Below are 114,244 nucleotides of genomic sequence, written 5' to 3' on the forward strand. Positions count from 1 at the left end.
TTTTGTCATCTACATGAGTTTGCGATCCGTGACTGATATTTCTGAACAATTCGACACACATCTAAGAGAGATATTGGATGGCGCTACAGACCATGCGCTTCGTAAGGCCGCCGTTCGCATTTATCTTCGTAATCTGCTCGCGCTAACCCAGCCCGAAGAATGGGAAAAACAATCGGATGCTGTATGGCTACAGGGCCAAGGCGCGATATTCGCATTGCATTGCTTTCGGGTTGCAATCTGCTGTGCAGTTGTATGTCAGTGCCTTGACAGGTCGCAGAAGCGCTTCAATTGGGTGCATTTAGGGAAAAGAACTGAAGCCTTGCAGAGAGCCGCTGAGGAAGGACATCTAGCGGCCCTGAGCGCATCAGAGGCAGCTATAGGCCAATTTGATGGAACACTGACCTTTTTTGATGCATTCGAACCGACCCCCACCTCACTACGCGACTTCCTTTCTTCGGCGGACTTAAAGCCGGAGGATATGGAAGCGGCAACCAGAGACTTGTTCGTCGACTATACCTTTGAACTTCGTGAAGACCTCAGCACTGATAAATCTTTATCAATGTTTCAGAAGTCTCTTTTCTCGCCTGAAAACACAAGCGATTTCACCGCTGCGCCACATCACACAATTATCTACTTCTTGGACAGTTTCTCCAATGCAGGTGATGCATGGAATTTCTGGTCGGACTGGTACTCGGGGTTTTTAGAAGGAACACCAATCGACTGGAAGCTTCAGGAACACGTAGCCTTAATCGATAATGCGATTTGGGATGCGGGACCTGATGCGGTCGCTTCCGAAATCGAGCGCATTAAGTCGCGGTGGGATGTCGAATCTGCACTTACTGACCTGAAAGACAGCTTAAAAGCCCAAACTATCACTCGCCACGGAATAGGAGGGAACAACCCTCCTGAGAGTATTCAAGACGAGCACTTATCCGGTGCAATCACATTGATTTGGGATGCTTCCGAAGAACTCTCGACAGCAATGGAGCAAGAAAACCCCGCTCGCGAGTGGATTGAGACGATATTGGCTAAGCTCAAGTCAGGTTTGGCAAGCCTTCTCAAATGGTGTGCGGGGAAGGTCAACTTGGCTATTGGCACCGCAGTCGTGGTCGGAACCACAAAGGGCGCGACCGTTGTTGTGGACGCGTACATTGCTAAACATCCAGAGAAAATTGAGGCGTTGATTGAGGCTTTGGAGCGGTGGTTGCCGTTTCTGGCCTAACCGTTGCCGGGCTGAAGCCCGGCCTTCAGGGTGGCGTGTTTCCAACTCAGGCATTCACTTTTTCGAACCACACAATTGATCCTGATTCCACTTTGATTCATACTCCCACCCAGGCCGAGAGAGGCGTAAGATCTCTCCGGGCAGGCAAAAACGAGGCAAGAGCATGAAACAGTTCCTCTTAATCGCATTTTGTGCGGCATCGCTTACGGCGATAACTCCGGCTGCGGACGCGGCGCAGATCAAACGGGCGTGTCTGGCATCCGACCGGTCTGCGGCGACGCGGGATCGTTGCAGTTGCATTCAGCGCGTCGCCAATCAGGCGTTGACGCGCAGCGATCAGAAAACCGTTGCCAAGTGGTTCAGCGATCCCCACCAAGCACAAGAGTTGAAGATGTCCCGGACTGCACGTGATGATGCACTATGGGATCGCTATAAAAACTTCGGCCAGATGGCACAGGCGATCTGCAGCTAGGCTGATCTCAATCCTTGACCTAACCCGCACTGCGCCCCAGAAAAGGCGCAGCGAAAGGTATTTCTGATGGTTATGAAAGGGCTGACCCTGCGCGGGCTCGAAGTGTTCGAGGCATTGGCGCGAACGGGATCGGTGGCGCAAGCAGCCGAAATCACAGGGCTCAGCCAGCCTTCGGTGTCGCAGCAATTGCGCAACCTGGAAAACGCCCTTGGCACCGAATTGGTGGACCACGGACGCCGCCCAATGCGGTTGACGCAGGCCGGGCGCAGCTTTCTCGCTCGGACCGAAGCAGTGCTGTCCGAGCTACAGATGGCCCAAAGCGAACTGACGGTGATGGACCTTGGGCATCTGACGACGCTCTCAATTGGTTTGATCGACGACTTCGACAACGACCTGACACCGCGACTGGCTACGTTGCTGGCTGACAGCCTAACCCGCTCAAAGTTTAAGTTGATCACACTGCCCAGTCTGGACCTTTTTGCCGAGCTTGAAGCCCAACGCCTGCATCTGGTGGTATCGGCCCATTCCGGCGAGGTGCTTGAGGGTGTCGTAGAATACCCTTTGGTACAGGACCCGTTTATTCTTGTGACGCCGAAGGGTGTCGACAACGCCGTGCAGGACCTGCCTTTTCTGCGATATGCGCGTGAACAACTGATCAGCCGCCAGATCGAGTCCCATTTGGCAAGACATCAGGTGAGCTATGAGGAACGGTTCGAGATTGGCTCGCATCTGGCACTGGTGGCGATGGTCGCACGCGGACTGGGCTGGGCGATCACCACGCCGTTGGGGTATATGCGAGCGGCAAGGTTCCATGACGCGTTAGAGGTTCACCCTGCTCCGTTCGAAGACTTTTCGCGCACCATTTCACTGTTCACTCGCACTGATTGGTCCGATCAGGTCCCGCAAGAGGTCGCGGGCATGATGCGCAGGTTAATGCGCAACCAGATCGTCGACCCCGCGCTGACGCAGCTGCCTTGGCTCACCGACAAGCTGAGAATTATGGCTTAGCCTCGTAGGTGCTTTTCCAAACCGTCGACTGCGGCTTCGATTAAATCCAGCGCACCGTCAAAGTCCCTTGTATAGTAAGGATCTGGCACGTGATCCGCACCAGTATGGGGTGCAAAATCGGTTAATAGGTAAACCGGCGTTTCGCTGCCCGATGGCCGTAACGCTTCTATATTTGCGATGTTCTCGGCATCCATACCGATGATCAGGTCGAACCGATCAAAATCATCGGCAACGAATTGTCGCGCCCGAAGGTCACTAAGATCAACATCCCGAATTCGCGCAGCCGCTTGCATCGGCCCGTAAGGAGGGTTGCCGATATGCCAACCCGATGTACCTGCACTGTCTGTCGTGTGATGAGGTGCACGAGCGCGAAACACGCCCTCGGCAGCGGGGGAACGGCAGATGTTGCCCAAACAAACAAAGAGAATACGGTGGGTCATGTCTAAGATGTAACGCGAAGGACTACGATGGAAAAGATCGTCATTCTGACAGGGGCCGGGATTTCTGCCGAAAGCGGCTTAGGGACGTTTCGGGATGAGGGTGGGCTGTGGGCGCAGCACCGAATTGAGGACGTCGCTACGCCTGAAGGCTTCTCCCGCAACCCCGCTTTGGTTTATGGCTTTTACAACGCCCGCCGGTCTCAGGCCGCCAAAGCGCATCCCAACGCCGCGCATGAGGCATTGGCCCGTCTGCAAAAGGATTATGCTGGCGAGGTGGTCATAGTTACCCAAAACGTCGACAGCCTGCACGAAGCTGGAGGCGCTTCGAGCGTGATCCATATGCATGGTACGTTGGCCGGGGCGCTCTGCGCTGTTTGTGATCATCGTTGGCCCGCTCCGACCGAGATGGCCGTAGGTGAAACATGCCCCGCATGTGACGCCCCCACGGCCCGCCCGGATGTGGTCTGGTTTGGGGAAATGCCCTATCAGATGGACGTGATCTATGACCACTTGGCCGAGGCGACCTTGTTCGCCGCCATTGGTACGTCAGGCCAGGTCTACCCCGCCGCCGCCTTCGTGCACGAAACTTTGCAGTCGGGCGCACGCACAGTTGAACTGAACCTTGAGCCTTCCAGCGGTGCTTCGAGTTTCGACGAAGTCATACTCGGACCTGCGACGGAAACCGTTCCACGCTGGGTGGACAGGCAATTGAACCCGAGATGACCGAAGACACGACCCGAATTTTCCGTTTATACTGAAGACCTAACAGGCCCCGGAGAGCATCATGACCGACCCCCAAACCCCGCGTGAGGAAATCCTTGAAGACGGCAGCTTGGATGATCGTGACGCGCTTGGGGATCAACTTGCAGGGCTTTGGTGGACGTTCCTGTTGCGCGGAGTGTTGGCTGGGGCACTGGGAATAGCTGCCTTATTCTGGCCAACAAGCAGTATTGCATGGCTGCTACGTCTGGTTGGGCTATTGCTGATTTTTGATGGCGGCTTGACCCTTTTGGGCTTCGGTCGGCGCGGCCTGATCGGGGGCATGGGCATCGGTGCGTTACTGATTGGGTTAGTACTGTTAATCTGGCCCGAAGGCGTGGCCCGGCTAACATTCTTCCTATTGGGGGCCTGGGCACTGATCATGGGTATTGGGTCACTGATGGCCTGGCGACAAATGTCAGATCAGCATCCCGATGCGCCTTCAGTGCGAAACTCGGGGATTGTTGCCCTGATTATCGGGCTGGTGCTGATCTTCTGGCCCGGCAGTGGAATGGTCGCATTAGGCTGGGCTATTGCGTTCGGCGCACTTGCGTTCTCGGCGGTGATGTTCTGGCTAACCGCGCGTTTCAAGCGCGCTCATGACCGTGTGGCAATGCGCGTGGTCAATCGCTGAACCCTGCCCAATTGGCAAACAGGCCGGGCTTTGCCCGACCTGACGCGTGAACCAAGACCGCTTCGCGGCCCTAAGGCAGATGCACTTTTAGTGCGAATGCGATCCGTGGCCACCTTGGTCATTCCGTTCAAGATCGACGGGAACCTTGATCTCGACTTCACCCGCCTTTTCGAAAATCAACGTCACAGGAAGTTCCTCGCCGTGTTCAAACGGCTCAGTAAGACCCATGAACATCACGTGGTCGCCACCGCGTTCGAGAATATGTGCGTCACCTGCGGGAATGATAAAACCTTCTTCGACATGAACCATTTTGGCAACGCCGTTGTCGTCGATCAGATGAGTATGCAGCTCGACCCGTGCGGCCGCTTCGGACTGCACACCGATCAATCGATCATCCGTTTCACTGGTATTCTTGATCACCATAAAGGCCGCTCCGGCTTTGGCTGTTTTACCCGAAGACCGGGCATAAGCATCGTCAACGGTGATCGTGTCTTGCGCAAAAGCAGCAGTAGCCAATATTGCAGCAGCAAAAGTGGTGAACAGTTTGGGTTTGAGGGGCATCGCACCTCTCCTTGTTTAGAAGTCTGAAAATATTGGAAAAGCCATCAGATCTTCATCGGAGGTGAACGTGCGGGCCTATTGGGTATAGGTTGGGCGATCAGACTGTCCGCCTTGCGCAACAGCACCAGTTTAACAGCGTCTGGCGCCGTCGGCACGACAGGCGCGGCAACCGCTATCGCACCCAAAAGGGTTATCGCGTATTCGGGACAAAAATGCGGTGGCTGCGTTGGCTGCCCGTCAGCGTCCATGTAAACCACGACCGGCCCTGTGCTGGTGCAAAGCACCATCTGCCCTACTGCGTTGTCCATTCCACGCGACGCAGCAATGCCCTGCCCGGTCAAAACAACAAGCAGCGACACCGCCAATGGCAGCAGTTTATTTAGAACAGGCTTCATCCTGACGCTGATATAGGCCGGACGCGAAACGGGCTTCAAGCGCTATTGGGTGCGCCAGAAGCCCGCAGACTTGGTTGTATCGTCAGCCGTCCAATCCGGGACGTTTGACAGACCCTTTGGTCAGGCTCGTATGCAACCTATTCACCCGTCGTTGCATCCGAACACATGTCCCAAACGTCTTGCCAAAAAAGGCAGCCAACAGGGAGAAGAAATCAGACAACTTAAAAGACATGGGGGCTAACTCCGCCAGATGAATATGAACAAACATAAACCGGGTTGAGCGCTGGGTATGTGAACAATATCACCGTCGCTGTATAATTGAGTCCGCTTGACGAACAATGCGGGCAAGAAAAAACCCTGCACCTTTCGGTACAGGGTTGAAAACTTGGAGGAAAAAAGAACTCAGGCCGAAGCTTGTGCCTTGGCGATTTCTTTCTTCACTTTCAGCGCATTTGTCGACAGGTCTTCGTCTTTAGCTTTGGCCAGGAACGCGTCCAGACCGCCGCGGTGGTCGACCGAGCGCAAAGCGGCAGCCGAAATGCGCAGCTTCACGCCGCGACCCAGAGTTTCAGACTGCAGGGTTACGTCGTTCAGGTTGGGCAGAAAACGACGACGAGTTCTATTTTTGGCGTGGCTGACATTGTTGCCAGTCATCGGGCCTTTTCCGGTCAGTTCGCAACGGCGCGACATGGTTTCTTCCTTTGTTTCTGGAGGCCGAGCAAAGTGCCTGCGGCCAAATCACAAGGGGCGCCACCCGAAGTCGCGCCCGAAAACTGGTTGGATGCGTTTAGTGGGAATCGCAGAAAGGGTCAAGACGGATCACGCGAATTCTTTACGGCTATCTTACCGACAAGGCGAAGCTACACCTGCAACACAGGTTTATTGTTCTTCAGGTGCCGCTCTAGAAGGTGCCTTTGCTGCCGCCCCTTTGGGATAAAGCGTGCTGGGCGCGGTGTTAGCCGTTTTTCAATCAGTTCTGGAAATATCTCAAAAATCTCACGGACGGCATCTGCTCCAAGTGATTTCAATGCCTCATCCCCGATGAAAAGGCTTTCGGTTGGTGCGCTTTCAGCGAAGATTACTTGGTGGCTGTCAAACAGTAGATGAAAATACTCAACCTCTGCGACGCTTTCATCAACGAAAACCCCCGGCAGCATCGTCAACTTGATCGCAGGCACCAACACTTGGGGCGTTCCGAACATTCGTTCGGCGATCTTGGATTGCACCAACATCCGGTGCTGGCGAGAGACCAGTAAATCCCTTAGTGGTAGCCCATTGCCCAGCGCCCCGGCCAAAATTCGCACAGGAAACAGCTTTGGGTTCTCCAACAAGCCCACTCGATCAAAACGACGACGACCGATCCAGCGGATGCGGTGGGCGGGTTGCTCCATTGTGGGGATCAAGTCACCAACCTTCAGCGTTTGAATGGGGCGTTCCCCGCACTCGGACAGAATTCGAGTATCGCGAGTGAAACAAGGAACCCCAGAGCCGTTTTCGAAAGCCGAATACGTCACCACAATGCCCGAGGGCAGTGCGAATGTACCGTTGGATACGGAATAAGCGACACCGTCCTGAACAGTGAAAGTGCCGAAAACACTATCTGTTACGACCGTCCCCACGGGGAGGTTCAACGTATCAGTGCCCCCACCGCCTCGTATATCGCCGCTGACAGATGTACTTCTGAAATTCAGTGTATCGTCGCCATTCCCCAAGCGGATATTGCCTACAGTCGAGCCATTAACGTCGACGGTGTCAGCATCATTGCCCGAGGCGATGCGACCACCCACTGAGCTGTTGGAGACGGTTATGGTGTCGCTTCCAGCGTTGCCAATAATGCTTTCGGCAATAACGCTGTCAGAAACATCTATGTCATCGTCGCCACCCCGGCCCCGAATGTCGTCAATCGGGGACCCTTGCGGTTGCCCATTCAGGGTCCCGCTATTGCCTGTGACGTCTATGTCGTCGTCATTGTTCGTCCCAACTATCCGGGGCATTCGGGCGGATCCTATGCGTTAGGAGCCCAGGATATCATCTTTAAGGGACTGCGTCAGCACTCAACACAACCTTAAGCAGATTTCTAATTTCACGACAGTGAAATCCAATCACTGCCTCATCAAATAAGCCAACATGGCATCCGCAGCCGCCGAAGGACTTAGCCCTCCCGCACGCACTTTTGCGCCCAGTTGCTCCATTTCAGTCCGCGCCTGTGCGTTCGACAACTTCGCAAGAAGGGCCGCGCGAACTTCCTGCTCAAACCAATACTGCGCCTGTTCGGCTCGGTTCGCATCCCAGTGCCCACTGTCCCTCCGAGATTGCGAAAGGGACTGCATCTCTGCCCATGCTTTCTCTAAACCATGTTCTTCAACCGCCGAAACCGTCATCGCCTTTGGGAAGCCTTCTGGGTCTTGTGGCCGTTTGCGCAACAAACGCAAAGCTCCAGCGTAGTCGGCACAAGTCCGGGTCGCCGTGGTTTTCAAGTCGCCGTCTGCCTTGTTGATAAGAATCATGTCGGCCATTTCCATGATGCCGCGTTTGACACCCTGCAACTCGTCTCCGCCTGCCGGGGCCAGCAGCAGTAGGAACAAGTCGGACATCTCGGACACAACGGTTTCCGACTGGCCCACGCCTACAGTTTCAATCAGCACCACATCGAACGCGGCGGCTTCGCACAGGGCGATCGCCTCGCGCGTCCGTCGGGCGACACCGCCCAAGTGGGATTGACTGGGGGATGGTCGGATAAAGGCGTTTTTCTCGCGGCTTAGACGTTCCATCCGGGTTTTATCCCCAAGAATAGAACCACCCGAACGCGCCGAGCTGGGATCAACCGCAAGAACCGCCACGCGCACGCCTTGCTCGATCAACATCATACCAAAGCTTTCGATAAAGGTGGACTTGCCCACTCCGGGCGTTCCCGACAGACCGATGCGCAACGATTGACGTCCTGCTTTGGCCACATGTGCCAATAGCTCAGTCGCCTGCATACGGTGATCCTCACGGCCACTTTCGACCAGAGTGATCGCACGGGCCAGCGCGCGGCGCTCACCGTTCAAAATCTTGTCACCCAGCTCAGCAGTCGTCATGCGCGGTCCCTTACCCGATTTTCGCCTAGATGAAGGCGCAAGGAAGGGTTTGTCCAGTGCCTTGCCGCTGAATGTGTATCCGCGTGTCGGAACTGGACCTTGGCCGAGGCTTGACGGATAAAGCCTGCATGACACGCCTGCCAATCGACGATGCCATCCCCGACCTGCTTGCGACCCTAAAGACCAAGGGCCGCGCTGTATTACAAGCTCCGCCAGGTGCAGGGAAAACGACACGGGTGCCTTTGGCGATGCTCGAGTCCGGCTTGTGTGACGGTAAGATCGTACTGTTGGAACCGCGCAGGCTGGCTGCGCGCGCCGCTGCAGAGCGGATGGCAGAAACACTGGGCCAACGCGCAGGCGAGACGGTCGGATATCGAGTACGCGGCGACGCAAAGATCTCAAAATCCACCCGTATCGAAGTTGTCACCGAAGGCATTCTGACCCGAATGTTGCAATCCGACCCAGACCTGCCGGGGGTCAGCGCAGTGATCTTCGACGAATTCCACGAGCGGTCCCTGAATGCCGATCTTGGTTTGGCATTATGTCTGGAAGTTACAGGTGCGTTGCGTGACGACCTTATTCTGCTCGCCATGTCCGCAACGCTGGACGCCGAACCCGTTGGGCGGTTGATGAACGCGCCTTTGGTCACATCCGAAGGGCGCAGCTACCCGGTCGAGACCCGTTGGCTGGATCGGCCGTTGGGTGGGCGTGCACGGCCATTGGACGCTTTGATCGATCTTGTAGTGCAAGCAGAACGAGAAACTCGTGCTACTGGCGGGGGCGTGTTGGTGTTTCTGCCCGGTGAAGGTGAAATCCGCCGGGCCGAAGCGGCCTTGACTGGGCGTTTGCCCGTTGAATGTGTGGTACGCCCTCTGTTCGGCGCCATGCCCTTTGCCGCCCAGCGCGGCGCAATTGCACCGGTTGAAACCGGGCGCAAGGTGGTGCTGGCCACGTCGATTGCGGAAACCTCTCTGACTATTCCCGATATCCGCGTCGTGGTCGACATGGGGCAAGCGCGCAGGGCGCGGTTTAATCCAGGCTCTGGCATGTCACGATTGGTTACGGAACGCGTAACACGCGCCGAGGCCACGCAGCGCGCTGGTCGTGCCGGGCGTGTGGCCGAAGGGGTCTGCTACCGGCTGTGGTCCAAAGGCGAGGAAGGCGCGCTGGCCGCCTATCCTCCGGCAGAGATCGAAGCGGCCGACTTGACGGGTCTGGCGCTGGAACTGGCGCTTTGGGGCGCAGAGCCAAGCGATCTAGCCTTTCTGACCCCACCCCCCGAAGGTTCGATGGCCGAAGCAAAAGCCCTGCTGACAATGCTGGGTGCGCTGGATGCCAAAGGGCGAATAACCGATCATGGGCGGGCGTTGTCAGCGCTACCCCTGCACCCCCGGCTGGGGCACATGTTGGAACGCTCTGGACCTGATGCAGCCCCCTTGGCCGCATTGATGGCGGAACGTGACCCGTTGAAAGGCGCGCCTGTTGATTTGTTGTTTCGCTTAGAAGCCTTGCGCGACCTTCGCGCGTTTCAGCGTAACCGGATCTGGCAGGTAAATGCAGGAACTGTGGACCGTATTAAGGCGGAAACCAAACGACTTCGAACCAAAGGTACTCCCAGTGATCTGAGCCCTGCCGCAATGGCCGCGCTGGCCTATCCCGACCGGATCGGACAACGCAGAAAGGGCGACGTTCCGCGTTATGTTCTGTCGGGTGGCAAAGGTGTGGTGTTAGACAGCGACGACACGCTGGCCGCGGCGCCGTACTTGGTGGTCACGGACACGGACGGCAACCCGCGTGAGGCGCGCGTACGAATGGCAGCGCAGATCACCGAACGGGAAATCCGCGATCTGTTTTCGGATCAGATAACCTGGGTCGACAGCTGCGAATGGTCCAAGCGCGAACGCCGGGTTGTAGCTCGCAAGCAGGAAAGGCTTGGCGCAATCACTCTGAGTGACCGCATCTGGAAAGACGCCCCCGACGAAGCGTTGTCAGAGGCCATGCTGGACGGCGTGCGAGACCTGGGATTGCGATTGGACGGAGCCGCTGCGCGACTGGCAGCCAGGGTCGAGCTGGTCCGAGCCGAAGGGGCTGACCTACCCGATTTCACCCTGAACGGATTGACAGAAACTCTTGAGGACTGGTTGTTGCCCATGCTTACAGGCGTGCGCAATGCCGAGGATTGGAAACGCTTTGATCTGCTGCCTGCTTTACGCGCCCGGCTGAACTGGAACCAGACACAGGAGTTGGACCGCCGAGCGCCGGGTTCGTTCGAAACCCCGCTGGGTCGAAAAGTACCAATCGACTACAGCGGCGCGGTCCCCGAAATATCAGTACGCCTGCAGGAACTGTTCGGAGTCACACGGCATCCTTTTGTGGGGGGCGAAGCGTTGAAGATCACTTTGCTGTCTCCTGCTCAGCGCCCGATCCAAATCACCCGTGACTTGCCGGGCTTTTGGGCCGGGTCCTATTCTGACGTCCGCAAGGACATGCGCGCGCAATACCCCAAACATCCCTGGCCCGAAGACCCGACACAGGCCGATCCGACCTTGCGCGCTAAAAGACGAAGATAAAATCGGTTTTCGCAGTAAAAGCTGCATCTTCTTTAGCAATTATTGAAACACCACTGTTTCATTGTTATGTCACACCATCTTTGAGCACGAGTTAGAGGCGGCACTTAAACATGTCGGCATGGCTGCGAAAATTCTGGGAAGAGGTCGCACGACCTATTTTCCTGCGCCCCTGTAGGGTGCAGTTTGCGGCGCTGTGCACACGCGATACGCCGACCGGGCCAGAAGTTCTGCTTATCACCAGTCGGGACACAGGGCGCTGGGTCATTCCAAAGGGTTGGCCGATTGACGGGAAAGATGGGGCCGAGACTGCCTTGCAGGAAGCTTGGGAAGAGGCTGGCGTGCGCGCACCCGGCGCGACCAAAGAGCCGATCGGCCATTTCACCTATGACAAAATCATGAAGGATGGCTCGGCTCAGCCGGTTTTGACCAGCGTCTATCGAGTTGAAGTTCAGGACCTGGCAGACGATTTCCCCGAAGCTGATCAGCGGACGCGGGATTGGGTCTCGCCTTCAACAGCCGCTGAGCGTGTAAACGAGCCAGAATTGCGCGATTTGCTGCTGCAAATGTGACAGTTTCGCGGGAAATTGACGACAATACGCTTGTCCCTAGGGCGGAAACCGTCTAGCGCCCTGCGTCAATTCCAAATCCCCTTGAGCAGACCATGTCGAACATAACCACTAAGAACCGCTGGCAGTCGTTGGACAGCGACCTGCACCGCATCTCGCGTGTGGAAAATGCCAATGCTTACGTCGCGCGTCCGATGCTGGCCCCCGGTATCGCCCTCGCCTTTATCGCACTGGCCGGTTTGGCATCTGCTGTTTTCTTCGGACAAGCAGATGGTGGCTTGATCGTCGTCGCAGCGGCCGTATTCGGGGCGTATATGGCGATCAATATCGGTGCCAATGACGTTGCGAATAACATGGGTCCGGCAGTGGGTGCCAACGCGCTGACCATGGGCGGGGCCATCGTAATTGCCGCAATCGCGGAAAGCGCGGGGGCTTTGCTGGCCGGTGGCGATGTCGTGTCGACGATCTCCAAGGGGATCATCGATCCTGCGTCGGTTCAGAACAGTAACGTATTCATCTGGGCAATGATGGCGGCACTGATCTCGTCAGCGATGTGGGTTAATCTCGCCACCTGGGTTGGCGCACCGGTGTCGACCACGCATTCTGTCGTCGGCGGCGTGATGGGTGCCGGTATCGCCGCGGCAGGCCTAAGCGCAGTTAGTTGGGGCACTATGAGCGCGATTGCCGCAAGTTGGGTAATCTCACCAGTGCTGGGTGGCGTAATTGCGGCTGGATTTCTAGCGCTGATAAAAGCCAAGATCCAGTATCAGGATGACAAAATCGCAGCAGCTCGACGCTGGGTCCCGATCCTTGTTGCGGTGATGGCGGCGGCCTTTGCCACATATCTGTCTGTCAAAGGCCTAAAGCGGATCGTCAAAATCGACCTTGAGATGGCGCTGCTCATCGGCCTGACCTCGGGTCTACTGGTCTGGTCCGTCACCGTGCCTTGGGTACGGCGCAAGTCCGAGGGAATGGAAAACCGCACTAAATCCTTGAAAACGCTGTTCGGCCTGCCGCTTGTTATATCGGCCACTTTCCTCAGCTTCGCGCACGGGGCCAATGACGTAGCCAACGCTGTTGGGCCTTTGGCTGCGATCGTACACGCGGCAGAGTTTGGCGATTTCGCTGCGAAAGTGACGATCCCCAGCTGGGTCATGGTGATCGGTGCGTTTGGAATTTCTTTCGGTCTGTTTCTGTTCGGCCCTAAACTGATCCGCATGGTGGGTAGCCAGATTACCAAGCTGAACCCCATACGCGCCTTTTGCGTGGCGCTGTCAGCAGCCATCACCGTCATTGTAGCCAGCTGGCTGGGTTTGCCGGTCAGTTCGACACATATCGCAGTAGGTGCTGTATTTGGTGTTGGTTTCTATCGCGAGTGGCATTCTGACCGTCGCTGGAAGCAATCGAACCAGAAACGCCCGGTCGAACAACGGTTGGCCCGAGAAGAGCATCAGCGCCGCAAGTTGGTCCGGCGCTCGCATTTCATGACTATTGTGGCGGCGTGGGTTATCACCGTCCCCGCTGCAGCGACTATGTCAGCGGCGATTTTCGTTTTCCTGACAGCTTTTGTTTAGACTGGGGCTAGGCTGCAATCTGATCAGGTGACAACGGATCTTTCGGTTTCTGTTCAATCAAATCTCGCACTTTGGCGCAGATTGGGGTTGGTAAGCCTGTCGATGTGCCAAGGCGGATGATCTCTCCCTGTAGGCTGTCGATTTCCGTCGGACGGCCAGACATCAGATCATAAGCCATCGAGGTCTTTGCACTAGGATCAATGGTCAGCATGCGGGCGGCGATGCGGGTAAAAATCGGCGTAGGGAGGCGCAGGATATGCGGCGTCATCCAAGCAGGTAACGGCGTGGTCGATGCAACCGTGTGACCCGCAGACTTGAGGACCGCCAGCGCTTCGGCCATCTGATCTGCCATCAGACACCGCCAGGCGCGATCCAAAAGTTGTTCTTTCAGCGTCAAGCCAGATAGCGCGTTCAACGCATTGTTAAGGTTGAAAACCAGCTTACCCCATTGAATCGCTTCGATATCGTCGCTTTCGACTACCGGCAAATCAGGGCTGCTGAGTTCTTTGCCCAGTGTTCCGTGACCGCTTTGAATAGCGATTTCGCCGGACGTAGCGCGGTGAAAGCTGGCGGGTTCGGTAGGAACAACGTTGAATGGCACCATACCAGCACGCACGTCGTAGCCCGGCAAAGCATCGCGCAATATACGCGCGTTTTCCATACCGTTCTGCCAAGACAAGACCGGAGTAGTATCCTGTGCGAATTTTGCGATTTCCGCAGCCAGCTCGGCCGTCGCTCCGGTCTTGACAGTCACGATGACAAGCTGCGCTTGACCAAGACAACTTGCATCCTCGGTCAGGGTCAAATTCGCTGCCTTCACATGGCGGTGCAGGTCGGAAAAATCCGTGACCGTCAGCCCCTTATCACGGATCGGGTCAAGAATGCGAGCACGGCCCAACAAGGTGACATCGTGCCCTGCATCAGCCAACAAAGCTCCGCAATAACATCCGATACTACCTGCACCTGCGATTACAATCTTCATGGCGTCCCTCCCCAACGCAAAACATCGCCGGGATCGGGCAAGCGGGCAAGGCCGCCTGACGTTTGGTCAGCGCGCAAGTCGTGGCTTGGTGCGCTCCAACTCCTCCGAGATCGGAATGAACTCCTGATCATCACCGGGCGGCAGGTGGAAAGCACCGTTTGCCCAATCGGCCGCTTTCCATTCGCGCGTGGCCGTTTCGATTTTTTCCTTCGAAGAGGACACAAAGTTCCACCAAATATATCGATCTTCGTTCAGGGTCGCACCGCCCAACAGCATCAACCTTGCCCCCATGGGTCCTGCCTTGACTGACAGACGGTCACCAGGGCGGAACACCATCATACGCCCTTCGTCAAACGTGTCTCCCGCGATCTCAACCGAACCTTGCGTGACATAAACACCCCGGTCTTCGTGATCATCCGGCAGTGGGAAGGACGCACCGGGGTCCAGCTGCACATCCAGATAGAAGGTTTCGGACAGCATCGTTACTGGACTGTTCTCACCATAAGCCGATCCAAGGATTAGACGGGCACTGACGCCGTTATCCTCGATATGCGGTAGTGCGCCTTGCTTATGATGTTCGAAGTCGGGCGCCATATCCTCGTGCACTTCGGGCAACGCGATCCAAGTCTGAATTCCGAATAGGCTGTGTTTCTTACCACGGGTCTCATCGCTGGTGCGTTCGGAATGAGTAACCCCACGGCCAGCGACCATCCAATTGACCTCGCCGGGGTAAATCATCTGATGGGTACCCAGACTGTCGCGGTGTTCGAACTCTCCTTGATACAGATAGGTCACCGTGCCAAGTCCGATATGAGGATGTGGGCGCACGTCGATACCGCCATCGGTAATAAACTCAGCCGGGCCCATCTGATCAAAGAAAATGAATGGCCCAACCAGTTGGCGTTTGACCGATGGCAACGCGCGCCGAACTTCAAACCCACCCAGATCGCGAGCACGAGGGATGATCAATGTCTCCAGTGCGGTATTCTCAGACAGGCATTCGGGGCTGTGGGTCGGATTCCAGCTCATTGCTACGCTCCTGCGATCAGACAAGTTAAGTTCACTAATGCAGGATATAGAGCGAATTACTTCAACGGTATGCACAAATTCGCACAATATCAGTGCAGGCTAGCAACCATGTTCACTTGTGGCAGCGAACCTACTGCGCATCTCGTGGCCAAAGTTGGGGGAAAAACGGCCCGTCTATGCGGTCGCCTTCCCTATACCCGACACCTTCGAATTGCGCCCGTTCACCTTTAGCCCAATCTCCGCGATACCGGATTACCCCGTCCGGAGCTGTCATACGCAATGTAAACCGACGCACTGTTTCCGATGGTGTGACCGAGGACAGTCCACCATGCAGCGTTCGCATATCAAAAAAGATACAGTCTCCCAAATCCATATCCCATTGCAACAAGTCAAAGGCATCAGGGTCTGCGTTGACATCAGGGGGTGGGTGATAGGTAAGACCGGCAACCTCGGTCGGCTCATAACTGGGATGTCCATCCGCAAAGCGCACTCGCATAAATAGCTTGTCCCACAGGTGCGAACCTTTGACGAACGCGATGCCATTTTCCTTGGTCACAGGCTCCAATGGCAACCAGAGGACGCACATCGTGCCCTCGAAATCAAAATAGGACAAATCCTGATGGAATGGCGGCCGCGAGGTCGAGCCGGCCTCACGCAGAAACCAGTTATCCATGACAAGGTTGATCGAGGGCGCGCCCAACAGTCCTGCCGCCAATGGGGCGCAGGGTGAATTGCTGACAAAATCAGTGAATTGCGGAATTTTGTTCCAAGCCCAGTAATCTTCGAAATAGGCCGGCGCATCCGGGTCTTTGGTGTGACGAGTGAAATTGTCCGTCGGCTTGGCCAGATCTGCATCTATTCCTTCGCGCAACAGCGACAGCCAATGATCTGAGAATTTCGAGCGCAAAACGACGGCGCCTTCACGCCTGAAGGCCGCGATTTCCTCAGCAGATACTGTGTTTGTCAGGTCCATAGTCCGGCCTCTCCGTTTGATTTTGAAAGGATGGCACTCATCCTTGCGCAGCGTCAAAGATTTTCGCGACAGCCCGGAATGATCACACCAACGTGAGCAACAACTCGGAATTACTACGAACACCTCGGAATTGGTTGGGACCGTGCTAATATTGGGGCATAGCGGTCTGTCTCAGACAAATTACACCGTGCAGGAGGCCCCGACATGGCGCACACGTTTCTTTCCCGTCGTTCCGTAATTGCTATGAGCAGCGCCGTTGTGGCGACCGGAGTGTCCGGTCTGTTGGCACCGGCGCGAGCGGCTGGGCTGGCACCGACACCTTCAATGCGCGGTGGCTCCAACAACTATCGACCGGGCGCGCCAATTGTTGAGAGAATTGGTAACGGCGGGTTTTGGATGACCGGTACAGTGCGACGCGCGGGCGATGGTGCTCCGCTACCTGGGCAGCGAATCCAAGTTTGGGCACACACTACCGAGGGGCACGAGCGTGACCCACACAGCCACGGCGCGACGCTGACCGACGCGAACGGAGAATTCCGGTTGGAAATGCCCCAAATCGTGCCCGCCTTCGGCCAGCCACATGGTCATTTGGCCTATGACAGTGGCGATTTCGAAACGGTGTTCCTGCGACCGATCATGGCAAGCTCGAATGACAAGACCCTTGCCGCGCACTTCGTCTTGCAACCCATCTGAACTTTGTGATCCGCACCCTCGTAATCTGGGCGGCCCTGATCGCCGCCTTGGCCGTGCCGCTTATTGCTGCCGCGAACAGTCCCCTATTGGCGTGGCGAAACCCGGTTTACATACTAGCCGGGTTTGCCGGTATCCTCAGCATGGGGTTGTTGTTGTTGCAACCTTTATTGGCCGGGCGGTATCTACCGGGCTTGTCGCCTTTGATCAGCCGGCGCTGGCATCGTTGGATCGGTATCACGTTGGTCGTAGCTATTCTGATCCACGTGGGTGGACTGTGGGTAACGAGCCCTCCGGATGTGGTGGATGCTTTACTTTTTGTTTCACCCACCCCGTTTTCTGCCTGGGGTGTTGTTGCGATGTGGGCCGCTTTTGCGGCTGCTTTTCTTGGGATTTTCAGACAGCGCTTTGACCTGCGCTATCGGGTGTGGAGGCTGGGGCATACCGGACTTGCCACAGTCACCATAGTCGGCAGCGTCGTGCATGCCATGCTGATCGAAGGCACAATGGAGGTTATGACCAAGACCGCATTGTGTGTGCTGGTGTTGTTGGCGAGCGCGCGGACGCTCGCCAGGTTGCGCGTGTGGGATCTTCGTCGCCGCAGTTAGACGTCCAGGCACCACCGCATCACCGCCTTTTGAGCGTGCAAACGGTTTTCGGCCTCGTCGAAAATCACGGAATTCGGTCCATCCATCACTTCGGATGTCGCCTCTTCCTCGCGGTGAGCAGGCAAACAGTGCATGAACAGTGCGTCAGGTTTGGCATGAGACATCAGCTCTACATTGACCTGATAGGGGCGCAACAAGTTGTGGCGACGCTCTTTCGCTGACTGGGAATCGTGCATTGAAACCCATGTGTCAGCAACCACCAGATCTGCGCCTTCTACGGCCTTGAAAGGATCACGCTCGACAACAATCTTACAGCCCTTCTGACGGGCAAATCCCATGAATTCTTCCTCAGGATCGAACTGCGCTGGGCCTGTAAAAGTCAGATCGAATCCAAACTGGCCAGCTGCATGCAGGAAAGATGCACAAACATTGTTGCCATCGCCCGTCCAGACAACCTTTTTGCCTTTAATCGGCCCGCGATGTTCCTCGAATGTCAGAACGTCCGCCATAATCTGACAGGGGTGTGTTCGGTCAGTCAGGCCATTGATGACAGGCACGTCGGAATACTCTGCCATCTCGGTCAAAATCGTCTCATCAAAAGTACGGATCATGATCATGTCGACATAGCGCGACAAAACGCGGGCTGTGTCGGCTATGGTCTCACCATGGCCCAGCTGCATGTCTTTTCCAGACAGCACCATGGTTTGCCCGCCCATCTGACGCACACCGACGTCGAAGGACACACGGGTCCGGGTCGAGGGTTTTTCAAAGATCAGCGCCACCATGCGGTCCTTGAGCGGCTGATCGTCGTCCAGTGCGGCCTTAGGGCGCCCCAGCCGAGCCTGCTTCATCGTGCTGGCCTGGTCGATCATTGCCCGCAGCTCAACTGCGTCGGTTTTATGGATATCGAGGAAGTGGTTCATATCGTTTCACTTTTGGCTACAGGGTTTCTGCCCCGGAGTATTTTGAAAATAGAGTTTCAGGCGTCGGCAAGGCTGGCTTCGATCTGCTTGGCTGTCTTGTCGAGGCGGATCATCGCCTGGGCAATATCATCTTCGGTCAAAGTCAGTGGAGGCAGCAGCCGGATTACATTGTCAGCGGCAGGAACGGTTATGACCTCGTTGTCATAGCCCGCATTCACCACATCGATGTTAGTCGGTTTGCATTTCAGACCTAACATCAGGCCCATGCCGCGCACTTCTTCGAAAACCTCGGGGTGATCAGCAATCAGGCCTTCGAGTTTCTGCCGAAGCAATCCCGCCTTACGGTTGACACCTTCTAGAAATGCGGGTGTGGCAACTTGATCAATCACCGCGCAACCCACGGCGCAGCCCAACGGGTTGCCGCCGTAAGTAGAGCCGTGCGTACCTGCAGTCATGCCAGAGGCGGCGTCCTCGGTTGCAAGCACTGCGCCCAGAGGGAACCCACCGCCAATTCCCTTGGCCACCATCATGATATCGGGCGTGATACCCGCCCATTCATAAGCAAAAAGCTTACCAGTACGCCCCACCCCGCATTGAACCTCGTCCAGGATCAGCAGCAGGCCGTGATCGTCACACATCTGGCGCAAGGCTTTGAGTTCCGCATCAGGAACCGGACGGATACCACCCTCGCCCTGCACTGGTTCGATCATGATCGCGGCGGTTTTGTCCGTTATGGCCTTGGTGACACCGTCAAGATCACCGAAGGTGACATGCACAAAACCGGGTAGCAAAGGGCCGAAACCCTTGGTCATCTTTTCAGATCCCGCCGCCGCGATACCTGCCGAGGACCGGCCGTGGAACGAACCATCAAAAGTGATGATCTCGATCCGCTCGGGCTGACCTTTGTCATAGAAATACTTGCGGGTCATCTTCACGGCCAGTTCACAGGACTCTGTACCCGAGTTCGTAAAAAACACCGTGTCGGCGAAAGTGTGTTCGACCAGCTTGTCGGCCAACGCCTGCTGCTGTGGGATGTGATACAGGTTCGAGACATGCCACAGCGTGTGCGCCTGCTCGGTCAGGGCGTTGACCAGTGCCGGGTGTGCATGGCCCAGCGCGTTCACCGCGATCCCGGCGCCGAGGTCCAGAAAACGTCGGCCATCCGCTTCGGTCAGCCAGGCGCCTTCCCCTTTCACAAACGTCAGGGGCGCGCGATTATAAGTCGGCAGAACGGACGGGATCATCGGATCATCCTTTTCAGATAAGTTAAGCCTTGTGAGTGATACACAAGGCCCATGTTCGTCAACAGATTTGGTGGAGTTTGCGCGTATTTACAGCGCGCAATAGATCAAACAGGCCGGTTACGCAGTAAAGCGTCGGCGTCGGAGGCGCAGGATATATGCGTGTTTGATCATGCGAGGGCGTATAGCGGGGCACGGCGTCTCTGAAAACCCCATTTTTTAAGTCTCAAAGATTTAACCGTGAACCGCGACATTTACTGCTTGCCATTTACGGCGCTCTGACGCACCGCTTTTGCCATGACACCCGTGCGCCAAAATCCCCCCCTTGCGGCCCTTCTTATTTTTGCGGCCAGCGCATTGTTGGCCGGCACCACTCTGCTGGCCAAAGCGTTGGGTACAGAAACGTTGGGCCCCGCTTTGCACCCTTTACAGATCAGCCACGGCCGGTTTCTGTTTGCGTTTCTTGTGATCGTCAGCGCCGTTGGCATCCTGCGCCCACGTTTGGGTCGTGTTCATTGGGGCCTGCATATCGGTCGCACAAGTTTCGGCTGGCTGGGGATCACGCTGATGTTCGCCTCGGTCGCGTTCATCCCGATGTCCGACGCCACGGCGATTTCCTTCCTGAACCCGGTCTTTGCAATGGTGCTGGCGATCCCGCTACTGAAGGAGGGTGTCGGCCCGTGGCGCTGGCTGGCCGCCGCCGTAGCCCTTATCGGCGCACTGATCCTGCTGCGCCCGACGCCTTCCAGTTTTCAGCCCGCGGCATTGCTGGCCCTGACCGCGGCCGTTGTAATCGGAATGGAGTTGATCTTCATAAAGAAACTGTCGGGCCGGGAAATCCCCATCCAGATTCTGCTCATCAACAATGCAATGGGACTGACTATCGCATCGGTCGCCGTAAGTTTTGCCTTTCAAATGCCTACGTTACAGCAATGGGCCGCACTGGCCGGGATTGGTGTGCTGATGGCATGTGCGCAAGCCTGTTTCGTCAATGGGATGGCGCGGGCGGATGCCTCGTTCGTGGCACCGATCAGCTATGCAACGTTGATCTTTGCCGCACTATACGACTTCGCGGTATTCGGAGTGGTTCCGGATCTCATCAGCCAAATCGGGTCGGTCATCATTCTAACCGGTGGATTAATTCTGGTCTGGCGTGAGGGCCGGCAGCGTCAAGCCTTAAGCCGATAGCCCGTCCGCAGCATCTGCCAAGTCGCAGCCCCAACAATCAACGTTGCCACCGCGCAAACCGCCATCCCTAACCACGGAGAGCTGTCGGACACTCCGATCATCCCGTAGCGCAGCCCGTCGATCAGGTAAAAAACGGGGTTCACGTGGCTAAGGCGGTTCAAAACTGGTGGCAAAGCCTCGACCGAGTAAAAAGTACCCGAAAGGAATGCCAATGGGGTAACGATAAAATTGGTGATCGCCGCCATCTGGTCAAACTTGACTGCGAAAATGCCCGCCAACAGTCCCAATGCACCCATGAAAGCACCACCCAAAACAACAAAGATAAGCGCAATCAGCAGGTTCTGCGGTACCAGCCCCAACACCAGCGCTAGTGCAATCGCAACCACGCAAGCTATCAGGACGCCGCGCACAATGCCTCCGGCTAGGTAGCCCAGCAAGATCTCCAACGGTGACAAGGGCGGCATGAGCGTGTCAACGATATTCCCCTGAACTTTCGCGATTACCATCGAGGACGACGTATTGGCAAAGGCGTTCTGGATTACTGTCATCATCATGATGCCAGGCGCCAGAAAGGTCAGAAAAGGCACGCCCATCACGTCGGATCGGCTGGGACCGATTGCAATATTGAAGATCAGCAAGAACAACCCCGCAGTGACCAACGGTGCCAGCAGAGTCTGGGTCCAAACTGCCATGAACCGTAGAGTCTCGCGTTGGGCCAGCGTGAAAAGGCCCATCCAATTGACCGCTCCGAAACGCCGTTCGCTCTGCTCAAGGGGAATTTGCATCATCTGACCTCAACCTGATTCGAAGACCGCTTGTAACTCGGTCCGCAGTGATTAAAATAGGGGGCTGAGACGAATTCCCAAGGCGGCCCGAATCTGAGGCCGCTTTCCGCTTTTGAAAGGCAAATGATGTCCTGGACTGACGAGCGCGTAGAACTGCTGAAGAAAATGTGGGGCGAAGGCCAATCGGCCAGCCAGATCGCCAAGGAGCTGGGCGGAGTAACCCGCAATGCCGTGATAGGTAAGGTACACCGTCTGGGCCTGTCGAACCGCGCAACCGGCGCATCCCCGGCCAAAGCTGAACCGAAGGAAAAGCCAGCACCAAAAGCAGAGGCAAAGCCCAAGCCAGCCCCTAAGACTGAACCGGCACGTCCAACCCCTGCCCCTGCGGCCGAGGCTAAACCCGCCGTACCAGCCCGTCGCCAGATCATCCCGGCTGGGCAGCCCCTGCCCCCGCAGCCTTCGGCAAATGAGATCAGCCCTGAAGCTTTGGCCAAGGTGAATGAGATCGAGAAGAAGGCCAAAAAACTGACGTTGATGGAGTTGACAGAAAAAACCTGCAAATGGCCGGTTGGTGACCCTGCGACCGAAGATTTCTGGTTTTGCGGCTTGCCGGTTGAGGCAGGCAAACCCTATTGCGAAGCCCACGTGGGCGTGGCCTTCCAACCCATGAGCTCTCGCCGCGACCGACGCCGGTAAAACCCATGCGCCAGGTTCCAACTGCACTGGAGGATACCTGGCTGGCGCGAGCAAAACGTTTATTGGCGCTGGCCGAAACTGGCCAGCATTTTACAAACGATCCCTTTGACCGTGAACGCTATGACGAGATCGGCGATATGGCCCGTGCCATGTTGGCCGATCTGGGCAATGTTCCGTTGTCACGGATTGAGGGGCTTACCACGGATCACGCGGGTGGCTATGCCACACCCAGCATCGACATTCGTGGCGCAGTGATCCGCGACGGACGCATCCTGCTGGTCCGTGAACGCAGCGACGGAAAATGGGCAATGCCGGGCGGTTTCGCCGACATTGGCAGTTCTCCGGCCGAGAATATTGAAAGAGAAGTTTGGGAAGAAGCCGGTCTGCGCGTCCAAGCCCGGCATTTATACGCGCTACTCCACAAAGCGAAGCATCCTTATCCAGCGGACGCCCGCGATTTCTACAAGTTCTTCTTCTTGTGTGACGAAGACGGTGAGCAGACCCCGCAGCCGGGTGCCGAAACCAGTGAAACCGCCTTTTTTGCGCCGGACGCGCTTCCTGAACTATCGGAGATTCGGAACATTCCAGCCGATATCTCAGCCGCTTTTCGCGCCCATTCAGCGCACCGACCTCAAACTCTGTTTGACTGATCTATTCCGCCGGGTGCGAGGGTAAATCCGGCATCGGCACCCATCCCGGCAGGTCGTCACGTGAAACTGATGCATGCAAATGCTCGGACTGGTCTCCTCCGATCTTACGGTGTTTGCGCAGCAGGAATATCTTACCCCAGCCTCGCCAAGTGCCAACCGAAGGCGCCGCGGTTGAGGTGGGGAAACGATCACGCCAGCCTTCGGGCAACGGCAAACCGTGAAGTTCCGCCTTGCCCAGCATCCAGATCAAAGAAATGTTGCTTAATGGGCGGGCCTCTTCGAAACCGTTTAACTGCCCGCCAACATCTCCGTGTGTGCCGCGAAACCAAACCTGTTCGACGTGGCCCTCGAACTTGGGTGTGCACTTCCACAACACCGGCTCATAGACCTCGCGTGTCTCGTCCAGCGCCATTGCGTGATAACCGTAGCGTGTTGCGGGGCCAAGCTGGTGGTTGTGGAACGCATGCTTGTCCTCGGCCCATCGCCATAACAAAGGCAACCTCAAGCCCAGAGCCTTTACTGTATCCCAGACACCTATCATTTCGATGGCGATATCCTCATGACAAAACTGTCGACGGAAATCGCACGCCGCAGGGCCGTTGGGATTACATTCGTAGTGGCGGTACGCCTGCTTGATGTTACGCTCTGTGGCATGTTCGGCCTTCAGCAGACCAATCATGTCGATCACGCCGGCAAGACTGCGTACGCCATAAGCCCCACGCGAATATCCAATGAAAAAGATCCGATCCCCGGGTTTGTAGCGTGACGCAAGATAGCCGTACGCACGACGGATTTGCCGATTGATCCCCCTGCCCATCATCACATCCAAAGAGGACTTCCAGCTTTCCCATTGCACGCCGGCCTCATAAAACACCGAGACACCACTGCCCATTTCTCGGCACAGTCGGTAAGTCTGGCCTGCATGGGTTTCGTACCCCGGTTCGAGCGTCGACATGGTACCGTCAAGGATAATGACATGGCTGATGGGTTCGCGGTGCAGCGTCTCGGCCGAGTGTTCGGACCGTAGAGGCCGCCCAAGCCACCCAAGTACTTTTCTAGTCAGCCGCGACAGAACCATGCGTCAGCAATTCCCAAACTTTGAGGGGTGTGAACGGCATATCTGCCTGCCTCACCCCATGATCCCAAAGCGCGTCCTGAACCGCGTTTGCCACAGCGGCCAGCGCGCCCACAGTACCGGCCTCTCCGCAACCCTTCATTCCCAAAGGGTTAGTCGTTGACGGAACCGGCGCCGAGGTAAACTTAATCATGGGTATCTCAGCGGCACGGGGCAAGGCATAATCCATCAACGAAGCCGTGAGCAGTTGCCCTTGCGCATCATGCACAACACGCTCACTCAGTGCTTGCCCAATACCCTGCACGACCCCGCCGTGCACCTGACCTTCGGTCAACATTGGATTGATTAGATTGCCGAAATCATCAACTACTGTGTATCGGTCGACCCAGGTTTCGCCGGTGTAAGAATCGATAACGATTTCGGCAACATGCGCGCCGTTCGGAAAGCTGCGCGCCTCAAGCGTGATACGCGCCTGATGTTCCAAAAGGTCGATACGGCCATCTTCGCGAGCCATCTCGGCTGCTTCAGTCAATGTGGGCGTCAGGTTCGAACCGGGCGCTCGAAATGTTTCGTGATCAAAGCTCACGTCGGCCTCCTCAACACCCATCTTATCTGCCAGATAGGGCGTGAATGCGGCGATCATGACGTCGATTGTGGCCAGCGTTGCCGTGTTTTGAACTGTGACCGAGCGCGATCCACCCGTGCCGCCCCCACTGGGCATAAGATCACTGTCACCCTGAATAATGGTGATCTGATCCATTGGAATGCCCGTCTGATCCGAAAGGAACTGGGTATAGGCCGTTTCATGCCCCTGCCCGTTCGACTGCGTTCCAACATAGAGGTTCACGGTACCACCGTCACAGAACTCGACCTTTGCGTTCTCAGAAGGATCACCCAGTATACTTTCAATGTAGTAACACAGACCCTGCCCTCGGATCAGGCCACGTTCGGCATCGGCATCCTTGCGCGCAGTAAATCCCTGCGTTTGCTCGGCTGCGCGCGCTAGAACCATGTCGAAATCACCCACGTCATAGATTTCTCCGGTCGCAGTTTTATAGGGGAACGACTCGGGACGGATGAAGTTCTTGCGCCGCAACTCCCACGGGTCGACACCAAGTTCGCGCGCAGCCCGGTCTAACGCACGTTCCAGCACATAAATCGCCTCGGGGCGTCCCGCGCCGCGATAGGCGTCAACTTGGGTTGTATTGGTATAAAACCCTTCGACCCGAAGGAAAGTTGTTTGCACATCATAGGCACCCATCAGCACTTTGCTGAACAGGTTGGTCTGAATAGACTGCCCGAAATGGCTGTTATAGGCGCCGAGGTTGATCTTGCTGTGGACTCGGTACGCCGTGATCCTGTGATCGGCATCAAATGCCAGTTCGGCAAACGAAGTCAGATCACGACCGTGATGGTCCGACAACATCGCCTCCGACCGGTCCGACATCCAGTGAACAGGTTCTCCCAGCTTCATCGCGGCTACGGCGACACAGAAATATTCGGGGTAAGGCATGACCTTCATGCCAAAACCGCCACCAACATCCGGGGTGGTGACACGGATGGCTTCCAACTCTAGCTTCAGCTTCTGCGCCATCTGCCCGCGCATCGCCCAAACACCCTGCCCTCCGTAAGCAAAATGCAGCCGTCCTTCGGACCAGTGGGCCTGACAGCCGCGTGGCTCAATCGACGTGACGATCACGCGATTGTCTGCGACATTCAGTTGGACAGTATGCGCGGCCGTCTGAAAGGCCGCGTCGGTTGCTGCTTCATCTCCTACGCCCCAGTCAAAAGCACGGTTGTCGGGGGCTTCAACGTGTAGTGTTTCTCCGCCTGCCTCCAAGTCCAGCTTGGCTGGCAGATCGTCTGTCTCCATCCAGATCAGTTCGGCGGCATCGCGTGCCTGAATCTGAGTTTCAGCGATCACAACCGCGACCGGCTCACCAACAAAACGAACTCGATCCTTCGCCAGCATGTGGCGATCGGGCGCTGCCGCCTTCGAGCCATCCCGGTTGTTCACTATTGCCGCGTTGAGAACGGTGTCGATCCCGGCTTCGACCAAATCATCAAGTGTCATCACCAACCGCACCCCGTCGGCTTCGCGTGCGGCATCCAGATCCAGTGCCGTGATCCGCCCATGCGCAACCGGGCTGCGGAAAAACGCGGCGAACAGAGCCCCATTGGGCACGTCATCGTCAATATACTGCCCCTGCCCGGTCAGAAACCGCTGATCCTCGGTCCGTTTGACCGGCTGGCTTTTTCCGAACTTTTCCATGGGGTGCTCCTTCGACGGCCTGTTGGGCCGACTTTAGGCTGCGCCGGTTCGTTGTCCAGAGCGTCCGCAGACCCTTCCCCTTCCTGCACGCATTCGCTATTGCAGGCGCTGACCCGAGATTGATGACGCAGGACGCACCCATGGCGATGGAAAAGACATTCAACGCGGCCGAGGCCGAGGCCCGCATCTACGAGGCCTGGGAACAGGCCGGAGCCTTCAAGGCAGGCGCGAATAAATCGCGCGACGAAAGCTTTACCATCATGATCCCGCCCCCCAACGTGACGGGCGCGCTGCACGTGGGCCACGCGTTCAACAACACCTTGCAGGACATCCTCATCCGCTGGCACCGGATGCGTGGGTTCGACACTCTTTGGCAGCCCGGTCAGGACCATGCCGGTATCGCCACCCAGATGCAGGTCGAGAAGATGTTGATGCTGACCCAGCAGCCCGGTCGGCGTGAGCTAGGCCGTGAAAAATTCCTTGAGAAAGTCTGGGAATGGAAAGGCGAATATGGCGGCACGATTATCGAGCAGCTCAAGCGTCTGGGCTCCTCCTGCGACTGGTCGCGCAATGCGTTTACCATGGCGGGCGCAAAGGGTGACCCACGCACCGGACATGAAAACTCAGCGAATTTCCATGACGCAGTGATCAAGGTTTTCGTCGATATGTACGAAAAGAGCCTGATCTATCGTGGCAAGCGTTTGGTCAACTGGGACCCCCACTTTGAAACTGCGATTTCGGACCTTGAGGTCGAGAATATCGAGGTCGCAGGCCATATGTGGCACTTCAAATATCCGCTGGCAGGGGGCGAGACTTATACCTACGTCGAAAAAGACGAGGACGGGAACGTCGTGCTTGAAGAAGAGCGTGATTACATTTCGATTGCCACGACCCGCCCCGAAACCATGCTGGGCGACGGCGCGGTGGCGGTTCATCCGTCGGATGAGCGTTACGCGCCAATCGTAGGGAAACTTTGCGAAATCCCGGTCGGTCCGAAAGAACATCGCCGCCAGATCCCGATCATCACCGACGAATACCCCGATCCCGATTTTGGTTCGGGCGCGGTGAAGATCACCGGCGCGCATGACTTCAACGATAACATGGTCGCCAAGCGCGGCGGCATTCCAATGTACCGGCTGATGGACACCAAGGGCGCAATGCGGGCCGACGGTGCGCCGTATGCCGAAGCGGCTGACTTGGCGCAGGAATACGCGCGTGGCCGCGAGTTCACTGAGAACGAGATCGACGCGATCAACCTTGTTCCCGATCACCTGCGCGGACTCGACCGGTTCGAGGCACGGGCGAAGGTGGTCGAAGAGATAACCGCCGACGGTCTGGCCGTCATGACCCGCGCCGACAATCCGGTTCTGGGAACCAAACTGGGCGAAGATGACAATCCCGCCGCGCTGGTCCCGCTGGTCGAGAGCAAACCGATTATGCAGCCCTTTGGCGACCGGTCGAAGGTCGTGATCGAGCCGATGTTCACCGACCAATGGTTCGTCGACGCCGAAAAGGTCGTCGGCCCCGCGCTGGATGCGGTCAAGGACGGCACAGTCAAGATCATCCCCGAGTCGGGTGAGAAGACCTATTACCACTGGCTGGAAAACATCGAGCCCTGGTGCATCTCGCGTCAGCTGTGGTGGGGGCATCAGATTCCGGTCTGGTACGGACTGGATTTGTCTGCAGAGAACTTCATCGATGATGAGAATGACGGCGATCTTGATCTCGTCGAATTGGGCCGTTTGCTCAATGAAGGCGGTATGTTGCACCGTGGCAGCGTCATGGAGTGTGCCCCGACATTTGAGGCGGTTATCGAGAAGTTCCTAAATGACAATGCCAACATTCCCAGCCCGCTGAGCCATGCGACCGTCATTGAAGTTGCTGACAAACACGAGGCTATTCATCAGTTCGCTGAGAGCCTTGCGCAATATGCAGTTGATCAGGATCCAACCAAACTGGTCTACCCGGTCTGGCGCGACCCCGACGTGCTCGACACCTGGTTCTCCTCTGGCCTCTGGCCCATCGGCACACTGGGCTGGCCCGAGCAGACCGAGGAGCTGGAGCGCTATTTCCCGACCGATGTGCTGATCACCGGCGCAGATATCCTGTTCTTCTGGGTCGCCCGGATGATGATGATGCAATTGGCCGTGGTGAACGAAATCCCGTTCCACACCGTCTACCTGCACCAGCTCGTCCGCGACGAGAAGGGCAAGAAGATGTCCAAGACCACCGGCAACGTCATCGACCCGCTGGAGATCGTGGACGAATTCGGTGCAGATGCGCTGCGCTTTACCAACGCCTCGATGGCGGCAATTGGTGGCGTACTGAAACTGTCCAAGGAGCGCATCACCGGCTACCGCAATTTCGGTACCAAGCTGTGGAACGCCGTCCGTTTTGCCGAGATGAACGAGGTCTTCACCGACGCCGTTCCGCAACTGGACGTGGCCGACCTGAAACCCAAAGCCGCCGTGAACCGCTGGATCATCGGCGAAACCGCCCGCGTGCGCGGAGAGGTCGACGCAGCGTTGGAAAGCTATCGTTTCAACGACGCGGCCAACGGGCTTTACGCCTTTGTCTGGGGCAAGGTCTGCGACTGGTACGTGGAACTGTCCAAGCCATTACTGCAAGGTGATGACGCCGAGGCACAAGCCGAGACCCGCGCCACCATGCGCTGGGTTCTGGATCAATGCATGGTCCTGCTGCACCCGATCATGCCCTTCATCACCGAGGAACTGTGGGGCCTGACCGGCAGCCGCGCGAAAATGGTCGTGCATGCCGATTGGCCAACCTATGCCGCTGCAGATCTGATCGACGCCGATGCGGATCGTGAGATGAACTGGGTGATCTCGGTTATCGAAAACACCCGCTCGGCCCGTGCACAAATGCGGGTGCCTGCTGGCCTCTATGTGCCTATGCTCGTGACCGATATCGACGATCACGGACAGGCTGCATGGGATCGCAATGAGGCGCTGATCAAGCGTCTAGCGCGGATCGATAGTCTGACTAAGGCCAATGAATTGCCTAAAGGCACCATCTCAATCGCAGCCCCTGGCGCATCCTTTGGCCTTCCACTGGCGGATATCATCGATATCGGTGCCGAAAAAGAACGGCTGGAGAAGGCCAAGGGCAAATTGACCAAGGAAATCGGTGGCTTGCGTGGACGACTGAACAACCCCAAGTTCGTGGCCTCGGCCCCGGAAGAGGTCGTCGCAGAAGCCAAAGCCAACCTCGCTGCCCGCGAGGAAGAAGAAGCTAAACTAAACGAAGCCCTCGCTCGTCTTGCAGAAATTGCCTGATCTTCGTCTTCTCACAGAAGCGTAAACAATATACCCCGCCGCGAAATCAACGGCGGGGTTTTCTTTTGCCTTCAATACACTTGCCCACACAAGCGAACCCTTGTTAGCAAGTGCGGGTGGCAAGTCCCGAGGCAAAAAATGACGCACACATTTCCCCCGATCCAAACCATCTCAACCGGTTTGGTTGTTGCCATCGTGGGGTTCTTCAGTTCTTTCCCTATCGTCTTGCAAGGTTTGGCGGCCATCGGGGCATCGCCAGCCGACTCCGCCTCGGGCCTTATGATTGCAGCAGTTGCCATGGGGCTAACGGCCATCGGGCTCAGCCTTTGGTACCGGCAACCGATCAGTGTAGCTTGGTCAACACCTGGCGTTGCCTTATTGGCCGTTTCAGCGACGCCTGCAGCAGGCTTTGCTGAGGCAACCGGCGCCTTCATTTGTGCCGGAGCCCTGACAATGCTGGCTGGCCTTTGGCGGCCATTGGGTCGGCTGGCGGCTGCAATCCCGACCACATTGGCGCAAGCAATGCTGGGCGGGGTTTTATTGCCGCTTTGTGTGGTTCCATTTAAGGCAGCCGTTGCCCTGCCATGGCAGGCGCTGCCTGTCATCCTGACGTGGTTCGTCGCCGGACGGATCAACCGCTTGTTTGCTGTCCCGGCGGCTGTGGCGGCGGCAGCCATAGTGGTCGTGCTGAACGCAGGTGACGCCTCGGTTACGCCCTCTCACCTGCTCGCTGCGCCGGTTTGGACTGTCCCAAGCTTTTCGCTGTCATCCATGATCGGGATCGGCATCCCGTTGTTTATCGTCACGATGGCGACGCAGAATATTCCCGGCATCGCTGTAATGCGAAGCTTTGGGTATAAACCCGCTCCCGGTCGGTTGTTTTCGTCAGTTGGTGCAGCCAGCATTGTGTCAGCCCCGTTCGGAGCGCCCGCCACTTGCCTCGCCGCAATCACCGCCGCGATGTGTTCAAACGAAGACAGCCACCCGAACCCAGCACAACGCTATTGGTCAGCTGTCACGGCAGGCGTTTTTTACTGCCTGTTTGGCGTGTTCGCCGTTGCTATAACCGGCTTTGCGGCACACGCCGATCCTTTATTGATGGGCACGCTCACCGGAATCGCGCTGATTGGAGTGTTAGCCAACGCCACCCACGCAGCTTTGGAGGTTCCCGCGGAGCGGGAAGCCGCTATTCTGACTTTTGCCATTACGGCTTCCGGCATTTCGGTCTTTGGCCTGGGCGCCGCCGTTTGGGGCTTGCTGGTCGGAGGCATTGCTTATCTTGTGACAAAGCGTACTCTCCAGTGACTATAAACGTGCGATCGGATGGGATAGTATATCGACCATGTTGGGATCGCTTGGAAAACTGATTGAGCGCCAGATCAAAAAAGCGCAGGCCGAAGGGCAGTTGCAGGGCTTGGAAGGCGAAGGCCGACCCCTACCCGACCGGTCCGGCGAAGAGCAGGGCGACCCTGCCATCGCAGTCGGTCATCGGATTATGGCGCAGTCTGGTGTGCTTCCCGAAGAATTTGCAATCCGGAAAGAACTCGATGCGGCCCGAATTACCTATTCTAAATTAACGGACCCTGATGAACGCAGGGCTGCCATGGCAAAAATCGCCGATCTTGAGATGCGGTATAATATGGCACGAGATGCACGTCGGGCCTTTATGCGATGATCACTTGAAATCTGGCTTTCGGCCTTGCATCTGTGCCATGACGACCTCCATCTGATCCGGTTTACCGATCAGATCGACCTGTTCCGCAGATTCTGCCAGCAAAACCTCTGCGCGGGATTTGGTTTCGGCCACTTCAATAAGACGTTTGGCGGCGCGGATTGCCGAAGGACTTTTTCCCGCAATGTCTTCTGCCAGCGCCAGAGCCTCGGTCAGCGGGTCATCTGAAAGCTTGGTTACAAGACCCCATTCGGCCGCTTGCTGGGCACCGATGGGACGGGCCGTGTAGGTTAACAGGCGCAGCACGTCTGAACGGACAAGTTGCGGCAAAAGAACCATCCCTCCCATGTCCGGGACGATTCCCCACTTCATCTCCATCACCGAAAGCTTGGCCTCGGGGTGGGCGATGCGAACATCCGCACCCAGCGCGATTTGAAGCCCGCCCCCATAGGCCACACCCTGAATCGCGCAGATGACCGGCACGGGCACGCGCCGCCAAACCAAGGCAAGTTCCTGCATTTCGTTAGCGTCGTCTTCGTAGCGCGTCATCAACCACTCAGTCGTGTCCATATGCGCCATCTTGGCAAAACTTGCCATATCAAGACCTGCACAGAAACTTTTGCCTTCACCCGACATAACAACGGCTCGAACATTCGAAGCCGCCACCTCTTGCCCGGCGGATAGCAGCGCCTTGATCATTCCATCGTCCAGCGCGTTCATCTTGTCGCCACGCGTCAGCGTGACATGGGCGATGTGATCTTTGTACTCGACAGATACGCGTGACATACAGGCCTCCCAATTCCGGTTGTTCTAAGCATGCCCGGATGGGTCGTAGAGTTCCACCTCAACGTAGGGGCAGGCTTGGTATGATCGTGCATCATATGGTTGCCTGAAACGTGAGCATAGGTGTATCTCGGCGCATGACTGACACACGTTATACCCAGCTTGCCCTGTCGCTACCTGCAACCGTGCCCTTTGTTGGCCCGGAGACACAAGAACGTCAACGCGGCGAGCCGTTTGTGGCCCGGCTGGGTGCAAATGAGAGCATCTTTGGCCCCTCACCCCTGGCCATTCAGGCCATGGCCGCAACAGATATCTGGAAATACGGCGACCCCGAAAACCACGATCTGCGTCTTGCACTGGCTGAACATCACGGGGTGAGACCGGAAAACATTGTGGTCGGTGAAGGTATTGACGGTCTGCTGGGCTATCTCGTGCGACTTCTTGTCGAGCAAGGCGACGCTGTCGTGACCTCGGATGGGGCTTATCCGACCTTCAACTACCACGTAGCCGGGTTTGGCGGCACCTTGCACAAGGTGCCCTATCGAGAAGACCATGAAGACCTTAAGGCGTTATTTGCGATGGCTGCTAAGGTCGACGCAAAACTGATCTATCTCGCCAACCCGGACAACCCAATGGGCAGCTGGCATCAAGGTTCAGATATCGTAGCCGCGATGCAGGCCCAACCCGACGGAAGTCTGTTGGTGTTGGATGAGGCCTACGTAGAATGCGCGCTCGAAGGTACAGCCGCACCTGTCGAGGCTGACGACCCTCGCGTGATCCGGATGCGCACGTTTTCAAAGGTTTACGGCATGGCCGGAGCCCGCGTCGGCTATGCCATTGGCGCGCCAGATCTGATTGCTGCGTTCAACAAGGTACGCAACCATTTCGGCATGAACCGAGCGGCACAGGCTGGCGCACTGGCCGCGTTGCAGGATCACGATTGGCTTTCACACGTACAAACACAGATTGGCGTGGCTCGCGAACGCATTGGTCAGATAGCGCGGGATAACGGGCTAGTGCCGCTGCCCTCGGCCACAAATTTCGTAGCGATTGATTGCGGGCGTGACGGCGTGTTTGCCAAGGCCGTGTTGGACGCGTTGGTAGCGCAAGGTATCTTTGTGCGGATGCCTTTCGCCGCCCCGCAGAACCGTTGCATCCGTGTCAGCTGTGGAACATCCGCGGATTTGGGCGCTTTCGCTGCTGCGTTGCCTTTAGCCTTGGCCGAAGCCAAGGCAAACTGAACGGTTAATCCAACCGCCCAAGCAAAGCGGTACGAAGGATCGACGGGTGTCGCTACCAGATTTTTCCGAGGTTCTTGGGCCAAATGGTTCTGACCTCGGTCCAGCAAAACTCACGCCGCGAGGGCAGCGACGGCGGCCTCCAATGCACCCGAACCACGCGGAATTTCTAAAGCGGCCATCGCGGTTTCAATTCCACCCAGCATCGCCATGATCATCTGGCCGTTTACGTGGCCCATATGCCCCAGACGAAAACAGCCGTTTTGGTCCTCCATTCCCAAACCGATGCCAAGCGTCAGCCCCAACTGATTTTCCGTAAATTGCCGCAAAGGTGTTCCCCTTCCATCCGTGAGGCGAAGGGCGGTCACGGCATGGCTGCGATAGGTTCGGTCGCCAACGTTCAGGTGCAACGCACCACCTTGGGACCAAATTTCGCAAGCGGCCCAGACTACAGTTGCAAGACGTTCATGGCGCGCCCAGACCTGCTCAATCCCTTCAGCGTGGATCAAGTCAAGCGCGGCCCGCAGGCCGTACAGGTGATGCGTAGGTGCAGTGCCATTGAAATACTGGTAGAACAGTTCGGGGTTTGAGCGCGGTTGCCAATCCCAATACTTTGAGACGCGGGCCATCGAAGCGCGTTTGTCTTGCGCCTTATCGTTGAAGAAGACAAAACCAACCCCCGCCGGAGTCATAAGTCCTTTCTGACAGGCCGTAACCATGACATCGACGCCCCATGCGTCCATTTCGAACCGATCGCAGCCCAGTGAGGCGATGCAGTCGGCCATCAGCAGCGCCGAGTGGCCCAGCTCGTCCAGCAACGCCCGCAGCGCCGGGATTTCATTGCGGATTGAGCTGGACGTGTCCACATGCACCGCCAGAACCGCCTTGATCTCATGCTTGGTATCGGCGCGAAGGGCGTCGGCGATGCGGTCCAAATCCCAAGGAGATGATGGCCCGAAATCAATAAGTTGGACTATGGCGCCGATCCCCTCGGCCATTTCGGCCCACCCATGCGTAAACCGGCCCGAAGCAGGGGCCAGCACCGTCTCACCCGGTGCGATAACGTTGGATAGTGCGGCTTCCCATGTGCCGTGGCCGTTGGCAATATAGATCGCCACGTTGTGCTCGGTCCGAGCCACACGGCGCAGGTCACGCGTCAGGGCGGGCATCATCTCGATCAATTCGCCATCATAAATGTTGGGCGACGGTCGATGCATTGCCTGCAACACCGCGTCCGGCATAACTGACGGACCGGGAATAGCCAGATACTCGCGCCCTCGCGCAAGAGAATTTGGATTTGTCATGGGGTAAACCTGTAAGAATCGGGTCTACCCTAGCGCCACGCGAATTGGCGTCAATCCTTTAGCTTTTTAGCCTCTCGTGCCAACGCCTCGATCCCGGCCCAATCGCCATCGACAACCATTTGCTTTGGCGCGACCCAGCTGCCGCCAGCGCAGATCACGTTGGAAAGACTTAGATAGTCCTGGGCGTTTGAGGGTGACACACCTCCGGTCGGGCAGAACGTAATTTGCGGTAGGGGCGCACCGATGGCCTTTAGCGCAGGCGCGCCGCCAGAAGCTTCGGCTGGGAAAAACTTAAGCATGTCATAGCCCTTTTCCAGCAAGGCCATAGCCTCGCTGGCAGTCGCAGCACCGGGCAACAGGGGCAACCCCTCAGCCTCGCAGGCCGCGATCAAAGCGTCAGTCGCGCCAGGCGAGACCCCAAACTGCGCGCCAGCCTCTTTTGCAGCGCGGACATCATCGGGGGTGACCAACGTACCTGCTCCGACGACACCTCCTGGCACTTCGGCCATAGCACGGATCACATCCAGCGCTGCCGAGGTGCGCAGGGTGACCTCCAAAGCAGGCAAACCGCCAGCAACCAGAGCTTCGGCCAAAGGGCGAGCGTGTGCTGCATCATCTACGACAAGGACCGGGACAATTGGGGCCAGGCTGCAAATCTCGCGAGTGCGTTGGGTTTTGGACATAAGTTACGCTCCGAAAATGCTGGCACCGGCGTCGGCTGATCCGACATTGGCGCGGAAGGTGCCGAACAGGTCACGCCCGACTCCGTGTTGGTTAGCTGTGAGGTCGGCAGTGGCAGGTGCGCGGTCCAGAACACCCGGAGTCAGGATTTCCAGCTCGCCCTTCACTGCATCGACGCGCAGCAGATCTCCGTCCTGCAGATATGCAATGGCTCCGCCATCCAGCGCCTCAGGGCAGACGTGTATGGCTGCAGGTACCTTGCCTGAGGCTCCGGACATACGGCCATCGGTGACTAGAGCCACCTTTTGACCGCGCCCCTGCAAGATCGACAGAATAGGGGTCAGCGAGTGCAATTCAGGCATGCCGTTGGCCTTAGGCCCTTGGAAGCGGACGACAACAACGACGTCGCCTGCGAACTCCCCAGCCTTGAAGGCTGCTTTAACTGCGGCTTGATCTTGGAAAACGCGAACGGGCGCTTCGACGACCTGATGCTCTGGGGCCACGGCCGAGACCTTCATAACGGCAGTGCCCAAGTTGCCAGTCAGCCGCGACAGCCCCCCGGTCGGTTGGAACGGGTCCTTGGCGGGACGGACGATCTTTTCGTTCAGGCTTTGACCTGCACCCTCTTCCCAGACCAGTTCGCCGTCTTTCAGCTTGGGTTCTTTGGTGTAGTTGTGCAGACCCTGACCAGCCACGGTCAGCGTATCGGGGTGCAGCAGGCCGTCTTCCAGCAGTGTGCCAATGCAATACCCAAGACCGCCTGCGGCGTGGAAATGGTTCACATCGGCCAGACCGTTGGGATAGACCCGCGCGACCAGAGGGACCACGCCAGAGATGTCGGAAAAGTCCTGCCAGTCCAGCACGATACCGCCTGCACGCGCCATAGCGATAAGGTGGATCAGAAGGTTGGTTGAACCGCCCGTCGCCATCAGGCCGACGATGCCGTTCACAAAAGCGCGCTCATCCAGAATCTGACAAACAGGCGTATAGTGGTTGCCCAGCGCGCTCAACGACAGGGCACGGCGTGCGCCTTCTTCGGTCAGGGCGTCGCGCAGGGGCGTGTTGGGGTTGACGAAGCTGGAACCCGGAAGGTGCAGACCCATGAATTCCATCAGCATCTGATTTGTATTGGCTGTGCCGTAGAAAGTGCAGGTACCGGGGCCGTGATAGGCAGCCATTTCGGCCTTCATCAGTTCATCGCGGCCAACTTCTCCAGCGGCGAACTGCTGGCGAACTTTAGCTTTCTCGTCATTTGGTAGACCGCTGGTCATCGGGCCAGCAGGCAGGAAAACCGCGGGCAAGTGGCCGAACGCCTGCGCACCTATGATTAAGCCCGGCACGATCTTGTCACAGACGCCAAGGAAGACAGCCGCATCATATGTGTTGTGGCTTAGAGCTACGCCTGTCGCCAACGCGATCACATCACGCGAGAACAGCGACAATTCCATCCCAGCCTCGCCCTGCGTAACGCCATCGCACATGGCCGGTACGCCCCCCGCAACCTGCGCGGTGCCGCCGGCGGCGCGGATCGCATCGCGGATCAGAGTGGGGTACCGCTCAAACGGCTGGTGCGCCGACAACATGTCGTTATAGGCTGTGACGATACCCAAGTTGCCCGCCGTACCGGTCGCCATCGACTGTTGGTCTTCACCTGCACCCGCATAGGCATGTGCCTGCCCACTGCAGGACAGGTGCGCGCGGGCTGGCCCTTTGGATTTGGCTTGTTCCATCCGCTCAAGGTGTGGACCACGCAAATCAGCGCTGCGGTCGATGATCCGCTGAGTGACGTCTGTGATTACTGAATGAACCATGATTAACCTCCGATCTGACGCCAGCGACGACCGTCGCGATGCATCAGCATCAATGCTTCTTCGGGACCTGAACTGCCTTGATCATAACGCGCAGGCCGGTCGCCGCGATTTTCCCATCCATGGATGATGGGATCTACCCAAGCCCAAGCGGCTTCGGCCTCATCCCCGCGCATAAACAGGGTTTGGTCGCCGCGAATGACATCCATCACCAGACGCTCGTAAGCGTCCGGTGCGCTCGCTTCTGCGCCCAACGCGTCTGCAAAACTCATGTCCAATGCCACATCGGACAGGCGGAAACCTCCCGGACCGGGGTCCTTGATGGTTGTACGCAAGGTGATGCCTTCGTCCGGTTGCAGGCGAATTACCAGCACATTGCCACGAAGCGGGCCAGCGTTTGGAAAAATCGTATGTGGCGGATCGCGGAAGAACACGGCAATTTCAGATTCCCGTGCGCGCAGGCGTTTACCTGTACGCAGATAGAACGGCACCCCTGCCCAACGCCAATTTCCGAGATGGACCTTCAATGCAATGAAACTTTCGGTGCGGCTGGCCGGATTACCGACATGATCGACATAACCGCCTTGGCCATGTTCTGCACGGTACTGACCGCGGGCTATATCCGCCGGCTCGACGGGCTCCAACGCTTCGATCACCTTTACCTTTTCGTCGCGTACCGCATTAGGCGAAAACTTCGAGGGCGGTTCCATCGCGGTCAGGCACAACAACTGAACGAGGTGGTTCTGAATCATATCCCGCATTGCACCGGATTGATCATAATAGGCCCCTCGCCCCTCAACGCCGACAGTTTCGGCTACGGTGATTTGAACGTGATCGACATGGGTCGAGTTCCAAAGCGGCTCGAACAGCGAATTGGCAAAACGCAGCGCCATTAGATTCTGCACCGTCTCTTTGCCCAGATAGTGGTCAATCCGATAGATTTGATGCTCTTCAAAACAGGCGCGCAAGCCTTCGTTCAGCGATTTGGCTGACGCCAGATCGTGGCCAAACGGCTTTTCAACCACAATACGGCTGTCCGGTGTGGCGAGCCCGTGGTCATGCAGCCGCTGTGCGATTCCTGAAAACAGGCTAGGGCCGACCGACAGATAGAAGGCGCGCACCACGTCCGGACGCAAGGCTTTTGCCAAAGTGTCCCAGCCCGCCTCGCCCATTGCGTCGACAGGAACATATTCAACCTGGCCTAGAAATTTTTCCAGCACGTCCTTTTTGAACTTCGGAGCAAATTCCTTCATTGAGGTTTTGATCTGTTCACGGAATGCGTCGCTGTCCATATCCGAGCGTGCCGTTCCGATGATCCGGGCGTTTTCGGGCATTTGCCCAACTTCGAACCGATGATAGAGGCCCGGCAGAATCTTACGCTGCGCCAGATCTCCAGTTGCGCCAAACAGCACAAGGTCGAACGGATTAACCGGAATTACGCGTGAAACCATTGAAGGGCTCCTTCAGTTCTCACATTAATCACCATAGCACCTGATTTTCTGCGTGCCCGTGATATGGTTTATGTTATCGCTAACATTTGCCGCTTCAATAGGCAATGCAGATGCAGAAAGCAAGCCCAGATTTGGAAGATCATCCTTGACTGCGCAGCCATTCCATCACTGCGGGCCGTACGGACTGCTCGCCTCGGTGCCGCGCATCGGCGATGATCTTGCGCAGTGACAGTAGATCAGCCCGAAGCAGAACGCTTTTGACTGGCCCGATTGAGGCGGGTCGCATCGACAGCGTTCGGATCCCCATCGCGGCCAGGCACAATGCCTCGACCGGGCGCCCTGCATCCTCGCCACAGAAGGAAAGCGGCGTATTCGAGATGTTGCAACGCTCAACAATCCGTTCAATGAAGCTGAGGAAGCTAACATTCAGGGTATCATAGCGGCGGCGAACCAATTCGTTCTCGCGGTCGGCGGCGAAGAAGAACTGTTTCAGGTCGTTTCCGCCAATCGATACGAAATCGACCTCGTCGAAGAATTTCTGCGGTGCGAAGGCCAGCGATGGGGTTTCCAACATCGCGCCAACCTCAAGCGTTTCGGGCAGCACATGCCCCAATCGCTTTTCCCGTTCGATGGTCTTGTTAACTTCCCAACGGGCCTCTCGAAATTCGTCAGCTTGCGCCACAAAGGGGAACATGATCGTCAATGGGCGGCCATCGGCAGCGCGCAACAAAGCCTGCAACTGCATCCGCATTACGCCACGTTTGTCCAGACCAACCCGAATCGCGCGCCAGCCAAGCGCTGGGTTTGGCTCGGCCACATGCTTCATGTACGGCAGTACCTTGTCTGATCCGATATCCAGCGTCCGGAAGACCACACGTTTTTCTCCAGCGGCATCCAGAACCCGCTGGTATTGCGTTACCAATTCCGATCGTTTCGGCATCTGGTTGCGCACAAGAAATTGCAGCTCGGTCCGGAAGAGGCCAACGCCCTCAGCTCCGGAGTTTTCGAGCGAGGGCAAATCTGCCATTAGACCAGCGTTCATAACCAGATTGATACGCTCTCCATCACGCGTAACGGTCGGGGTATCGCGGATCGAAGCATAGCGTTCCTGCGCCTTGGCCTGCATCGCGATCTTGTCGCGGAACGCGCTGACCACTGTGTCTTCTGGGCGCAGGTGAACAACACCCTGATCGCCATCAACCAGAATATGGTCCCCGTTCAGTGCCTCGGTCGTGATGCGGCCAACGTGCACAACCAACGGAATGGCCAGCGCACGTGCCACGATTGTGGCGTGACTGCCGACCGAACCTTCCTCTAGCACAATACCTTTCAGCGACCGGCCATATTCCAATAGATCACCTGGACCGATGTTTCGGGCGATCAGGATCGGGTCTGATGGCAAGTCCTTGCCGTTGGCGTTGCCCTGTCCTGTCAGAATGCGCAGCAAACGGTTCGAGAGATCGTCCAGATCAGCCAAACGCTCGCGTAAATATGGGTCCGTCACCTGCCCCATTCGGGCGCGGGCCTGAGATTGTTCTTTCTCGACTGCGGCTTCGGCGCTGAGTCCCAGACCGATATCCTCTTCCATCCGCCGCATCCAACCTTTCGAGTTGGCGAACATGCGGTAGGCTTCAAGAACCTGAAGCTGTTCTTTGTCGCCGCCCTGCGAGATTTCCAGCATTTTGTCGACGCCGACGCGTAGTTCTTCAACTGCTTCGGTCAGTCGCTCACGTTCCCTATGCGGGTCTTCGGCGATGGGGTTGGTTATGACAACGCGCGGTTCGTGCAACCAGACATGGCCCTCGGCCGCACCTTCCTGTGCCGGACCGCCCCGCATCAGAACCGATTGTTGGTGCAACGGCGAAAGCGCTGCGCCCTCACCTATGAACGCACCAAGTTCGGCCATCTCGGCCAGAACCATCGCGACGACTTCCAGTGCGTACACCTCGTCTGCCGAAAACTCGCGCGCATCGCGAGATTGCACGACCAAAACGCCCAGCTTTTCACCAAGACGCTGAACGGGAACACCTAAGAAGGAGGAGAAACGCTCTTCCCCGGTTTCCGGCATATAACGAAAACCCTTGGCCGATGGCGCGTCCGCCGTGTTCACAACTTTTCCGGATTGCGCGACACGGCCTACCAGCCCCTCACCCATGCGCATCCGGGTCTTATGCACCGCCTCGGGTGCCAAACCTTCTGTGGCGCACAGCTCCAGTGTTTCCTCGTCGCGGAACAGATAGATCGAGCAGACCTCGGCCCGGATACTGTCGGCTATCAGGTGCGTGATCCGGTCAAGACGTTCCTGACCGGCGGCCTCGCTCGCCATTTCTTCGCGCAGCCGCCCCAGCAGCTTGCGGGATTCTGTTTCGGTGCCGTCCGCCATGGCCCAACCAAATTAGTGTGTCAGGCGAGATCCTTGGCTGAAATGCTCAGGCCGCCTTGTCCAGTTCAAAGGCATCATGCAGTGCCTGAACCGCAAGTTCCATGTATTTCCGATCTACAAGGACGGAAATTTTTATCTCAGAAGTTGTAATGACCTTAATGTTGATCCCCTCATCCGAGAGTATCTTGAACATTTTCGCCGCAACACCCGATTGCGAACGCATACCGATCCCAACGACAGAGACCTTGCAGACATCTTCATCCGCGACCAGTTCGGCATAGTTCAGCTCGCCCGCGTCCTTGATCGCAAGCAGTGCTTTTTCCGCGCGCGCAACTTGATCGGTCGGGCAAGAGAACGTCATATCAGTGCGCCCCTCGTCCGAAATGTTCTGCACGATCATGTCCACGTTCACACCCTCATCACTGAGCGCGGTAAAGATCGTCGAGGCGATGCCGGGGCGGTCTGCCACCGATACGACGGTCATCTTGGCCTCGTCACGGGAATAGGCCACACCGGCCACAACATTGGATTCCATGATATCCTCCTCGTCCACGACCAGCGTACCGGCCTCGTCGGATTGTTCTTCGAAACTAGAAAGAACGCGCAGTTTCACCTTATATCGCATCGCCAGCTCGACCGAGCGGGTTTGCAACACTTTTGCCCCCAGTGAGGCCAGTTCGAGCATTTCTTCGAACGAAATCCGGTCCAGCTTGCGTGCTTTTTCGCAGATGCGCGGGTCGGTGGTATAGACGCCATCTACATCTGTATAGATGTCGCAGCGTTCGGCACCGAACGCGGCAGCAAATGCCACGGCTGTGGTGTCCGAACCACCCCGGCCCAGCGTAGTGATCCGACCTTCGGGGCTGATTCCCTGAAATCCGGCAACAACTGCCACTTTCATACCTTCGTCGAATTTCTGCGTTAGGTTCTCGGTCGGTATTTCTTCGATACGGGCTTGGCTGTGGGCGCTTGTAGTCAGCAGAGGAACTTGCCAACCCTGCCAACTACGGGCCGGTATATCCATTTCCTGCAGGGTCAGCGCCATCAAACCCGCAGTCACGTTCTCGCCCGAGGATACCACCGCATCATATTCGCGCGCATCAAACAGCGGCGACGTTTCGTTCACCCACCCTACTAGCTCATTCGTCTTACCAGACATGGCTGAGACGATGACAATCACGTCGTACCCTTTAGCCACCTCAACGCCGATGCGTTTGGCCGCGCGGCGGATGCGGTCAAGGTTGGCAACCGATGTGCCACCGAATTTCATTACGAGTACGGGCATGGGGGTGGTCTCTCCGCGCCTTGGAATTCAAATCCCGTGCGTCTTATGCGAGGGGGACCTTAAGGGCAAGGGTTCAAAACCGCGCCAAATGGTTAGTTGGGCGGCTTTACATCTAGCAATGGCGGTGTCAGCCTTAGACAGCGCATTTTCCATGAGGTTTTCCATGCTCCGTATTGCCATCGCAGCCATCCTGTTGTCCTCATCTGCCGTCGCGCAGTCCTCAACCCTGACCGCGACCGACGGTAAAAATGCTTTGGGCACTGTGCCGTGTGCCATTGGCGGTGCCGCACTTAGCGACTGCCGTGCCGAGCTGCGCCATCATGACGATGGCACCACGACTTTGGCCGTCGCGCTAAGCGCCGGAGAAGTGAGAAGCATCTATTTCACCGATGGTGTGCCGAATTCCAGCAGCTCACCAGCCAGAATCAGCCATGAGACGCGCGGAGACCTCACAGTGATTTTCATCGACCCTGATGAAGTTTACGAAGTCCCAACTGCGGCACTGAAACGTCAGTAAGCGTGGGGAATACCGTCCCAAGTCTCAAAACAGCCTGTTGTTTCAAGTGACAACGCATCAAATCGCTCAATCAGTCCCTCAGCAGCCTGATCCGTGGTAATCTCGGCGGCTGGTCCCCCCATTTCCGTCAAAACCCAACCGGGGTGATAGATTCCCACGGCGATGCCATCACTGCGTAGATCGGTGGCCAGATTGCGTCCCAGATTCAATGCTGCGGCTTTAGAGGCGCGATAAATATAGCTGCCACCTGGCGCCCGCGTATGCGAAGCCATTTGCGACGATAGGATCGCAATCTTGCCTTGCGCCGCACGCAGATTGGGCAACAGGGCTTGTATGGACAGGAACACGCCGGTCACGTTGACTGAAAAACTATGGGCCCACATTTCCGCCGGATATCCGTCTAAACCCTGCCCTTTGTCCAGATAAACGCCAGCGTTACAGATCAACAGGTCGATCGGGCGGTCGCCCAGTTGCCCCGCCATGTCCGAATGCTCAGCTGGGTTCGTAACGTCTAGGGTCACCTGCGCGCTTCCATCCCGCGCCGTACCCGTCACTTCATCTCCGCGGTCGCGATAAGCATGCGCCAGCTTTTGGCCAATCCCACGGTTGACCCCGGTAATAACGATATGCACGGTTTAATTTGTCTTTCTGGTAGGAAGGAACGGCAAAGGGGCGACAGGAACCCCGTCGTCAATCAGCGCTTGCGCGTCCTCGGGCTTGGCCTCGCCATAGATCGGTCGTTCCGGCGCGTCGCCAAGATGAATCTTTCGCGCTTCACGGGCAAAATCCTTGCCGACATAATCCGAATTCTCTTCCACTTTGCGGCGCAATTCCGCCAAAGCCTTTTCAAGGTCTGGCGGCGGAGCGGCAACGTCTATCGTATCGGTTTTCTGCGGCTTTTCCTCAACGCGCGACTCCACATTGCGGGCAGGCCGTACACGCGGTGTCATGATCGCCTTTTCAACGTCTGCACACCCGCAAACCGTGCATGTTACCATGCCGCAGGAAGCCAGCTTGTCATAAGCTGCAGCCGATTGAAACCAACTGTCAAAAGTATGGCCGTTGCTGCATTTCAATGAGTATTGAATCATGATCCGTCCAAATGTCGGTCGCCAATTAGATACCGAGGGTCTCGGCAAGATCAAGCCCCTCAAGGGACGTCTCAGTGCCTAACAGGCTCGAGCTTTCGCAACAATAGCGCTAGTTCATGAGAATTGACCAACACAGCAGCTTTTTTCGGATTACACCACTTTCTCTGCCGCTGGCGATATTCAGGAAACCGTGGGGCGAACGAAGTTACCAAGAGCGGAAAAACATCCACGACGCACAATACCAATCCTTTTTTCCGGTGACGTTTCTGGTAGAAAAATCGCCCAATCGCCTTCTCATCACATTTGCCACGAACTCCGGCCTCTTCCCAAGCTTCCTGTTGCGCAGCTTCAAACGAGGTCATGCCGTTGATCAGCCATCCCTTTGGAATGATCCAGCGGCCGGATTTGCGAGTGGTGATGAGCAATACCTCAGGCCGACCACTTTCGAACCGATAGCACAGCGCAGCTGATTGCCGTAGCATCGGCAAGTGCCGAGCTTTCTGCGAAACATGGGGCGATAACCTTGCGTCGTTCACGCTGCGCCACCTTTCAAATGGAACTCTTGCCTGTTCCCCGCATTTTTTTTGACTATTTAGCGGGAGCTCAAATCATGAATACCATATAGGGCATTTTTATCCAAGCATTTGACGAAGAATCACATTCTCGAACTCAGTTTACGCACCAGCTCATCATGTGGGATATCGGCATCAACTGCCAACCGTCTCAAGCCGAAATGTACTCGGGCGATTTGTTGGTAATACCGCGTATAAACGTAATTAGTGCCACCCCCTGCGATCGCACCCAACACGGGCACCGACTGCGCTGCAAGCTTTTGGCCCAACACCACGGACAAACGCGGAGCAACCGCCGCAATCAAGCGCTGCATAGCTGGGCCTGTAAGCGTCAGCCGTACTGAGAAAAACCCTGTATCAGCACCATCGTCATTGGACAGCGGACCAGCAGCGGACAGAACGCGCACGCAATCGAATTTCACACCCTCTTCCGAAGGATCAAACCCTTCACGTGCGGCAGCCCCCTGTATCGCGCGCAAAAGCATCGCAGTGGTCGCAGGCAACTCCATCAAAGCGGTAGATATTCCGCCTACGCCCCCAGCCGCGCCCATGGCTGTGGTTATCGCGGTATTCACCCAAGGGCGCTGATCGGGAACCGCTCGGCGCGATCCTTCTGCAGCGTGCATTGCAAGCCACAAGGCCTGCTCCGTCGCGCCTGTCAGGCCCTGTCGGATCGGTTCGGGCAATTGTTCAAGCAGGGATTCAGCTGAGCCACCAAGGCTGTTCAACAGCTTAACGCCCGGCCCTCCGGCAGACCGGTAAAATGCAGCCAACCGGTCCAGTTCGGCCTCAGCGTCCAATTTTTCAACAAGAACTACGTCCTGCATTACACCCTCCTGCCATTAAGACATCGGGATTTATGGACGAGGTTTCAATAGCTCAGCGTGTCCAACGGGTGACAAGCCCACCAACTCCGTCCCAAACACCCGGAGACAGTTCCAACCCCAAAACTCGGTCAGGGTTAGTAGGAGGCGGCATCTCGACGCCGTTCAGTCGAGTGAATCCAAATCGGGCGTAATAAGGTGCGTCACCCACTAACATAACCCTGTTCCAGCCGCGCTCTCGTCCGGCCTGCACCCCTTCGTGGATCAAAAATCCACCCAACCCTTCGCCCTGGTGGGTTGGGTGCACAGCCACGGGCCCCAGCAACAAGGCATCGTGATCCCCTATGTGGACGGGCCAGAACCTGATGGCCCCGGCCAGAATTCCCTGACCGTCGCGTGCGACCATAGAAAGGCCTGAGACAGGCGGCACATCATCCCGCAATCGATACGAGGACAGGGCCTCGCGCCCAGGCGCAAAGCACAGGTCATAGAGGGCTTCGACCTCCCACCAATCATCCGGCTCTTCCGGCCTGATCCCGAACTGCTGCACCCCGGCCCTCATTTCCTTGCTGGCTTTCGCCCTAGCACTTCGATACGCAATGGGCAAACGCTTGGAGATGTGAATGTTCTACCGCCCTGAAGACGGCCACGGCCTGCCGCACAACCCTTTCAACGCGATCATTACACCTCGCCCGATCGGTTGGATTTCTACCCGCAGTTCAGACGGAATCAACAACCTGGCGCCATATTCTTTCTTCAACGCGGTCGCGTACACGCCGCCGCAAGTTATGTTCGCCTCAACCGGCACCAAACACGATCAGGACGGCGGTAAAGACAGCGTCGCAAACATCGAGGCAACCGGAGTATTCTGCGTGAACGTGGTTGCCCATGCCCATCGAGAGGCAATGAACACCAGTTCAGAAGGATTGGCCAAACACCACGACGAGTTCGAACATGCGGGCCTTACACCGGTTGAATGTGAAACCATCCCCTGCGCGCGAGTCGATGGCGCCCCGGCCGCACTGGAATGCAAATTGACGCAAATAATCAACCTGCCAGGTGAAGCAAATCGGGTCGTTTTCGGCGAGGTCACGGGGGTCCACCTTCGCGATGACTGCCTACGAGACGGGGTGTTCGACGTCACGACCTTTCAACCGTTGGCACGGCTTGGGTATCGGGATTATTCAATCGTCACCGAACTATTCTCGCTGAAACGCCCGGACGAATAAGGTCTCGGAAAGGGGGCGCTGCCCCCACCGCCCATCTTGCGTAGCCCCAAGACATTTCTATCCAGGCGAAACAGGAAATCCTTTATTCATCTGGCCTAAAATATCCCGGAGCGCGAGGCAGAGCCTCGCAAATATTCAGTGGCCACCTAGAATTCCGGTCCGGACAGAGTAATCCACAGCCAACTGGTAGTCAGGGTCATCGTCGCTATCGACCATCAGGTGGCCAGCCTTGTTCAGCAGCTTGTGACAATCGCGGCTGAGGTGGCGCAGCATGACACGCTTACCTGCGGCCTCGTATTTTGAGGCGATGTTTTCAATGGCTTGAAGCGCCGATTGATCCACAACCCGGCTGTCCGCAAAATCCACAATTACAGTTTCCGGATCATTCGGAACGTCGAACAGTTCGACAAACCCATCCGAAGATCCAAAGAACAGCGGTCCCTGAATTTCGTAAACTTTTGCGCCTTTTTCAGTCTCAGAGTCCCGAGTGATGGCGTGGATACGCTTGGCGTTGTTCCAAGCGTAGGCCAAAGCCGAGACGATCACGCCAACGACAACAGCAACCGCAAGGTCTTCCATCACAGTCACAACAGTCACCAAAACGATGACGAACGCGTCCGTCAGGGGAACCTTGCGCATGATCTTGAACGAGTTCCAGGCAAAGGTGCCGATCACCACCATGAACATCACGCCAACCAAAGCAGCCAGCGGAATTTGCTCGATAAGTGGCGAGGCGAACAGAATGAAGACCAACAGGAACAGTGCGGCTGCGATACCTGCTATCCGTGTACGGCCTCCGGATTTCACGTTGATCATCGACTGACCAATCATCGCACAGCCGCCCATGCCGCCAAAGAATCCAGTGGCGACGTTGGCGACACCTTGTGCGATGCATTCCTGCGAGGCACCGCCGCGTTTGCCGGTGATTTCGCCCACGAGGTTCAGTGTCAGCAGAGATTCAATCAGGCCAATAGCGGCCAGAATAACCGCGTAAGGCAAGATGATCTCGAAGGTTTCCCAGTTCAGCGGCACCATCGGAATGTGGAACGGGGGCAGACCGCCTTCAATCGATGCCAGATCACCGACGCGCGGCACATCCAGACCGAAGCCAATCACCAGCGCGGCCACAACCAGAATCCCGGCGAGCGGCGCTGGAATGACACGCGTGATGCGCGGCATGACCCAAATCACAGCCATCGTCAGCGCCACGAGCCCCAGCATGGTGTAAAGCTGCAAACCTGAGAGCCACTCACCCCCACCCACACCGTGGCCGGTGTTTTCCATGGTACCGGGCACCTTGAACTGACCCAACTGCGCAAGGAAAATCACGATTGCCAGACCGTTCACAAAACCCAGCATTACCGGATGTGGCACCAGCCGGATGAAACGCCCCCAATGCATTGCGCCAGCAATGACTTGCAGAATCCCCATCAAAACAACGGTGGCGAACAGATATTCGACCCCGTGTTCAGCAACCAGAGCTACCATTACAACAGCCAAAGCTCCGGTTGCGCCCGAGATCATACCAGGACGGCCACCAATCAATGCAGTAATCAAACCCACCATGAATGCCGCATACAAACCAACAAGCGGGTGCACTCCAGCGACAAAGGCAAAAGCCACCGCCTCGGGCACCAGCGCCAGCGCTACGGTCAGTCCAGATAGCAGCTCGATCCGCAGGCGCGAGGCGGTCAGCCCCTCATCCGGCACCCAGCGCAAGTCGGGTTTGGCAATACGATTGGCAAAGCTTGCCAGTATGGCTCGGGGCATGGGACTGTCCATTCGGTTTGTTTTGTTCGCGCGAAAGGGGCCTTTTAGCGGTCAAGCCTCAGCTAAGATACCGCGCCAGGTGGGACCCTGATATGCGTCAGACGCATACCGAACCGACAACCAACACAAACCGTTGAACCCACTTGCCAAATCATCCAACGCCACGCAGAAATTTCACAGCAGTTTTTTCACTCGGAGCACGGCTATGACCCAGACCAAAATCGCTATCATCGGTGGATCAGGCATTTACGACATAGATGGGCTGGAAAACGCGGAATGGGTCACCGTTGAAACGCCGTGGGGCGATCCCTCGGACCACATCCTTACAGGTTCTCTGCATGGCGTCAGCATGGCCTTTCTTCCGCGCCACGGGCGCGGCCATATCCATTCACCGACAGAAGTGCCATATCGCGCCAACATCGACGCGTTGAAACGGCTGGGTGTGACGGATGTGATCTCAGTTTCGGCTTGCGGGTCGTTCCGCGAACATATGGCGCCAGGCGACTTCGTAATTGTCGATCAGTTCATCGACCGGACTTTTGCACGAGAGAAAAGCTTCTTTGGTACCGGATGTGTTGCCCATGTCAGCGTCGCACACCCCACGTGTCCACGCTTGTCCGATGCCTGTGAAACTGCTGGAAAGGCTGCCGGTATCACCATCCATCGGGGCGGAACGTATCTGGCGATGGAGGGGCCTCAATTCTCATCCTTGGCGGAATCCAAGATGTACCGCGAGCAATGGGGCTGCGATGTGATCGGCATGACCAACATGCCCGAGGCGAAGCTCGCGCGCGAGGCCGAGCTTTGTTACGCCTCAATCGCCATGGTCACTGATTACGACAGCTGGCACCCAGATCACGGAGAAGTCGACGTGGCCGCCATCATCGCCACCCTGACTGGAAATGCCGAAAAGGGTCGCGCGTTGGTCAAAGGCTTGCCCGATCTGTTAGGGGCTGAACGTGAGCCCTGCCCCCATGGGTGCGACCGAGCGTTGGAATACGCAATTTTGACGGCACCCGAAAAACGTGATCCGGTATTATTGTCCAAGCTGGATGCAGTAGCTGGTCGAGTTCTCTGACGAGCTTACTGCCCAAGCGACCGCTGAACTTCATCCCAGAGCCCATGTGACCAAAGATCGTTATGGGTTCCGTCCGGTATGACGTGCAATTCAGCTGTACCGCCCGACATTCCCGCCAACGCCTCACCATGATGCAAAGGCACCGTCTCGTCTTCAGTCCCATGGAAGATCAGCGTGGGAACGGTAATATCACCGATAAAGTCACGTGTCGCGAACTGGTCTTTCATCAGGGCAGAGACCGGCAACCACGGGTAGCGCTCGGACGCGACATCCACCGTCGCTGTGAATGGTGCTTCAAGCACAAGAAGTTGCGCGCTCGGCCGCTGCTCGGCAATAGCAGCTGCGATCCCTGTGCCAAGGCTTTGACCGTGCAGGACAACTCCAGCTCCTTCAGCATCCAACCGATCGAACATCTGAACACCATCCGAAATCAGCGCCAGTTCCGAAGGTTCCCCTTCGCTACCCGGAAATCCACGATAACTGGGTGCAAGCAAACCAAATCCGCTGTTGAGTATTTCGCGCATTCGGTCAGCGCGATCACCAAGATTGCCGCTTTGTCCGTGGAAAAACAGAACTGTCGGGGCGCCGTCTGTCGCCGGTGGTGCGGACCACGCGGTTAATACTATTCCGTCTGACATAGGCAGAGAGACCACATCGACATCAGCCAACCCGACCGTAGCAGGGTCCGGCAACTCGCCCGAAGGTTTATACAGCAACGCGTCCTGGTTCGCGTACATGTATCCTACGATCGCGGCATAAAGGGCGACAGCAACAAGAGCCAGCACAGCGAAGCCGCGCTTCAACCTCGCGGATTTCGAGTGTGGTGCACCCGCATATATCTTAGTATTCATGGCTTCCGTGCGCGTCATAATAATCTCCGACTCTGCGGTCTCTTTTTCAGAGTTTGGTAACAGCGCGCAAGCTTTCAAGGCAGGAGAACAAGCTTTAATGCAAACTTAAACCTTCGCTGATTTAGCGAAGGCATGGAAAAAATCTCTGGACTTTCACTGCCCTGACGAGCGGCAGATGAAGTTGACCACCACCTGAACCACAGACCTAGAGTTTTGTCTAATGTCCTGACGCTGCATGCGCCGAAAACCTCGAAATGGACCAAAGTGGACAAGGTTGCTTCAGGGAGGATGCGTGTTGGGTGTCCCCAAAAGCAACGAGAGAGCCACCCAATTCGCTTCTCGGGCTCAATCCGGCAGAAGCCAAGCCACGTTGCATTTGGCACCGTGTCTTTAAGCTCGGGCCTTAAACTTTACGATTAGCCGTTACTTGCCAATTCGTCTGCCGGCTCTCCATCGGGGGTTTGGTCTGCTCCCTCGGGCTCAGCATCAGTGTCGCCGTCCCCTTCACCGTCGACGGAACTGCTTGCTTCATCCGAAGGACCAAGCGTAGCTTTTACCGATTTCTCATCTGGGTTCGAGGCTCGGACAGCACCAAGGACGCGGTCTTGCTGTTCTTCCGCGACAATCGCATCTTCGGAAAAGTCGCCTTTGTAGTGGCCCAAAAGGTTGGCCTCTGCGTCATGCACCGCGTTCGCAGCGGCAAGCTGATCTTCCGTTGGCTGCTCTACCTGATTACCGTCCAGATCGGTCGTCACTTCATGCGCATCTTTCACCGCCTGTGCGGTTTCCAAATCCTCCGGTGACACCTCACCCGGAGTTTCAGCCGCATCCGCGAGAACTTTTTCAGCTTCTTCCAGCGTCATCGGGGCTGTGTCCAAATAGCCATAAGCTTCGGCAATTTCCTTCACTTCTTTTGGGCTCAAATCACTGTTTTCGCCCATGACATGATTAAAATTAGCGTCAGCGACAGCAAGGCCAGCGGCCAAGCTTACTGGCCCAGTGCCTTTCGCATACTGTCCATTCGCGATATGCGCTAGTTTTGCATTTACGCTAGAGTTGATAGCGCCATTCAGTTTGCCGAGGTTGTTAGGGGCAAGCGTACCATCATCGAGAAGATTTGCTTTTCTGCTTGCAGGCTTCAAAGACTTAGTAACACTCGTTTTATTTGAGCGCGTTTTAGTGGTCTGCGCCTTGTTCGTTTTGAACAGACCTTTGACACCGTTTTGCTTCAGGTTACGGCCCAAAGCCTGAAAGTCTTCCTTCACAGCCCGGCCCAAACGACTACCGCTTTTTGACTTGTGACCTTTGCTGGCAGACTTCGTGCTTGCCCCCTTCGACGTTTTCTCGGACCCCCATCCCTTTTTGGCGCCTTTTTCACCGCTGTTGCCGCCTTTTCCGCCGCCGTTGCCATCTCCGTTACCCCCTTTTTCGCCTCCTTTACCTCCACCTTTGCCATTACCATTGTTTGCATAGGCATAATCGGTGGCGAAAACAGTCACGATCGGGGCAACCGCAAATGCAGACAGTACGAGTGCGGAGACGCTCACTTTAAGGAAATTCAACACAGCAGAAGTCCTTTCCTTTTCAGAAATTCGGTTCAGCGGCGGCGTATAAATGCCGTCTTAAAAATTGTTGCTTAAACAGGGCTAGAATGTGGCAGTTGTTGGCCATTCACATGCGATTATCTTTAACTCAGCATTAATAAATTTGCATTCGGCCATAAGGAATCGGTCGGGAGTATGTAATTGTTAACAATCGCAATGACTTTAAAGCTTTGTCGCCAAGAAAGATCGAAAAAATCTGTTTAAACTGAATTATTTGGCGCGTTAATGCTCGGTTAATGTGGTGTCTGAAAAAGAGTAAATAGTTTATTTACGAGTTGACTATGGTTACGCACAGCAAAAGGGAGCTATTCCCACCTTTGAACAACGTTGAGGCCGCAACAATTGGCCCTGACAAGGATAGCTCCCTACTACTTATGAAAAGAAAAGCCGGTTTAACTGGGCCAATATTATTGTATTTTTTTCTATTGGCTTTTTTTCTGAACAAGGCATCCGTTGCCAACTACGTCTTGACCCATTTGTAGAAGAAGTCTGCATCCCGCACATAGACGATGAGATTACCCGCGCTTAGAAACGGCTGCGAAAACTCACCATATCCACGAACGTCGCCCGCGTATTGCATATTGAGCCGTCCTGCTGGAGCTTATGAGCGAGTATGACGGCGGAACGACTTTCAACCGCATCGATGATTGAGCACCATCAACCTCACACAGATGCGAAACCATATCGGCTGGGACGCAAAATGCTTAACGCTTGGCTTAGAATTGCGCGAGGCGGACCGTTTTGCCCTGTGTTTCTGGCTGCGGCGGTGGTCGAGGCTTTTAGACGCTTCATAAGGCCGAAAAAAGAGAGGCTGAAAGGCTTGACCTCGATACAGTACCGAGGCTTGGTGTCACGAGCACCTAAGTAGGAAACACCATGTCCCTAGACCTTTGGTTGGCCTTCGTGGCTGCATCGACCGCACTACTGCTGATACCCGGCCCAACCGTTTTGCTGGTGCTCAGCTATGCCTTGTCCAAAGGGCGCAGCGTTGCCGTGGCCTCGGCCACCGGGGTTGCGGTGGGGGATCTGGTCGCCATGACGGCCTCATTGTTGGGGTTGGGAGCACTGGTTTTAGCTTCTGCAACCCTGTTTACTGTCCTCAAATGGGTGGGTGCTGCCTATCTGGTATGGCTTGGCATTAAATTGTTACGCAGCGCACCTTCTGGTGGTCTGGAAACGATGGAAACCGAAAGCAACGTCACCCCGCGCAGTGTGTTTGGCCACGCCGCCGCAGTTACCGCGCTGAACCCGAAATCCATCGCGTTTTTTATTGCGTTCGTCCCTCAGTTCCTGCGCCCAGCCGAACCTCTTGGTCCTCAATTTGTAATCTTGATTGCAACTTTTGTTGGCTTGGCTTGGCTGAACGCGTTGGCCTATGCGTTATTGGCAGACCGCCTTCGTCGCATGATTGGCCGCGCTGGCGTCATTACTGCTATGACTAGGTTCGGGGGACTGACGCTAGTCGGAATGGGGATTGCAACTGCGGTACTTCGCCGCCCGGCATAAGGCCCTACTCCTCAGCGTGTTCCTTCATGAAACCACGGATAAACCGGCGGATTTCCCGAGCGGCTGATGTATCCAAGTCCTTACACAACTCGACAAATGCGTCGCGTTCGTCCTTGTCCAGACGCAGGACCAACTGACTGTTTTTCTTGGTAGACCCCTTACCGTCTTTCTTTGCCACGTGCCTTTTCCCTGTCCAAGTCTTGATTCTTACCGAGATGCAATGTATATACATAGCATAGAGGTTGTAGTTATCGAGCAACTAACAATAAAAAAGGATTATGGCAATGAACCTTCATGCTGCTCAGGCATTTCTTTTGCGAGATCAACGCAATTGGCGCAAACCGCACCTTTCGTGGTTGCCAGCCGCGCTTTACCGCTATTACGGATTGCCGAAAGCTACTTTGAAACGTCGCGACTAAGGCGGCGACAATCTTTCCTTGCATGACTGACCCCGATGGGCCAAACAGCCCAGCGTATTTTGACGCCAAAGGGGTTGGGCATGTCCAGAAACAAATCGGTCAAGGATTACATCCGTACCATCGTTGATTTCCCGCATGAGGGAATCATGTTTCGGGACGTTACCACTCTGTTTGCTGACCCACGCGGGTTCCGCATGGCGATTGACCAGATGCTGCACCCTTACGCGGGCGAGCAAATCGACAAAGTCGTTGGGCTTGAGGCGCGCGGCTTCATCCTTGGCGGTGCAATTGCGCACCAGTTAAGTGTCGGCTTTGTTCCGATCCGCAAAAAGGGCAAGCTGCCTGGCACCACAATCAGCCAAGACTATAAATTGGAATACGGCGAAGCCATCGTCGAGATTCACGACGATGCGATTCAACCCGGCGAGAAAATTCTTGTTGTCGATGACTTGCTGGCAACTGGAGGAACCGCAGCCGCTGGTATCAAGTTGATCGAACGGCTGGGCGGTGAAATCGTTTCCTGTTCCTTCATCATCGACTTGCCGGAATTGGGTGGACGCAAGGTTCTGGAAGAGATGGGCATGGATGTGCACATTCTGTGCGAGTTCGAAGGCCTTTGAGAACTGCGTCATCACAAGTTTTTGACTGGAATTCCAATTACCCGCGGGCTTAGCGCCGCAATCGTCAAGTTCAACCCAGTCGAATAAACTAATTCAATGATCTTACCGCGATGGTCGCCCGTACCATTGTTGATGCCAAACTGAGGCATTTCAACAAGGGATTTGTACCATGTTTCGCAAAATCGCTCTCGCCAGTGTGACAAGCCTGATCGTCAGCTCCGCCGCCTATGCGGACGGTCACTCAAAAGACATCGTCGACACAGCTGTCAATGCAGGTAGTTTTGAGACTCTCGTAGCCGCCGTTCAGGCCGCCGAGCTCGTGGACACGCTGAAAGGCGAAGGTCCATTCACCGTATTTGCACCGACAGACGACGCTTTCGCGGCACTGCCAGAAGGCACGGTGGAAACGCTGCTGAAACCAGAAAACAAAGATCAACTGGTCGCTATTCTGACGTATCACGTGGTGCCTGGGAAAGTGATGTCGGGCGATCTGTCCGACGACATGACCGCTGCTACAGTACAGGGCGGAGATGTAACCATCGATCTGGACAACGGCGTGATGGTGAATGACGCAAACGTTGTTCAGGCCGATATCGAGACCTCAAACGGCGTTATCCACGTTATCGACAAGGTCATCCTGCCAGCATCCTAACTGCTTTGGCGCGGCTTGCGTGATCGTCAGCCGCACCTAAAACCTCAAAACTGCGCCTGGATTCATGATCCCCTTTGGGTCCAGAGCGATTTTGATGGAGCGCATCGCCGACAACTTTGCCGGATCTCCATAGCGTTCAAGTTCTTCTGTTTTAAGCCGCCCCACCCCGTGCTCGGCGCTAACTGAACCGCCAAATTCATTCACTAGTTCATAGACTGCGTTTTTGACGGCTTGTCGCTGCCCGTCAAATTCAGAGCGATCATGTCCATGTGGCGGGAAAACGTTGTAGTGCAGGTTACCGTCACCCACATGTCCGAAACAATTTATGCGAAATGGACCTAACATCGCCACCTCTTCGGAGCCGCGTTTAATGAACTCGGGAATGCGTGAGATCGGTATTGAGATATCGTGGCTTGAGACCGACCCGATTAACCGGTTGGCCTCGGGGATGCGCTCACGAACCGCCCAAAGATCCATGCTCTGTGCCTCGCTTTGCGCAACGACGGCATCTTCTACCAATCCTGCGTTTTCCGCAGCAATGTAAAGCGTTTCCAATGCTTCGGCGGGCGATTGCCCTGCAAACAGACTCAATTCAATCAAAACGCACCATTCGGGTTGCGTCTGAAACGGCTGCCGCACAATCGGCAGGACTTCGGACAGGAATTGCAAACCCTGTTTATGGATCAACTCAAAACTGCTGACTGCGTCACCCAGTTGATCCCGAGCCAATGCAAGCAACTCCACCGCGGCCTCGGGCGACTTCACCTGTAGCATCGCCGTACCCAATGCTGCAGGCCTTGGAAACAACTTTAGAGAGGCGGCGGTAATGATACCCAACGTGCCTTCCGCCCCAATCATTAGGTTACGCAAGTCGTAGCCCGTGTTGTCCTTGCGTAAGCGGCTCAGGCCATGCCAGATTTCACCGTTCGGAAGAACCGCTTCAAGGCCAAGGCATAGATCACGCGCGTTGCCATAGCGCAGAACGTTCACCCCACCCGCATTCGTCGAGAGATTGCCACCGATACGGCACGACCCCTGCGCCGCCAACGCCAATGGAAATAGCCGGTTAGCGTCTTTTGCCGCGGTCTGAACATCGGCGAGAACCGCACCCGCCTCGGCAATTAAGATATTCTCCGTCGGATAGATCGCCCGTATTGCGGTCATCCGTTCTAACGAGATCAACAGCGGTGCGGGGCCGTCATTCATAACTTGTCCGCCCACCAGTCCGGTACCGCCGCCGTAGGGAACGACTGGCACCCGTGCCTCCCCAGCAATCCGTACGAGCGCCGCAACCTCGTCGACGGTACGTGGCAGAGCCAAAAGTCCTGCGTGCCCAGCGAAACGTCGGCGTGGCTCCTCGAGATAGCGATCCTCCACAGGTCGCAAAACGTCGTCGCTCAGCGCAGAGCGGATCAGGCAAGCAAGGTTCTCATCGGCAGAATTCAGTGTCATAGCCAATCCATGCCCAAGCAGGCGCGCCCCGACAAGCCCTATTCTAGCTCAATTAAATAGCGCGGCTCCAACACGACAACAGTAGGCCGATCAGGCAACGTTCGCAGGGAAACCGTCAGTTCTGACACACCGTCGCGTTCGACAGGAAAGTCATCGCGAATATCGACCAGAAAACGGTCCAACGAAAAGTTCGAAAACCAGTGCATCGGGATTATCACCGAGCTTTTCAGCCGTTTAAGAACAGAGATCATGTCAGGCAACGGCATGGTCGTTCCCCCATCTACCGCGGCCATTACAACATCCAGTCGACCCAATGCAGCGAATTGCTCGTCCGAGGGCACATGGTGCAAATGTCCCAGATGCCCGATGCACAAACCTTCGATCTCGAACACAAAGATAGAATTCCCGCGTTCCTCGACGCCACCATAGGCGGAACGGATATCGGTCGAGACATTGCGTACCAGCATCTCGCCCAAATCAAGGTAATGCTCAATCCCCTGCCCAAACTCACCCCAGCCGGGCAGCACATGCGGAATGGCCGGATCGGGATGGGCTGTCCAATGGGTGCTGTGGGCGTGGTTCATGGTGACCACGTCAGGAATCAAATCGGCGCTACCAATAAAGCCAGTAAAATCAGTTACCGCATTTAGCCCGCCGCGTGTTTGGATCAGAAACGAGGCATGGGCGATATAGCTGATCCGCACCGAAAACTCTGGAATTGGGTCCGACCAGGCCGCCTTGTGAACAAACTCAATCCCCGGCGCGGCATCGGCGATGGCTATACAATGGCTTGGCCGTCGCTCTTGCGCCACGGCCCCGCCCGATATCAACATCAATGCCGCAACAATCCAGCGCATGAGGGAAGTGTAGCGCAGAACGCCACTAAGTCATGCCCCTTAATTTTGAGCCAAAACCGCTTGGGGGGCTACCTAACCCGCGTCTGTCTTCCCGCGCCTGTCCGAACGAAGACTGGCATACAGGACATGCGTCCTCCAACGCCCGTTGATCTGCAAGTACGACTGCGCGACGCCCTCGTATTTGAAACCCGAGCTTTCCAGCAAACCACGCGACGGTTGGTTTTCGGGCAAGCAGGCAGCCTCGATCCGGCTCAGATCCAGTCGGGTAAAGGCGTGATGGACGACTGCGCCTATAGCTTCGCGCATATACCCGTTCCGGGCAAAGGCCTGACCAGTCCAGTACCCCAGTGTCCCTGCCTGTGCAGGGCCACGACGAACGTTGTCCAAAGTAATCGCGCCAACCAGCAAATCGTCAGACCTGCGAAACAGAAACAGCGGTATAGCTGTGCCACTGGCAACAGACCTCTGCGCCCAATATACGCGATTGGTAAAGGACTTTCGGGTCAGATGATCCTTGGCCCAAATCGGCTCCCACGGGGTAAGGTATTCCCGCGATGCACGTCTAAGCGCAGCCCAATCGTTAAAATCGGAATGAACAGGCGGGCGCAGGCTCAGCCGCTCGGTTTCGAGTTTCAGCTTGCGTCGGCCCAACAGCATCACGCCGCACGCCTCTCCTGCATTTCAGCGAGCGTGGGCGCGCTGGACACCGGACCGTAAAGCGCCAGAGCCGCCGGGGCTTTCACGGCCATCGTCTCGGCAAAGGCGCGCACATCCTCGGTGCTGACCGCGTCAATCTTGGCAACTGTGTCTTCAAGCGATGGTACACGGTCCCAGATATGTACCAGACGCGCCAGCCGTTCCGCGCGATTCGATGGGCTTTCCAGCCCCATCAGCATACCGGCCTTCATCTGGGCACGAGCGCGAGCAACTTCTTCCGCGCTCATATCCTCGGCAGCGCGCTTCAACTCATCAATGGTAATTGTTGCCAAGTCGCCAACCTTATCAGCCGAAGTTCCGGCGTAGATCGTGGTTGTCCCGGTGTCCGCGTAAGCTCCGGTTTGGGCAAAGATCGTATAGCAAAGACCGTGGGTCTCGCGCACCTCTTGGAAAAGACGAGAAGACATCCCTCCTCCCAAAGCGGTCGAATAAATTTGTGCAGTATAAATCTCATCGTCGCGATAGCCTGGACTTTCCAGGGCTAGCGCGAAATGCGCCTGTTCCAGATCTTTTTCTTGTCGCGCTTCACCGCCAGTGAACCGTGCGGCTTCGGCGATCAGACCTTTACGCGGCTGCAAATGACCAAACATCTCTTCGGCCATCTTCACTAGAGTGTCATGATCAACAGCACCCGCGGCAGACAGGATCATCTGATCGGGGCCATAGTGTTCCGCCACGAAACCCGACAAGTCTTCACGCGAGAAGGCTTTGACACGCTCCGACGGGCCTAGAATAGTTCTACCCAGCGGTTGATCGTGATAGCTTTGCTCTTGCAGCCAATCGAAGATCACGTCGTCGGGGGTATCATAGGCCTCACCGATCTCTTGCAGGATCACACCCCGTTCAATCTCGATCTCACGGGGATCGAAGACCGGATTCATGACGATATCGCCGATCACATCCATCGCCAGCGCCACATCGTCCTTTAGAACGCGGGCGTAGTAGGCCGTGACTTCACGCGACGTGTAGGCGTTGATGTAGCCGCCTACATCCTCGATAGCCTCGGCAATTTGCAGCGCGGACCGCCGCTCGGTTCCCTTGAAGGCCATGTGCTCAAGGAAATGCGCAATGCCGTTCTGCTCGATCCGTTCATGCCGCCCGCCGGCGGTTACCCAGATGCCGATGGACGCCGATTGCAGCCCCGGCATATCTTCACTGACGATACGAAAGCCGTTCTTCAGTTGGTCTTGTCTGACAGTCACTCAGCAATATGCCTTTTGATATGATCCTCGATGGCACCCAAGTCATTGGCGACGCGGGTTACCCGTTCCGGACGTTCATACAGATCAGACATGCGGGATGGAAGAGGCGGATGCACATCGCTGGCTTTCTCGACTGCAGCCGGGAATTTTGCCGGGTGCGCGGTGGCTAGCGTAATCATAGGGGTATCGGCGCTTCGCTGGTCTTCGGCCACCTTGATCCCAACAGCGGTGTGAGGACACACCAGTTCGGCGCTATGGGCCAATGTTGACTTGATCGTATCGAGCGTTTCGTCTTCGGATACACGGCCCGAGTCAAAGCTTTCACGCAGTGCTTCCATCGCACCCTGGCTGACGTTGAACCCGCCAGTCTTGAGCTCATCCATCAATTGCGCCACGGCGGCGCTGTCTTCGCCATAAGCATAGTAAAGCGCGCGTTCAAAGTTTGAGCTGACCTGAATATCCATCGACGGGCTGATCGAGGGGATGGTGTCGCCCTTGAAATATCCCTCTCCCGACAGGCAGCGATGCAAGATGTCGTTCTGGTTCGTCGCGACCACCAGACGATCAATCGGCAGGCCCATACGCTTGGCAATGTAGCCCGCGAAGACGTCACCGAAATTGCCGGTGGGAACAGTGAAACTTACTTTGCGGTGCGGAGCACCGAGGCTAACGGCGGACGAGAAGTAATACACCACCTGTGCAAGCACCCGAGCGAAGTTGATCGAGTTCACACCCGCCAGTTTCACCCCATCGCGGAAATCAAAATCGTTGAACATGTCCTTTACAGCGGCCTGACAGTCGTCAAAGTCGCCGTCTACCGCCAGCGCGTGTACGTTGCTGTCAGCGGGTGTCGTCATTTGACGACGCTGCACTTCAGACACGCGACCATGCGGGTACAGGATGAACACATCCACCGCATCCAGCCCCCGGAACGCTTCAATCGCGGCAGAACCCGTGTCGCCACTGGTCGCACCGACAATTGTGACGCGATCGCCACGCCGTTTAAGCGCAACCTGAAACAACTGGCCGATCAATTGCATCGCGAAGTCCTTGAAGGCCAGCGTCGGACCGTGGAACAGCTCCAGAAGGAAGTGGTTTTCGTTCAGCTGCTTCAAGGGTGCACGAGCGTCGTGCCCAAACACCGCATAGGCGCGCGTGATGATCTCTGCAAACTCGTCTTGCGTGAACGAACCGCTGACATAGGGCCACATCACACGCATGGCGATCTCTTCATAGGGCAGTCCGGCCATTTCGGCGATCTCGTTCTGCGACAACACTGGGATTTCCGCCGGTAAGTACAGCCCACCGTCTCGGGCCAGCCCTGTCAGCATCGCCTCTTCAAAGCTCAGTTCGGGCGCTTGCCCACGGGTCGAGATGTATTTCATGTCGCGTCACTCTCAGAATTGGCGCGGCTGCGCCACAGGAAGTACCCAGTCATTGCGGCCCAGACCAGAGCCAGACCAAACCAGGTGATTGCATATTGCAGATGATCATTTGGGATGCCCGCTGTATCCACGGGCAATGGCGTAATGCCCGGATCTGTGTCGGACCGGGCGATCAACAGCACTGGCTCGGTTCCCAATGCAGCAGCCAGCTGGGGTATGTCCCTGGCAAACCAGATATTGGCGTCGAAATCAGCCTCGGGCGTATAACTGTCAATCTCGTCGGGCCAGTGCAGATTTCCAGTGATCTCCATCTGGCCGATTAAACGCTCGGCACCTTTTGCGGTCACCGGAATAAATCCCCGATCCACCAGTATAGTGCGGCCCTCGGTCTGAAATGGCGCGATGATACGGTATCCCGCCCCGACCTGCTTGACCGAAACCAGAACGTGAACTTCCTCTGGCGCCATCTCACCCGAGACCATGACAGGAAGGTACTTGTCCGCGCTTTCAGAAACCTCTGGCGGCAAGGCAACAGGCTCGGCCGAAATGCGATTTTCAATCTCGGCCAACACACCCTGTTTCCAGGCCAGCCTCTGCACTTGCCACATGCCCAGCGACAACAGCACGCCCAAACCGACGAGACCGAAGATCAACAGGAACAAAATGCGGTGCATTTCAGGAATAAACCTCGTTGCAGGAACCGGCGTCTTGTTAAGGGGCCTCTGGACCGAATTGCAACCACGCAATTGTATGGGGCGCAATCTAGCGCACCGGATAGAGAAAAAGCCGCCCCTGAGGACGGCTTTTGCAATTGGGTCACCTGAAAGGCGTTACATCAGCGGGGCCTGACCCCAGATGTAAACCGCGAAGAACAGGAACAGCCAAACGACGTCAACAAAGTGCCAGTACCAAGCTGCCGCCTCAAATCCGACGTGCTTTTCAGGCGTAAAGTCCCCGCGCAACGCTCGGATCAAACAGACGGATAGGAAGATGGTCCCGATGATGACGTGCGCGCCGTGGAATCCGGTTGCCATGAAGAAGTTCGAATAGAACTGGTCACCGCCAAATTCCCAACCTTCATGCGCAAGCAGTTCGTAGTATTCAAACGCTTGCAAGAAGGTAAATGCGATCCCCAGAACGATACCGATCGCCAAACCGTTGATCAAAGCTTTACGGTCGTTGTCGTGCACCAGCGCATGGTGCGCCCAGGTGATAGCGCACCCCGAAAGCAGCAGGACCAGAGTGTTGATCAGCGGCAGGTGGAACGGATCAACCGCATGAATATCGGGCTGAATGTATTCAGTACCGGCATAGTCGTACATCGGGTACATGCGATGCTTGAAGAACGACCAGAACCAGGCAAAGAAGAACATCACCTCGGACATCACGAACAGGATGAAGCCGTAGCGCAGACCGATGCGCACGACAGGCGTGTGGTCACCAGCGCGGCTCTCAGCCACAACTTCGGACCACCAGGCAAACATCGTGTAAAGAACGGCCACAAGACCCATCCAGAACATGAACGATGTTATGCCGTGCATCCACAGGACGGCTCCGAACAGCATCACAAAGCCGCCAATCGCGCCGATCAGCGGCCAGATCGACGGGGCCAGAATGTGATAATCATGGTTTTTAGCGTGTGCCATCAGCGTCCCTCACCTACAGGCGTTAGTTCGTGTTTGTATCTGCCTGCGTTTCAAGGGCGGCATAGCCCTCGGGCAGGTCAATTTCGTAGAATGTATACGACAGTGTGATCGTATGCACATACTTGGCTTCCAGATCCTCGACCAATTCCGGATCGACGAAAAAGGTTACCGGCATCTGCACCCGCTCGCCGGGTTCCAGCACTTGTTCTTCAAAGCAAAAACAAGCGATTTTTTGGAAGTATCCACCGGCCGAATAAGGCGCGACGTTGTATGACGCCTGCCCTGCAATCGGACGATCGGTTGGGTTGTACGCCTCGTAGAAGGCTAAACCGGTCTCACCAATGCGGACATCCATCTCGCGCTCGACCGGCTTGAATTCCCATGCCATGTCCTTGGCCTTAGAGGCATCAAAGCGAACAGTAACGATGCGGTCCAGAATATCTTCTGGCGCGGCCTCGGCCACCCCAGTGGTTCCGCCAAATCCGGTTACCCGGCAGAACCAGTCATAGAACGGCACAGCCGCCCAAGCCAAGCTACCCATCAGGATAACCACGCCCACAGTCTGAGCTACTGTTTTCTGGGGACCGGACAGCGCCATCAGTTCTGCACCTCTTCTACTGGCAGGCCCAGGCTCGTACCCGAGACCTTAACGATCGTCAGACCAAAGATGATCACGATAAAGGCGGCCAGTGTCAGGCCAACCCCCAAATTTCGGCTGAAGCGGCGTTGGTGCAGCTCGTGGCTTTTGCGCAGGCTCATGACCAACCTCCCAAACCGTAGGGTTTCAACAGCGCCTCGGCCAGAATCGCACCGAAGTGCAAGAATAGATAGAGCAGCGACAGCTTGAAGAAAGAGCGCTCGACCTTGAAGTTATCCGCTTCCGAGTCGTCTTCGGTCCGGCGCGAAATCTGCCATGCCCCACGCAGGAACAGCGCATTCATCACCACGGCGACAGTCAGATAGATTGGGCCACCTATACCCGAGAAAGCAGTACCAACGGCCAGCAGCGCCAGCAGCGCTGTGTAAACCAGAATATGCCAGCGGGTCGCGCGACGACCGTGTGTCACCGTCAGCATCGGCACACCGGCGTCGTCGTAATCTGAACGCATGAACAGCGCCAGTGCCCAGAAATGCGGCGGAGTCCACATGAAGGTCAGTGCGAACATCAACCATGGTTCGATTGACATCGAGCCGGTTGCCGCAACCCAACCGATCACCGGTGGGAAAGCCCCTGCCGCACCACCGATCACGATGTTCTGCGGCGTCGATCGCTTTAGCCACATCGTATAGACAACGACATAGAAAAAGATAGTGAAGGCCAAGAACGCTCCGGCGAACCAGTTGGTTGCAAGTCCCAGCATGATCACGGACAGACCGGACAGCGCCAGCCCAATGGCCATGGCCTCGCCTTCTTGGACTTTTCCTGACGGGATCGGGCGCCCTTTGGTTCGCTTCATCACCTTGTCGATATCGGCATCCCACCACATGTTCAGTGCGCCGGACGCGCCGCCACCGATGGCGATGAAAAGGATGGCGCAAAAGCCGACAAACGGATGCACCGGCACCGGCGCGGCCAACAAACCGACCAGAGCGGTAAAGACCACCAGCGACATCACACGCGGCTTCAGCAGTGCAAAGTAATCGCCAAAGCTGGCCTCGTCCGCGCGGGTCTGCGCGGATACGGTGCTGGCACTGAAGCTTGCGTCGCTCATGTTGGGTCCTTCTGGGGCGAAAGCTGCGCGATCACCGCGCAGCCTACATCATGTCAAACAGGCTTGCGCCCGTATTACTTCGAGGCAACCTGATAAGCAGCGGGCAGGCCTGCGTATTCGTCAATTGCGCCCTGCAGCCATTCTTCATACGCCTCTTCGCTGACCACCTTGACTGTGATCGGCATGTAGGCGTGGTCCTTGCCGCAAAGTTCCGAACACTGACCGAAGTAGATGCCTTCTTTGTCTGCTTCGAACCACAGCTCGGCCAGACGACCAGGCACACCGTCCTGCTTTACGCCAAATGAGGGGATCGTCCACGAGTGGATCACGTCCGAAGCAGTGACTTGCATGACAATAATCTTGCCAACCGGCACAACAACGGCGGTATCTGTGGCCAGCAGCCATTCATCATCACTGTAACCAGAATCGGCCAGCTTGGCGCGCATCGCGTCGTCCAGCACAAACGGAGTTACATCGGCATCTGCTGGGCGTGCGCCCTCGTCCAGAGTGGCTGGGTGGCCCAACAGGTAGCTGTCGAAGGCAAAATCGTGATCAACATATTCATAGGTCCAGTACCACTGGTTGCCGACCACTTTGATAACAACGTCGCCTTCGGGAATTTCTTGCTGCTTGAACAATACCGGCAGCGAGAACGCACCGATAAAGACCAAGATCAGAATCGGACCCAAGGTCCAGGCAATCTCAACCGGAGTGTAGTGCGAGAAGCGCGCAGGCTCAGGATTGTTACGCGAATTGTAGCGCACGATGCAGTAGATCAGCAGACCCGCGACGAGAAGACATATCGCGGTGATGATCACCAGAATCATTCCGTCCAACCGGTGAATCCCGTCGGCCAAGCTGGTGGCAGAGGGCTGAAAACCCATACCGCCGTCAACCGGCTTACCGATAATCTCAAGCTCCTGAGCCATAGCGGGAAGGCTGGAGAGGGCTGTTGCAAGCCCCGAAAGCATCAAAGCATTCTTCATTTTCTGTCCTGATCGTTTGATCTTTGCGTCCCTGGCGAAAAGGTGTGAATCAGTCGCACCTCTCCCGTTGTCTTTGGCCGCGTTAAAAACCATATTCCGTCGGGTAGATAAAGCAAAATGCTTGCGTCAAACAGACGCTATTTTTGATCTGGATCAAACCCGAAAGGTCTAAACGCATGCCCAACAACCCGTTTCGCCCGTTTGAAAGCGTTCTTCCGCAGGACGAAGCGCTTGCGGTGCTGCAATCTGCCACCGCCGGGGCCGAGGACGGAGAGCTGTTCGTCGAACGGCGGAAATCCGAGTCGCTTGTCTTTGATGACGGGCGTTTGAAGACAGCCTCGTATGATGCGTCCGAAGGTTTCGGTCTGCGCGCAGTACAGGGCGAGGTGGCCGGGTATGCACACTCCACGGACGTTTCGATCCCTGCCCTGAAACGAGCGGCTGAGACCGCGCGATTGGCTGTTGGCGATGGTGGAGGCACCTTGGCCTCAGCCCCACGGGCAACGAATACCCGTCTTTATACGGACGAAGATCCAATCGAATCCGCGAGCTTCCCCGTAAAGATCGAAACCCTGCGCGAAATCGACGCCTTTGCCCGCGATCTCGACCCGCGCGTTGTGCAAGTCAGCGCGACTATTGCCGCTGCCGTACAAGAAGTAGAGATACTGCGCCCTGACGGTGTTCTGGTTCGCGATGTGCGGCCAATGACGCGACTGAATATCTCGGTCATCGTGGAACAGAACGGCCGCCGCGAAAGTGGCTCGGCCGGGGGTGGCGGTCGTGTCGGTTTAGACGGCTTGATCGATCCAGCTGACTGGCAGGATAAAGCGCGCGAGGCTTTGAGAATTGCTTTGGTCAACCTGGACGCTGTCCCAGCCCCCGCCGGTGTGATGGAGGTGGCGCTTGGGCCTGGCTGGCCTGGTATCTTGTTGCACGAAGCCATCGGCCACGGGCTGGAGGGTGATTTCAACCGCAAAGGCAGCTCGGCCTTCGCTGGTCTGATGGGCCAGCAGATCGCCTCAAAAGGTGTGACTGTCGTGGATGACGGAACGATCGCTGACCGCCGCGGGTCTATCACTGTGGACGATGAAGGCACCCCAAGCTCCCGAACTGTGCTGATCGAGGATGGCATTCTTACCGGCTATATGCAGGACCGCCAAAACGCGCGCCTGATGGACGTTGCGCCCACCGGAAACGGTCGGCGGCAGAGCTATGCACACAAACCCATGCCACGTATGACCAATACGGTGATGCTGGGCGGTGACGCTGATCCGTCTTCGCTTGTGGCCGATATTAAGGATGGCATCTGGGCCGTGGGCTTTGGCGGCGGCCAAGTGGACATTACAAACGGAAAATTCGTGTTCTCGTGCACCGAGGCCTACAGAGTTGAAAACGGCAAGATCGGCGCTCCGGTCAAAGGAGCGACCCTGATCGGGGACGGACCCTCTGCTTTGAAACGCATTAGAGGTCTGGGCAATGACATGGCGCTGGATCCTGGCATGGGCACATGCGGAAAAGATGGCCAGTGGGTTCCGGTGGGCGTCGGTCAGCCTACAGTGCTGATGGACGGCCTGACTATAGGTGGATCGGCGGCTTAAGTCGGGATCGACTTCGGTTACGGTTAACACCTGAAACCACGCTTCGCGCTTTCATAGCACCTCCTCATGGTTTCCAAACGAGGGGGTGCTTTAATTTTTACCCTTTAAATCATGGTGTTGTGCGGTCTTAGGCGGCTAGTTAGAACAATTTTCCGGAAAATTTGAATGGATTCACAAGCTGTTAACCCCTGTGGTCGTAAACCAGTTTTGCAATCAGGCGGAGCATCGGATGACCGAAGAGCAGCTTTCTTCCAATCACCCCACTCTCCCACCCACCACGGAAGAGGATCGGTTTTCCTGGCTTCGTCTGTTGCGCTCGCGCAAGGTTGGTCCGACAACGTTTCGTCGGCTGATGCGCGAACATGGCTGGGCGCAGAACGCGCTGGCCGCGCTACCTGAAATGGCACGTGCTGCCGGAATTGAAGGGTATGAAATTTGCCCACCCGGCGTAATTGAGGCGGAACTCAAGGCTGCGAAAGCCGCCAACGCGCAGCTTTTGTGCCTTGGGTCCGCTGACTTTCCGGACGCTTTGAATGATCTGTCCGACGCCCCTCCTATGCTTTGGGCCATTGGCGATGCTTCCATCCTGCGTCGCAATTCCGTGGCGATGGTCGGTGCGCGCAATTGCTCGTCTTTGGGCGCACGAATGGCCCGCGGGCTTGCTACTGACCTTGGAAAAAAGGGGTATGTTGTTGTATCCGGTCTGGCGCGCGGAATTGATACATCGGCACATATTGCGGCGCTGGACACCGGCACGGTGGCAGTGATGGCTGGCGGTGTCGATGTGATCTATCCTGCCGAGAACACCGATCTTGCCCGCGATATCGCCCGATCCGGTTTGCGTTTGTCAGAGCAGCCCATGGGCGTAACGCCGCAAGCCCGCCACTTCCCCCGCCGCAATCGTATCATCTCGGGCCTTGCACAGGCGGTTGTGGTCGTCGAAGCCGCAGCCAAGTCCGGCAGTTTGATAACGGCTCGTGATGCCTTGGATCAGGGGCGCGAGGTTCTGGTGGTCCCTGGCCATCCTTTTGATGCCCGCGCCGCCGGGTGTAATCTGCTCATCCGCGATGGAGCCACACTGGTCCGGTCTGCCGAGGATGTGATCGAGGCACTGCCAAAACAACAGTTAGATTTGTGTGAACCTTCCCAGCCCGAAAGAATTCCTGAACCCGCGTCATCGGGTGCAGCGCTGCATCGCGAAATACTTTCCCGGCTTGGCCCCTCACCCATTGCCGAAGATCAGCTGATCCGCGACATCGCAGCTACAGCAGGAGAAATCGGCCCGGTTCTGGTGGATCTGGAACTGGACGGGCGCATACAGCGACAACCCGGCGGTTTGTTGTCCCTGACAGCCTAACCAGAGAATTTGTGTCCGGCGCTAAAAAATTCCGCGTCTAGGATACTGAAATCACCGTCAAATTCCAGTTTTTGAAGGAACGCATTGACAATTCGCTCTTGCCCTACACATTTTGCACAATCATAGAAGGCGCCCAATCCGTCGAGCGAGGTTTTCCCTTAAATGCCTGTAGTTGTTGTAGAATCCCCTGCCAAGGCCAAAACAATCAATAAATATCTTGGCCCCGACTACACGGTTCTGGCGTCTTATGGCCACGTTCGTGACCTGCCCCCAAAGGATGGTTCTGTCGATCCAGAGCATGAATTTGCGATGAAGTGGGAGGTCGGCAATGACAGTCGCAAGCACGTTAAAGCCATCGCCGACGCGCTGAAGGAAGACAACGCTCTGATCCTCGCAACCGACCCCGATCGCGAGGGCGAAGCGATCAGCTGGCACCTGCAGGAGGCGTTGACCAAGCGCCGCTCGATCAAAAAAGACACACCGGTCTGCCGTGTTACGTTTAACGCGATTACCAAAGATGCTGTGACCGAGGCGATGCAGAACCCGCGACAGGTCGACATGCCGCTGGTCGAGGCTTACCTGGCTCGCCGCGCGCTGGATTATCTGGTTGGGTTCAACCTGTCGCCAGTCTTATGGCGCAAGCTGCCCGGTGCGAAATCTGCGGGTCGCGTGCAATCGGTTTGCCTACGTTTGATCGTCGAGCGTGAAATGGAGATCGAGGCCTTCAAACCGGTCGAATATTGGTCTGTCCGTGCGCTGTTCGAAACACCACGGGGCCAGACCTACGAAGCGCGCCTGGTTACTTTGGCGGGCAAGAAGCTGGACAAGCACGATCTGGCGAACTCGACACAGGCCGAACTTGCGGTGCAGGCGATCACCAGCCGGGCGCTGAGCGTCACCTCGGTCGAAGCCAAACCTGCCGCGCGCAATCCAAGCGCTCCGTTCATGACATCCACTCTCCAGCAAGAAGCCAGCCGCAAATTCGGTATGGGTGCGCGGCACGCGATGCAAGTCGCGCAACGCCTCTATGAGGCAGGCTATATTACCTATATGCGGACCGACGGCATTGACATGGCTCCCGAGGCCGTGGCGTCGACCCGCGATGTGATCGCGGATCGGTACGGCGCAGAATATGTGCCCGACAGTCCACGCATGTATAAAAACAAGGCCAAGAACGCGCAGGAGGCCCACGAGTGTATCCGCCCAACGGATATGTCGCGCGATGCCAAGGCGCTGAAGGTCACGGATGAGGACCAGCGCAAGCTGTATGACCTGATCTGGAAACGTACTATCGCCTGCCAGATGGCGGCTGCTCGGCTGGAACGCACGACCGTTGAGATCGGCAGCGACGATGGCCAAGTCGGCCTTCGTGCCACCGGTCAGGTGGTTCTGTTCGACGGCTTTATGCGCGTGTATGAAGAAGGCCGCGATGATGTGGCCGATGACGATGAAAAGCGCCTGCCTCAGATCATGCAAGGTGATCCGGCGCCATTTTCCAAAACTTCACTGCGGGATCAGTTCGCTAAGGCGACAGGTGACGACAAAGCTGCCGTTCTATCCGAGAATGAAGCTGTTCTGGCCCTGCAACACCACACCCAACCACCACCGCGCTATACCGAGGCAACTCTGGTCAAGCGGATGGAGGAATTGGGCATCGGGCGCCCTTCGACCTACGCCTCTATCGTCACAACGATTCAAGACCGGGAATATGTTCGCAAAGACAAGAACCGCCTGATTCCGGAAGAAAAGGGCCGGATTGTCACGATTTTTCTGCTGAATTTCTTCCGTCAGTACGTCGGCTACGAATTCACTGCCAACCTCGAAGAACAACTGGATGACGTCAGCGCCGGAGACCGTGATTACAAGGACCTGTTAGGCAAGTTCTGGCGTGATTTCTCGGCGGCGATCGGCGAGACATCTGAGCTGCGTATCTCAGAAGTGCTGGATAAGTTGGACGAAGTGCTGGCACAACAATTGTACCCACCGCGCGAAGATGGGTCCGATCCCCGCACCTGCCCAAAATGCGGCGTTGGGCAATTGCACCTGAAGACTTCTCGTACCGGTGGTTTCGTCGGTTGTGGCAACTACCCCGAATGCACATATACCCGCCCCATCGCTGGCGAAGGCGCCGAGGGCGACGAACGCCTGTTGGGTGAGGATTCTGGTGATGAGATCTGGCTAAAGTCCGGTCGTTTTGGTCCTTATGTCCAACGTGGCGAACCCACGCCCGAGAACAAGAAACCCCCGCGGGCCTCGCTGCCGCGTGGGTGGAACAAAGATGACATGGACCTGGACAAGGCGCTTACGCTTCTGTCCCTGCCCCGTCAAATCGGTGAACACCCTGACGGCGGTATGATTAGCTCGAATTTCGGGCGGTTTGGCCCCTACCTGATGCATCAGCTGCCGGAAGAAGCGAAACCGGTCTATGCCAACCTCAAAGATCCGAACGATGTCTTTGAAATCGGAATGAACCGTGCGGTCGAACTGCTGGCCGAAAAACGAGCCAATCCGGGGCGCGGACGTCGGGCCGCTGCCAAGCCGCTGAAAGAGTTGGGTGAACATCCCGACGGCGGAGCTATGCAGGTTCTCGACGGTCGCTACGGGCCATATGTGAAATGGGAAAAGGTCAACGCAACCATTCCCAAAGACATCAAGCCAGAAGACGTAACGCAAGAAATGGCTATCGAACTGGTCAATGAACGCGCGACCAAAAAAGGCACCAAGAAGAAGGCGGCGCCCAAGAAAAAGGCCGCAACCAAGAAGGCCGCGACTTAGGTAGAAATACCACACAGCCTTGGATTCGTTGACTTCCCCATGACCTGACGGCACAACCTGCCTATCAACAGGTCTTTGGGGGAGTGTTCCATGAAGAAAATCTATGCCAATGCCACCGAAGCACTCGACGGAGTGCTGTCGGATGGCATGTTGATTGCGGCGGGTGGGTTCGGCCTGTGCGGCATCCCCGAACTGCTGCTTGAAGCGATCAAAGAAGCGGGTGCTCAGGACCTGACCTTTGCCTCGAACAACGCTGGCGTTGACGACTTTGGCATCGGCATTCTACTGCAAACAAAGCAGGTCAAGAAGATGATCAGCTCTTATGTAGGTGAAAACGCCGAGTTCATGCGCCAATACCTGGCCGGAGAGCTTGAGCTGGAATTCAACCCACAGGGCACCCTGGCCGAGCGTATGCGCGCCGGCGGTGCGGGTATTCCCGGCTTCTACACCAAGACCGGTGTGGGCACCGTGATCGCCGAAGGTAAAGAGCACAAAGACTTCAACGGCGAAACCTACATCATGGAAGAAGGCATCTTTGCCGATCTCGCCATAGTCAAAGCGTGGAAAGCCGACGACACCGGTAACCTGATCTTCCGCAAGACCGCCCGCAACTTCAACGTACCCGCCGCGACTTGCGGCAAGATCTGCATTGCCGAGGTTGAAGAAATCGTCCCGCGCGGCTCGCTAGACCCTGATCAGATCCACCTGCCCGGTATCTACGTTCATCGCATCATTCAGGGCGATCACGAAAAGCGCATCGAACAGCGCACCACCCGCAAGAAGGAGGACGCATAATGCCTTGGGACCGCAATCAGATGGCCGCTCGCGCGGCGCAAGAGCTGGAAGACGGCATGTATGTGAACCTCGGCATCGGCATTCCGACGTTGGTGGCGAACTACGTGGGCGACAAGGACATCACCCTTCAGTCCGAGAACGGGATGCTGGGCATGGGTCCGTTCCCTTACGAAGGCGAAGAAGACCCGGACCTTATCAACGCAGGCAAGCAGACGATCACGGAGCTGTCGCGCACCTCATATTTCGATAGCGCGACCTCTTTCGGTATGATTCGCGGTGGTAAAATTGCCGCGGCCGTTCTGGGTGCGATGGAAGTGGACGAAGAGGGCGACCTTGCCAACTGGATGATCCCCGGTGTGCTGGTTAAAGGCATGGGCGGCGCGATGGACCTTGTGGCCGGTGTCGGCCGTGTGATCGTTGTGATGGATCACACCAACAAACATGGAAAATCCAAACTGCTTAAGAAATGCACTTTGCCGTTGACCGGCAAGCAAGTCGTGGATCGCATCATCACCAATCTGGGTGTTCTGGACGTAGTCGAAGGTGGATTGAAAATTGTCGAACTGGCCGCGGGTGTGACCGAAGACGAGATTCGCGCGGCCACAGAAGCCAAGATCGTCAACTGATCTTTACAAATAGGGCCCGCCAAAACTGGCGGGCCTTTGTCAATTCAAGGTTTGAAATACGCACCCGTCCGAAATCAGTTCGGGCGGAGTTGAGCAAAGCGCCTTCGCAATCTGAAAAGCAGCAAGAACCTTGGGCACGTAGTCCCGAGTTTCCGCGTATGGGGGGACACCGTCGTGTTTTCTCACCGCCCCCTCGCCCGCGTTGTACCCCGCCAACACCAGAATCGGATCATTTCCGAACTCTTCCATGAGCCAATTCAGATATTTCACGCCACCCGAAATGTTTTGCGAAGGCACAAAGCTGTCCTTAACGCCAAAACGACGGGCCGTGGCGGGCATCAACTGCATCAGACCTTGCGCTCCGGCAGAACTGACTGCATCAGCACGGCCTGCGGACTCAACTGAAATCACTGCAAGCACCAGAGCCGGTGAGACATTCGTTCCTACGGTCGAACGCAGAATCTCAATCCCTTGCTTCTGTGCAATATTCTGAAGGGTCTGCAACCGCGGCGAAGCGACATTGGTCGCCGCCAAGGCGTTTATGGCAGCGCTCAGCCGACCTGCGCCGCCTTCGGCCAGCGCCGGAGAAACTTTGTCCCAGAACGCCTTGTAAGAGCCGACCGGTTTGTTCTGCGGCCCAGTACCCGGAACGCTCGGAGGAACGACCTTGGTGCGCGCCACAATTTCGGGAATCACGATTTCAACCCCAGTGCTGGGCGCAAAAGGTGCCGCAGCGTGTTCTTCAGGTGAAATCTGAACAGTCACTTTGGGCCGTGAACCCGGCTTAGGGGGCTTCACTCTTTTATATACGCCTCTGGGCTCAGTCTGATTTGCGATGACAGGCAAAGCTCCTGACATCAACAACGCCACTATACCAGCGCAGGTCACTGCGACCCGGAGTTTCATATTGCCTGCCTCGTGTTTATGCTTTTGCTTTTGTGCGATTTGAAACGCAAAGACCTTTGCAAAGCCAGAGAAACGCTGCGAATTGGGGCAGTTTCGCCTCATTTGGCGCAATTTTGCATCGTCTCCACCGGGTGACTTCGGTTCTTTTGGATTTTTTAGTGTTTATTTTCTTATACTTAGGAAATTTTTCATCAAAAAGTTAAGCGAAAATTAAAAAAAACGGTGTTTGGCCCAATTCCTGCCACTCCTAACAGGCAAAACTAATGCCATACCGAGACGGTCGGGAGCGGACTGAGAGAGAAAGCTCTGTAGCACGCCGAGGTTTATTTACTTTTTGATCCTTTAGGAGGGACGTAACATGATCAAGTTCATCAAGAACTTCCGCAAAGACGAAGACGGCGCTGTAACAGTTGACTGGGTTGTTCTGACCGCAGCAGTCGTTGGCCTGGCCGCAGTTGCCTATGGAGCAATTGGCGGTGGCACCAAGGATATCGCTGACGCTGTTGGCTCTACACTGAGCGGCACATCAGTAGCAAGCAGCCTGAATGTTAACCCTGAATAAGTCAGCTGCTTAATCTAAAAGACTTTAGAGTGGGGCCTTGCCTGTTTCGGCATGGCCCTTTTTTTAAACCTCTCGACATCTGGTGCTCACATGACGAACAGAATCAGATATTTCACAGAGAACGAAGATGGGGCCGTGACAGTTGATTGGGTGGTCCTAACTGCTGCAATCGCATTTATGGGCGGTTTTGTCGCTCTTTATATAGCCGAACCCGTCAAGGGAATTGATGCAAAAAGCGGACAAGCTCTTTCTAGCGCCGCAACCCAAGTCGAACAAATGGAAATTGTAGTCGAGTTCAGCGATCCGCCGTCCTGACTAATCTAAATTCAGGTTGATCTGAAAGTCACGGATCAGAACAAATTCACGCATTGTCCCCCTTTTCGACACAATTCTATTCTACACGGGGTCAATCGATGTCGTATTCAGTACGGCACAGAACAAGAAAAACTGTATAAGGGGACGCGGATGCGTGCAGTATTTGGACTTGTCCTGTTAATCGGGTTGGGTTTGGCCGGCGGCGCTGTTTATTTGGCGCGAGACTACATCGCGCAATATCAGGACCAGCTTGCCCAAGAGCGCAAAGCCACGCAGGATGCATTGGCCAACGTAAAAACTATTCCAACCGTTGGCGTCATAGTTTCTGATCGCTCACTGAAATATGGAGAGCGCCTGACCACTGAAGACGTCAGAATCGTAAACTGGCCAGAGGATGCGATTCCAGAAGGCACCTTTGTAGACATGGCCGTTCTGTTCCCTGAAGACGCAAAAGGCGACCGATTCGTTTTAAGGACAATGGAAAAAGACGAAGCGATTCTTGGCGTAAAAGTCACCAATCCTGGGGAGTCCGCTGGACTTGTTTCGCGAATCGAAAAGGGCAAGCGCGCATTTGCCTTTAGGGTTGACGTCGCATCGGGCGTCTCCGGCTTTCTGCGGCCAGGCGACGTAGTGGATGTCTATTGGACTGGGTCCGTCAGTGGTAATTTTGAGGGCGCTGGTGGCGAAATCACGCGGCTTATTCAATCCAAGATTGAACTTATTGCAGTCGACCAAACTGCTGGATCCGACATTACGGGCGCAACAATCGCTCGCACAGTGACGGTTGCCGCGACACCAGAGCAAGTTGCCGCTTTGGCGCAGGCCCAAAATACTGGACGCATGTCGCTAGCCTTGGTTGGGGCGCAAGATGACACAGAAGAGATCAGCGCGATCGAAGTGAACCAACAAAAACTGCTTGGCCTTAAAGAGACGGCCCCCGCCCCGGTTGCTGTCCAAGAGGAAATCTGCACTGTAAATACGCGCCGTGGTGGGGAAATCGTCAAGACCCAAATCCCCTGCACAAACTGACGCTAAATCAGGGCCTTACTCAGACAAGCCGCGCCATGTGCGCGGCTTGTTTCCTTTCGCATGTTGCGCATTCCCCACATAAGGAAACTTCCGGAAACCATTGATTATTGCAATAAATTCGTAATTCGCGCAGGGTTATTCGGCATAGGGCAATAGACCCCAAACGAGGCGTGATCGGAGAGGCAGGTCACATGAAAATTAGTTCTTGGATCAGCGCAACCCTGCTTGGGTTGTCGCTTGTAATTAGCCCGCTCGGCCAAACGGCCTGGGCGGAAACCTTACGTGTGGTAAAGAATGGCACAGCTGAAACGCTGGACGTTCCCATGAACCGCGCAATCGTTGTTGAAAGCGAAGAACCATTTGCAGAGCTCAGCATCGCAAACGCTGGCATTGCGGACATTTCGTCGCTTTCAGACCGCACGATTTACGTTCTGGGTAAGGCGCCAGGCCTTACCACGCTGACATTGTTTGACGGCGCCGGCAACTTGCTGGCAAACGTCAGGGTTCGTGTCTCACCGGACGTATCGGAGTTTAAAGAGCGTTTGCGGCAGATTCTTCCGGCCGAGCCGATCGAAGTGCGTACTGCAAACGACGGTATCGTCCTGTCCGGCACCATTTCAAGCAGCGCCAAATTGGCCCGTGCCTTGGAATTGGCTGAGCGGTATGCGCCTGAACGGGTTTCAAATCTGATGTCAGTCGGGGGTGTGCAGCAAGTGATGCTCAAAGTGCGCTTTGCTGAGATGAGCCGATCGGTGGCCAAAAGCTTGACAGCATCGCTGGGCTTTGGTGGCAGCGATGTAACTGGTGGCTTCAACACTCTGAACTCTGCTGGCGCCTTGGCCAATGCTCTGAACAACAACATCCCTATCCAGCAAACGAATACAGGTGCAATCCTGTTTGGGTTCGGGGCCGGATCTACGCAAGTTCGTCTCTTGCTAGAAGCTCTGGAAGCAAAAGGTCTTGCGCGCAGCTTGGCAGAACCGAACTTGTCTGCATTATCTGGGCAAGAGGCGGAATTCCTTGCTGGTGGTCAAGTTCCGATTCCAGTTCCCGCGGACGACGGGAATATTGCCATTGAATACAGGAACTTCGGTGTACAGGTACTGTTTACACCGCGAGTGGTGGATGGCGATCTGATCAACCTTGAGATGGGTGCATCTGTCTCGAGCATTGATAACAGTTCTGACTTTACAATCGCAGGCAACAACGTGCCTACCTTTATTGCTAGACAAACTAAAACGACAGTTGAACTGCGTGATGGTGAAAGCTTTGCAATTGCTGGCCTGATTCAAGATGACTTCACGGATCTGAACAGCCAGGTTCCTTGGATCGGTGATGTGCCGGTACTGGGCGCATTGTTCCGTAGCGCAGAGTACCAGCGCCAACAAACTGAACTGGTTATCATCGTCACTGCGCATCTCGTGTCACCGACGCGTGGAGAAGCACTTGCTTTACCAACTGATCGTGTCAAACCGCCGAGCGAATTTGACCTATTCATCAACGGAAGAACCGCACGCACTGAGCGTCCGGGGGCCGGAGGCGCATCCGAAGTCGCAAAACAGGACTTCGGCAGCTCTTACGGCTATGTGTTGGATTGATAGGAGGATAGGACCAATGAAAAAGTGGATAATCACACTGGGTCTTTCGGTCGCTGTCGCCGCTTGTACGCGTGAGGCCGGATACGAAGTTGATCAAGGTGCGTTCGGAAATGCGACCTTGAACAATGTCCAGGTCATGAACGGCGAGCTGACCTACGCCCAAATCTTGGGCCAGCGATTCGCAGCCGAAGTGCCTACGCAGATCAACTTTGCCTTTGACAGCGCACAGCTTGATGCGACAGCTCAGCGAATTTTGCTGCGCCAAGCCGATTGGATCAAGCAGTTCCCTGAGGCAAGGTTCCGCGTATACGGTCATACCGATGCTGTGGGTTCATCGAGTTACAATAAAGCCTTAGGTCAACGGCGCGCCAATGCTGCAGTTGCGTTCCTTACACAACAGGGCATTTCTCGATCACGCCTCGAGGCAGTGGTGTCGTTTGGCAAAGCGCGTCCACTGATTGACACTCCGAACAGGGATCGCCGTAACCGTCGAACCGTGACCGAGGTATCAGGATTCGTGGATCGCGCACCGCAACTTCTGGACGGCAAGTACGCTGCAGTGATTTATCGCGAGTATGTCGAGAGCGCGACGCGTCCAAGTTACATTGCGCGTGAAGATACTGCCGAGTCTGGCGACGAATAATCGCATGGAAATGGGCGGCATCGTCGCCCATTTCCCAACAATTGGTTCTTTTGCGCCTAAATGTTGCCTAAGTTCCAAGCCAAATTCTCTACAATTAGGTGACCTGTGGCTCAAATGGCCGCAAAGGGACGACGGCACACCGGACAGAGTTCTCAAGCTCAATCGGGGTGCCAGCTCTCGCGACGAGGATTGTGTTAATGACCAGCGCTACGCCACAAAACGAAAATGCCATCCTGGCCTGCACTATCAGCCGTGATGTCCAAAATTTCGATCTCTTGATCGAAGATATGGAAGCGGCTCTGGGAGAGCGGTGGGGTGATCTTGGATTTGCCGAAGCTCTGGCTTTTTTCAGCCAACCCGATGCTGATTCTCTGGAATTTGTTGCTTTGGCGATTGACGGTGAAGACGAAGATAACTTGTCACTGATGGGTGAGATCATCACCCGTGCCAAAGAAAAAAAGATCAAGATTGTTCTTATTGCTGAGGATGTTACGCCAGCCTCACTGCATCAGCTTTTGCGCAAAGGTGCTGATGAATTTGTCCCCTACCCGCTTCCCGAGGGTGAGCTTCAAGAAGCCATCCAGCGGATGAACCAACCCGATCCGGTTGCAGTTCAGCAGGCCGCAGCCCCGATGGCCCAAGGTGAGTCGAAAGAAGGGGCTTTGTTCGTGGTGCATGGATTGGCCGGTGGCGTGGGCTCGACCACAATGGCGGTCAATCTGGCTTGGGAACTGGCAACAGTTTCAGATAAAGACGCACCGTCTGTTTGCCTTCTGGATCTGGATTTGCAGTTCGGCACAGTTTCGACCTATCTGGACCTACCGCGTCGCGAAACCGTCTTTGAAATGCTGTCAGACACATCCTCAATGGATGATGACGTATTCTCACAAGCGCTTCAAAACTATGAAGAAAAGCTTTCTGTTTTGACGGCACCTTCGGACATGGTTCCGCTGGATTTAATCACCCCCGAAGACATTGAAAAAGTCATCGACACCGCACGGCGGCGTTTTGATTATGTCATCGTGGATATGCCCTCGACGCTAGTTCATTGGTCAGAAACCGTTCTTCAAAGCGCCCACGTTTATTTCGCTATGATTGAGCTGGATATGCGTTCAGCCCAGAATGCGCTGCGCCTAAAGCGTGCCTTGCAGGCTGAAGAATTGCCGTTCAACAAGTTGCGCTTCGCATTGAACCGTGCACCAAAGTTCACCGATCTGAACGGCAAGAGCCGGGTCAAACGGATGGGTGAAAGCCTGGGAATTTCTATCGATCTACTGCTGCCCGAAGGTGGCAAACCCGTCATGCAAAGCGGCGATCACGGACAGCCGCTGGCCAGTGCAGCCGCCAAAAATCCGCTACGCAGGGAAATCGCAAAACTCGCGAAATCCCTTCACAGCCTTGGCAGTAGCGACGCTGAAGCCGCGTAACCAGTATTAAAGGGAGAAAGCCGCCGTGTTTTCAAGATACAAGAAGCAGCCCGAAGCACAGCCGGTTCAACCACCGGCCGCAAAGCCGGCGCCTGTCCCTGAAAAAGCGCCGACAGCCAACGCGGTGGCCCGGCGTCCTCTGAAAAACAAAGCAGCGGAACCTGTAGGTGCCGATCGCGAACGCAAGCGCAAAGAACGCCTGGGCGAGATCAAGGTCGAACTGCACCGTGAATTGCTGGAAAACTTGAACCTTTCTGCGCTCGAAAATGCAGGCGAGGCAGAACTACGCGCGGAAATCAGCGCTATCGCCAGCGAAGTTCTCGAGTCCCGAAATATTGTTCTGAACCGCGAGGATCGCTCGCAACTGAACAAGGAACTCTACGACGAAGTCACTGGCCTTGGTCCACTTGAGACCCTACTGCAGGACGATTCAGTCAACGATATTCTGGTGAACGGCCCGCAACAGATTTTTGTGGAACGCGACGGTAGGTTGGAAATCAGCGACATTACCTTCAAGGACGAAAAACACCTGATGCGGATCATCGACAAGATCGTGTCCGCCGTTGGCCGTCGTGTCGATGAATCCAACCCATATGTTGACGCCCGTCTTGCAGATGGTTCGCGTTTCAACGCGATGGTTCCACCAATTGCGGTGGACGGATCACTGGTTTCGATACGTAAGTTCAAAAAGGATAAGCTGGGCATCGACGACCTAGTGAATTTTGGCGCTTTTACCGAAGAAATGGCTGCTTATCTGCAAGCCGCAGTGTCGACTCGTCTAAATATCATCGTGTCGGGTGGTACGGGTTCGGGTAAAACGACGACCCTGAATGCCCTATCCAGCTTTATCGATGATGCAGAACGCATCCTAACGATCGAGGATACGGCGGAACTTCAATTGCAACAAACCCATGTGGGTCGAATGGAAAGCCGTCCACCTAACGTGGAAGGCAAAGGTGAAGTCAGCCCGCGCGACTGTCTTAAAAACGCTCTGCGGATGCGGCCTGACCGCATCATCGTGGGCGAGACGCGTGGCGCTGAGGTGATCGACATGCTTCAGGCGATGAACACCGGCCACGACGGTTCAATGACAACGATCCACGCTAACTCGGCGCGGGATGGTATCTCGCGTCTAGAAAACATGATCGCGATGGCTGGGATTGAGATGCCGATCAAAGCAGTTCGTAGCCAAATCTCAAGCGCTGTGAACCTGATCGTACAGGCCAGCCGTCTGCAGGATGGCTCGCGCCGTATGACGTCAATCACCGAAATCACCGGCATGGAAGGTGACGTAATTTCGATGCAGGAAATCTTTAAATTTCAACGTGTTGGACTGACGCCCGACAACAAAATCATCGGTCACTTCACTGCAACTGGCGTGCGCAGTCACTTTTCCGAGCGTTTCCGTCTTTGGGGGTTTGATTTGCCCACTTCAATTTATGAACCAACGACGATGTAGGAGATCTGAACATGCAACTGCCTGTTGAGGTGATCATATATGTAGTGGTCTTCGTCGCGGTGTTCGCGCTGGTTGAAGGCATCTATCTTGTGGCCTTCGGGAAATCAATTAGCCTAAACAGCCGCGTGAATCGGCGTCTCGATATGCTGGACAAAGGCGTTGGGCGAGAGCAGGTTCTGGAACAGCTGCGCAAAGAGATGCAGCAGCACATGAAGTCCCAGAGCATTCCGCTTTATTCTTTGCTGGCTGATAAAGCGCAAAAGGCGGCAATAGCCTTCTCTCCTAGACAACTGATCCTGGTTATGGTTCTGGTTTCCGGCTTTGCGTTTGTCGGCCTGAGCGTTGGCACTGCAACGGAAATGGTATTGCGCGTCGCCTTGTCGGTATTGATCGGTGTTGGCGGGGTCTACACTTGGGTGAGCCGCAAAGCCAAAAAGCGCATGGACATGATGGAAGAGCAGCTTCCAGACGCAGTAGAACTTATGGTCCGTTCTCTGCGTGTGGGTAATCCGTTTGTGTCTTCAGTTCAAATTGTCGCCAACGAAGTGCAGGACCCGCTTGGCACGGAGTTTGGTGTGATCGCTGACGAATGCGCCTATGGACGTGACATGGGCGAAGCTTTAAAGGATCTGGCTCAGCGACTGGATATGCAGGATCTCCGCTTTTTGGCGGTTGCTGTCGGCATCCAACAGCAATCAGGTGGTAACCTTGCCGAAATTTTGGCTGGTCTGGCTCAGGTGATCCGCGCTCGTTTCCGTCTATTCCGCCGTGTGAAAGCGATTACGGCCGAAGCGCAATGGTCAGGTAAATTTCTTTCCGGTTTCCCACTGTTTTGCCTGGTGTTTATTCTTGTAAATGACCCCGGGTACTATGATGACGTTCTGGATCACTCCTTGTTTATCCCGCTCTGCTTTGTTGTCGGTATCATGCTGACGCTGAACATCATCGTCATGAAAATTCTCACCAACATTAAGGTCTGAGGGCGCGATTATGGAATTTCTGAACCCAATCAACGACCTGATTAAACAGCATCTGGGTGAGTTTGGCCCACTCATAGTACTTGGTGTTCTAGGCCTGTTAATGATCATCATTGCAGTGTCTTTGATGCTCAACCAACCAGAAGATCCACTGAAAAAGCTGCAACGGTCGACGACGGCTCCTAAGGCCGACAAAAAGGTCAAGAAGGACAAACTTCGGAACGCCAGCCGAAACGAGCAACTGGAGAAGTTTGCCACTTTCCTCGAACCCAAAAACGAGGAAGAACTGTCGGCAATACAGCTCAAACTGCGGCAGGCGGGATATCACTCGAAAGATGCGGTGCGCTTCTTTCACTTTGCTCAGTTTGCCTTGGGAATTGTAGGCATCTTGGTTGGCGTCATGTTGGTGACAGTACTGGCAGGTGATCAAGAGTTTACACCTTCGCAGATGGCCATTCGCGTTATTATCCCTGTAGTCGTGGGGTATTTCCTTCCAAAGTACTGGATCACAAGACGCGTTGAAGAAAGGCACGAGGCAATAACTGCCGGCTTCCCAGATACGCTGGACCTAATGTTGGTCTGTGTCGAAGCTGGTCAGTCACTGGATCAGGCAATCGTACGTGTTGCGAAAGAAATGAGCGCCTCATACCCAGAGATTTCACAGGAATTCGAAATTGTTGCTTACGAATTGAAGGCCGGCAAAGAAAAGGACTCGGTACTGCGCGACTTTGCCACGCGCTGCGGTGTGCAGGACGTCAGTGCGTTCGTGACCGTTATGATCCAATCCGCAACATTCGGTACCTCTATCGCCGATGCTCTGCGGGTCTATGCGGGCGAGATGCGCGACAAACGCGTAATGCGCGCAGAAGAAGCCGCGAACAAGTTGCCAACAAAGATGACACTTGCCACAATGATCCTTACTGTCCCGCCATTGCTGATCATCCTGGTTGGACCTTCGGCAAAGGGCATCGCAGAACTTGGAAAGTAGGCAAGCGGCTGAAAACCTAATGATATCGGAATACAGACGCGCCCATTTCGGGATGCACCGCGCATTGAAGGCCGCCATGGTTATCGCCCTGGTGGCCTCGTGTACGGATGCAAGTCTGAACGATGACCTTGATGCCCCTGGAATAGACCCAAAGGGCCAAGGCGAAGACGAAATAACGGTTGGCAACCGGCTGATGGCTGCTGGTGAGTATGAACTGGCGCTAGATTCCTTTTCGCGTGCTGCGTTGGACCAAGGGATGACCACGCAAATACTGACGTCAATGGGAACAGCAAATTTGGGGCTCAGACGTCTTGGGCAGGCCGAAACCTTGCTACGCCGAGCCGTCCAGGACAACCCAGACTGGCCTGTCGCCTGGAACAACCTAGGAGTGGCTCTAATGGAATTGGGTGAATACCCAGAAGCCGCCCAAGTTTTCAAACGTGCCTACGCTCTGGACAATGGCGAAAGTGACGCAATCCGAGACAATCTGCGCTTAGCACTCGCAAAAATGGAAAATCCTGTTAATACTACGGCAGAAGAACAAGAATTTACGCTGGAGCAGCAAGGCGACGGGCAATTCAAGCTACGCAAGCTCCCGTGACAGAGGCAAGAGCAGTAAGGGACGCAAAAAATGCGCCAACATTTCTTGATTGCGCCAATCGTCGTGTGCGGGCTGGTTCTGTCTGCGTGCGAAAAGGAAACCGAAGAAGAAAAAGTCGAACGCACCTATCAGGAAGTCAACGTCATTGACGAGACCAACCTGAACGAGGTTCTACTAACCGCAGCAGACCCGAACGAAGCTGTTACCTATTTTCAGGGTGCAGCTGCTAAGAATCCCGGTCGCATAGATTTGCAGCGCGGACTGGCGATTTCATTAACCCGGGCCAAGCGGACAACCGAAGCAGTCTCTGCCTGGAAAAAAGTTACGACGATGAAGGGGGCTGCGAATATCGACAAAGTCGAGTATGCTGATGCCCTTGTGCGCGCCGGGAACTGGGGGCAAGCACGATCCGTCTTGAATGGCATTCCGCCCACATACGAAACGTTCAAACGCTATCGCCTAGAAGCTGTGGTCGCTGATTCAACGAAAGATTGGAAACGGGCAGACCATTTCTATGAAACTGCGGTTGGCTTAACGACACGTCCTGGTGGCGTCATGAACAATTGGGGTTATTCCAAGTTAACCCGCGGCCAGTATTCCGAGGCGGAACGTCTGTTCACCGAGGCGATCCGTCAGGACCAGTCCCTTTTCACTGCCAAAAATAACTTGGTTCTGGCCCGTGCAGCGCAGGGGAATTACAGTATGCCCGTTGTTCCCCTAACGCAGGTTGAGCGCGCCATGTTGTTGAATACCATGGGGATTTCGGCGGTGAAACAGGGTGACGTGACAACGGCAAAGAACCTGTTCCGCGAGGCCATAGCCACTCATCCGCAGCATTATGACGAGGCAGTTCGCTCGCTCCGCGCTTTGGAAGGCGCCTGATTAATGGAAATTCCTGCGCATGCTGCGCTGTGGTTTCTACCGTTTGTCCTGCCAATTTGTTTTTACGTGGCATTCACTGACTTGCGGCAGATGCTGATCAAAAACCACGCCGTAGTTGCGCTTGTCCTTGTTTTCATTGTTGTTGGTCTGTTTGTTCTACCACCTTGGTCGACAGATTGGACGGCGGTATCTTTCGGGCCAATATCGCTAGCTTTACCCCTGTATGTTTGGCACTTGCTTCACATCGTGGTCATTTTGATTATCGGCATTTTGCTTAACGCGGCAGGCGTTATGGGGGCTGGTGACGCCAAGTTTCTGGCCGCTGCATCTCCGTTCGTCTGGGTTGGCGATACACGGCTGATTTTGGTCGTTCTTGCGCTTACCACGCTTGCAGCTTTTATCACTCACAGGCTGGTTAAAAGAACGCAACTGCGCAATTTCGCACCAGATTGGGAAAGTTGGAGCAGAACCAAACATTTTCCGATGGGCTTCCCGCTAGGTGGAACTCTGGCTCTCTACCTGATCCTAGGTACTGTTTACGGCTCGTAAACTATCATTAAGCCGCCTTGCAGCTGCCATGGTACTGCCACAAAGTCCCTTCACTTTTCTATAGGTTAGCCCTGTTGGGGGCTTTTGGCGTTAATACTGGATAGACGGGCAACGCTCATGAATATGCAGACTACATCGGTTATGGCCCCACCTGCTCCTAAGGGGCTGGGTGAAATGAAATTGCCCATCGTCATGATGCGCGACATTATGTTGAAGACGATCTTCCGTAAAAATGCGGATACCGTTTCCGAAATCGCCAAAGCCATTTGCCTACCAGGTGCTGTCACGCAAGAACTGATCGACATGGCCCGCGAACAGAAGCTGATTGAGGCCACAGGTACGCTAAACGCTAACAGCGGTAACGAGATGGGCTATCAGTTGACCGACGCCGGTAAGGCCCGCGCGCTGGACGCGCTGAGTCAGTCGGAATATTTTGGCGCCATGCCCGTGCCGCTGGAAGTCTACCGCGAGCAGGTCAAACGCCAGTCGATCCGCAACATTCAAGTGACCCGCGACCAGTTGGTTGGCGCAATGGGCCATCTGGTTCTGCCAGACAGCCTTCTAGACCAGCTCGGCCCTGCGGTAAGCGCCGGTCGTTCGGTATTGATGTACGGCCCTCCGGGCAACGGTAAATCTTCCATCTCGAACGGGATCCGGGATGCTCTGGGGGATAACGTTTATGTACCCTACGCTATCGAATATGCTGGTCAGGTAATCACGGTTTATGACCCGATCGTTCATAACGCAATTGAACAGGAACCTGACGACCCCAACAGCCTGCGCCGCCGTAAAAGGTTCGATTCTCGCTACGTTCAATGTGAGCGCCCGACCGTTGTGACAGGTGGTGAACTATCTCTCAGCATGCTGGACTTGGTCTACAACCCGACGGCACGAACCTACCAGGCACCGCTGCAACTAAAATCGACCGGCGGCATCTTCATCGTGGACGACCTTGGCCGTCAGCAAGAACCGCCGCAGGCCCTGATCAACCGCTGGATTGTTCCGTTGGAGGAAAACAAGGATATCCTTGGCCTTCAATCGGGTGAAAAATTTGAAGTCCCCTTCGATACGCTGGTCATTTTCTCGACCAACTTCCATCCAAACGAGATCTTTGACCAAGCCGCCCTGCGCCGGATCTTCTTCAAGATCAAGATCGACGGCCCGAACCAAGAGAACTTCCTGAAAATCTTTGCCATGATAGCCCGTAAACGCGGCATGCCTCTGGATGAGGCTGCCTTGGTCCACCTGTTGAAAGTCAAATATCCGACCATCAACAACATTTACGCGAACTATCAGCCGATCTTCCTGATCGATCAGATGATCTCAATCTGTGAGTTTGAGGGAATCCCCTATCAGATGAGCCCCGATCTGATCGACCGCGCATGGTCCAACATGTTCGTTAAAGACGAGAAAATCGTTAAATAACGTCGTGCCAATTTGCTGATGGGCCGGGTAATCTGCGCGCATGACGCAGATTCCCGCACGGATTACAGATTGGTTTTCAGACAAAGGCTGGTCTATCCACCCGCACCAACAGGACTTGTTCAATAGGGCTGCGGATCCTGCCACATTGCTTATTGCACCGACTGGCGGTGGCAAAACCATGGCCGGTTTTTTGCCTACTCTAGCGGATCTGGCAGAACGGGCTCATGCGGGTCTTCACACAATTTATGTGTCCCCACTAAAGGCGCTGGCCGCTGATATCCGGCGCAACTTGCGCGCGCCTGCGGAAGAGATCGGCCTGCCCATCCGGATTGAGGATCGCACCGGTGACACCTCGGCCACACAGAAGAAACGACAACGGGTGGACCCGCCGCATATCCTGCTGACAACGCCAGAAAGCCTCGCCCTGCTGACGTCTTATGAGGACGCGCCGCGCATGTTCGCTGGTGTACAACGCGTCATCATCGACGAAATTCACGCTCTGGCCGAAAGCAAACGCGGGGATCAGTTGATGCTGGCCTTAGCGCGACTGCAATCCTTGTGCCCGGATATGCGCAGGGTCGGGTTGTCTGCAACGGTTGAAGACCCTGAAGCCATCGCGCGTTTTCTGGCCCAGCATCCAGACCCTTGCCAAATTGTACAGGCTGACCCCGGCCCGGACCCCGATATCCAGATGCTGGAAACGCAGGAAATGCCCCCTTGGTCCGGTGGCGGTGCAGCCTATTCCATCCCGGCGGTGTTGGAACAAATCAAACAGCACAACACGACGCTGATCTTTCACAACACCCGCGCGCAGGCCGAGATTTTCTTTCACAACCTATGGCTAGCCAACGATGAAGGTTTGCCCATCGGTATCCACCACGGCAGTTTAGACCGGCAGCAGCGCGAACGGGTCGAGGCCGCCATGGTCCGCGGAGACCTGCGCGCTATCGTTTGCACCGGCAGTTTGGATTTGGGCATCGACTGGGGCGATGTCGATTTGGTGATCCAGATCGGCGCACCCAAAAACGTCAAAAGGTTGGTGCAGCGGATAGGACGTGCCAACCACCGTTACAATGCGCCTTCAAAAGCTTTGTTGGTTCCCGCCAATCGATTTGAGGTCGTCGAATGCGTCGCCGCGCTTGAAGCTGCAAAGGCGCAAGAATTGGACGGCGAACCACGTGGTGCTGGGCCGCGCGATGTGTTGTGTCAGCATATCCTGATCGCAGCGGCAGCGGGGCCTTTCGATGCGGACACGCTGTTCACCGAAATGACTGCCGCCGGCCCCTACTCTGAACTGACCCGAATAGAATTCGACGCCTGCCTAGAGTTCTGCGCGACAGGAGGCTACGCGCTGCGCGCCTATGACCGCTGGCAAAGGCTGTTACAACGTCCCGACGGGTTGTGGCAGCTACGCGACCCGCGCGCAGCCCAGCGTATCCGCATGAACCTTGGCACCATTCAGGATACCGATACACTGAAAGTGCGCTTGAAACGCAATCGCGGCGGCAAACCTCTGGGTGAAGTCGAAGAGGCCTTTGCCGCTTCGTTGACCCCTGGTGACACATTCCTGATCGGTGGTCAGATCGTGCGTTACGAGGGGCTGCGAGAGATGGTGGTCGAGGTTAGTCGCCGCGCCGACCGAAAACCAAAGGTGGCGGTGTTTTCGGGAACCAAATTCGCCACTTCAACGCAGCTGAGCGAACGTATCCTGCGCATGTTTGCCCAGCCTGACTGGCCGCAACTGCCAGTGCATACAGCCAACTGGTTGGCCCTCCAGCGGGATGTATCTCGCCTGCCCCAACGCGACCGGTTGCTGATCGAGAGCTTTCCTAATGATGGTCGCGAGCATCTGTGCGTATACGGTTTCGCCGGGCGGAATGCGCAGCAGACGCTGGGCCTGTTGCTGACCAAACGGATGGAAGAAACCGGCTTGGCGCCGCTGGGTTTCGTGGCCACCGACTATGCCACTCTGATATGGGGACTGGACGCGGTGACCGATCCGCGCCCTCTGTTCCAGCTGGACGCCCTGCGCGACGGGCTTGAGACGTGGTTGGCTGGAAACGCGGTGATGAAGCGGACGTTTCGCGCTTCGGCCACCATCGCTGGCCTGATAGAACGCAACACCCTTGGTAAGCGCAAAAGCGGGCGCCAGGCGACATTCTCTTCGGACATCCTCTATGACACTTTGTTGAAATACGACCCAGACCACCTGTTGATGCAGATCACCCGCGAAGAAGCTATGCGCGGGTTGGTGGACTTTGGGCGGATCGAAGCAATGATCGCCCGCATCGGCAACCGTATTGATTTGCTGCGGCTGGACAGAGTTTCACCCCTTGCCGCGCCGTTATTCTTGGAAGTCGGTAAGGTTCCGGTAAAAGGTGCAGCAGAGGAGCGCCTTGTGGCAGAGGAAAGCGCACGACTATTGCAAGCCGCAGGGCTAGAGCCCGTCTGATATCCCTTGCATCACAGTTAGAAACGCGCAAAGAACATATCATGAACGAAATAACGTTTTCTTTTGCGGGTCAAAGCTTCAGCGCTTTAGGATCGGGGGCCTTATGGTGGCCGGACCAAAGCATTCTGTGCGTTTCTGATCTGCATTTGGGAAAATCCGAACGCATCGCGCGCCTCGGCGGCCCGACCCTGCCCCCCTACGACATTCGAGAAACCCTGACCCGATTGGCAACCGATATCACCGCTACAAATCCCAGCACCGTGATTTGTCTAGGGGACAGTTTCGATGACCTAGAAGCCTCGGTAGCGATCAGCACAGCAGAGAAAAGAGACATAACAGCCATGCAGGCAGGCCGCCGGTGGATTTGGATCGAAGGCAACCATGACCCCGGCCCGATTGACTTAGGCGGTTCGCATCTGTCCGAATGTAAAATTGGTCCCCTGACCTTTCGGCATATAGCCCAACCACATTGCACGGGTGAGGTTTCCGGCCATTACCATCCCAAGGCGAAACTGAAAGCACGCGGCCGTGCGATCACCCGACCGGCTTTCCTGTTGGATCAAAAACGACTGATCCTACCAGCATATGGGACTTATATTGGTGGGATGCGAAGCTCGGATCAGGCGTTAGACACACTTATGGGCAAAAAGGCCTTGGCGATCCTGACCGGCCCTCAGCCGCAGATCATCCCGATGCCAAGGTAGCCAAAGTCAGATAACACCGTCCTGTTCCAGTTTGGGTTTGTATTTCCGGCTGATTGGAACCAGATCGCCGTTCTTCAAGCGTAAGAAAGACTTTCCGTCTTTCCTTACATCCCCGACAATGGCGTCACCAGCGACCCAATGTGACCGATGCGTGCAATGCCCTAAGACCGGCTCCATTTCAGAAATTGCGTCGCTAAACCTTGACCGGATGGTGAATGTTCCCTCGCACGTCACCACATCGACGGCATGATCGCGAACGGTTAGGCGAAAGATTTTACCTGAAAAGGATTCCGGCAAACGCTTTATCAAACGCGGAGCCAGGGGTTCTGCCTTTGCCAGAGTTGGCACCACCTGACTGTGACCTCGAACCAGTACCAAACCGGTGGCGAACAGCGCACCGTAGGGCGCAACCGACAGGATGTTTGGTGCCTGCTGACCACCTGAAGAGATCAACAAGAAAGACAAGAACCACAAGGATGGGACAAACAGCGCCAGAATGAACGCGATTAAAGCAACATCACGCCACGAAAACCGCGTATCAGGAAAAAACCGCTGAACCAGTCTTCGGGCAATCCACGTTATGCAGAGCGCCAGACCCATCACACCGACCCAGAACACAAACCTTTGCATGTAATTTAAGAAAAGATCAGGAAAAGGTTGAAAAGCGCATGCCAGCAGCGGAGGGAAAGCAACGCCCGCAATCGCTCGGCGTAGGGTAATCTCGGACAGGATTTTACTTGGTAGAACTTTCATACTCACTCAACGAACGGTCGACGATGCCCAACCAAGAAACCGAATATCCGAAAACCGTGTAACCGGCTGGAAAGATTTATTTATCACCAAATTTAGACACTTCAAACCCCGTCGATTCAAACTTTTTGCAATCTTCACAAAGAAAAAGCCGAAGAGCGTTCCCACTCTTCGGCCCATGCAATCACCGGTGCTTTCGGCTTATTAGGCTGTAAGACCTTCGGGCTCTGGCAGGCCATTCGCACGGCAGCAGGCGGTCAAAGTGTTGGCCAGCAGGCAGGCGATGGTCATCGGGCCGACACCACCTGGAACTGGTGTGATCGCGCCTGCGCGCTCGGCCGCGGAGACATAATCCACGTCACCAACCAGCTTGTTCTTGCCGTCACGTTCAATGCGATTGATACCAACATCGATTACGGTGGCGCCTTCCTTGATCCAGTCACCGGGGACCATTTCGGGGCGACCTACGGCGGCAACAACGATGTCGGCACGGCGCACGACATCCGGCAGGTCCTTGGTGCGCGAATGCGCGATGGTCACGGTGCAGCTGTCACCAAGCAGCAATTGCGCCATAGGTTTGCCCACGATGTTTGAACGGCCAATCACGACCGCGTCCATGCCGGAGAGCGAGCCGTGGTGGTCACGCAGCATCATCAAGCAACCCAGCGGGGTACAGGGTACCATCGACTTCTGGCCGGTACTCAGCAGACCCACGTTCGAAATGTGGAAACCATCGACATCCTTGGCCGGGTCGATCGAATTGATCACCAAATCTTCATTCAGGTGCTTGGGCAGAGGCAGTTGCACCAGAATACCGTGCACAGCAGGATCGTTGTTCAGCTTGTCGATCAGCGCCAGCAGGTCTGCTTCGGACGTGTCCACATCCAGCTTGTGCTCATACGAGTTCATCCCAACTTCGACGGTCATCTTGCCTTTCGAGCGGACATACACCTGACTGGCCGGGTCTTCGCCTACCAGAACCACGGCCAGACCTGGAGTGATGCCGTTTTCCTCTTTTAGCTTCGCAACCTGATCGGCCACCTGAGCACGAACCTTGGCCGCAAACGCCTTACCGTCGATAACCTGCGCTACCATCCTATGATCCCTTCTTTCCAAACGGATCGGGCGCTAAAAGCGCCCGGGTCTTCAGTCGGGGCCGAGCACGCGTTCTTCGCGGGCAATCGACCAGTCAATCAAAATGCGCCAGAGCTGTTCGGCAAGGTCGGGATCCATGCCCAACTCACTGGAACTCTTGCGCACGCGCTGCACCACGTCTTCGACACGATCGGGGATGCGAGCGGGCAGCCCCTCTCCGGGTTTCAGCTGAGACGCGCGGTCGATATAGCCTGCGCGAGTCACCAACATCTCAATCAGTTGGCGATCCAGCTTGTCGATCTGAGCCCGCAACTCCTGCATCGATTGACAGTCTTGCGGCGGTGTCAGAGTGGGCATGTTCGTCTCCTCATGGCCCGGGGATATCCCCGGACCACGAGATGTATCATTCGGGCGCTTAGAACAAGCCCTCGATCTCACCTGCGTCATTGAGGCAGATGGTTTCTGCAGCCGGTTTACGCGGCAGGCCGGGCATGGTCATGATCTCACCGCAGACAACGACGATGAAACCGGCACCAGCCGACAGGCGAACCTCACGCACCGGAACCGAGTGGCCGGTGGGCGCGCCGCGCAGAGTTGGATCGGTCGAGAACGAATACTGGGTTTTCGCCATGCAGACCGGGAAATTGCCGTAGCCTGCCTCTTCCCACTCACGCAGTTGGTTGCGGATCTTGTTGTCGGCCAGAACTTCGTCAGCGCGGTAGATGCGCTTGGCGATGGTTTCGATCTTTTCGAACAGCGGCATTTCGTCGGGATAGATCGGCGAGAAGTTGGCGCTGCCACCTTCGACGATTTCGACAACTTTTTCAGCCAGCGGAGCCGAACCATCCGAACCCAGTTCCCAGTGGCGCGACAGGATCGCTTCAACACCATGCTCGGCGCAGTAATCCTTGACCGCCTGCACTTCGTCATCGGTGTCAGTGACAAAGTGGTTGATGGCGACAACAACCGGAACACCAAACGACTTAACGTTTTCGATGTGACGACCCAGGTTGGCGCAACCGGACTGAACTGCGTCGACGTTTTCCGCTCCCAGATCAGCCTTTGCGACGCCGCCGTTCATCTTCATCGCGCGCACGGTGGCAACCAGTACCACTGCCGACGGAGCAATATCCGCCTTACGGCACTTGATGTTCATGAACTTCTCGGCACCCAGATCAGCACCGAAACCGGCTTCGGTCACGACATAGTCGGCAACTTTCAAAGCGGTCTTGGTCGCAATGACCGAGTTACAACCGTGTGCGATGTTCGCGAACGGGCCGCCGTGGACAAATGCCGGGTTGTTTTCCAGCGTCTGCACCAAGTTCGGCTGCATTGCGTCCTTCAGCAGAACGGTCATTGCGCCTTCGGCCTTGATGTCGCGGCAATAGACAGGCGTTTTGTCGCGGCGGTATGCGACGATGATGTCGCCCAGACGCTTTTCCAGGTCTTTCAGGTCGTTTGCAAGGCACAGGATCGCCATGACTTCCGATGCCACGGTGATGTCAAATCCTGCTTCACGCGGGAAACCGTTCGACACACCACCCAAGCTGGCAGTGATCTGACGCAGCGCTCGGTCGTTCATGTCGACCACACGACGCCATGCGACACGACGGATGTCGATATCGCACTCATTGCCCCAGTAGATGTGGTTGTCGATCATCGCCGACAACAGCGAGTGGGCCGAGGTGATGGCGTGGAAGTCACCAGTGAAGTGCAGGTTCATTTCCTCCATCGGAACAACCTGCGCGTAACCGCCACCCGCAGCGCCACCCTTCATGCCGAAATTCGGGCCGAGCGAGGCTTCGCGGATACAGATCATCGCGTTTTTGCCGATGCGGTTCAGACCGTCACCCAGACCAACAGTGGTTGTGGTCTTACCTTCACCTGCCGGGGTCGGGTTGATGGCGGTTACCAGAATCAACTTACCGTCTTCGCGGTCTTGAACCGAGTTGATGAAATCCTGGCTGACCTTCGCCTTGTCATGGCCGTAGGGCAGCAGATCGTCGCTGGAGATACCCAGCTTGGCGCCGATTTCCTGAATCGGCTTCTTGTTCGCTTCGCGAGCGATTTCGATATCGGATTTGTAGCTCATTGGGCAGGGTCCCTGATTGAATGCCGTGCTAAACCGACGCAGAGCGTCGGCGCTGCGCAATCCATACCGTTGTGCACCAAACAGATGGCTATGGATTCCGACATAATTGTGCCGCGAAACGGCGTAGCGCCATTTCACCGGTCTCTGATCGGAAACGACTGGCCTTTATGGTGCCCACGCTGGTTGATCCGGCACAAACAACCGCAATCTGTCACCGATACGCAAAGACCCAGGGCGTTCGACCCATCCTGTCACCCCGCGCCGACCCTGTGCTGCGGGTTTGAACGCAGCCCCGTGGCCAGTGTGATCTTGTTCGATCTCGCGGCCCGGCAGGACACACGGAGCATTTTCCATATCGATCGTGATCGTCGTGCCATTTCCAGCCTGCAGGCGCGACGACGGTGGGATGTGCGAAAAATCGGGGATGCCTTTCACAACGATCGACGCCCCGAGGTATGACGGATCAAGATCATCCAACTCCATCTCAGCTGCGATCACGACCAGTTCTTCCGCAGACAGTATCGATACCTGCCGCACATTCCGGATTTCGGTGCCTTGCGCATAGAGGTTCTTGACCCGGACACAGGAAGCCCGATTGAGCCCCTCATGCCGTTCACCATGCACACCTTCGAATCCCAGATCCAACGCGTCCATAGGATTGGCCCGCAAGGACTGACCTGCAGGCACATGACCCAGCCAGATCACTTCGCCTGAATACTCGGTTTCACGCGAAAACGGCATGGGCTTCCCTTTTTATCAGCGTCGTCACCCGCATAATGCCCAGTAACGATCTGATGAAAAAAGAAAAACCCGGAGGCTTGCTCCGGGTTTTCCAACTATGCCGACGGTTCTGGCTCCATCCCACCATCAGGTGGGGATTTCTTGACTTTGGTCTTCGGAATTGCCGTCACGCTGGGCGCGCTGCCCTCATCGGGTTTGTCGCCTTCATCATCGCCTTCGTTCGGAGATTCACCGTTCATAACGCGCTTGATCTCGTCGCCGGTCAGGGTCTCATATTCCAGCAGACCTTGTGCCAGACGCTCCCATTCTTCGTTCTTGTCGGACAGAATCTTGTGAGCGTGCTCATAACCTTGTTGGATCAGGCGCTTTACCTCTTCCTCAATCAGCTCTTTTGTATGTGCCGAAACCGAGAAACCAGCGGTGTTGCCCTGATATCCTTCATGGGCTTCGGCATAATCAATGTTGCCGACCTTATCGGACATGCCCCAGCGCATAACCATCGCACGCGCCAACTGGCTGGCTTGCATGATGTCACCCGCCGGACCGTTTGAGACGTGGTCTTCGCCGTATTTGATCACCTCGGCAGCTTTACCTGCCATCGTCATCGCCAGCTTTTGCTCGCACTCATCACGGTGATAGTTAAGACGGTCCATCTCGGGTAGCGAAACCACCATCCCCAACGCACCACCGCGTGGAATGATCGTCGCTTTGTAGACCGGATCGCACAGCGGCAGTTCCAGACCAACAACAGCATGGCCAGCCTCGTGGTAAGCAGTCTTTTCCTTCTGATCCTGGGTCAGCACCATCGAACGGCGCTCAGCCCCCATCATCACTTTGTCCTTGGCGTTCTCAAAATCCTCCATAGTGACAAAGCGACGGCCCACACGAGCAGCCATCAGCGCGGCCTCGTTCACGAGGTTCGCCAGATCGGCACCCGAGAAGCCCGGTGTACCGCGCGCGATAATGCGCAGATCGACATCGGGGCCCAGAGGCGTCTTGCGGGCATGCACGCCCAGAATCTTTTCGCGGCCTTTGATGTCGGGGTTTCCAACGGTCACGTTCCGGTCAAAACGGCCCGGACGCAGCAGCGCCGGGTCAAGAACATCTTTACGGTTTGTAGCCGCAAGAATGATCACGCCTTCGTTTGCCTCGAACCCGTCCATCTCAACCAGCAGCTGGTTGAGGGTCTGTTCGCGTTCGTCGTTACCGCCGCCGTAACCGGCACCACGATGGCGACCCACGGCGTCGATCTCGTCGATGAACACAATACAGGGCGCATTCTTCTTGGCTTGTTCAAACATGTCGCGCACGCGGGACGCACCAACACCTACGAACATCTCAACGAAGTCCGAGCCCGAGATGGTGAAGAACGGCACACCCGCTTCGCCCGCAATCGCTCTGGCCAGCAGCGTTTTACCGGTACCCGGAGGGCCAACAAGCAGAGCGCCTTTCGGAATTTTACCACCCAGGCGTGAGAATTTCTGTGGGTTTCGCAGGAACTCCACGATCTCTTCCAGCTCTTCCTTGGCTTCGTCGATGCCGGCCACATCGTCAAACGTCACGCGGCCGTGCTTTTCGGTCAGCATTTTTGCCTTGGACTTACCAAAGCCCATCGCACCGCCTTTGCCACCGCCTTGCATCCGGTTCATGAAATAGATCCAGACACCGATCAGCAGCAGGAAGGGCAGCAAGGTCAGGATAAACGACTGAAAGCCGGATTGCTGCTGTTTTACCGCCTGAACAGGGATACTCTCATCTATCAACAGTTTGGTGACTTCTGCATCACCCGGTTTGATGGTGACGTAGTTTGCACCGCTTTGAGTGGTATAGCGAATCTGCTCACCATCGAGCGTCACATTCTTGACTTCGCCGGCCTCTACGGCGCTGACGAAATCAGAATAGGTTCTTTCATTGCTTTGAAGCGTTCCACCCTGACCACTGAAGAAATTGAACAGTGCAAGGATCAGCAGAAACAGAACGACCCAGAAGGCGATGTTACGAGCGTTGCCCAAGAAAAATCTCCCAAAAGATTTCGGCAGATGGGGATCTGCCGGGTTGCTCTTTAAAATAGAGATGATTCAAGCAGGTTCAATGCGATAAAAGAGAAGAGTAAAACTCGGGCCGTTGCGGCACCAACTCAGCAACCCAACCGTTCGAAAAATCAGCCAGTGGAGCTGCAATAATGGTTTCGCCACGCCAAACGGCTGGAGAAGACAAAAGCGCTTGACGCGGTTTGCCTAAAGCACGCCAGTTTTCTAGCTGCGACAAGCCATTCTCACCCAATGCGCGGACCTCAGCATCGAAATCATCGGGACCAGACAGGATCCAGCGGTTGTCCCATGCCTGGTGCGGAGCGGCGATCTGCAGTGCCACGGCGTTTAGTTCCCTGCAAAACCACGTTTTATCGCCCTTCGGGATCAACATACATCCGGCCAATGTAAAAGTTTGGCCGCCTCGAACAGCCGCGACAGCCTGATCCACCGCAGACCCACGCGGCGGATACCCCTGCCCGGCAATCCACGCGATTGTTCCCATAACCAACTGTCTTTGAACCTCGGCAGGCAACATCCCAAAGCCGCTTCGGTCCACGCACACGTCACCGCCGTCAACTTTCGTGACTTTAAGGGCGGATTCCTGCGTAAAACGAGCCAAAGCCTCACGCGCTTGTGCAAGATTTTCAGCCACACGAGTCAGCGATAACGCGGAAATGCCCAGCGGTTCCAGCTCAGACAACGCCTTGCGCGCCTTGATCCTGTCGAATTTCTGATCGTGATTCGACGGATCTTCTATCCAATCCATGCCGCGTTCCGACAAGTAATCCCGCAGGGTTTGCCGAGTGACCTTCAGCATAGGTCGAATTAGCCTTATTCCGTCCAGCGTCCGCGCGGTGGGCATACCAGAAAGCCCCGTCACGCCAGCCGCACGGCCAAGCCGCATCAGCACCGTTTCGGCCTGATCATCCGCCGTATGTCCCAAGGCAATTGCCGAAATGTCGTTTCTTGTTGCCCAGTTCGTCAACAGCCGATAGCGCGCTTGCCGCGCCTGATCCTGCAGGTTTCCCGAACCGTCCCAACCTTGCCAAACAAGCGTTTCATGCGGGATTCCCAGTTGCTCCGCCTGTTCGGCCACCCGGGCGGCCTCGGCCGCAGCCTCAGGGCGTAACCCGTGATTTACTGTTGCCGCGAATAGTTCGACCTGTTCGATCTGGGCAATTTCGTGCAACAGCCTCATCAGAGCGATTGAGTCACCCCCACCCGAAACGGCCACCCCCAAACGCGGCGGCAACCTAACAGGCAACTGCGCGCGAATTTCGGATCGAAGAGATTCAGCCTGATCGGTCAAGAACAGCCCAGCGATGCCATTTCCTGTGTGGCCGCGGCTACTGTGGGCGCGGTCGGAAAGCGCACGCCAACCTCGGACAGAGTGATGCACGCCTGGTCAGTTTGCCCCAAACGCCCCAGCGCGGCGCCAAGTTCGAACAATGCCTCGGGCGCAAACGCGCCTTCGGAGTCGCCGGTAAAGCTGGCCAGAAACGCCCGCGCGGCTTCACGCGTATCGCCCATACCTTCCAACGCTTGTCCACGTTTCAGATTGGCCTCGGGGGCCAGGGGGCTGCCTGGGTAAGAGGTGTCGAATTGCGCAAATTGGTCAGCGGCTGCCTGAAAATCTCCGTCAGCCAAAGCCTGCGCTGCGGCGTCAAAGTCCGCTCGTTCGCCAATCGCCAGTTCCCCTTGATCAGGCGTGGACGGCGCCGTTGGCGCAACAGGTACTGCAGCTGTAACTTGGGTTTCGCCGCCAAGAGTCGACGTTTCGCCCAAAGTGCTTAGGTCACCACCTTCAAGTTCAACCAAACGGAACTCAAGATCTCCTATCCGGTTGGTCCCATCTGCCACGATATTCTGCACCCGCTGGTCCAACTGTTCGGTTTGCCGCGTCAGACGTTGCAACTCGGCCTCGATCGCATCCACACGTTCAAGAATCGAACTGCCGGACAGGTTCGGAGCTGGAGACCCAGTGGTCGAAAACTCGCGCTTCAAGCGCTGAATCTCAACATGCAGCACCGTCAGTTCCTGACGGATATCCGCCAGTGTCTGCTGATCCTGTGCTTGCGCCATGCCAACGGTCGCGACAACTGCGGCCAGAACCCATCCTGCAATTCTCATTGTCTTACCCCAAGGTTGAACCGGTCAGCACCGTCACCGCACGGCGGTTTTTGGAATAGCAATCCTCGGTGCTGCAAATCTCAATCGGGCGCTCTTTACCGTAGCTGACAGTCGTCAGACGATTGCCTGCCACGCCGCGTGAAATCAGATAGTCCCGAGCCGCATTCGCCCGTTTTGCACCAAGACCGAGGTTGTATTCACGTGTGCCTTGTTCGTCAGCGTGACCTTCGATTGTCGCCACATAGTCCGGGTTGGCCATCAGCCAGTCCGCCTGTCCTTGCAAGATCGTTTGCGCCTGTGGTGTCAGGGTGGACTGGTCCACAGAGAACAACACGCGGTCACCAATGGTTTGCTGGAAATAGGCCGGTGAGCGCGGATCGCTTGGCGAACCTGGCGCGATTGCTCCGTTGGCGCCATTGCCAAACCCGCCCAATGCTGACGGATCGTTGTTGGTGCAGGCAGCGATGACACTCAGCGCGCCCAACGCTATGATTTTGCCCAATACATTCATTTCAGATGCCTCGTCGTTTTATCGGTTTATTGCCGCCTCTGTATCACAGTGCAGGATTTTTGTGAACTTTTCCAAGCCCCTGCTCCGATCAATTCTGCAATGGTCCCCAGGATGGATCGCTGCCACCATCCGGAGTTCTGACCGGGCGCAGGTTCCGACCTGAAATATCAACGGAATACAGCGTCGCCCGACCGCTTGCACCTTGGGTTTCGCGTGTGAACATGATAACGCGGCCATTAGGTGACCATGTCGGTCCTTCGTCCAGGAAAGACGAGGTCAGCAAGCGCTCCTCGCTTCCATCGACACGCATGACACCAATGTGGAACCGGCCCTTGTTCTGCTTGGTAAATGCAATCAGATCACCGCGCGGGGACCAGACCGGAGTACCATAGCGCCCTTGACCAAAGCTGATACGGGTCGCTTCCCCCCCATTTGCTGGCATGATGTAAAGCTGCGGTGTACCCGAGCGGTCGCTTTCAAACACGATTTGCGACCCGTCCGGAGAGTAGCTGGGCGCGGTTTCAATCGCCGTCGTGTTGGTCAGGCGCACACTTTGACCAGAAGCCAAATCCATCTTCCACAGATCGGTGTTACCGCCCTGAATCAGCGAATACACGATCGAGCGACCATCGGGCGAGAAACGTGGAGAAAAGCTCATCGTGCCTTCCTGAGTTTTCAGTTCGGTCCGCTTAACGCGGTCAACATCCAGAACATAGATGCGCGGTTGGCCGGTTTCATAACTGGTATACAGCAACCGGTCGCCTGTCGGTGAAAAGCGCGGGGCCAATACGATAGACGAACTGTCTGTCAGATACTGAACGTTGGCCCCGTCATAGTCCATGATCGCAAGCCGTTTCAGGCGTTGGTCCTTGGGTCCGCTTTCAGACACAAACGCCACGCGGCTGTCGAAATAGGCCCCCTCGCCTGTGATCCGGCTGTAGACCTGATCGGCTACCTTATGCGCCATGCGCCGCCAGCCCTCGGTCGTGCCTGCAAATTGTAAACCGTTGCCTAGTTCCTGACCCGAGAACACATCCCATACTCGAAACCGAACCGTCAGGCGGTTGCCCGAGACGTTCACAGCCCCTGTCACCAGCGCGTCCGCGTTGATGGCTTTCCAATCCGCAAACTGCACCGGAGCATCAAAACTGCTGACACGGCTGATGAATGCGTCTGAAGAAATTTCGCGGAATAGTCCGGTTCCGGTCAAATCCGCTGCAACGACCCGAGAGATGTCATTGGCATACTGTGTCGCCGCCGGCCCATCGGGCACGAAATTCGGCACCGCAAAGGGCAAGGGTTCGATAATCCCCTGATCCAATTCCAGACGCAGCGGTCCGCTCTGAGCGTATACCGGCGCTGTCAAAATCGTCAGGCCAAGCAACAGGCTGATCAGAAATCTCATCATTTGATCCGCATCCTCTCGGGATTGAATGTAATCTCAATATCCTGCCACTGATCGTATTTGTCAGCAGGCAGATCATATCCTTTTGCCCCGCAGCGCAAAATAGCACGCCGAGCGGCCTCATATGCCTGTTTTGCAGACGCTGCCGTGCCGCCAGAGCTGTCGAGCATGCGCAAGCTGCCCCCAACGACCTTGCCGTCCGGAGAAAGTGAAAACCCTACAACCACAACCGTTTGCAGCGCGTCCGTGGACAGGGATCCTACGTTCCAACACTGCGAAACCGCCAGACGCATGGCATCTTTTTCACCACTGGTCAGCGGCGGGCCAGAGGGTTCATTGCTCTGCCTCAACGCCTCAGCCAAGGCGTCTTCGACCGCGCTTTCGTCGACTTGTTCCGACGGGGTTGGCTCTAGTTCTTCGGCAACTTCCGTTTGCGCCGGGGGCGTAGGTCGGTTGGGCCGAACTTGGGGCCTAGGAGATGTACGCGGGGCGTTCTCTTTGGTTTCTTCCGCCTCGGTTACGATCTCATCCGTGGCCTCCTCAGGGGCGGTCTGATCCTGCTGTTCCTGTTGCGTCTCTGCGCCTTCATCTAAGGAGACGGCTGGGGTCTCAATATCATCAGGCTGCGCCTCGGGGGGCGGCGGGGCAACGGGCTCGGGCGCTACCTTGTCAGCTGCGCGCGGCTGCGCCTCGGGGCCGGGAGGCACAGGCAATGTTTCGGTCACAGGCTCGGGCTGATCCAGGATCGGGGGTTCCTCGACCACTTCCGGTTCGGGCGGAGGCTCAACCGGCTCGGGCACAGGATCGGGTTCGGGGTCCGGAGGTGTCACGACTTCGGGAGGCGTAATTTCTTTGTCCACCGTCTCAGGTGGGGCTGGCTGTTCTTCGGGTGCTTCAGGTTGTTGTAAGGCAGTTGCGGTCGGTACCTCCGGCGCATCACGCTGTGCGGTCATCGCGGCAAATTGTTCAGCAGAGACCACCGACACCTCCTGTACTGCCATAGGCAGAGGTTCGGACCGGAAGGTACCGCCAAATAAAGCCCATCCAATCAAAGTGACATGGGCAATCGCCGAGATCTTGGTGCCGGTATCCACCGTGCGGCCTCACTCTCCACCTTCGTCCAGGGTCGGCCCGCCGGTGTCGGTCACAAGACCGACATTGGAAAACCCACCCGCATTCAGTGCGCCCATGATTTGCATCACCTGCGCATATGGGATCGCCCCGTCAGCGCGCAGGAACACGCGGTCACTGCTACGTTCTGCAGCGATGGCGCGCAGTTTGCCAATCAACTCTTCGCGTTGAACATCCGTGGTTTGGATTTGCACCCGCCCATCGGCAGTCAACGTGACTGTCAGCGGTTCTTCGTTATCACCGGGCAAGGCACTTGCGGCCGTTTTGGGCAAGTCAACCGGCACTCCAACTGTCAGCAGCGGTGCGGCAACCATAAAAATGATCAGCAGCACCAGCATGACGTCGACAAACGGTGTCACGTTGATCTCAGCCATCGGCTGCGCGCGCCCACGACGCCGACCGCGTCTACGCCCGTTCCCTTCCCCGTTTTGCTGAACCGCCGCACCCATGTCAGCTGTCCAACTGGCGCGATAGAATAGTTGCGAATTCGTCGGCAAAAGCTTCATAGCCGCCAACGATCCGATCACTGTCCGCGCTGAGTTTGTTATAGAAAATCACTGCTGGTATCGCGGCCAGCAGGCCCAGACCTGTTGCTAGCAAGGCCTCGGCAATACCAGGGGCGACAACGGCGAGGTTGGTGTTCTGTTGTTCGGCAATCTCGATAAAGGCGTTCATGATACCCCAGACCGTTCCAAACAAGCCAATGAACGGCGCAGTCGAGCCGACCGTCGCCAAAATGGGCAAACCTTTTTGCAGTGTCTCGGCTTCTTTTGCGATTGCCACATTCATTGACCGGTCAATCCGGGCAGTGGCACCTGCTATCAACCCGCCATCCGTTCGGTGGGATCGCCGCCACTCGATCATGCCGGCGGCAAAAATCTTCTCTGAACTACCATCGGGCTGTGTGCCTATTTGTTCGAACAGCTCATCCAGTGGGTTCCCAGACCAGAAGCTTTCATCAAACACCCGCGCTTCGCCGCGCGCCGCACGGTAGTTGATCAGCTTCTGAATAATAATCGCCCAAGACCAGATGGATGCGCCAACCAACATCAACATCACCAGTTTAACGATAAACGTCGCGCGGGCATAAAGCCCCCACATGGAGAAGTCGATCTCCTGCGCCAGCACCAGCGTTTCAGCTTCCATGAACCTGCTCTTTGTTTTTGCCTGACGGCCGTTCGTATGGCCTTGTTTTGCCAGACGCTAACCCAGATGGCCCTGAAAAGCCAACAGAACCACCTCTGCGCCGCAATTTGTTACAGCAATGCGCGAATCTCTGCCGGAAGCCGAACCGGTTTGCCCTGCGCGTTCATGCAGACTGCGGTAACTGTAGCACGGAATATTTCAGTATCGCCGCGTTTTACCAATTGCCCCATGGTCAGCCGGACCCCCGAGCGCGATAAGAATTCTGTTTCGATAGTCAGTTCATCATCAAACCGCGCTGGGGCCAGGTAATCTGCTTCGATCCGCCGAATGACCCAAACGATCCCGTCGTCGCGCATCGCGTTTTGGTCGTTGCCCAAGCGGCGCACGTAATCTGACCGCGCTCGTTCAATATATTTCAAATAATTCGCGTGATAGACGACACCGCCCATATCCGTGTCTTCGTAATAGACCCGCACCGTGTAAATGTGCTTTTGCTGCTCAGCTTTTTGGTTGGTCATAGGCACGAATCCGGTCGTTCAAACATTATGATTTGATCTGCATGGTGCACGTCATGCCTCACATAAATGCAAGCAAAGACGCAATCCCTGCTAGGCGGCAAAATTTAAGTTAAGTTGTTGGCAGTATCGAAATTCAGCCATTTGCATACTAGGCTTCTCAATAGAGGTTTGAATTTAAAGGATGTTAGAATGGCAGGGCACCGTCACAACGAGGGTAAATTCCCGCTTCCCGTCTTCCAAGGCCTCCTGCCCGTAAACCGTTCTAACATTCCAACTGAGATTCTGGCGGGGCTGACCTTCGCCTGTCTCGCGATCCCCGAAGTCATGGGTTACACCAAAATTGCAGGCACCCCGGTTGTGACCGGGCTTTACACGATCCTCATCCCGATGGCTTTGTTCGCTTTGTTTGGATCGTCCCGGCATCTTGTCGTCGGAGCGGATTCCGCGACGGCAGCGATTACTGCCTCGGCTCTCGCTGGCATGGCAGTTTCGGGTTCGTCTGAATATCTGGCGCTGGCTTCGCTACTGGCGCTGATGGCGGCCGTATTGTTGATTGCCGCGCGCATTATCGGCCTTGGGTTTTTGGCAGATTTCCTATCGCGCACCGTTCTGGTGGGTTTTTTGACCGGGGTCGGCATACAGGTGGCGACAGGAGAAATCCCCGGCATGCTGGGAATTGCAGCATCAGGGCACGGCACACTCGCCAAGCTTCAGGACCTCATACATAACTACGGACAGACAAGCTGGCCAACGCTTGCGGTTTCTCTGGGTGTTCTGCTGGTCGTGGTTGGATGCAAGCTGCTGTCTAACAAAATACCTGGCCCTCTGATCGCCATATTGGGCGTCATCCTGTGCAGCTGGGTCTTTCACCTCAGCGACTCTGGCATTGCCGTTTTGGGCGCGGTTCCCAGTGGCCTGCCCGCTTTGTCGATCCCGGATGTGGATTGGAGTTGGTCCCTTTTCAAACAACTTACACCCACCGCTCTGTCTATCTTTGTCGTAATACTGGCGCAAAGCGCGGCTACGTCGCGCGCCTATGCTGCCCGATACGAAGATAAGTTCAGCGAAAACACGGACCTTGTCGGATTGGGATTGGCCAATCTTGGCGCTGCATTCACGGGAACTTTCGTAGTAAACGGCAGCCCGACCAAAACCGAGATGGTTGCAAGTGCCGGAGGCCGTAGCCAGATCGCGCAACTGACAACGGTTGCCATTGTTCTTGTCGTCATCCTGTTTCTGACCGGCCCACTGGCTTACTTGCCGAACGCGGCCCTGTCAGCGGTTGTTTTCCTGATTGGCGTCAAGCTAATCGATGTGAAAGGTCTTACTGCCATTTATCGACAGGCCCGGTCTGAGTTCTGGATCGCAGTCTCGACGGCGGCGGTCGTGGTTCTAGTCGGCGTCGAACAAGGGATCATATTCGCAATGGTCCTGTCACTGATTGACCATACACGTCGAGGATACCGGCCAAAAAACACTGTTATCGTCAAAGGCACCGATGGCGGATGGCATACTCATCCTCTTGACGAACCCAACCAATTCGCGCCCGGTCTAGTGATCTATCGCTTTTCCCACAGCCTGTACTATGCCAACACTCAGCGTCTTTCGGACGAGATCACCGAGATCGTAAAAAACGCCAAACCCGAATTGCGCTGGTTTTGTATCGAGGCGTCTTCGGTGGATGATGTGGACTTCACAGCGGGATACACCCTTCGCAATGTTCATGAATTGCTTCATTCAAAGAACATCCGGCTGGTCTTTCTGTTGGTCGAGCCAGATGTCAGAAAGGAACTGGACCGCTACGGGATCACCGAATTGGTGGGGCAAGACGCTTACTTTGATACCGGCGCCAACCTGATTGAAGCGTTCCAGCGCACTGAAAAAACGCCCACCTAAACCTTATTGTGGAGCACTGAGCCGTGCAAATAATCGAAGCGCATGAGATGCATCTTGTGACGCGCCGGGAAGGACGGGATCATACGCCGCACGGATCAATTCGGCGATGTCTGGTCGCAGAACCGTCGTGCCATCCGCCATGGCAAGCGGGGATTGAGATCGAAAGGCAGTGTCTGACCAAAGCAAGATGGTTTGCACCACCTGGCTCAGCGCCAAGGTCTCAGCCGGTACTTTTGACAGTTCTTTATCCATTTTGAGAAAAACAAAGGCCGCACGGATCGCTCCGTCTTCCTCAAACCGGAAAATCCGGTATTGATTTGCATCTGCTGCCACCAAACGATCCACTAAAGGCGCCAAATCCGGGATCAATCGATCCAGATCAGGAACTTCCAGCAACTCCTGCCACTCGCGGAAGAAGAAAACCATACAATTGGCCCCTAGCTCGGGGTCGGTTTCGGCCATCTTGTGCCCGGCCAAAGCCACCACAGCCTCAAAAGCACCTTTGACAGTGGAAAGCGTCACGTCCTCAACGCCAAAAACGATTGGCACGATGGGGCGCCCCCAGCGTGCGAACAGGAATTCACCACTTTCACGCGTAAACAGCGCCTCGATCTGATCGGGTGTCACGCTTTGTCCTCTTGTGTTTCAAATACAGCCGCCAGAGGCTTAATTTCTAAAGGCGCGCACTTCAACCGAACAGATCGTTTTGCCCCCGCGGAGCAGCCATGCCCAGATGTGTCCACGCCTTTTGAGCCAACATTCGGCCTCGCGGTGTTCTTTGTATGAGGCCCTGTTGAAGCAGATAAGGCTCGATTACTTCTTCCAGTGAATCCCGGCTTTCAGACAATGCAGCCGACAAGGTCTCAATCCCAACCGGCCCGCCTGCGTAGTTCTCTGCGATCAGCTTCAGATAACGCCGGTCTGCGCCGTCAAGGCCAAGGTTATCGACTCCTAGGCGCGTCAGAGCACCGTCAGCTAGTTCACGTGTAATTCTCCCGTCACCTTCGACAATGGCAAAGTCGACAACCCGCCGTAGCAATCGTCCTGCAATCCGCGGCGTCCCGCGTGAGCGGCGCGCAATCTCGCGCGCACCATCGTTGTCGGCGGGCGCACCTAGCTTGCGGGCGTTACGTGTCACGATCTCATGCAATTCATCGACCGTATAGAATTGTAAACGCGTCGGAATGCCGAACCGGTCACGAAGTGGCGTCGTTAGCAGACCCATCCGCGTCGTCGCCCCTACAAGCGTAAAGGGCTGCAATTCAATACGAACAGTTCTCGCAGCAGGGCCTTCACCTATTACGAGGTCCAATTCGAAATCCTCCATCGCCGGGTAAAGAACCTCTTCCACCGCTGGATTCAGGCGGTGGATCTCGTCGATAAACAGCACATCCCGCGATTCCAGATTGGTTAGGATAGCCGCCAAATCGCCTGCCTTGGCCAGCACCGGGCCAGAGGTCATGCGAAAATTCACCCCCAATTCACGCGCCATGATCTGCGCCAGCGTTGTCTTTCCCAGTCCCGGCGGACCGTGGAACAACGTATGATCCATTGCCTCGCCCCGCTGTCGCGCAGACTGGATAAAGATGCGCAGGTTGGCGCGCGCTTCGGCCTGGCCAATAAACTCGTCCAACCCTTGCGGGCGTAAGGCTCGGTCGTTGTCCTCTGGCAGAGGATCGGGACGCAGGGTGGGATCGGCGTCTGCCATTTAATTAACCTTTCGGAGCGAGCAGTTTCAGGGCTGCACGAATTAGCTCGGCCTCTCCTGCGTCTGGCAGGCTAGCCGCTGCTTCGGCTACTGCCGACGCGGCCTCGGATGGTCCATAACCCAGGTTACCAAGCGCAGACAACGCGCCCGCAGAAGCTGCTGCCGATCCCGACACTGCCTTCACCGCTCGTTTGGGTACAGGTGTCGGTTCCGCCAATTCGACGACGTCCAGTTCAGGTCCGTCCATCGCCTCGGTCACCGTGCCACCCATCGCCATCACGCCCGGTGCTTTGTCCTTGAGGTCCAATACGATCCGCTGTGCCGTCTTCGGTCCGACACCTTTAGCTGCCTTAACAGCCCCCCAATCACCCAGAGCGATGGACCGGCTGACACCATCCGGTCCCAACGCTGACAGAATAGCCAGCGAGACCTTGGCACCAACGCCCTGCACCGAGCACAACAGGCGATGCCATTCCTTCTCGACCAACGAAAGAAAGCCATAGAGCTGCATCAGATCTTCACGCACGACCATGTCAGTGTAGATCGAAACCGCTTCGCCAACACCCGGCAAAGCCGCCATAGTCCTGTCTGAGCAATACACAATGTAACCAACCCCGCGCACGTCGATCAGCACATGATCCGCCGCGCGATAGTCCAGCCGACCCGTCAGTTTTCCAATCATGCTCTTACCTCTTTCATTCGCGCTTGCGGCGCTGTGCCGTAATACGAATGGCAGATAGCGATCGCCAACGCATCCGCAGCATCCGCCCCTTTTGGCTGACACCCCGGCAATTGTAGTTTTACCATGTGCAGGACTTGTTCTTTCTCGGCGTGCCCGACACCTACCACGGTCTTTTTCACCCGATTGGGTGCATATTCCCCCACTGGCAGTCCAGCTTGGGCCAACGTCAGCAAGGCAACCCCTCGCGCCTGACCGAGCTTAAGCGTGCCTGCCCCGTCCTTGTTGACGAAGGTCTGTTCGATGGCAGCTTGGTCGGGCTGGTGTTCTGCTATAACCTCGACAATTTGATTGTGTAGGGAAAGCAAACGCTCGCCCAGATCATCCCCATCAGATTTGCACAACCCGTTGGCAACATGGCTTAGGCGGCTGCCATGCGAATCGATGACGCCCCATCCCAGGGTTCTGAGCCCCGGATCAATGCCCAAAATCCGCATGATTTGCCTCGGCCTGCTCGGGTTTTTGTGATCTTTCTTTCCGATTAGCACGAAGCGTGAACATTTTCCAAGCGAATTGACACACAACCTGAAAACGACACACCTATCCCACAGGCGACAGAACGGCCTGTTTGCGACAGCGAAATGCCTGAATTCGACACGTTTGGTAACGGCCAAATGGTCAACAAATTAAGGGTTTTTAACGAAATTTCGGACTTGCAAAAATTGCATAGGACACATGCAATTTCTGCACTTGCACAGCCATTTCGACATCACTAGATGCCGCTCAGATCGCACTATTTAACGTGAACACAAACCAGAAGGAAACAGGATATGGCTGCACTGGACACAACCCGCTTCGCATCCACTGGCTCGCTCGGCCTCGTTGGCCGTATCGGCGCAACTTTCGCATCGATCGCAAACGCTGCTATCGGTTGGAGTGACGCCCGCGCGACCCGCAACGCATTGAACGGTCTGTCGGATCGTGAGCTGGAAGATATTGGCCTGTGCCGCGGCGACATTGACGCCGTAGCTGAAGGTCGTCGCTAAGACGTAAACACCACTCACATGCCCCTCTCCCCTTTTAGGGGCACAACAGAACGCCGCGCATTTGTAAATGCGCGGCGTTTCTGCATTAACGAGGTCTGAATTAGGGAATGAAACTGTTGATCTGATTAGCCAGATATTCTGACACGGGATCAATTTGCATGACCCAAGCACCAGCTTTTTCAACTGAGGTGCCCTCTGCCAGACTATCGACACGGTATTGGTAGGCCGAAGCACCTAGACTGCTTAGCAAGAACGTCTTAAAAGCGAACAATCCTGCAAGACAAATCAAAAGCAACTTTGCCGGAACCGCAGATTTGACCCGCTGCGGTTTCATCACGACAAGGCCATCCTTGCGCATCGTGGCGCGATAGCCCCGGCTGAGTTTGGCATGTTTCTTGTTCAGGCGATGGACGCGCTGATCAAATTCCAGTTGTTTTCCCGTCATGGCAGCCTCCTCAAGAACCGCCCCCGATACCACGCTACGAAGGTAATTACAGATTGCGACAAAAACGAGGCAAGAATCCATGAAACTCCTGCAAATGGTCTGATTTTAGCCCTGTTTTGTTAAGATTAGCGTCGTCCACTCACCAATCTCGTCCCTTTTGGTCAAATTAAACCCGTTCTGTAAATAAACAGAGATCACATCGTCAGCCTGTTCATTGAGGATTCCCGACAGGATCGCATGTCCACCCAAGCGCAGATTCGCTCCAATTTCGGGGGACAAGGCCACGAGCGGGCCCTTCAAAATATTGGCAAAAATCAAATCATAAGGGGCGTACGCTTGCAGGTCGGGATGATCGAATCCCGCAGCCTCGACACAATGAACACGGCCAGACATATTGTTGGCTTTCAGGTTCGCCTCAGCCACCTCCACGGCGACCTGATCTATATCGCTGGCAATGATGTCACCGTCCCAGACCCGCGCGGCAGCCATCGCCAGAACAGCAGTGCCGCAACCGATGTCAGCCACTTTGGTAGCCGTGAAGCCATCATTCAGCAAATAGTCCAACGCCTTAAGGCAGCCGAGCGTCGTGCCGTGGTGACCGGTGCCAAAAGCCATCGCTGCTTCGATCAGCAAGGGAATTCGACCCTCAGGTATTTTGTCGGCGTCGTGGCTTCCGTAAACAAAGAACCGGCCAGCTTCGACCGGTGCCAGTTCTCGGCGAACGTGGGCAACCCAGTCGGTTTCGGGCAGCTCTGAGACTACAAAAGGCTTTGCCTCAAAAGCGGCGGCCAGAACGGCCAGCGCGGTTTCATCCGGCGCTTCGGTGAAATAGCCTCCCACTTCCCAAAGACCCGAACCATCCTCGACCTCAAACACGCCGACACCTGTAGGTTCTGGGTTCAGACGGTCCATCGCTTCGCCCAGACGTTCGGCGGCTTTCTTGCCGGTCAGAGTGGTAAGTGCGGTGAATGTGGGCATGGACGCCTCCTGTCTCAGTTGAGACAGCGCCTATGGCTTGGACCCGCCAAGGTCAAGCTCTGGCGACTACTCTGCGGGGGCCGGGGCGTATTTTGACAGGATGGTTTCATTGCCCGGCTCGGGATGGCGCGGGATCAGCATCGATAGCGCCAAGGAAACCAAAGCCATTGCCGCCGCCAAACCAAAGACCGCTCCGGGCGAGACCACCCACAACAGCCCCAGCAAGGCTGGTAGAAAGACCGCCGCGATATGGTTGATGGTAAATGCCACTGCTGCCGTGGGGGCGATATCAGCAGGATCGGCAATCTTCTGGAAATAGGTCTTCAGCGCCAACGCCAAGGCGAAGAAGATATGATCCAGAACATACAACGCCGCAGCGAGGGCGATCCCCCAACCGAACCAATATATTCCACCGTAACACAAGAAGATCAAAGCAAGCCCCGTGTACTCGACGACTAGCGCCTTCTTTTCTCCCCAAAAATGAACTGCTTTTCCTATCAAAGGTGCTGCAACCATGTTTGCGATCAGCGTGATTGCCACGAGTGAAACCATATCATCCACTTCGTATCCGAAGCGTTCGACCATCATCCATCCTGCAAAAACAACAAAAATCTGGCGGCGGGCACCAGACATGAATTGCAGGGCGTAGTAAAGCCAGTAGCGTCGACGCAATACAAACTCTTTGCGTTGCGGGTTGGGGCTTTCAAATTGCGGGTAGGCAACAAAAGCAAGAAGCGCAATCACGACCGTCGCCCCACCGGCGATTGGGTAAACGATTTCGAAAGTCAGACCAAGCGGCTTCCAAGCCAACTTGATGAGTAGATATGCAACCAGCGTTGCCGCCGATCCGACAGCAATTATGCGGCCTAGAACTTGGGGAGCTTTGTCTTTCTCAAGCCATTGCAACTGAAGGGATTGGTTGACCGTCTCATAAAAGTGGAAACCAATGGAAGAAAGAAAGGTGATCATCAGGATGCCACCAAACTCGGGGAAGGCGGCTGTCAATGCTGTAGCAGCCCCAAGCAAGATCAGCGAAATCAGCGCAAGCACTTGTTCCCGAAAAAGCAGAAGCAACAAAATCACAGATATTGCAAAAAAACCGGGAATCTCTCGGACAGTGTGTAGCCAACCAAGATCGTAGCCGTCGAATCCTCCTACCTCGTGAACAAAATTATTGAGCAACACGGACCAAGTCGAAAACGACAGAGGCATCGCGACGGCCATTACAAACAGCAGCGTGATGGGGCGACGCCAGAACGGCAGGCTCTGTGCCTCGGAAAGGGGCATAGGTTTCAGCATGAGCCTCCTCTACGCCCATTTTCCGGGTTTGGCGAGAGGGTTAACGCACAACTGACGTGCGCCAATGTAGAGGTCAGTAGAAACTCTGTGGGTCGATATCGACAGTAATGCGAATATCGCCTTTCAAGCGCAGCGGTGCGATCCAACGTGCGATTGCGTCCTGAATAGGGGCGCCCTTGGGTGCCTTGACCAACAAGCGCACCCGGTGACGCCCGCGTATCCGTGCGATTGGCGCGGGGGCCGGACCGAACACTTGTGCGCCCACGTCCCGCAGTGGCGCGTCATTTCGTGCCATCGCGTTGCCAATGTCGAAAACCGGACCGACTTCGGGCCCCGACAGAACAATACCGGCCATCCGGCCATAGGGTGGCACTCCGGCGGCTTGCCGCCCTGCAGCCTCGGCTTTCCAGAACCCCTCTTCATCGCCCGACAGAATTGCCCGAATAACGGGATGCTCAGGCTGGAAAGTCTGCAATAACGCCTGACCCGGCTTGTTCGCGCGGCCGGCCCGCCCCGCGACTTGCCGCATCAGTTGAAACGTCCGCTCAGCCGCACGCAAATCTGCACCATGCAGACTGAGATCGGCATCAATTACCCCCACCAACGTAAGCTTGGGAAAATTATGCCCCTTGGCTACGAGCTGCGTACCGATGATAATATCCGCATCACCTTGGGCAATCTCTTCGATCTTGGCTTTCAATGCGCGCGCGGATCCGAACAAATCCGAACTAAGCATTGCAATCCTGGCCTCTGGGAAAGCCGCCTCTGCCTCTTCCGCCAAGCGTTCGATTCCCGGCCCAACCGGTGCCAGCTTACCCTCGACCCCGCATGAGGGGCAGGCATCGGGCATCGGCTTAGTCTCACCACATTGGTGGCACATCAAACGTTTCAGAAACCGGTGCTCGACCATCCGTGCATCGCAATGGTCACAGGCGATTTGCTCTCCACAAGCCCGGCACAACGTCACGGGCGCATAACCACGACGGTTTATGAACAGCAATGACTGCTCGCCCCGCTCGATCCGCTGCCGGACTGCCTGCCGCATCGACGGTGAAATCCACGTCCCGGGCTGCAACTGCTCAGCCCGCATATCGATGGGCTTCATTTCGGGCAGCACTGCCGCGCCAAAGCGGGCGGTCAGGTCGAGGCGATCGTATTTCCCAGCCTCGGCATTGGCCCAGCTTTCCAGAGAGGGCGTCGCACTGGCCAATATCACCCGTGCGCCACAAATCGCAGACCGCAGAACCGCCATGTCACGGGCGCTGTAATGTACCCCGTCCTCTTGCTTGTAAGAAGTGTCGTGTTCTTCATCGACCACTACCAACCCTAGGTCTCGGAAGGGCAAGAACAATGCTGAACGCGCACCCACGACCAGCTGCGCATCTCCCTGCCCGACCATTCGCCAAACACGACGGCGTTCGGTCATGGTTGCGCCGGAATGCCATTCCGCTGGCCGCGCGCCGAACCGTGCCTCTACCCGAGTCAGAAATTCGGCGGTCAATGCGATCTCGGGCAACAGTACCAGCGCCTGCCGCCCCATGCGCAACGCCTCGGCCACGGCTTCCAGATAGACTTCGGTCTTGCCTGACCCGGTGACGCCCTTCAGCAGCGTCGTGCCATAATCGCCCGTTCGCTGACCGGCTCGCAGTTTCGCGACGGCCTCTGCCTGATCCTCGGTCAGTTCTTTTCCCGGCAGGTCCGGGTCCAGATGCGGATAGGGCAAATCACGGGGACTGTCCTCCTCGCGCACGGCACCCTGTTTGACCAACCCTTTAACAACCGAGGAGGTCACCCCTGCCTGCTCGGCCAGCTCTTTCAGTGTGAAAGCCAGACCCCCATAGTCACGCAACACCTCCAGCACACGCGTCCGGGCATCGGTCATCCGATCCGGTTCGCCGTTTCCCAGGCGGTAAATCTTGCGCATCGACGGCGGGTCACCCAACCCCGGCGCGCGGGTGGCCAGCCGAAGCATCGCAGGCATGGGTGTCAGCGTGTAGTCAGCCACCTTACCCAAAAACACCCGCATCTCTTCGCGCATCGGCGCGACCTCAAGCACCCGGATCACCGACCGGGCCTTGGCAAGGTCAAAGCCACCTTGCCCCGGTCCCCAAACCACGCCCAGCACCTTGCGCGGTCCCAACGGCACCTCGACAAACGCCCCAAGAAAACAGCCACCTTCGGGCGCTTTGTAGTCCAAAGTCCGGTCCAAAGGCTGCGCGGTCAGAACCGCCACCAACTCTCCTTGGTCAAAATACTCCTGTGTGCTCACCACATATCCTTGGGCCGGGGGGTTTCAGCATGGGTCTCTTTGAGGTAAAGGCATCCGCGACTAAGGCCAACCCATCAAAGGACTGCCCTCATGAAATTCTTCGTAGACACAGCCGAGATCGATGCCATCGCCGAACTGAACGATCTGGGCATGGTGGACGGTGTGACCACCAACCCCTCGCTGATCCTGAAATCGGGTCGCGACATTCTGGAAGTGACCAAAGAGATCTGTGATCTGGTCGAAGGCCCTGTTTCTGCCGAGGTTGTTGCCACCGAAGCCGATGATATGATCGCCGAAGGCCGCAAGCTGGCAAAGATCGCTCCGAACATTGCCGTTAAGGTACCGCTGACATGGGCTGGCCTAAAAACGTGTAAGACGCTTTCGGACGAAGGTCAGATGGTCAACGTAACCCTGTGCTTTTCGACCAATCAGGCCATTTTGGCCGCCAAAGCAGGCGCAACCTTCATTTCCCCCTTCATCGGTCGCCTCGATGACATCAATATGGATGGCATGGAACTGATCGCGGACATCCGTCAGGTTTATGACAACTACGGGTTTGAGACCGAGATTTTGGCCGCTTCGATCCGAACCGTAAACCACGTAACCGACAGTGCTCGTATTGGCGCGGACGTGATCACCGCCCCTCCGGGCGTGATCAAGAAACTGGCTGATCACCCTTTGACCGACAAAGGTTTGGAAACTTTCTTGGCCGACTGGGCCAAAACTGGCCAGAAAATCCTGTAAGCTTTTACGCAACCGCGCGGCATCATCAGGTGCCGCGCCCGGCCCAACTGTGAAACCTGATCTTTTGATCGGGTTGCCGCAGGCGGGAGCCTTTCCGACACATTCCCAAGCGATTTCTACTTTTGCCTGTATTTTTTCCAAGGCAAATCCGGCGTGCCGTGTTATAAGCCGCTCAACAAAAAAAGACCGGACGGGACATGAGCAGCAATACCAAACTCAAGGATAACCTCCGCGCCGCGATTCTGGCTGAACCGGACGCAGTTCTGGACGACAAGGATCTGATGCAGGCGCTGGTGACAGCCAACGAACAAGCGCGTGGTGACAACGTCGTCGACCTGCGCGGTATTGCGATGCAAAGGCTTGAAGCACGGCTGGACCGGCTCGAAGATACGCACCGCTCGGTTATCGCAGCGGCTTATGAAAACCTCGCAGGCACCAATCAGGTACACCGCGCGATACTGCGCCTGTTGGAGCCGGCCGAGTTCGAAGAGTTCCTGAGTACACTCGGCAACGAAGTCGCTGAGATTTTGCGCGTCGACCACATAACGCTGGTTCTGGAAACCACGGCCATACAGGAAGACCCTGCTATCGAAAAACTTGGCGGTGTGTTGACTGTCGTCGAACCGGGCGCGATTGACGCTTACCTCACCCAAGACCGCGGAGGCCCCCCGCGAGAGGTCGTCCTGCGTCAGATGCCAAACCCGAGCCCCCGGATATTCGGGGCAATAGCCAGCCAACTCCAGTCCGAAGCGTGCCTGAGATTGAATTTCGGCGAGGGCCGCCTGCCCGGCATGATCGTCATGGGTGCAAAAGACGCCAATCATTTTACCCCGCAGCTGGGAACTGATCTGCTGTCGTTTTTTGGTGGCGTGTTCGAACGCTCGATGCGCCACTGGCTGTCGTGAGCCTGATTTCCCCAGCTTGCCGAGATGCGCTGCAGCATTGGCTGGACAGTCTGGGGGCACTAGCCGGACGA

Annotated in this window: 112 protein-coding genes (1 of these 112 running past the window's edge); 48 read left to right on the forward strand and 64 right to left on the reverse strand. The window is 56.1% G+C overall.

The features are described from left to right. Positions 1-28: 28 nt before the first annotated feature. The 3 genes from ACR0L3_RS13025 to ACR0L3_RS13035 all read left to right on the forward strand — a co-directional run bounded on the left by ACR0L3_RS13025 (position 29) and on the right by ACR0L3_RS13035 (position 2,702). Positions 29-1,222, forward strand: coding sequence for a hypothetical protein (locus ACR0L3_RS13025; RefSeq protein WP_480746166.1), 1,194 nt, complete (start codon positions 29-31; stop codon positions 1,220-1,222). 163 nt (positions 1,223-1,385) lie between these two features. Next, positions 1,386-1,694 carry a hypothetical protein gene (locus ACR0L3_RS13030; RefSeq protein WP_480746167.1) on the forward strand — a complete coding sequence of 103 codons (309 nt, stop codon included), beginning with the start codon at positions 1,386-1,388 and terminating at the stop codon, positions 1,692-1,694. Positions 1,695-1,760: 66 nt separating this feature from the next. Beyond that, a complete protein-coding gene (locus tag ACR0L3_RS13035; RefSeq protein WP_480746168.1) occupies positions 1,761-2,702 on the forward strand; it encodes a LysR family transcriptional regulator in 942 nt (313 codons plus the stop codon). On the opposite strand, the gene ACR0L3_RS13040 is transcribed toward ACR0L3_RS13035, so the two are convergent. Beyond that, the gene (locus ACR0L3_RS13040) at positions 2,699-3,142 is read right to left on the reverse strand and encodes a low molecular weight protein-tyrosine-phosphatase (protein ID WP_480746169.1); all 444 of its coding nucleotides are present in this window, start codon (positions 3,140-3,142) and stop codon (positions 2,699-2,701) included. The two genes, ACR0L3_RS13035 and ACR0L3_RS13040, sit on opposite strands and share 4 nt — an antisense overlap. 27 nt (positions 3,143-3,169) lie before the next feature. On the opposite strand from ACR0L3_RS13040, the gene ACR0L3_RS13045 reads away from it, so the two are divergent. Then, entirely contained in the window at positions 3,170-3,865 is a 696-nt protein-coding gene (locus ACR0L3_RS13045) for an NAD-dependent deacylase (protein ID WP_480746170.1), read from the forward strand. A 61-nt stretch (positions 3,866-3,926) separates the two neighbouring features. Further along, positions 3,927-4,535, forward strand: a complete 609-nt coding sequence (locus ACR0L3_RS13050) for an HdeD family acid-resistance protein (protein WP_480746171.1) — start codon at positions 3,927-3,929, stop codon at positions 4,533-4,535. Positions 4,536-4,622: 87 nt separating this feature from the next. Here ACR0L3_RS13050 and ACR0L3_RS13055 read toward each other — a convergent pair whose 3' ends face one another. From ACR0L3_RS13055 to meaB, 5 genes are all read right to left on the reverse strand, one after another. Further along, positions 4,623-5,096: a copper chaperone PCu(A)C gene (locus ACR0L3_RS13055; RefSeq protein ID WP_480746172.1), complete on the reverse strand. Its 474-nt coding sequence runs from the start codon at positions 5,094-5,096 to the stop codon at positions 4,623-4,625. Positions 5,097-5,140: 44 nt separating this feature from the next. Beyond that, complete coding sequence (locus ACR0L3_RS13060; protein ID WP_480746173.1) at positions 5,141-5,491, reverse strand: hypothetical protein; 351 nt, start codon at positions 5,489-5,491, stop codon at positions 5,141-5,143. A 402-nt stretch (positions 5,492-5,893) separates the two neighbouring features. Then, complete coding sequence (gene rpmB, locus ACR0L3_RS13065) at positions 5,894-6,181, reverse strand: 50S ribosomal protein L28 (protein ID WP_480746174.1); 288 nt, start codon at positions 6,179-6,181, stop codon at positions 5,894-5,896. Between the two features lie 170 nt (positions 6,182-6,351). Continuing rightward, positions 6,352-7,485 carry a Hint domain-containing protein gene (locus ACR0L3_RS13070; protein WP_480746175.1) on the reverse strand — a complete coding sequence of 378 codons (1,134 nt, stop codon included), beginning with the start codon at positions 7,483-7,485 and terminating at the stop codon, positions 6,352-6,354. Positions 7,486-7,593: 108 nt separating this feature from the next. Beyond that, positions 7,594-8,571, reverse strand: a complete 978-nt coding sequence (gene meaB / locus ACR0L3_RS13075; RefSeq protein ID WP_480746176.1) for a methylmalonyl Co-A mutase-associated GTPase MeaB — start codon at positions 8,569-8,571, stop codon at positions 7,594-7,596. Positions 8,572-8,699: 128 nt separating this feature from the next. Between meaB and hrpB the strand changes: the two genes are divergently transcribed. The 3 genes from hrpB (at position 8,700) to ACR0L3_RS13090 (ending at position 13,281) form a co-directional block, all read left to right on the forward strand. Next, positions 8,700-11,141, forward strand: a complete 2,442-nt coding sequence (hrpB, locus tag ACR0L3_RS13080) for an ATP-dependent helicase HrpB (RefSeq protein ID WP_480746177.1) — start codon at positions 8,700-8,702, stop codon at positions 11,139-11,141. Positions 11,142-11,251: 110 nt separating this feature from the next. Then, the gene (locus tag ACR0L3_RS13085) at positions 11,252-11,710 is read left to right on the forward strand and encodes an NUDIX hydrolase (protein ID WP_480746178.1); all 459 of its coding nucleotides are present in this window, start codon (positions 11,252-11,254) and stop codon (positions 11,708-11,710) included. A 92-nt stretch (positions 11,711-11,802) separates the two neighbouring features. After that, a complete protein-coding gene (locus ACR0L3_RS13090) occupies positions 11,803-13,281 on the forward strand; it encodes an inorganic phosphate transporter (RefSeq protein ID WP_480746179.1) in 1,479 nt (492 codons plus the stop codon). Positions 13,282-13,288: 7 nt separating this feature from the next. On the opposite strand, the gene ACR0L3_RS13095 is transcribed toward ACR0L3_RS13090, so the two are convergent. The 3 genes from ACR0L3_RS13095 to ACR0L3_RS13105 all read right to left on the reverse strand — a co-directional run bounded on the left by ACR0L3_RS13095 (position 13,289) and on the right by ACR0L3_RS13105 (position 16,265). Continuing rightward, a complete protein-coding gene (locus ACR0L3_RS13095; RefSeq protein WP_480746180.1) occupies positions 13,289-14,263 on the reverse strand; it encodes a 2-dehydropantoate 2-reductase in 975 nt (324 codons plus the stop codon). A gap of 66 nt (positions 14,264-14,329) precedes the next feature. Continuing rightward, positions 14,330-15,292: a pirin family protein gene (locus tag ACR0L3_RS13100; protein WP_480746181.1), complete on the reverse strand. Its 963-nt coding sequence runs from the start codon at positions 15,290-15,292 to the stop codon at positions 14,330-14,332. 130 nt (positions 15,293-15,422) lie between these two features. Continuing rightward, a complete protein-coding gene (locus tag ACR0L3_RS13105; protein WP_480746182.1) occupies positions 15,423-16,265 on the reverse strand; it encodes a phytanoyl-CoA dioxygenase family protein in 843 nt (280 codons plus the stop codon). Positions 16,266-16,469: 204 nt separating this feature from the next. On the opposite strand from ACR0L3_RS13105, the gene ACR0L3_RS13110 reads away from it, so the two are divergent. Both ACR0L3_RS13110 and ACR0L3_RS13115 read left to right on the forward strand, forming a co-directional pair. Continuing rightward, positions 16,470-16,958 carry a twin-arginine translocation pathway signal gene (locus tag ACR0L3_RS13110; protein WP_480746183.1) on the forward strand — a complete coding sequence of 163 codons (489 nt, stop codon included), beginning with the start codon at positions 16,470-16,472 and terminating at the stop codon, positions 16,956-16,958. An 8-nt stretch (positions 16,959-16,966) separates the two neighbouring features. Beyond that, positions 16,967-17,563: a ferric reductase-like transmembrane domain-containing protein gene (locus ACR0L3_RS13115; RefSeq protein ID WP_480746391.1), complete on the forward strand. Its 597-nt coding sequence runs from the start codon at positions 16,967-16,969 to the stop codon at positions 17,561-17,563. Here the strand turns inward: ACR0L3_RS13115 and argF are convergent. Both argF and ACR0L3_RS13125 read right to left on the reverse strand, forming a co-directional pair. After that, entirely contained in the window at positions 17,560-18,486 is a 927-nt protein-coding gene (argF, locus tag ACR0L3_RS13120; protein WP_480746184.1) for an ornithine carbamoyltransferase, read from the reverse strand. The genes ACR0L3_RS13115 and argF overlap by 4 nt on opposite strands. A 56-nt stretch (positions 18,487-18,542) precedes the next feature. After that, a complete protein-coding gene (locus ACR0L3_RS13125; RefSeq protein ID WP_480746185.1) occupies positions 18,543-19,730 on the reverse strand; it encodes an acetylornithine transaminase in 1,188 nt (395 codons plus the stop codon). A 294-nt stretch (positions 19,731-20,024) separates the two neighbouring features. Here ACR0L3_RS13125 and ACR0L3_RS13130 point away from each other — a divergent pair, with 294 nt between their 5' ends. Further along, entirely contained in the window at positions 20,025-20,915 is an 891-nt protein-coding gene (locus ACR0L3_RS13130; RefSeq protein ID WP_480746186.1) for a DMT family transporter, read from the forward strand. Here ACR0L3_RS13130 and ACR0L3_RS13135 read toward each other — a convergent pair. After that, the gene (locus ACR0L3_RS13135) at positions 20,897-21,700 is read right to left on the reverse strand and encodes an ABC transporter permease (protein WP_480746392.1); all 804 of its coding nucleotides are present in this window, start codon (positions 21,698-21,700) and stop codon (positions 20,897-20,899) included. The genes ACR0L3_RS13130 and ACR0L3_RS13135 overlap by 19 nt on opposite strands. 126 nt (positions 21,701-21,826) lie before the next feature. Between ACR0L3_RS13135 and ACR0L3_RS13140 the strand changes: the two genes are divergently transcribed. Together ACR0L3_RS13140 and ACR0L3_RS13145 are read left to right on the forward strand one after the other, a co-directional pair. Beyond that, entirely contained in the window at positions 21,827-22,396 is a 570-nt protein-coding gene (locus ACR0L3_RS13140) for a GcrA family cell cycle regulator (protein ID WP_480746393.1), read from the forward strand. A gap of 5 nt (positions 22,397-22,401) precedes the next feature. Then, entirely contained in the window at positions 22,402-23,046 is a 645-nt protein-coding gene (locus tag ACR0L3_RS13145) for an NUDIX hydrolase (RefSeq protein ID WP_480746187.1), read from the forward strand. Position 23,047: 1 nt separating this feature from the next. On the opposite strand, the gene ACR0L3_RS13150 is transcribed toward ACR0L3_RS13145, so the two are convergent. Together ACR0L3_RS13150 and ACR0L3_RS13155 are read right to left on the reverse strand one after the other, a co-directional pair. Continuing rightward, positions 23,048-24,124 (reverse strand): DUF2235 domain-containing protein, encoded by a 1,077-nt coding sequence (locus ACR0L3_RS13150; RefSeq protein WP_480746188.1) that lies wholly within the window; start codon positions 24,122-24,124, stop codon positions 23,048-23,050. Continuing rightward, entirely contained in the window at positions 24,102-26,393 is a 2,292-nt protein-coding gene (locus ACR0L3_RS13155; protein WP_480746189.1) for a xanthine dehydrogenase family protein molybdopterin-binding subunit, read from the reverse strand. Before ACR0L3_RS13155 ends, ACR0L3_RS13150 begins: the two co-directional genes overlap by 23 nt. Before the next feature lie 140 nt (positions 26,394-26,533). Here ACR0L3_RS13155 and ACR0L3_RS13160 point away from each other — a divergent pair, with 140 nt between their 5' ends. The 3 genes from ACR0L3_RS13160 (at position 26,534) to ACR0L3_RS13170 (ending at position 31,364) form a co-directional block, all read left to right on the forward strand. After that, entirely contained in the window at positions 26,534-29,689 is a 3,156-nt protein-coding gene (locus ACR0L3_RS13160; RefSeq protein WP_480746190.1) for a valine--tRNA ligase, read from the forward strand. Between the two features lie 138 nt (positions 29,690-29,827). Then, a complete protein-coding gene (locus ACR0L3_RS13165) occupies positions 29,828-30,994 on the forward strand; it encodes a benzoate/H(+) symporter BenE family transporter (RefSeq protein WP_480746191.1) in 1,167 nt (388 codons plus the stop codon). 37 nt (positions 30,995-31,031) lie between these two features. Further along, on the forward strand, positions 31,032-31,364 hold the full coding sequence (locus ACR0L3_RS13170) for a DnaJ family domain-containing protein (RefSeq protein WP_480746192.1): 333 nt from the start codon (positions 31,032-31,034) through the stop codon (positions 31,362-31,364). Here ACR0L3_RS13170 and ACR0L3_RS13175 read toward each other — a convergent pair whose 3' ends face one another. Continuing rightward, positions 31,365-32,147, reverse strand: a complete 783-nt coding sequence (locus tag ACR0L3_RS13175) for a crotonase/enoyl-CoA hydratase family protein (RefSeq protein WP_480746193.1) — start codon at positions 32,145-32,147, stop codon at positions 31,365-31,367. It lies immediately after the preceding gene. Positions 32,148-32,281: 134 nt separating this feature from the next. On the opposite strand from ACR0L3_RS13175, the gene ACR0L3_RS13180 reads away from it, so the two are divergent. Further along, on the forward strand, positions 32,282-33,385 hold the full coding sequence (locus ACR0L3_RS13180; protein ID WP_480746194.1) for a pyridoxal phosphate-dependent aminotransferase: 1,104 nt from the start codon (positions 32,282-32,284) through the stop codon (positions 33,383-33,385). Positions 33,386-33,495: 110 nt separating this feature from the next. Here ACR0L3_RS13180 and ACR0L3_RS13185 read toward each other — a convergent pair whose 3' ends face one another. The 6 genes from ACR0L3_RS13185 to ACR0L3_RS13210 form a co-directional block, all read right to left on the reverse strand. Next, the gene (locus ACR0L3_RS13185) at positions 33,496-34,686 is read right to left on the reverse strand and encodes a pyridoxal-phosphate-dependent aminotransferase family protein (RefSeq protein WP_480746195.1); all 1,191 of its coding nucleotides are present in this window, start codon (positions 34,684-34,686) and stop codon (positions 33,496-33,498) included. A gap of 50 nt (positions 34,687-34,736) precedes the next feature. After that, positions 34,737-35,369, reverse strand: coding sequence for a bifunctional 4-hydroxy-2-oxoglutarate aldolase/2-dehydro-3-deoxy-phosphogluconate aldolase (locus ACR0L3_RS13190; RefSeq protein WP_480746196.1), 633 nt, complete (start codon positions 35,367-35,369; stop codon positions 34,737-34,739). A 3-nt stretch (positions 35,370-35,372) separates the two neighbouring features. Beyond that, positions 35,373-37,178 (reverse strand): phosphogluconate dehydratase, encoded by a 1,806-nt coding sequence (gene edd / locus ACR0L3_RS13195; protein WP_480746197.1) that lies wholly within the window; start codon positions 37,176-37,178, stop codon positions 35,373-35,375. 2 nt (positions 37,179-37,180) lie between these two features. Then, positions 37,181-38,626, reverse strand: a complete 1,446-nt coding sequence (gene zwf / locus ACR0L3_RS13200; protein ID WP_480746198.1) for a glucose-6-phosphate dehydrogenase — start codon at positions 38,624-38,626, stop codon at positions 37,181-37,183. A gap of 139 nt (positions 38,627-38,765) precedes the next feature. After that, positions 38,766-41,009 (reverse strand): phosphoenolpyruvate--protein phosphotransferase, encoded by a 2,244-nt coding sequence (gene ptsP / locus ACR0L3_RS13205; RefSeq protein ID WP_480746199.1) that lies wholly within the window; start codon positions 41,007-41,009, stop codon positions 38,766-38,768. 46 nt (positions 41,010-41,055) lie between these two features. Then, positions 41,056-42,294, reverse strand: a complete 1,239-nt coding sequence (locus ACR0L3_RS13210) for an aspartate kinase (RefSeq protein ID WP_480746200.1) — start codon at positions 42,292-42,294, stop codon at positions 41,056-41,058. 163 nt (positions 42,295-42,457) lie between these two features. Between ACR0L3_RS13210 and ACR0L3_RS13215 the strand changes: the two genes are divergently transcribed. Further along, positions 42,458-42,811, forward strand: coding sequence for a hypothetical protein (locus ACR0L3_RS13215; protein ID WP_480746201.1), 354 nt, complete (start codon positions 42,458-42,460; stop codon positions 42,809-42,811). On the opposite strand, the gene ACR0L3_RS13220 is transcribed toward ACR0L3_RS13215, so the two are convergent. From ACR0L3_RS13220 to ACR0L3_RS13240, 5 genes are all read right to left on the reverse strand, one after another. Continuing rightward, on the reverse strand, positions 42,805-43,443 hold the full coding sequence (locus tag ACR0L3_RS13220) for an SDR family NAD(P)-dependent oxidoreductase (protein ID WP_480746202.1): 639 nt from the start codon (positions 43,441-43,443) through the stop codon (positions 42,805-42,807). The genes ACR0L3_RS13215 and ACR0L3_RS13220 overlap by 7 nt on opposite strands. A gap of 3 nt (positions 43,444-43,446) precedes the next feature. After that, positions 43,447-43,902 (reverse strand): DUF1178 family protein, encoded by a 456-nt coding sequence (locus tag ACR0L3_RS13225; protein WP_480746203.1) that lies wholly within the window; start codon positions 43,900-43,902, stop codon positions 43,447-43,449. A 71-nt stretch (positions 43,903-43,973) separates the two neighbouring features. After that, complete coding sequence (locus ACR0L3_RS13230; RefSeq protein ID WP_480746395.1) at positions 43,974-44,384, reverse strand: NUDIX hydrolase; 411 nt, start codon at positions 44,382-44,384, stop codon at positions 43,974-43,976. Positions 44,385-44,557: 173 nt separating this feature from the next. After that, entirely contained in the window at positions 44,558-45,301 is a 744-nt protein-coding gene (locus tag ACR0L3_RS13235; RefSeq protein ID WP_480746204.1) for an EcsC family protein, read from the reverse strand. 52 nt (positions 45,302-45,353) lie between these two features. After that, positions 45,354-45,848, reverse strand: a complete 495-nt coding sequence (locus ACR0L3_RS13240; RefSeq protein WP_480746205.1) for a GNAT family N-acetyltransferase — start codon at positions 45,846-45,848, stop codon at positions 45,354-45,356. Between the two features lie 73 nt (positions 45,849-45,921). On the opposite strand from ACR0L3_RS13240, the gene ACR0L3_RS13245 reads away from it, so the two are divergent. After that, complete coding sequence (locus ACR0L3_RS13245; RefSeq protein WP_480746206.1) at positions 45,922-46,527, forward strand: flavin reductase family protein; 606 nt, start codon at positions 45,922-45,924, stop codon at positions 46,525-46,527. 135 nt (positions 46,528-46,662) lie between these two features. On the opposite strand, the gene ACR0L3_RS13250 is transcribed toward ACR0L3_RS13245, so the two are convergent. Further along, positions 46,663-48,297, reverse strand: coding sequence for a SulP family inorganic anion transporter (locus ACR0L3_RS13250; protein WP_480746207.1), 1,635 nt, complete (start codon positions 48,295-48,297; stop codon positions 46,663-46,665). A gap of 205 nt (positions 48,298-48,502) precedes the next feature. Between ACR0L3_RS13250 and ACR0L3_RS13255 the strand changes: the two genes are divergently transcribed. Further along, entirely contained in the window at positions 48,503-49,375 is an 873-nt protein-coding gene (locus tag ACR0L3_RS13255) for an S-methyl-5'-thioadenosine phosphorylase (RefSeq protein WP_480746208.1), read from the forward strand. A gap of 5 nt (positions 49,376-49,380) precedes the next feature. Here the strand turns inward: ACR0L3_RS13255 and ACR0L3_RS13260 are convergent, their stop codons facing one another. After that, positions 49,381-50,244, reverse strand: a complete 864-nt coding sequence (locus tag ACR0L3_RS13260; RefSeq protein WP_480746209.1) for an alpha/beta hydrolase — start codon at positions 50,242-50,244, stop codon at positions 49,381-49,383. A gap of 398 nt (positions 50,245-50,642) precedes the next feature. Continuing rightward, positions 50,643-51,791 (reverse strand): prolipoprotein diacylglyceryl transferase, encoded by a 1,149-nt coding sequence (locus ACR0L3_RS13265; RefSeq protein WP_480746210.1) that lies wholly within the window; start codon positions 51,789-51,791, stop codon positions 50,643-50,645. Positions 51,792-52,706: 915 nt separating this feature from the next. Here ACR0L3_RS13265 and ACR0L3_RS13270 point away from each other — a divergent pair. Next, positions 52,707-53,336: a LysE family translocator gene (locus tag ACR0L3_RS13270; RefSeq protein ID WP_480746211.1), complete on the forward strand. Its 630-nt coding sequence runs from the start codon at positions 52,707-52,709 to the stop codon at positions 53,334-53,336. Positions 53,337-53,340: 4 nt separating this feature from the next. Here ACR0L3_RS13270 and ACR0L3_RS13275 read toward each other — a convergent pair whose 3' ends face one another. Further along, positions 53,341-53,514, reverse strand: coding sequence for a hypothetical protein (locus tag ACR0L3_RS13275; protein ID WP_480746212.1), 174 nt, complete (start codon positions 53,512-53,514; stop codon positions 53,341-53,343). A 321-nt stretch (positions 53,515-53,835) separates the two neighbouring features. On the opposite strand from ACR0L3_RS13275, the gene ACR0L3_RS13280 reads away from it, so the two are divergent. Both ACR0L3_RS13280 and ACR0L3_RS13285 read left to right on the forward strand, forming a co-directional pair. Continuing rightward, positions 53,836-54,375: an adenine phosphoribosyltransferase gene (locus tag ACR0L3_RS13280; RefSeq protein ID WP_170326870.1), complete on the forward strand. Its 540-nt coding sequence runs from the start codon at positions 53,836-53,838 to the stop codon at positions 54,373-54,375. Positions 54,376-54,544: 169 nt separating this feature from the next. Continuing rightward, positions 54,545-55,027: a fasciclin domain-containing protein gene (locus tag ACR0L3_RS13285; RefSeq protein WP_480746213.1), complete on the forward strand. Its 483-nt coding sequence runs from the start codon at positions 54,545-54,547 to the stop codon at positions 55,025-55,027. 36 nt (positions 55,028-55,063) lie between these two features. Here the strand turns inward: ACR0L3_RS13285 and ACR0L3_RS13290 are convergent, their stop codons facing one another. From ACR0L3_RS13290 to coxB, 11 genes are all read right to left on the reverse strand, one after another. Next, the gene (locus ACR0L3_RS13290; RefSeq protein WP_480746214.1) at positions 55,064-56,479 is read right to left on the reverse strand and encodes an FAD-binding oxidoreductase; all 1,416 of its coding nucleotides are present in this window, start codon (positions 56,477-56,479) and stop codon (positions 55,064-55,066) included. A gap of 38 nt (positions 56,480-56,517) precedes the next feature. Further along, positions 56,518-57,336 carry an MBL fold metallo-hydrolase gene (locus tag ACR0L3_RS13295; RefSeq protein ID WP_480746215.1) on the reverse strand — a complete coding sequence of 273 codons (819 nt, stop codon included), beginning with the start codon at positions 57,334-57,336 and terminating at the stop codon, positions 56,518-56,520. 72 nt (positions 57,337-57,408) lie between these two features. After that, positions 57,409-57,993 carry a GNAT family N-acetyltransferase gene (locus ACR0L3_RS13300; RefSeq protein WP_480746396.1) on the reverse strand — a complete coding sequence of 195 codons (585 nt, stop codon included), beginning with the start codon at positions 57,991-57,993 and terminating at the stop codon, positions 57,409-57,411. Next, positions 57,993-59,255: a M16 family metallopeptidase gene (locus ACR0L3_RS13305; RefSeq protein WP_480746216.1), complete on the reverse strand. Its 1,263-nt coding sequence runs from the start codon at positions 59,253-59,255 to the stop codon at positions 57,993-57,995. Before ACR0L3_RS13305 ends, ACR0L3_RS13300 begins: the two co-directional genes overlap by 1 nt. Further along, positions 59,252-60,640, reverse strand: coding sequence for a threonine synthase (thrC, locus tag ACR0L3_RS13310; RefSeq protein WP_480746217.1), 1,389 nt, complete (start codon positions 60,638-60,640; stop codon positions 59,252-59,254). The genes ACR0L3_RS13305 and thrC overlap by 4 nt, the downstream gene beginning before the upstream one ends. Continuing rightward, positions 60,637-61,314, reverse strand: coding sequence for an SURF1 family protein (locus tag ACR0L3_RS13315; protein WP_480746218.1), 678 nt, complete (start codon positions 61,312-61,314; stop codon positions 60,637-60,639). Before ACR0L3_RS13315 ends, thrC begins: the two co-directional genes overlap by 4 nt. A 156-nt stretch (positions 61,315-61,470) precedes the next feature. Continuing rightward, positions 61,471-62,286 (reverse strand): cytochrome c oxidase subunit 3, encoded by an 816-nt coding sequence (locus ACR0L3_RS13320; protein WP_480746219.1) that lies wholly within the window; start codon positions 62,284-62,286, stop codon positions 61,471-61,473. Positions 62,287-62,308: 22 nt separating this feature from the next. Next, positions 62,309-62,884: a cytochrome c oxidase assembly protein gene (locus ACR0L3_RS13325; RefSeq protein ID WP_480746220.1), complete on the reverse strand. Its 576-nt coding sequence runs from the start codon at positions 62,882-62,884 to the stop codon at positions 62,309-62,311. Continuing rightward, positions 62,884-63,045, reverse strand: a complete 162-nt coding sequence (locus ACR0L3_RS13330) for a hypothetical protein (protein WP_480746221.1) — start codon at positions 63,043-63,045, stop codon at positions 62,884-62,886. Before ACR0L3_RS13330 ends, ACR0L3_RS13325 begins: the two co-directional genes overlap by 1 nt. Then, entirely contained in the window at positions 63,042-63,998 is a 957-nt protein-coding gene (cyoE, locus tag ACR0L3_RS13335; protein WP_480746222.1) for a heme o synthase, read from the reverse strand. Before cyoE ends, ACR0L3_RS13330 begins: the two co-directional genes overlap by 4 nt. 74 nt (positions 63,999-64,072) lie before the next feature. Then, positions 64,073-64,984 (reverse strand): cytochrome c oxidase subunit II, encoded by a 912-nt coding sequence (gene coxB, locus ACR0L3_RS13340; RefSeq protein WP_480746223.1) that lies wholly within the window; start codon positions 64,982-64,984, stop codon positions 64,073-64,075. A 176-nt stretch (positions 64,985-65,160) separates the two neighbouring features. Between coxB and tldD the strand changes: the two genes are divergently transcribed. The 5 genes from tldD (at position 65,161) to ACR0L3_RS13365 (ending at position 72,135) form a co-directional block, all read left to right on the forward strand. After that, positions 65,161-66,582, forward strand: coding sequence for a metalloprotease TldD (gene tldD / locus ACR0L3_RS13345; RefSeq protein ID WP_480746224.1), 1,422 nt, complete (start codon positions 65,161-65,163; stop codon positions 66,580-66,582). A 229-nt stretch (positions 66,583-66,811) separates the two neighbouring features. Then, a complete protein-coding gene (gene dprA / locus ACR0L3_RS13350) occupies positions 66,812-67,939 on the forward strand; it encodes a DNA-processing protein DprA (protein ID WP_480746225.1) in 1,128 nt (375 codons plus the stop codon). A 162-nt stretch (positions 67,940-68,101) separates the two neighbouring features. After that, positions 68,102-70,714 carry a type I DNA topoisomerase gene (gene topA / locus ACR0L3_RS13355; protein WP_480746226.1) on the forward strand — a complete coding sequence of 871 codons (2,613 nt, stop codon included), beginning with the start codon at positions 68,102-68,104 and terminating at the stop codon, positions 70,712-70,714. A 90-nt stretch (positions 70,715-70,804) separates the two neighbouring features. After that, on the forward strand, positions 70,805-71,509 hold the full coding sequence (locus ACR0L3_RS13360) for a CoA transferase subunit A (protein ID WP_480746227.1): 705 nt from the start codon (positions 70,805-70,807) through the stop codon (positions 71,507-71,509). Further along, entirely contained in the window at positions 71,509-72,135 is a 627-nt protein-coding gene (locus tag ACR0L3_RS13365) for a CoA transferase subunit B (RefSeq protein ID WP_480746228.1), read from the forward strand. Before ACR0L3_RS13360 ends, ACR0L3_RS13365 begins: the two co-directional genes overlap by 1 nt. A gap of 39 nt (positions 72,136-72,174) precedes the next feature. Here the strand turns inward: ACR0L3_RS13365 and ACR0L3_RS13370 are convergent, their stop codons facing one another. Continuing rightward, on the reverse strand, positions 72,175-73,041 hold the full coding sequence (locus ACR0L3_RS13370; RefSeq protein WP_480746229.1) for a lytic transglycosylase domain-containing protein: 867 nt from the start codon (positions 73,039-73,041) through the stop codon (positions 72,175-72,177). A 358-nt stretch (positions 73,042-73,399) separates the two neighbouring features. On the opposite strand from ACR0L3_RS13370, the gene ACR0L3_RS13375 reads away from it, so the two are divergent. The 15 genes from ACR0L3_RS13375 (at position 73,400) to pdeM (ending at position 88,652) form a co-directional block, all read left to right on the forward strand. After that, positions 73,400-73,603, forward strand: a complete 204-nt coding sequence (locus tag ACR0L3_RS13375) for a Flp family type IVb pilin (protein ID WP_480746231.1) — start codon at positions 73,400-73,402, stop codon at positions 73,601-73,603. A gap of 90 nt (positions 73,604-73,693) precedes the next feature. Further along, the gene (locus ACR0L3_RS13380) at positions 73,694-73,918 is read left to right on the forward strand and encodes a hypothetical protein (RefSeq protein ID WP_480746232.1); all 225 of its coding nucleotides are present in this window, start codon (positions 73,694-73,696) and stop codon (positions 73,916-73,918) included. Positions 73,919-74,068: 150 nt separating this feature from the next. Further along, positions 74,069-74,947 (forward strand): Flp pilus assembly protein CpaB, encoded by an 879-nt coding sequence (gene cpaB / locus ACR0L3_RS13385; RefSeq protein WP_480746233.1) that lies wholly within the window; start codon positions 74,069-74,071, stop codon positions 74,945-74,947. Between the two features lie 191 nt (positions 74,948-75,138). Further along, entirely contained in the window at positions 75,139-76,545 is a 1,407-nt protein-coding gene (locus ACR0L3_RS13390) for a type II and III secretion system protein family protein (RefSeq protein WP_480746234.1), read from the forward strand. Positions 76,546-76,561: 16 nt separating this feature from the next. Then, a complete protein-coding gene (locus ACR0L3_RS13395; RefSeq protein WP_480746235.1) occupies positions 76,562-77,188 on the forward strand; it encodes an OmpA family protein in 627 nt (208 codons plus the stop codon). Positions 77,189-77,385: 197 nt separating this feature from the next. After that, complete coding sequence (locus tag ACR0L3_RS13400) at positions 77,386-78,615, forward strand: CpaE/TadZ family protein (RefSeq protein WP_480746236.1); 1,230 nt, start codon at positions 77,386-77,388, stop codon at positions 78,613-78,615. A gap of 25 nt (positions 78,616-78,640) precedes the next feature. After that, the gene (locus tag ACR0L3_RS13405; protein WP_480746237.1) at positions 78,641-80,074 is read left to right on the forward strand and encodes a TadA family conjugal transfer-associated ATPase; all 1,434 of its coding nucleotides are present in this window, start codon (positions 78,641-78,643) and stop codon (positions 80,072-80,074) included. 11 nt (positions 80,075-80,085) lie between these two features. Further along, positions 80,086-81,054 carry a type II secretion system F family protein gene (locus tag ACR0L3_RS13410; RefSeq protein WP_480746238.1) on the forward strand — a complete coding sequence of 323 codons (969 nt, stop codon included), beginning with the start codon at positions 80,086-80,088 and terminating at the stop codon, positions 81,052-81,054. A 10-nt stretch (positions 81,055-81,064) separates the two neighbouring features. Next, positions 81,065-82,039: a type II secretion system F family protein gene (locus ACR0L3_RS13415; RefSeq protein WP_480746239.1), complete on the forward strand. Its 975-nt coding sequence runs from the start codon at positions 81,065-81,067 to the stop codon at positions 82,037-82,039. Positions 82,040-82,115: 76 nt separating this feature from the next. Next, positions 82,116-82,640, forward strand: a complete 525-nt coding sequence (locus tag ACR0L3_RS13420) for a tetratricopeptide repeat protein (RefSeq protein ID WP_480746240.1) — start codon at positions 82,116-82,118, stop codon at positions 82,638-82,640. Positions 82,641-82,670: 30 nt separating this feature from the next. Further along, positions 82,671-83,522, forward strand: a complete 852-nt coding sequence (locus ACR0L3_RS13425; RefSeq protein ID WP_480746241.1) for a tetratricopeptide repeat protein — start codon at positions 82,671-82,673, stop codon at positions 83,520-83,522. 3 nt (positions 83,523-83,525) lie between these two features. Continuing rightward, positions 83,526-84,071, forward strand: a complete 546-nt coding sequence (locus ACR0L3_RS13430) for a prepilin peptidase (RefSeq protein ID WP_480746243.1) — start codon at positions 83,526-83,528, stop codon at positions 84,069-84,071. 117 nt (positions 84,072-84,188) lie between these two features. Then, complete coding sequence (locus ACR0L3_RS13435; RefSeq protein WP_480746244.1) at positions 84,189-85,496, forward strand: P-loop NTPase family protein; 1,308 nt, start codon at positions 84,189-84,191, stop codon at positions 85,494-85,496. Between the two features lie 40 nt (positions 85,497-85,536). After that, on the forward strand, positions 85,537-87,948 hold the full coding sequence (locus tag ACR0L3_RS13440) for a ligase-associated DNA damage response DEXH box helicase (protein WP_480746245.1): 2,412 nt from the start codon (positions 85,537-85,539) through the stop codon (positions 87,946-87,948). Positions 87,949-87,989: 41 nt separating this feature from the next. Next, a complete protein-coding gene (gene pdeM / locus ACR0L3_RS13445; protein ID WP_480746246.1) occupies positions 87,990-88,652 on the forward strand; it encodes a ligase-associated DNA damage response endonuclease PdeM in 663 nt (220 codons plus the stop codon). A gap of 6 nt (positions 88,653-88,658) precedes the next feature. Here the strand turns inward: pdeM and ACR0L3_RS13450 are convergent, their stop codons facing one another. The 14 genes from ACR0L3_RS13450 to ybgC all read right to left on the reverse strand — a co-directional run bounded on the left by ACR0L3_RS13450 (position 88,659) and on the right by ybgC (position 102,204). Further along, complete coding sequence (locus ACR0L3_RS13450; RefSeq protein WP_480746247.1) at positions 88,659-89,405, reverse strand: LytTR family DNA-binding domain-containing protein; 747 nt, start codon at positions 89,403-89,405, stop codon at positions 88,659-88,661. A gap of 201 nt (positions 89,406-89,606) precedes the next feature. Further along, the gene (gene folD, locus ACR0L3_RS13455; RefSeq protein WP_480746248.1) at positions 89,607-90,497 is read right to left on the reverse strand and encodes a bifunctional methylenetetrahydrofolate dehydrogenase/methenyltetrahydrofolate cyclohydrolase FolD; all 891 of its coding nucleotides are present in this window, start codon (positions 90,495-90,497) and stop codon (positions 89,607-89,609) included. 51 nt (positions 90,498-90,548) lie between these two features. Next, the gene (locus ACR0L3_RS13460) at positions 90,549-90,854 is read right to left on the reverse strand and encodes a chorismate mutase (RefSeq protein WP_480746249.1); all 306 of its coding nucleotides are present in this window, start codon (positions 90,852-90,854) and stop codon (positions 90,549-90,551) included. 58 nt (positions 90,855-90,912) lie between these two features. Further along, positions 90,913-92,589: a formate--tetrahydrofolate ligase gene (locus ACR0L3_RS13465; protein ID WP_480746250.1), complete on the reverse strand. Its 1,677-nt coding sequence runs from the start codon at positions 92,587-92,589 to the stop codon at positions 90,913-90,915. Positions 92,590-92,754: 165 nt separating this feature from the next. After that, the gene (locus ACR0L3_RS13470) at positions 92,755-93,330 is read right to left on the reverse strand and encodes an MOSC domain-containing protein (RefSeq protein ID WP_480746251.1); all 576 of its coding nucleotides are present in this window, start codon (positions 93,328-93,330) and stop codon (positions 92,755-92,757) included. Positions 93,331-93,425: 95 nt separating this feature from the next. Further along, positions 93,426-95,342, reverse strand: a complete 1,917-nt coding sequence (ftsH, locus tag ACR0L3_RS13475; protein WP_480746252.1) for an ATP-dependent zinc metalloprotease FtsH — start codon at positions 95,340-95,342, stop codon at positions 93,426-93,428. Between the two features lie 76 nt (positions 95,343-95,418). Next, a complete protein-coding gene (tilS, locus tag ACR0L3_RS13480; protein WP_480746253.1) occupies positions 95,419-96,672 on the reverse strand; it encodes a tRNA lysidine(34) synthetase TilS in 1,254 nt (417 codons plus the stop codon). Next, complete coding sequence (ybgF, locus tag ACR0L3_RS13485) at positions 96,669-97,493, reverse strand: tol-pal system protein YbgF (RefSeq protein ID WP_480746254.1); 825 nt, start codon at positions 97,491-97,493, stop codon at positions 96,669-96,671. Before ybgF ends, tilS begins: the two co-directional genes overlap by 4 nt. A 4-nt stretch (positions 97,494-97,497) precedes the next feature. Next, positions 97,498-98,004: a peptidoglycan-associated lipoprotein Pal gene (gene pal / locus ACR0L3_RS13490; protein ID WP_480746255.1), complete on the reverse strand. Its 507-nt coding sequence runs from the start codon at positions 98,002-98,004 to the stop codon at positions 97,498-97,500. A gap of 88 nt (positions 98,005-98,092) precedes the next feature. After that, entirely contained in the window at positions 98,093-99,412 is a 1,320-nt protein-coding gene (tolB, locus tag ACR0L3_RS13495; RefSeq protein ID WP_480746256.1) for a Tol-Pal system beta propeller repeat protein TolB, read from the reverse strand. Next, entirely contained in the window at positions 99,409-100,503 is a 1,095-nt protein-coding gene (locus ACR0L3_RS13500) for an energy transducer TonB (protein WP_480746257.1), read from the reverse strand. The genes tolB and ACR0L3_RS13500 overlap by 4 nt, the downstream gene beginning before the upstream one ends. Positions 100,504-100,512: 9 nt before the next feature. Next, on the reverse strand, positions 100,513-100,989 hold the full coding sequence (tolR, locus tag ACR0L3_RS13505; protein WP_480746258.1) for a protein TolR: 477 nt from the start codon (positions 100,987-100,989) through the stop codon (positions 100,513-100,515). Between the two features lies 1 nt (position 100,990). Beyond that, entirely contained in the window at positions 100,991-101,686 is a 696-nt protein-coding gene (tolQ, locus tag ACR0L3_RS13510) for a protein TolQ (RefSeq protein ID WP_480746260.1), read from the reverse strand. Between the two features lie 110 nt (positions 101,687-101,796). Next, positions 101,797-102,204 (reverse strand): tol-pal system-associated acyl-CoA thioesterase, encoded by a 408-nt coding sequence (gene ybgC / locus ACR0L3_RS13515; protein ID WP_480746261.1) that lies wholly within the window; start codon positions 102,202-102,204, stop codon positions 101,797-101,799. A 189-nt stretch (positions 102,205-102,393) separates the two neighbouring features. Here ybgC and ACR0L3_RS13520 point away from each other — a divergent pair, with 189 nt between their 5' ends. Beyond that, positions 102,394-104,100: a SulP family inorganic anion transporter gene (locus tag ACR0L3_RS13520; protein ID WP_480746262.1), complete on the forward strand. Its 1,707-nt coding sequence runs from the start codon at positions 102,394-102,396 to the stop codon at positions 104,098-104,100. 3 nt (positions 104,101-104,103) lie between these two features. On the opposite strand, the gene ACR0L3_RS13525 is transcribed toward ACR0L3_RS13520, so the two are convergent. The 4 genes from ACR0L3_RS13525 to ruvC all read right to left on the reverse strand — a co-directional run bounded on the left by ACR0L3_RS13525 (position 104,104) and on the right by ruvC (position 106,984). Beyond that, on the reverse strand, positions 104,104-104,727 hold the full coding sequence (locus ACR0L3_RS13525; RefSeq protein WP_480746263.1) for a hypothetical protein: 624 nt from the start codon (positions 104,725-104,727) through the stop codon (positions 104,104-104,106). A 61-nt stretch (positions 104,728-104,788) separates the two neighbouring features. Continuing rightward, positions 104,789-105,808, reverse strand: a complete 1,020-nt coding sequence (gene ruvB, locus ACR0L3_RS13530) for a Holliday junction branch migration DNA helicase RuvB (protein WP_480746264.1) — start codon at positions 105,806-105,808, stop codon at positions 104,789-104,791. 4 nt (positions 105,809-105,812) lie between these two features. Further along, positions 105,813-106,490 carry a Holliday junction branch migration protein RuvA gene (gene ruvA, locus ACR0L3_RS13535; RefSeq protein WP_480746265.1) on the reverse strand — a complete coding sequence of 226 codons (678 nt, stop codon included), beginning with the start codon at positions 106,488-106,490 and terminating at the stop codon, positions 105,813-105,815. Beyond that, complete coding sequence (gene ruvC, locus ACR0L3_RS13540; protein ID WP_480746266.1) at positions 106,487-106,984, reverse strand: crossover junction endodeoxyribonuclease RuvC; 498 nt, start codon at positions 106,982-106,984, stop codon at positions 106,487-106,489. Before ruvC ends, ruvA begins: the two co-directional genes overlap by 4 nt. Positions 106,985-107,317: 333 nt before the next feature. Here ruvC and ACR0L3_RS13545 point away from each other — a divergent pair, with 333 nt between their 5' ends. After that, complete coding sequence (locus tag ACR0L3_RS13545) at positions 107,318-107,533, forward strand: DUF1127 domain-containing protein (RefSeq protein ID WP_480746267.1); 216 nt, start codon at positions 107,318-107,320, stop codon at positions 107,531-107,533. Between the two features lie 100 nt (positions 107,534-107,633). Here ACR0L3_RS13545 and ACR0L3_RS13550 read toward each other — a convergent pair whose 3' ends face one another. The 4 genes from ACR0L3_RS13550 to ACR0L3_RS13565 all read right to left on the reverse strand — a co-directional run bounded on the left by ACR0L3_RS13550 (position 107,634) and on the right by ACR0L3_RS13565 (position 112,524). Further along, complete coding sequence (locus ACR0L3_RS13550) at positions 107,634-107,978, reverse strand: hypothetical protein (protein WP_480746268.1); 345 nt, start codon at positions 107,976-107,978, stop codon at positions 107,634-107,636. A 105-nt stretch (positions 107,979-108,083) separates the two neighbouring features. Continuing rightward, positions 108,084-108,956, reverse strand: coding sequence for a 50S ribosomal protein L11 methyltransferase (locus ACR0L3_RS13555; RefSeq protein WP_480746269.1), 873 nt, complete (start codon positions 108,954-108,956; stop codon positions 108,084-108,086). Positions 108,957-109,022: 66 nt separating this feature from the next. Further along, a complete protein-coding gene (locus ACR0L3_RS13560) occupies positions 109,023-110,255 on the reverse strand; it encodes an MFS transporter (RefSeq protein ID WP_480746270.1) in 1,233 nt (410 codons plus the stop codon). Positions 110,256-110,328: 73 nt separating this feature from the next. Then, positions 110,329-112,524, reverse strand: coding sequence for a primosomal protein N' (locus tag ACR0L3_RS13565; RefSeq protein ID WP_480746271.1), 2,196 nt, complete (start codon positions 112,522-112,524; stop codon positions 110,329-110,331). A 90-nt stretch (positions 112,525-112,614) separates the two neighbouring features. On the opposite strand from ACR0L3_RS13565, the gene fsa reads away from it, so the two are divergent. The 3 genes from fsa to ACR0L3_RS13580 all read left to right on the forward strand — a co-directional run. Then, positions 112,615-113,268: a fructose-6-phosphate aldolase gene (fsa, locus tag ACR0L3_RS13570; protein ID WP_480746272.1), complete on the forward strand. Its 654-nt coding sequence runs from the start codon at positions 112,615-112,617 to the stop codon at positions 113,266-113,268. 197 nt (positions 113,269-113,465) lie between these two features. Then, positions 113,466-114,173, forward strand: a complete 708-nt coding sequence (locus ACR0L3_RS13575; RefSeq protein WP_480746273.1) for a DUF484 family protein — start codon at positions 113,466-113,468, stop codon at positions 114,171-114,173. Then, positions 114,170-114,244, forward strand: the 5' portion of a protein-coding gene (locus ACR0L3_RS13580; protein ID WP_480746274.1) for a tyrosine recombinase XerC. It continues 846 nt past the right edge of the window; only the first 75 of its 921 coding nucleotides appear in the window; it begins with the start codon at positions 114,170-114,172; its stop codon lies off the right edge, out of view. The genes ACR0L3_RS13575 and ACR0L3_RS13580 overlap by 4 nt, the downstream gene beginning before the upstream one ends.

This window comes from Ruegeria sp. CK1 (genome assembly GCF_056536545.1).

Bases quoted from the DNA above. Each gene is read 5' to 3' on its own strand.
- ACR0L3_RS13030 (WP_480746167.1), top strand. From the start codon at position 1,386: ATGAAACAGTTCCTCTTAATCGCATTTTGTGCGGCATCGCTTACGGCG.
- ACR0L3_RS13035 (WP_480746168.1), top strand. From the start codon at position 1,761: ATGGTTATGAAAGGGCTGACCCTGCGCGGGCTCGAAGTGTTCGAGGCA.
- ACR0L3_RS13040 (WP_480746169.1), bottom strand. From the start codon at position 3,142: ATGACCCACCGTATTCTCTTTGTTTGTTTGGGCAACATCTGCCGTTCC.
- ACR0L3_RS13045 (WP_480746170.1), top strand. From the start codon at position 3,170: ATGGAAAAGATCGTCATTCTGACAGGGGCCGGGATTTCTGCCGAAAGC.
- ACR0L3_RS13050 (WP_480746171.1), top strand. From the start codon at position 3,927: ATGACCGACCCCCAAACCCCGCGTGAGGAAATCCTTGAAGACGGCAGC.
- ACR0L3_RS13055 (WP_480746172.1), bottom strand. From the start codon at position 5,096: ATGCCCCTCAAACCCAAACTGTTCACCACTTTTGCTGCTGCAATATTG.
- ACR0L3_RS13060 (WP_480746173.1), bottom strand. From the start codon at position 5,491: ATGAAGCCTGTTCTAAATAAACTGCTGCCATTGGCGGTGTCGCTGCTT.
- rpmB (WP_480746174.1), bottom strand. From the start codon at position 6,181: ATGTCGCGCCGTTGCGAACTGACCGGAAAAGGCCCGATGACTGGCAAC.
- ACR0L3_RS13070 (WP_480746175.1), bottom strand. From the start codon at position 7,485: ATGCCCCGGATAGTTGGGACGAACAATGACGACGACATAGACGTCACA.
- meaB (WP_480746176.1), bottom strand. From the start codon at position 8,571: ATGACGACTGCTGAGCTGGGTGACAAGATTTTGAACGGTGAGCGCCGC.
- hrpB (WP_480746177.1), top strand. From the start codon at position 8,700: ATGACACGCCTGCCAATCGACGATGCCATCCCCGACCTGCTTGCGACC.
- ACR0L3_RS13085 (WP_480746178.1), top strand. From the start codon at position 11,252: ATGTCGGCATGGCTGCGAAAATTCTGGGAAGAGGTCGCACGACCTATT.
- ACR0L3_RS13090 (WP_480746179.1), top strand. From the start codon at position 11,803: ATGTCGAACATAACCACTAAGAACCGCTGGCAGTCGTTGGACAGCGAC.
- ACR0L3_RS13095 (WP_480746180.1), bottom strand. From the start codon at position 14,263: ATGAAGATTGTAATCGCAGGTGCAGGTAGTATCGGATGTTATTGCGGA.
- ACR0L3_RS13100 (WP_480746181.1), bottom strand. From the start codon at position 15,292: ATGAGCTGGAATCCGACCCACAGCCCCGAATGCCTGTCTGAGAATACC.
- ACR0L3_RS13105 (WP_480746182.1), bottom strand. From the start codon at position 16,265: ATGGACCTGACAAACACAGTATCTGCTGAGGAAATCGCGGCCTTCAGG.
- ACR0L3_RS13110 (WP_480746183.1), top strand. From the start codon at position 16,470: ATGGCGCACACGTTTCTTTCCCGTCGTTCCGTAATTGCTATGAGCAGC.
- argF (WP_480746184.1), bottom strand. From the start codon at position 18,486: ATGAACCACTTCCTCGATATCCATAAAACCGACGCAGTTGAGCTGCGG.
- ACR0L3_RS13125 (WP_480746185.1), bottom strand. From the start codon at position 19,730: ATGATCCCGTCCGTTCTGCCGACTTATAATCGCGCGCCCCTGACGTTT.
- ACR0L3_RS13130 (WP_480746186.1), top strand. From the start codon at position 20,025: ATGACACCCGTGCGCCAAAATCCCCCCCTTGCGGCCCTTCTTATTTTT.
- ACR0L3_RS13135 (WP_480746392.1), bottom strand. From the start codon at position 21,700: ATGCAAATTCCCCTTGAGCAGAGCGAACGGCGTTTCGGAGCGGTCAAT.
- ACR0L3_RS13140 (WP_480746393.1), top strand. From the start codon at position 21,827: ATGTCCTGGACTGACGAGCGCGTAGAACTGCTGAAGAAAATGTGGGGC.
- ACR0L3_RS13145 (WP_480746187.1), top strand. From the start codon at position 22,402: ATGCGCCAGGTTCCAACTGCACTGGAGGATACCTGGCTGGCGCGAGCA.
- ACR0L3_RS13150 (WP_480746188.1), bottom strand. From the start codon at position 24,124: ATGGTTCTGTCGCGGCTGACTAGAAAAGTACTTGGGTGGCTTGGGCGG.
- ACR0L3_RS13155 (WP_480746189.1), bottom strand. From the start codon at position 26,393: ATGGAAAAGTTCGGAAAAAGCCAGCCGGTCAAACGGACCGAGGATCAG.
- ACR0L3_RS13160 (WP_480746190.1), top strand. From the start codon at position 26,534: ATGGCGATGGAAAAGACATTCAACGCGGCCGAGGCCGAGGCCCGCATC.
- ACR0L3_RS13165 (WP_480746191.1), top strand. From the start codon at position 29,828: ATGACGCACACATTTCCCCCGATCCAAACCATCTCAACCGGTTTGGTT.
- ACR0L3_RS13170 (WP_480746192.1), top strand. From the start codon at position 31,032: ATGTTGGGATCGCTTGGAAAACTGATTGAGCGCCAGATCAAAAAAGCG.
- ACR0L3_RS13175 (WP_480746193.1), bottom strand. From the start codon at position 32,147: ATGTCACGCGTATCTGTCGAGTACAAAGATCACATCGCCCATGTCACG.
- ACR0L3_RS13180 (WP_480746194.1), top strand. From the start codon at position 32,282: ATGACTGACACACGTTATACCCAGCTTGCCCTGTCGCTACCTGCAACC.
- ACR0L3_RS13185 (WP_480746195.1), bottom strand. From the start codon at position 34,686: ATGACAAATCCAAATTCTCTTGCGCGAGGGCGCGAGTATCTGGCTATT.
- ACR0L3_RS13190 (WP_480746196.1), bottom strand. From the start codon at position 35,369: ATGTCCAAAACCCAACGCACTCGCGAGATTTGCAGCCTGGCCCCAATT.
- edd (WP_480746197.1), bottom strand. From the start codon at position 37,178: ATGGTTCATTCAGTAATCACAGACGTCACTCAGCGGATCATCGACCGC.
- zwf (WP_480746198.1), bottom strand. From the start codon at position 38,626: ATGGTTTCACGCGTAATTCCGGTTAATCCGTTCGACCTTGTGCTGTTT.
- ptsP (WP_480746199.1), bottom strand. From the start codon at position 41,009: ATGGCGGACGGCACCGAAACAGAATCCCGCAAGCTGCTGGGGCGGCTG.
- ACR0L3_RS13210 (WP_480746200.1), bottom strand. From the start codon at position 42,294: ATGCCCGTACTCGTAATGAAATTCGGTGGCACATCGGTTGCCAACCTT.
- ACR0L3_RS13215 (WP_480746201.1), top strand. From the start codon at position 42,458: ATGCTCCGTATTGCCATCGCAGCCATCCTGTTGTCCTCATCTGCCGTC.
- ACR0L3_RS13225 (WP_480746203.1), bottom strand. From the start codon at position 43,902: ATGATTCAATACTCATTGAAATGCAGCAACGGCCATACTTTTGACAGT.
- ACR0L3_RS13230 (WP_480746395.1), bottom strand. From the start codon at position 44,384: ATGCTACGGCAATCAGCTGCGCTGTGCTATCGGTTCGAAAGTGGTCGG.
- ACR0L3_RS13235 (WP_480746204.1), bottom strand. From the start codon at position 45,301: ATGCAGGACGTAGTTCTTGTTGAAAAATTGGACGCTGAGGCCGAACTG.
- ACR0L3_RS13245 (WP_480746206.1), top strand. From the start codon at position 45,922: ATGTTCTACCGCCCTGAAGACGGCCACGGCCTGCCGCACAACCCTTTC.
- ACR0L3_RS13250 (WP_480746207.1), bottom strand. From the start codon at position 48,297: ATGCCCCGAGCCATACTGGCAAGCTTTGCCAATCGTATTGCCAAACCC.
- ACR0L3_RS13255 (WP_480746208.1), top strand. From the start codon at position 48,503: ATGACCCAGACCAAAATCGCTATCATCGGTGGATCAGGCATTTACGAC.
- ACR0L3_RS13260 (WP_480746209.1), bottom strand. From the start codon at position 50,244: ATGACGCGCACGGAAGCCATGAATACTAAGATATATGCGGGTGCACCA.
- ACR0L3_RS13270 (WP_480746211.1), top strand. From the start codon at position 52,707: ATGTCCCTAGACCTTTGGTTGGCCTTCGTGGCTGCATCGACCGCACTA.
- ACR0L3_RS13280 (WP_170326870.1), top strand. From the start codon at position 53,836: ATGTCCAGAAACAAATCGGTCAAGGATTACATCCGTACCATCGTTGAT.
- ACR0L3_RS13285 (WP_480746213.1), top strand. From the start codon at position 54,545: ATGTTTCGCAAAATCGCTCTCGCCAGTGTGACAAGCCTGATCGTCAGC.
- ACR0L3_RS13290 (WP_480746214.1), bottom strand. From the start codon at position 56,479: ATGACACTGAATTCTGCCGATGAGAACCTTGCTTGCCTGATCCGCTCT.
- ACR0L3_RS13295 (WP_480746215.1), bottom strand. From the start codon at position 57,336: ATGCGCTGGATTGTTGCGGCATTGATGTTGATATCGGGCGGGGCCGTG.
- ACR0L3_RS13300 (WP_480746396.1), bottom strand. From the start codon at position 57,993: ATGCTGTTGGGCCGACGCAAGCTGAAACTCGAAACCGAGCGGCTGAGC.
- thrC (WP_480746217.1), bottom strand. From the start codon at position 60,640: ATGAAATACATCTCGACCCGTGGGCAAGCGCCCGAACTGAGCTTTGAA.
- ACR0L3_RS13315 (WP_480746218.1), bottom strand. From the start codon at position 61,314: ATGCACCGCATTTTGTTCCTGTTGATCTTCGGTCTCGTCGGTTTGGGC.
- ACR0L3_RS13320 (WP_480746219.1), bottom strand. From the start codon at position 62,286: ATGGCACACGCTAAAAACCATGATTATCACATTCTGGCCCCGTCGATC.
- ACR0L3_RS13325 (WP_480746220.1), bottom strand. From the start codon at position 62,884: ATGGCGCTGTCCGGTCCCCAGAAAACAGTAGCTCAGACTGTGGGCGTG.
- ACR0L3_RS13330 (WP_480746221.1), bottom strand. From the start codon at position 63,045: ATGAGCCTGCGCAAAAGCCACGAGCTGCACCAACGCCGCTTCAGCCGA.
- cyoE (WP_480746222.1), bottom strand. From the start codon at position 63,998: ATGAGCGACGCAAGCTTCAGTGCCAGCACCGTATCCGCGCAGACCCGC.
- coxB (WP_480746223.1), bottom strand. From the start codon at position 64,984: ATGAAGAATGCTTTGATGCTTTCGGGGCTTGCAACAGCCCTCTCCAGC.
- tldD (WP_480746224.1), top strand. From the start codon at position 65,161: ATGCCCAACAACCCGTTTCGCCCGTTTGAAAGCGTTCTTCCGCAGGAC.
- dprA (WP_480746225.1), top strand. From the start codon at position 66,812: ATGACCGAAGAGCAGCTTTCTTCCAATCACCCCACTCTCCCACCCACC.
- topA (WP_480746226.1), top strand. From the start codon at position 68,102: ATGCCTGTAGTTGTTGTAGAATCCCCTGCCAAGGCCAAAACAATCAAT.
- ACR0L3_RS13360 (WP_480746227.1), top strand. From the start codon at position 70,805: ATGAAGAAAATCTATGCCAATGCCACCGAAGCACTCGACGGAGTGCTG.
- ACR0L3_RS13365 (WP_480746228.1), top strand. From the start codon at position 71,509: ATGCCTTGGGACCGCAATCAGATGGCCGCTCGCGCGGCGCAAGAGCTG.
- ACR0L3_RS13370 (WP_480746229.1), bottom strand. From the start codon at position 73,041: ATGAAACTCCGGGTCGCAGTGACCTGCGCTGGTATAGTGGCGTTGTTG.
- ACR0L3_RS13375 (WP_480746231.1), top strand. From the start codon at position 73,400: ATGATCAAGTTCATCAAGAACTTCCGCAAAGACGAAGACGGCGCTGTA.
- ACR0L3_RS13380 (WP_480746232.1), top strand. From the start codon at position 73,694: ATGACGAACAGAATCAGATATTTCACAGAGAACGAAGATGGGGCCGTG.
- cpaB (WP_480746233.1), top strand. From the start codon at position 74,069: ATGCGTGCAGTATTTGGACTTGTCCTGTTAATCGGGTTGGGTTTGGCC.
- ACR0L3_RS13390 (WP_480746234.1), top strand. From the start codon at position 75,139: ATGAAAATTAGTTCTTGGATCAGCGCAACCCTGCTTGGGTTGTCGCTT.
- ACR0L3_RS13395 (WP_480746235.1), top strand. From the start codon at position 76,562: ATGAAAAAGTGGATAATCACACTGGGTCTTTCGGTCGCTGTCGCCGCT.
- ACR0L3_RS13400 (WP_480746236.1), top strand. From the start codon at position 77,386: ATGACCAGCGCTACGCCACAAAACGAAAATGCCATCCTGGCCTGCACT.
- ACR0L3_RS13410 (WP_480746238.1), top strand. From the start codon at position 80,086: ATGCAACTGCCTGTTGAGGTGATCATATATGTAGTGGTCTTCGTCGCG.
- ACR0L3_RS13415 (WP_480746239.1), top strand. From the start codon at position 81,065: ATGGAATTTCTGAACCCAATCAACGACCTGATTAAACAGCATCTGGGT.
- ACR0L3_RS13420 (WP_480746240.1), top strand. From the start codon at position 82,116: ATGGTTATCGCCCTGGTGGCCTCGTGTACGGATGCAAGTCTGAACGAT.
- ACR0L3_RS13425 (WP_480746241.1), top strand. From the start codon at position 82,671: ATGCGCCAACATTTCTTGATTGCGCCAATCGTCGTGTGCGGGCTGGTT.
- ACR0L3_RS13430 (WP_480746243.1), top strand. From the start codon at position 83,526: ATGGAAATTCCTGCGCATGCTGCGCTGTGGTTTCTACCGTTTGTCCTG.
- ACR0L3_RS13435 (WP_480746244.1), top strand. From the start codon at position 84,189: ATGAATATGCAGACTACATCGGTTATGGCCCCACCTGCTCCTAAGGGG.
- ACR0L3_RS13440 (WP_480746245.1), top strand. From the start codon at position 85,537: ATGACGCAGATTCCCGCACGGATTACAGATTGGTTTTCAGACAAAGGC.
- pdeM (WP_480746246.1), top strand. From the start codon at position 87,990: ATGAACGAAATAACGTTTTCTTTTGCGGGTCAAAGCTTCAGCGCTTTA.
- ACR0L3_RS13450 (WP_480746247.1), bottom strand. From the start codon at position 89,405: ATGAAAGTTCTACCAAGTAAAATCCTGTCCGAGATTACCCTACGCCGA.
- folD (WP_480746248.1), bottom strand. From the start codon at position 90,497: ATGGTAGCGCAGGTTATCGACGGTAAGGCGTTTGCGGCCAAGGTTCGT.
- ACR0L3_RS13460 (WP_480746249.1), bottom strand. From the start codon at position 90,854: ATGCCCACTCTGACACCGCCGCAAGACTGTCAATCGATGCAGGAGTTG.
- ACR0L3_RS13465 (WP_480746250.1), bottom strand. From the start codon at position 92,589: ATGAGCTACAAATCCGATATCGAAATCGCTCGCGAAGCGAACAAGAAG.
- ACR0L3_RS13470 (WP_480746251.1), bottom strand. From the start codon at position 93,330: ATGCCGTTTTCGCGTGAAACCGAGTATTCAGGCGAAGTGATCTGGCTG.
- ybgF (WP_480746254.1), bottom strand. From the start codon at position 97,493: ATGAGAATTGCAGGATGGGTTCTGGCCGCAGTTGTCGCGACCGTTGGC.
- pal (WP_480746255.1), bottom strand. From the start codon at position 98,004: ATGAATGTATTGGGCAAAATCATAGCGTTGGGCGCGCTGAGTGTCATC.
- tolB (WP_480746256.1), bottom strand. From the start codon at position 99,412: ATGATGAGATTTCTGATCAGCCTGTTGCTTGGCCTGACGATTTTGACA.
- tolR (WP_480746258.1), bottom strand. From the start codon at position 100,989: ATGGGTGCGGCGGTTCAGCAAAACGGGGAAGGGAACGGGCGTAGACGC.
- tolQ (WP_480746260.1), bottom strand. From the start codon at position 101,686: ATGGAAGCTGAAACGCTGGTGCTGGCGCAGGAGATCGACTTCTCCATG.
- ybgC (WP_480746261.1), bottom strand. From the start codon at position 102,204: ATGACCAACCAAAAAGCTGAGCAGCAAAAGCACATTTACACGGTGCGG.
- ACR0L3_RS13520 (WP_480746262.1), top strand. From the start codon at position 102,394: ATGGCAGGGCACCGTCACAACGAGGGTAAATTCCCGCTTCCCGTCTTC.
- ruvB (WP_480746264.1), bottom strand. From the start codon at position 105,808: ATGGCAGACGCCGATCCCACCCTGCGTCCCGATCCTCTGCCAGAGGAC.
- ruvA (WP_480746265.1), bottom strand. From the start codon at position 106,490: ATGATTGGAAAACTGACGGGTCGGCTGGACTATCGCGCGGCGGATCAT.
- ruvC (WP_480746266.1), bottom strand. From the start codon at position 106,984: ATGCGGATTTTGGGCATTGATCCGGGGCTCAGAACCCTGGGATGGGGC.
- ACR0L3_RS13545 (WP_480746267.1), top strand. From the start codon at position 107,318: ATGGCTGCACTGGACACAACCCGCTTCGCATCCACTGGCTCGCTCGGC.
- ACR0L3_RS13550 (WP_480746268.1), bottom strand. From the start codon at position 107,978: ATGACGGGAAAACAACTGGAATTTGATCAGCGCGTCCATCGCCTGAAC.
- ACR0L3_RS13555 (WP_480746269.1), bottom strand. From the start codon at position 108,956: ATGCCCACATTCACCGCACTTACCACTCTGACCGGCAAGAAAGCCGCC.
- ACR0L3_RS13560 (WP_480746270.1), bottom strand. From the start codon at position 110,255: ATGCTGAAACCTATGCCCCTTTCCGAGGCACAGAGCCTGCCGTTCTGG.
- fsa (WP_480746272.1), top strand. From the start codon at position 112,615: ATGAAATTCTTCGTAGACACAGCCGAGATCGATGCCATCGCCGAACTG.
- ACR0L3_RS13575 (WP_480746273.1), top strand. From the start codon at position 113,466: ATGAGCAGCAATACCAAACTCAAGGATAACCTCCGCGCCGCGATTCTG.